At 36.8% G+C, this 115343-nt stretch carries 97 protein-coding genes and 3 tRNA genes (1 of these 100 running past the window's edge); 46 read left to right on the forward strand and 54 right to left on the reverse strand.

Features of this window, described 5'->3' with window-relative positions:
* The coding region (locus tag ACUTSE_RS00005; protein ID WP_445638788.1) for a carboxypeptidase-like regulatory domain-containing protein at nucleotides 1-490 on the forward strand (490 nt) is incomplete at its 5' end.
* Here the strand turns inward: ACUTSE_RS00005 and ACUTSE_RS00010 are convergent.
* Nucleotides 479-883, reverse strand: a complete 405-nt coding sequence (locus tag ACUTSE_RS00010; RefSeq protein WP_445638789.1) for a hypothetical protein — start codon at nucleotides 881-883, stop codon at nucleotides 479-481. The genes ACUTSE_RS00005 and ACUTSE_RS00010 overlap by 12 nt on opposite strands.
* Nucleotides 883-1458 (reverse strand): hypothetical protein, encoded by a 576-nt coding sequence (locus tag ACUTSE_RS00015; protein WP_445638790.1) that lies wholly within the window; start codon nucleotides 1456-1458, stop codon nucleotides 883-885. The genes ACUTSE_RS00010 and ACUTSE_RS00015 overlap by 1 nt, the downstream gene beginning before the upstream one ends.
* A 120-nt stretch (nucleotides 1459-1578) precedes the next feature.
* On the opposite strand from ACUTSE_RS00015, the gene ACUTSE_RS00020 reads away from it, so the two are divergent.
* Nucleotides 1579-2793: an NAD(P)/FAD-dependent oxidoreductase gene (locus tag ACUTSE_RS00020; protein WP_445638791.1), complete on the forward strand. Its 1215-nt coding sequence runs from the start codon at nucleotides 1579-1581 to the stop codon at nucleotides 2791-2793.
* Between the two features lie 9 nt (nucleotides 2794-2802).
* A complete protein-coding gene (locus tag ACUTSE_RS00025) occupies nucleotides 2803-3288 on the forward strand; it encodes a PH domain-containing protein (RefSeq protein WP_445638792.1) in 486 nt (161 codons plus the stop codon).
* Between the two features lie 196 nt (nucleotides 3289-3484).
* Here the strand turns inward: ACUTSE_RS00025 and ACUTSE_RS00030 are convergent, their stop codons facing one another.
* Nucleotides 3485-4105, reverse strand: coding sequence for a hypothetical protein (locus ACUTSE_RS00030; protein WP_445638793.1), 621 nt, complete (start codon nucleotides 4103-4105; stop codon nucleotides 3485-3487).
* Between the two features lie 219 nt (nucleotides 4106-4324).
* Between ACUTSE_RS00030 and ACUTSE_RS00035 the strand changes: the two genes are divergently transcribed.
* The 8 genes from ACUTSE_RS00035 to ACUTSE_RS00070 all read left to right on the forward strand — a co-directional run bounded on the left by ACUTSE_RS00035 (nucleotide 4325) and on the right by ACUTSE_RS00070 (nucleotide 11286).
* Nucleotides 4325-5416 carry a diphosphomevalonate/mevalonate 3,5-bisphosphate decarboxylase family protein gene (locus tag ACUTSE_RS00035; RefSeq protein WP_445638794.1) on the forward strand — a complete coding sequence of 364 codons (1092 nt, stop codon included), beginning with the start codon at nucleotides 4325-4327 and terminating at the stop codon, nucleotides 5414-5416.
* A 54-nt stretch (nucleotides 5417-5470) separates the two neighbouring features.
* Nucleotides 5471-5869, forward strand: coding sequence for a hypothetical protein (locus tag ACUTSE_RS00040; protein ID WP_002989576.1), 399 nt, complete (start codon nucleotides 5471-5473; stop codon nucleotides 5867-5869).
* A gap of 32 nt (nucleotides 5870-5901) precedes the next feature.
* Entirely contained in the window at nucleotides 5902-6495 is a 594-nt protein-coding gene (locus ACUTSE_RS00045; RefSeq protein WP_036462937.1) for a penicillin-binding protein activator LpoB, read from the forward strand.
* 11 nt (nucleotides 6496-6506) lie between these two features.
* Nucleotides 6507-7931, forward strand: a complete 1425-nt coding sequence (locus tag ACUTSE_RS00050; RefSeq protein WP_002989581.1) for a COG3014 family protein — start codon at nucleotides 6507-6509, stop codon at nucleotides 7929-7931.
* 5 nt (nucleotides 7932-7936) lie between these two features.
* Nucleotides 7937-8290, forward strand: coding sequence for a cysteine-rich CWC family protein (locus ACUTSE_RS00055; protein WP_445638795.1), 354 nt, complete (start codon nucleotides 7937-7939; stop codon nucleotides 8288-8290).
* Between the two features lie 73 nt (nucleotides 8291-8363).
* Nucleotides 8364-9302, forward strand: a complete 939-nt coding sequence (locus ACUTSE_RS00060) for a mevalonate kinase family protein (RefSeq protein WP_002989588.1) — start codon at nucleotides 8364-8366, stop codon at nucleotides 9300-9302.
* A 54-nt stretch (nucleotides 9303-9356) separates the two neighbouring features.
* Complete coding sequence (locus ACUTSE_RS00065; protein ID WP_445638796.1) at nucleotides 9357-10280, forward strand: geranylgeranylglycerol-phosphate geranylgeranyltransferase; 924 nt, start codon at nucleotides 9357-9359, stop codon at nucleotides 10278-10280.
* A 70-nt stretch (nucleotides 10281-10350) separates the two neighbouring features.
* Complete coding sequence (locus ACUTSE_RS00070; protein ID WP_181816753.1) at nucleotides 10351-11286, forward strand: pseudouridine synthase; 936 nt, start codon at nucleotides 10351-10353, stop codon at nucleotides 11284-11286.
* Between the two features lie 63 nt (nucleotides 11287-11349).
* Here ACUTSE_RS00070 and ACUTSE_RS00075 read toward each other — a convergent pair whose 3' ends face one another.
* From ACUTSE_RS00075 to ACUTSE_RS00095, 5 genes are all read right to left on the reverse strand, one after another.
* Nucleotides 11350-11880 (reverse strand): YceI family protein, encoded by a 531-nt coding sequence (locus ACUTSE_RS00075; protein ID WP_002989604.1) that lies wholly within the window; start codon nucleotides 11878-11880, stop codon nucleotides 11350-11352.
* 27 nt (nucleotides 11881-11907) lie between these two features.
* Nucleotides 11908-12639, reverse strand: coding sequence for a pirin family protein (locus ACUTSE_RS00080; RefSeq protein WP_445638797.1), 732 nt, complete (start codon nucleotides 12637-12639; stop codon nucleotides 11908-11910).
* 224 nt (nucleotides 12640-12863) lie between these two features.
* Nucleotides 12864-13442: a Crp/Fnr family transcriptional regulator gene (locus ACUTSE_RS00085; RefSeq protein ID WP_445638798.1), complete on the reverse strand. Its 579-nt coding sequence runs from the start codon at nucleotides 13440-13442 to the stop codon at nucleotides 12864-12866.
* Nucleotides 13443-13933: 491 nt separating this feature from the next.
* Nucleotides 13934-14740 (reverse strand): Fic family protein, encoded by an 807-nt coding sequence (locus tag ACUTSE_RS00090; RefSeq protein WP_445638799.1) that lies wholly within the window; start codon nucleotides 14738-14740, stop codon nucleotides 13934-13936.
* A 138-nt stretch (nucleotides 14741-14878) separates the two neighbouring features.
* Complete coding sequence (locus ACUTSE_RS00095) at nucleotides 14879-16069, reverse strand: pyridoxal phosphate-dependent aminotransferase (RefSeq protein WP_002989614.1); 1191 nt, start codon at nucleotides 16067-16069, stop codon at nucleotides 14879-14881.
* A 115-nt stretch (nucleotides 16070-16184) separates the two neighbouring features.
* Here ACUTSE_RS00095 and rsmG point away from each other — a divergent pair, with 115 nt between their 5' ends.
* A complete protein-coding gene (gene rsmG / locus ACUTSE_RS00100; RefSeq protein ID WP_002989615.1) occupies nucleotides 16185-16814 on the forward strand; it encodes a 16S rRNA (guanine(527)-N(7))-methyltransferase RsmG in 630 nt (209 codons plus the stop codon).
* A gap of 455 nt (nucleotides 16815-17269) precedes the next feature.
* Here the strand turns inward: rsmG and ACUTSE_RS00105 are convergent, their stop codons facing one another.
* The 11 genes from ACUTSE_RS00105 to gpmI all read right to left on the reverse strand — a co-directional run bounded on the left by ACUTSE_RS00105 (nucleotide 17270) and on the right by gpmI (nucleotide 28787).
* Nucleotides 17270-18142 carry a universal stress protein gene (locus tag ACUTSE_RS00105; RefSeq protein ID WP_002989618.1) on the reverse strand — a complete coding sequence of 291 codons (873 nt, stop codon included), beginning with the start codon at nucleotides 18140-18142 and terminating at the stop codon, nucleotides 17270-17272.
* 6 nt (nucleotides 18143-18148) lie between these two features.
* Entirely contained in the window at nucleotides 18149-19735 is a 1587-nt protein-coding gene (locus ACUTSE_RS00110; RefSeq protein ID WP_445638800.1) for a BCCT family transporter, read from the reverse strand.
* 205 nt (nucleotides 19736-19940) lie between these two features.
* Nucleotides 19941-21566 carry an L-glutamate gamma-semialdehyde dehydrogenase gene (gene pruA, locus ACUTSE_RS00115; protein WP_002989628.1) on the reverse strand — a complete coding sequence of 542 codons (1626 nt, stop codon included), beginning with the start codon at nucleotides 21564-21566 and terminating at the stop codon, nucleotides 19941-19943.
* Between the two features lie 98 nt (nucleotides 21567-21664).
* Complete coding sequence (gene apaG / locus ACUTSE_RS00120; protein WP_002989631.1) at nucleotides 21665-22051, reverse strand: Co2+/Mg2+ efflux protein ApaG; 387 nt, start codon at nucleotides 22049-22051, stop codon at nucleotides 21665-21667.
* Nucleotides 22052-22071: 20 nt separating this feature from the next.
* Nucleotides 22072-23316: a type IX secretion system plug protein gene (locus ACUTSE_RS00125; RefSeq protein ID WP_445638801.1), complete on the reverse strand. Its 1245-nt coding sequence runs from the start codon at nucleotides 23314-23316 to the stop codon at nucleotides 22072-22074.
* A gap of 13 nt (nucleotides 23317-23329) precedes the next feature.
* Nucleotides 23330-23995, reverse strand: a complete 666-nt coding sequence (hxpB, locus tag ACUTSE_RS00130; protein ID WP_445638802.1) for a hexitol phosphatase HxpB — start codon at nucleotides 23993-23995, stop codon at nucleotides 23330-23332.
* A gap of 69 nt (nucleotides 23996-24064) precedes the next feature.
* Nucleotides 24065-24835 carry a class I SAM-dependent methyltransferase gene (locus tag ACUTSE_RS00135; RefSeq protein ID WP_445638803.1) on the reverse strand — a complete coding sequence of 257 codons (771 nt, stop codon included), beginning with the start codon at nucleotides 24833-24835 and terminating at the stop codon, nucleotides 24065-24067.
* A gap of 13 nt (nucleotides 24836-24848) precedes the next feature.
* Nucleotides 24849-25667, reverse strand: coding sequence for a type I methionyl aminopeptidase (gene map / locus ACUTSE_RS00140; RefSeq protein ID WP_002989643.1), 819 nt, complete (start codon nucleotides 25665-25667; stop codon nucleotides 24849-24851).
* Nucleotides 25668-25783: 116 nt separating this feature from the next.
* Entirely contained in the window at nucleotides 25784-26449 is a 666-nt protein-coding gene (locus tag ACUTSE_RS00145) for a VOC family protein (protein WP_445638804.1), read from the reverse strand.
* Nucleotides 26450-26583: 134 nt separating this feature from the next.
* Nucleotides 26584-27207: a hypothetical protein gene (locus tag ACUTSE_RS00150; protein WP_445638805.1), complete on the reverse strand. Its 624-nt coding sequence runs from the start codon at nucleotides 27205-27207 to the stop codon at nucleotides 26584-26586.
* A 62-nt stretch (nucleotides 27208-27269) separates the two neighbouring features.
* Complete coding sequence (gene gpmI / locus ACUTSE_RS00155) at nucleotides 27270-28787, reverse strand: 2,3-bisphosphoglycerate-independent phosphoglycerate mutase (protein WP_115092375.1); 1518 nt, start codon at nucleotides 28785-28787, stop codon at nucleotides 27270-27272.
* 302 nt (nucleotides 28788-29089) lie between these two features.
* On the opposite strand from gpmI, the gene ACUTSE_RS00160 reads away from it, so the two are divergent.
* The gene (locus ACUTSE_RS00160; protein WP_445638806.1) at nucleotides 29090-29854 is read left to right on the forward strand and encodes a murein L,D-transpeptidase catalytic domain family protein; all 765 of its coding nucleotides are present in this window, start codon (nucleotides 29090-29092) and stop codon (nucleotides 29852-29854) included.
* Between the two features lie 195 nt (nucleotides 29855-30049).
* Nucleotides 30050-30508 carry a MoaF-related domain-containing protein gene (locus ACUTSE_RS00165; RefSeq protein WP_445638807.1) on the forward strand — a complete coding sequence of 153 codons (459 nt, stop codon included), beginning with the start codon at nucleotides 30050-30052 and terminating at the stop codon, nucleotides 30506-30508.
* A gap of 57 nt (nucleotides 30509-30565) precedes the next feature.
* On the opposite strand, the gene ACUTSE_RS00170 is transcribed toward ACUTSE_RS00165, so the two are convergent.
* On the reverse strand, nucleotides 30566-32158 hold the full coding sequence (locus ACUTSE_RS00170; protein WP_445638808.1) for a L,D-transpeptidase family protein: 1593 nt from the start codon (nucleotides 32156-32158) through the stop codon (nucleotides 30566-30568).
* 210 nt (nucleotides 32159-32368) lie between these two features.
* On the opposite strand from ACUTSE_RS00170, the gene ACUTSE_RS00175 reads away from it, so the two are divergent.
* Entirely contained in the window at nucleotides 32369-34252 is a 1884-nt protein-coding gene (locus tag ACUTSE_RS00175; RefSeq protein ID WP_445638809.1) for a TonB-dependent receptor plug domain-containing protein, read from the forward strand.
* 339 nt (nucleotides 34253-34591) lie between these two features.
* On the opposite strand, the gene ACUTSE_RS00180 is transcribed toward ACUTSE_RS00175, so the two are convergent.
* The 4 genes from ACUTSE_RS00180 to ACUTSE_RS00195 form a co-directional block, all read right to left on the reverse strand.
* Nucleotides 34592-35254, reverse strand: a complete 663-nt coding sequence (locus tag ACUTSE_RS00180; RefSeq protein ID WP_445638810.1) for a WG repeat-containing protein — start codon at nucleotides 35252-35254, stop codon at nucleotides 34592-34594.
* 28 nt (nucleotides 35255-35282) lie between these two features.
* A complete protein-coding gene (locus ACUTSE_RS00185; protein WP_445638811.1) occupies nucleotides 35283-36038 on the reverse strand; it encodes an SDR family NAD(P)-dependent oxidoreductase in 756 nt (251 codons plus the stop codon).
* Between the two features lie 11 nt (nucleotides 36039-36049).
* The gene (locus tag ACUTSE_RS00190) at nucleotides 36050-38338 is read right to left on the reverse strand and encodes a hypothetical protein (RefSeq protein ID WP_445638812.1); all 2289 of its coding nucleotides are present in this window, start codon (nucleotides 38336-38338) and stop codon (nucleotides 36050-36052) included.
* A 106-nt stretch (nucleotides 38339-38444) separates the two neighbouring features.
* Nucleotides 38445-39452, reverse strand: a complete 1008-nt coding sequence (locus tag ACUTSE_RS00195) for a helix-turn-helix transcriptional regulator (protein WP_445638813.1) — start codon at nucleotides 39450-39452, stop codon at nucleotides 38445-38447.
* 109 nt (nucleotides 39453-39561) lie between these two features.
* On the opposite strand from ACUTSE_RS00195, the gene ACUTSE_RS00200 reads away from it, so the two are divergent.
* Genes ACUTSE_RS00200 through ACUTSE_RS00210 form a run of 3 tightly spaced genes read left to right on the forward strand, consistent with a single transcriptional unit; the run spans nucleotide 39562 to nucleotide 43639 of the window.
* Complete coding sequence (locus tag ACUTSE_RS00200) at nucleotides 39562-41931, forward strand: TonB-dependent receptor plug domain-containing protein (RefSeq protein WP_445638814.1); 2370 nt, start codon at nucleotides 39562-39564, stop codon at nucleotides 41929-41931.
* Nucleotides 41932-41943: 12 nt separating this feature from the next.
* On the forward strand, nucleotides 41944-43200 hold the full coding sequence (locus ACUTSE_RS00205; RefSeq protein ID WP_445638815.1) for a hypothetical protein: 1257 nt from the start codon (nucleotides 41944-41946) through the stop codon (nucleotides 43198-43200).
* Between the two features lie 4 nt (nucleotides 43201-43204).
* Nucleotides 43205-43639 carry a DoxX family membrane protein gene (locus ACUTSE_RS00210; RefSeq protein WP_445638816.1) on the forward strand — a complete coding sequence of 145 codons (435 nt, stop codon included), beginning with the start codon at nucleotides 43205-43207 and terminating at the stop codon, nucleotides 43637-43639.
* Nucleotides 43640-43701: 62 nt separating this feature from the next.
* On the opposite strand, the gene ACUTSE_RS00215 is transcribed toward ACUTSE_RS00210, so the two are convergent.
* Genes ACUTSE_RS00215 through ACUTSE_RS00230 form a run of 4 tightly spaced genes read right to left on the reverse strand, consistent with a single transcriptional unit; the run spans nucleotide 43702 to nucleotide 46145 of the window.
* Nucleotides 43702-44274: a pentapeptide repeat-containing protein gene (locus ACUTSE_RS00215; protein ID WP_445638817.1), complete on the reverse strand. Its 573-nt coding sequence runs from the start codon at nucleotides 44272-44274 to the stop codon at nucleotides 43702-43704.
* Nucleotides 44275-44323: 49 nt separating this feature from the next.
* Entirely contained in the window at nucleotides 44324-45466 is a 1143-nt protein-coding gene (locus ACUTSE_RS00220) for a glutathionylspermidine synthase family protein (protein ID WP_445638818.1), read from the reverse strand.
* Nucleotides 45467-45475: 9 nt separating this feature from the next.
* Nucleotides 45476-45847 carry a hypothetical protein gene (locus tag ACUTSE_RS00225; RefSeq protein WP_002989675.1) on the reverse strand — a complete coding sequence of 124 codons (372 nt, stop codon included), beginning with the start codon at nucleotides 45845-45847 and terminating at the stop codon, nucleotides 45476-45478.
* Nucleotide 45848: 1 nt separating this feature from the next.
* Nucleotides 45849-46145, reverse strand: coding sequence for a hypothetical protein (locus ACUTSE_RS00230; protein WP_002989677.1), 297 nt, complete (start codon nucleotides 46143-46145; stop codon nucleotides 45849-45851).
* A 152-nt stretch (nucleotides 46146-46297) separates the two neighbouring features.
* Between ACUTSE_RS00230 and ACUTSE_RS00235 the strand changes: the two genes are divergently transcribed.
* Complete coding sequence (locus tag ACUTSE_RS00235; RefSeq protein WP_050899471.1) at nucleotides 46298-47173, forward strand: AraC family transcriptional regulator; 876 nt, start codon at nucleotides 46298-46300, stop codon at nucleotides 47171-47173.
* Nucleotides 47174-47205: 32 nt separating this feature from the next.
* Here ACUTSE_RS00235 and ACUTSE_RS00240 read toward each other — a convergent pair.
* From ACUTSE_RS00240 to ACUTSE_RS00250, 3 genes are all read right to left on the reverse strand, one after another.
* Nucleotides 47206-47276: transfer RNA gene (locus ACUTSE_RS00240), tRNA-Trp, on the reverse strand.
* A gap of 44 nt (nucleotides 47277-47320) precedes the next feature.
* Nucleotides 47321-47689 carry a DUF983 domain-containing protein gene (locus tag ACUTSE_RS00245; RefSeq protein ID WP_002989681.1) on the reverse strand — a complete coding sequence of 123 codons (369 nt, stop codon included), beginning with the start codon at nucleotides 47687-47689 and terminating at the stop codon, nucleotides 47321-47323.
* A 247-nt stretch (nucleotides 47690-47936) separates the two neighbouring features.
* Nucleotides 47937-48662, reverse strand: coding sequence for a hypothetical protein (locus tag ACUTSE_RS00250; protein WP_445638819.1), 726 nt, complete (start codon nucleotides 48660-48662; stop codon nucleotides 47937-47939).
* Between the two features lie 495 nt (nucleotides 48663-49157).
* Between ACUTSE_RS00250 and ACUTSE_RS00255 the strand changes: the two genes are divergently transcribed.
* From ACUTSE_RS00255 to ACUTSE_RS00275, 5 genes are all read left to right on the forward strand, one after another.
* Complete coding sequence (locus ACUTSE_RS00255) at nucleotides 49158-49601, forward strand: hypothetical protein (protein ID WP_445638820.1); 444 nt, start codon at nucleotides 49158-49160, stop codon at nucleotides 49599-49601.
* Between the two features lie 150 nt (nucleotides 49602-49751).
* Nucleotides 49752-50528, forward strand: a complete 777-nt coding sequence (locus ACUTSE_RS00260) for a hypothetical protein (RefSeq protein ID WP_115092390.1) — start codon at nucleotides 49752-49754, stop codon at nucleotides 50526-50528.
* Nucleotides 50529-50734: 206 nt separating this feature from the next.
* Complete coding sequence (locus tag ACUTSE_RS00265; RefSeq protein WP_445638821.1) at nucleotides 50735-51826, forward strand: Fic family protein; 1092 nt, start codon at nucleotides 50735-50737, stop codon at nucleotides 51824-51826.
* 95 nt (nucleotides 51827-51921) lie between these two features.
* Nucleotides 51922-52353: a hypothetical protein gene (locus ACUTSE_RS00270; protein WP_445638822.1), complete on the forward strand. Its 432-nt coding sequence runs from the start codon at nucleotides 51922-51924 to the stop codon at nucleotides 52351-52353.
* An 817-nt stretch (nucleotides 52354-53170) separates the two neighbouring features.
* Nucleotides 53171-54076 (forward strand): DUF4822 domain-containing protein, encoded by a 906-nt coding sequence (locus ACUTSE_RS00275; RefSeq protein WP_445638823.1) that lies wholly within the window; start codon nucleotides 53171-53173, stop codon nucleotides 54074-54076.
* A gap of 105 nt (nucleotides 54077-54181) precedes the next feature.
* On the opposite strand, the gene ACUTSE_RS00280 is transcribed toward ACUTSE_RS00275, so the two are convergent.
* Both ACUTSE_RS00280 and ACUTSE_RS00285 read right to left on the reverse strand, forming a co-directional pair.
* Nucleotides 54182-54255, reverse strand: a tRNA-Ile gene (locus ACUTSE_RS00280).
* 23 nt (nucleotides 54256-54278) lie between these two features.
* A tRNA-Ile gene (locus tag ACUTSE_RS00285) sits at nucleotides 54279-54352 on the reverse strand.
* 720 nt (nucleotides 54353-55072) lie between these two features.
* On the opposite strand from ACUTSE_RS00285, the gene rbfA reads away from it, so the two are divergent.
* The 6 genes from rbfA (at nucleotide 55073) to ACUTSE_RS00315 (ending at nucleotide 63330) form a co-directional block, all read left to right on the forward strand.
* Entirely contained in the window at nucleotides 55073-55465 is a 393-nt protein-coding gene (rbfA, locus tag ACUTSE_RS00290; protein WP_002989696.1) for a 30S ribosome-binding factor RbfA, read from the forward strand.
* 4 nt (nucleotides 55466-55469) lie between these two features.
* Entirely contained in the window at nucleotides 55470-56675 is a 1206-nt protein-coding gene (locus ACUTSE_RS00295) for an ABC transporter permease (protein WP_445638824.1), read from the forward strand.
* A gap of 221 nt (nucleotides 56676-56896) precedes the next feature.
* Entirely contained in the window at nucleotides 56897-59410 is a 2514-nt protein-coding gene (locus tag ACUTSE_RS00300; protein ID WP_445638825.1) for a tetratricopeptide repeat protein, read from the forward strand.
* Nucleotides 59410-61188, forward strand: coding sequence for an HSP90 family protein (locus ACUTSE_RS00305; RefSeq protein WP_445638826.1), 1779 nt, complete (start codon nucleotides 59410-59412; stop codon nucleotides 61186-61188). The genes ACUTSE_RS00300 and ACUTSE_RS00305 overlap by 1 nt, the downstream gene beginning before the upstream one ends.
* A 1-nt stretch (nucleotide 61189) precedes the next feature.
* Nucleotides 61190-62269, forward strand: coding sequence for a hypothetical protein (locus tag ACUTSE_RS00310; RefSeq protein WP_445638827.1), 1080 nt, complete (start codon nucleotides 61190-61192; stop codon nucleotides 62267-62269).
* Nucleotides 62270-62271: 2 nt separating this feature from the next.
* Nucleotides 62272-63330 (forward strand): hypothetical protein, encoded by a 1059-nt coding sequence (locus ACUTSE_RS00315; RefSeq protein WP_445638828.1) that lies wholly within the window; start codon nucleotides 62272-62274, stop codon nucleotides 63328-63330.
* Between the two features lie 314 nt (nucleotides 63331-63644).
* Here ACUTSE_RS00315 and ACUTSE_RS00320 read toward each other — a convergent pair whose 3' ends face one another.
* Both ACUTSE_RS00320 and ACUTSE_RS00325 read right to left on the reverse strand, forming a co-directional pair.
* A complete protein-coding gene (locus ACUTSE_RS00320; protein WP_445638829.1) occupies nucleotides 63645-65234 on the reverse strand; it encodes an ATP-binding cassette domain-containing protein in 1590 nt (529 codons plus the stop codon).
* A 417-nt stretch (nucleotides 65235-65651) separates the two neighbouring features.
* Entirely contained in the window at nucleotides 65652-66827 is a 1176-nt protein-coding gene (locus tag ACUTSE_RS00325; RefSeq protein ID WP_445638830.1) for a hypothetical protein, read from the reverse strand.
* 157 nt (nucleotides 66828-66984) lie between these two features.
* On the opposite strand from ACUTSE_RS00325, the gene ACUTSE_RS00330 reads away from it, so the two are divergent.
* Complete coding sequence (locus ACUTSE_RS00330; RefSeq protein WP_445638831.1) at nucleotides 66985-69741, forward strand: DEAD/DEAH box helicase family protein; 2757 nt, start codon at nucleotides 66985-66987, stop codon at nucleotides 69739-69741.
* 295 nt (nucleotides 69742-70036) lie between these two features.
* Here the strand turns inward: ACUTSE_RS00330 and ACUTSE_RS00335 are convergent, their stop codons facing one another.
* Nucleotides 70037-72415: a TonB-dependent receptor domain-containing protein gene (locus ACUTSE_RS00335; protein ID WP_445638832.1), complete on the reverse strand. Its 2379-nt coding sequence runs from the start codon at nucleotides 72413-72415 to the stop codon at nucleotides 70037-70039.
* 219 nt (nucleotides 72416-72634) lie between these two features.
* Nucleotides 72635-75016, reverse strand: coding sequence for a TonB-dependent receptor domain-containing protein (locus tag ACUTSE_RS00340; RefSeq protein WP_445638833.1), 2382 nt, complete (start codon nucleotides 75014-75016; stop codon nucleotides 72635-72637).
* Nucleotides 75017-75367: 351 nt separating this feature from the next.
* Here ACUTSE_RS00340 and ACUTSE_RS00345 point away from each other — a divergent pair, with 351 nt between their 5' ends.
* The gene (locus tag ACUTSE_RS00345) at nucleotides 75368-75679 is read left to right on the forward strand and encodes a helix-turn-helix domain-containing protein (protein ID WP_002989753.1); all 312 of its coding nucleotides are present in this window, start codon (nucleotides 75368-75370) and stop codon (nucleotides 75677-75679) included.
* 80 nt (nucleotides 75680-75759) lie between these two features.
* Here ACUTSE_RS00345 and ACUTSE_RS00350 read toward each other — a convergent pair whose 3' ends face one another.
* The 6 genes from ACUTSE_RS00350 to ACUTSE_RS00375 form a co-directional block, all read right to left on the reverse strand.
* On the reverse strand, nucleotides 75760-76752 hold the full coding sequence (locus tag ACUTSE_RS00350; protein WP_445638834.1) for a beta-ketoacyl-ACP synthase III: 993 nt from the start codon (nucleotides 76750-76752) through the stop codon (nucleotides 75760-75762).
* Between the two features lie 157 nt (nucleotides 76753-76909).
* Nucleotides 76910-77806: a helix-turn-helix domain-containing protein gene (locus ACUTSE_RS00355; protein ID WP_002989757.1), complete on the reverse strand. Its 897-nt coding sequence runs from the start codon at nucleotides 77804-77806 to the stop codon at nucleotides 76910-76912.
* A gap of 145 nt (nucleotides 77807-77951) precedes the next feature.
* A complete protein-coding gene (locus tag ACUTSE_RS00360; RefSeq protein WP_445638835.1) occupies nucleotides 77952-81113 on the reverse strand; it encodes an efflux RND transporter permease subunit in 3162 nt (1053 codons plus the stop codon).
* A 24-nt stretch (nucleotides 81114-81137) separates the two neighbouring features.
* Nucleotides 81138-82199: an efflux RND transporter periplasmic adaptor subunit gene (locus ACUTSE_RS00365; protein WP_445638836.1), complete on the reverse strand. Its 1062-nt coding sequence runs from the start codon at nucleotides 82197-82199 to the stop codon at nucleotides 81138-81140.
* 24 nt (nucleotides 82200-82223) lie between these two features.
* Nucleotides 82224-83543: a TolC family protein gene (locus ACUTSE_RS00370; protein ID WP_445638837.1), complete on the reverse strand. Its 1320-nt coding sequence runs from the start codon at nucleotides 83541-83543 to the stop codon at nucleotides 82224-82226.
* Entirely contained in the window at nucleotides 83536-84144 is a 609-nt protein-coding gene (locus ACUTSE_RS00375) for a TetR/AcrR family transcriptional regulator (protein WP_002989765.1), read from the reverse strand. The genes ACUTSE_RS00370 and ACUTSE_RS00375 overlap by 8 nt, the downstream gene beginning before the upstream one ends.
* 308 nt (nucleotides 84145-84452) lie before the next feature.
* Here ACUTSE_RS00375 and ACUTSE_RS00380 point away from each other — a divergent pair, with 308 nt between their 5' ends.
* Together ACUTSE_RS00380 and ACUTSE_RS00385 are read left to right on the forward strand one after the other, a co-directional pair.
* Nucleotides 84453-85430, forward strand: coding sequence for a polyprenyl synthetase family protein (locus ACUTSE_RS00380; protein ID WP_259187727.1), 978 nt, complete (start codon nucleotides 84453-84455; stop codon nucleotides 85428-85430).
* Nucleotides 85431-85436: 6 nt separating this feature from the next.
* On the forward strand, nucleotides 85437-85790 hold the full coding sequence (locus ACUTSE_RS00385) for a hypothetical protein (protein ID WP_002989769.1): 354 nt from the start codon (nucleotides 85437-85439) through the stop codon (nucleotides 85788-85790).
* A gap of 74 nt (nucleotides 85791-85864) precedes the next feature.
* Here ACUTSE_RS00385 and ACUTSE_RS00390 read toward each other — a convergent pair whose 3' ends face one another.
* The gene (locus tag ACUTSE_RS00390) at nucleotides 85865-86443 is read right to left on the reverse strand and encodes a hypothetical protein (RefSeq protein ID WP_002989773.1); all 579 of its coding nucleotides are present in this window, start codon (nucleotides 86441-86443) and stop codon (nucleotides 85865-85867) included.
* 116 nt (nucleotides 86444-86559) lie between these two features.
* On the opposite strand from ACUTSE_RS00390, the gene ACUTSE_RS00395 reads away from it, so the two are divergent.
* The 6 genes from ACUTSE_RS00395 to dgt all read left to right on the forward strand — a co-directional run bounded on the left by ACUTSE_RS00395 (nucleotide 86560) and on the right by dgt (nucleotide 94748).
* Nucleotides 86560-89331, forward strand: a complete 2772-nt coding sequence (locus tag ACUTSE_RS00395; RefSeq protein ID WP_445638838.1) for a 2-oxoglutarate dehydrogenase E1 component — start codon at nucleotides 86560-86562, stop codon at nucleotides 89329-89331.
* Between the two features lie 48 nt (nucleotides 89332-89379).
* Nucleotides 89380-90606, forward strand: a complete 1227-nt coding sequence (gene odhB / locus ACUTSE_RS00400; RefSeq protein WP_002989776.1) for a 2-oxoglutarate dehydrogenase complex dihydrolipoyllysine-residue succinyltransferase — start codon at nucleotides 89380-89382, stop codon at nucleotides 90604-90606.
* Nucleotides 90607-90963: 357 nt separating this feature from the next.
* On the forward strand, nucleotides 90964-91188 hold the full coding sequence (locus tag ACUTSE_RS00405) for a hypothetical protein (protein WP_060872706.1): 225 nt from the start codon (nucleotides 90964-90966) through the stop codon (nucleotides 91186-91188).
* A gap of 456 nt (nucleotides 91189-91644) precedes the next feature.
* Nucleotides 91645-92553: a DnaJ domain-containing protein gene (locus ACUTSE_RS00410; protein WP_445638839.1), complete on the forward strand. Its 909-nt coding sequence runs from the start codon at nucleotides 91645-91647 to the stop codon at nucleotides 92551-92553.
* 123 nt (nucleotides 92554-92676) lie between these two features.
* Nucleotides 92677-93381, forward strand: a complete 705-nt coding sequence (locus tag ACUTSE_RS00415) for an AAA family ATPase (RefSeq protein ID WP_445638840.1) — start codon at nucleotides 92677-92679, stop codon at nucleotides 93379-93381.
* A 23-nt stretch (nucleotides 93382-93404) separates the two neighbouring features.
* Entirely contained in the window at nucleotides 93405-94748 is a 1344-nt protein-coding gene (dgt, locus tag ACUTSE_RS00420; protein ID WP_060872703.1) for a dGTP triphosphohydrolase, read from the forward strand.
* A 65-nt stretch (nucleotides 94749-94813) separates the two neighbouring features.
* On the opposite strand, the gene ACUTSE_RS00425 is transcribed toward dgt, so the two are convergent.
* From ACUTSE_RS00425 to rplU, 4 genes are read right to left on the reverse strand one after another with little or no spacing between them, the layout of a single operon-like run.
* Nucleotides 94814-96160, reverse strand: a complete 1347-nt coding sequence (locus ACUTSE_RS00425) for a hypothetical protein (protein WP_445638841.1) — start codon at nucleotides 96158-96160, stop codon at nucleotides 94814-94816.
* 18 nt (nucleotides 96161-96178) lie between these two features.
* A complete protein-coding gene (locus tag ACUTSE_RS00430; protein WP_445638842.1) occupies nucleotides 96179-96622 on the reverse strand; it encodes a hypothetical protein in 444 nt (147 codons plus the stop codon).
* A gap of 54 nt (nucleotides 96623-96676) precedes the next feature.
* Nucleotides 96677-96937 carry a 50S ribosomal protein L27 gene (rpmA, locus tag ACUTSE_RS00435; RefSeq protein WP_002989789.1) on the reverse strand — a complete coding sequence of 87 codons (261 nt, stop codon included), beginning with the start codon at nucleotides 96935-96937 and terminating at the stop codon, nucleotides 96677-96679.
* 24 nt (nucleotides 96938-96961) lie between these two features.
* Nucleotides 96962-97324, reverse strand: a complete 363-nt coding sequence (gene rplU, locus ACUTSE_RS00440) for a 50S ribosomal protein L21 (protein ID WP_002989791.1) — start codon at nucleotides 97322-97324, stop codon at nucleotides 96962-96964.
* A gap of 436 nt (nucleotides 97325-97760) precedes the next feature.
* Between rplU and ACUTSE_RS00445 the strand changes: the two genes are divergently transcribed.
* The 3 genes from ACUTSE_RS00445 to ACUTSE_RS00455 all read left to right on the forward strand — a co-directional run bounded on the left by ACUTSE_RS00445 (nucleotide 97761) and on the right by ACUTSE_RS00455 (nucleotide 101775).
* Complete coding sequence (locus ACUTSE_RS00445) at nucleotides 97761-99080, forward strand: M16 family metallopeptidase (RefSeq protein WP_002989794.1); 1320 nt, start codon at nucleotides 97761-97763, stop codon at nucleotides 99078-99080.
* 21 nt (nucleotides 99081-99101) lie between these two features.
* Complete coding sequence (locus ACUTSE_RS00450; RefSeq protein WP_445638843.1) at nucleotides 99102-101147, forward strand: M16 family metallopeptidase; 2046 nt, start codon at nucleotides 99102-99104, stop codon at nucleotides 101145-101147.
* 238 nt (nucleotides 101148-101385) lie between these two features.
* Nucleotides 101386-101775, forward strand: a complete 390-nt coding sequence (locus tag ACUTSE_RS00455) for a heavy-metal-associated domain-containing protein (protein ID WP_002989799.1) — start codon at nucleotides 101386-101388, stop codon at nucleotides 101773-101775.
* Between the two features lie 41 nt (nucleotides 101776-101816).
* Here ACUTSE_RS00455 and gldD read toward each other — a convergent pair whose 3' ends face one another.
* The 3 genes from gldD to mutY are packed head-to-tail and all read right to left on the reverse strand — an operon-like array spanning nucleotide 101817 to nucleotide 103909.
* Complete coding sequence (gene gldD, locus ACUTSE_RS00460) at nucleotides 101817-102401, reverse strand: gliding motility lipoprotein GldD (protein ID WP_002989801.1); 585 nt, start codon at nucleotides 102399-102401, stop codon at nucleotides 101817-101819.
* Between the two features lie 21 nt (nucleotides 102402-102422).
* Nucleotides 102423-102863 carry a single-stranded DNA-binding protein gene (locus ACUTSE_RS00465; protein ID WP_002989803.1) on the reverse strand — a complete coding sequence of 147 codons (441 nt, stop codon included), beginning with the start codon at nucleotides 102861-102863 and terminating at the stop codon, nucleotides 102423-102425.
* 11 nt (nucleotides 102864-102874) lie between these two features.
* On the reverse strand, nucleotides 102875-103909 hold the full coding sequence (gene mutY, locus ACUTSE_RS00470; RefSeq protein WP_445638844.1) for an A/G-specific adenine glycosylase: 1035 nt from the start codon (nucleotides 103907-103909) through the stop codon (nucleotides 102875-102877).
* Between the two features lie 139 nt (nucleotides 103910-104048).
* Between mutY and ACUTSE_RS00475 the strand changes: the two genes are divergently transcribed.
* Complete coding sequence (locus tag ACUTSE_RS00475; RefSeq protein ID WP_002989807.1) at nucleotides 104049-104345, forward strand: HU family DNA-binding protein; 297 nt, start codon at nucleotides 104049-104051, stop codon at nucleotides 104343-104345.
* Nucleotides 104346-104668: 323 nt separating this feature from the next.
* The gene (locus ACUTSE_RS00480) at nucleotides 104669-106225 is read left to right on the forward strand and encodes an Rne/Rng family ribonuclease (protein WP_002989809.1); all 1557 of its coding nucleotides are present in this window, start codon (nucleotides 104669-104671) and stop codon (nucleotides 106223-106225) included.
* Between the two features lie 37 nt (nucleotides 106226-106262).
* Here the strand turns inward: ACUTSE_RS00480 and pbpC are convergent, their stop codons facing one another.
* Genes pbpC through ACUTSE_RS00495 form a run of 3 tightly spaced genes read right to left on the reverse strand, consistent with a single transcriptional unit; the run spans nucleotide 106263 to nucleotide 114637 of the window.
* Nucleotides 106263-108635, reverse strand: a complete 2373-nt coding sequence (gene pbpC, locus ACUTSE_RS00485; RefSeq protein WP_445638845.1) for a penicillin-binding protein 1C — start codon at nucleotides 108633-108635, stop codon at nucleotides 106263-106265.
* Between the two features lie 54 nt (nucleotides 108636-108689).
* The gene (locus tag ACUTSE_RS00490; protein WP_445638846.1) at nucleotides 108690-114185 is read right to left on the reverse strand and encodes an alpha-2-macroglobulin family protein; all 5496 of its coding nucleotides are present in this window, start codon (nucleotides 114183-114185) and stop codon (nucleotides 108690-108692) included.
* Between the two features lie 14 nt (nucleotides 114186-114199).
* Nucleotides 114200-114637 (reverse strand): nucleoside deaminase, encoded by a 438-nt coding sequence (locus tag ACUTSE_RS00495; protein WP_259187736.1) that lies wholly within the window; start codon nucleotides 114635-114637, stop codon nucleotides 114200-114202.
* 227 nt (nucleotides 114638-114864) lie between these two features.
* Between ACUTSE_RS00495 and ACUTSE_RS00500 the strand changes: the two genes are divergently transcribed.
* On the forward strand, nucleotides 114865-115343 hold the 5' portion of the coding sequence (locus ACUTSE_RS00500; RefSeq protein WP_445638847.1) for a 1-deoxy-D-xylulose-5-phosphate synthase. It continues 1288 nt past the right edge of the window; the window shows 479 of its 1767 coding nt (coding positions 1-479); its start codon is at nucleotides 114865-114867; its stop codon lies off the right edge, out of view.

Raw genomic sequence — 115343 nt, forward strand, 5'->3', positions numbered from 1 at the left:
ATCAACAGCGAATCGTGGAATTAGTCTGCGTGGTCTTGTTGCAGCTACAATTAATTTACTGGTTTTGACAACAGCTACGAGTACACAAGCACACGAACAAGTCGTAATAGAACATAATAGTCAAGAAAGTCAAGATAATCATACAGCAAGTGAATCTAAAATTATTGAAAAAGAGGATCCGTTAAATAGGCTTATTTGCGGCCAAGTAACTGACACCGATGGTGTATTTATTCCTGGGGTTTCTATATCAATTAAGGAACTAAATCTTCATGCGGTAACGAATTTAGATGGATATTTTCAATTAGAATTACCCGAAAGTCACCCTAAGACAATTAAAATAGAATTTCAGTTTATAGGTATGGAAACACTTGAGGTAAAAGTAAAAGCAAAAGATAGCAGTAAATTCCTGCAAGTTGAACTTAAAGATGAAACCAATATACTTGGAGGACTTGCGGTTGTCAAATCAAAGAAAAAATGGTTATTCTTTTAAACGTGCTATTTTAGCTTCTCTTTCCCAATTATAGGTTTGCGTGGTTTCATTGATTAGTTGATACAACGATAGTGCTAAGTTTTGATATGCTTGACTTTTGATTGTATCTAAAGCTATTGTTCTTTCGGCAAGGTTAACCAGTAAATCCGCTAAGAGCTCTTGATTTGTTGAGTCAAAAGCGGCGTGTCGGACAAAATAATCTTGCAGATCAACGGAAGACTTCAATAGGAGTAGAGCTTCAAGATCTATAGCTGTTTGTACTTTCAACTGGGAAGAAAAATCATCAACAGTTTGCTCATGAAGAGGATCTTCCAAAGGCAATGAATTGAAAAAGGCCCTTAAAGTAAGAGCCGTTTGTTGTATAAGTCGTAAAATAGTATCTCGTGTTTCCATTAACGTACAGGTCGTAGCGTATTGCTGAACGTTACTTTGAAAGGATTGTCTTTGCTGCTGTTCTTCATCACATAAATAAACTTAAACATCTTAGCATGATCACTTTCAATTAGTACTTCGCTATTGGTATAAGTGTCCACAATCGTAAAATCATCTGTGTTGTCTACGCGAATCGATTTCGCAATTCCATTAGATAAATCACTCATGGTCATTCCTTTGAAGAATGTTTTACTGCTGTTTTTAACGACAATATTCTCTCCTTTGAATCCTTGGGTTAAAATAACAACGCTGTATTTATCTCCAGTTGCTTGCATCCCCTGTAAATACGATTCTTTGGTCTTGTCTGTAACAGAACGGAAATCGTCTCTTACTTGAGCATAAGAAGGCAAATCAATGACGTCTTTGGCTTCGGGTAATCTGTTTTCTTCTTTGATCTCTTCTAAACGCTCCTCAATAGATAAATCTTTAGAAGAGTTGGAACTACTGCTGCTGTTGTTATTTGTGCTACTTCCAGGTGGAACAGATTTACACATGGCAAATAAAACAATCAGGAATAAAAAAGGCAATTTTTTCATAATCTTAATTTTACAATGATAAGGATGCGATTGTAAGTAAGTATCTTTGTGGGTGTAAAGATAATTGTTTCATGTAAAATAAAAAAAAGGATCTTTACTTAATGGTTAAATACAGAAGGTATGTATTATGATGTTATACTTGTAGGAGGGGGTGCAGCGGGTTTTTTTACGGCAATTAATCTTGCGGAACGCCAACCTAGTTTGCGTATCGCTATTCTAGAACGCGGAAAAGAGGTACTCTCTAAAGTGAAAATATCGGGTGGTGGACGTTGCAATGTTACCCACGCTTGTTTTATTCCCAATGAATTAGTGCAGTTTTATCCTCGAGGGTCTAAAGAATTATTAGGGCCTTTTCATCAATTTTGCAGTGGAGATACGATTGAGTGGTTTGAGCGCCATGGTGTGGAGTTGAAAATTGAAGAAGATGGGCGAATGTTTCCTACAACGGATTCTTCGCAGACGATTATTGATTGTTTTACGAAAGCAACTGCGCAATATAAAATTGATGTCCTACAAGGTATTAGTGTACAAGGAGTATATCAAAGTGAAAAAGGGTGGAAGCTGGATACGACAAAAGAAAGTATGACGTGTGCACAATTGGTGTTCACTACAGGAAGTAATCCGAAAATATGGCAAATGATGGGGGAGTTAGGACACCGTTTGGTTGAACCTGTCCCGTCTTTATTTACCTTTAATATCAAAGATAAGCGTATTCAAGATTTAATGGGCGTTTCTACAGAAGCATCTATTAAGGTAAAAGGAACAAAGTTAGAAGCTACGGGACCTTTATTAATTACCCATTGGGGAATGAGCGGTCCTGGTATTTTGCGTCTATCGGCTTGGGGTGCTCGAATCCTAGCAGAGAAAAATTACCAGTTTCACATTGTAGTCAATTGGCTGCCAACGGTAGATCGAGAAGATTTATTGGAACAATTGAAAGACTTCAAACATGAACATGCCAAGAAAATGGTAATGAAAAGAGGGTTGTTTGATTTTCCAACTCGTCTGTGGGAACGATTAGTGCAAGCAGCACAAATTGATGCAACACAAACTTGGGCGGATGTCAATAACAAACAAATGCAAGCCCTTATGCTTCAATTACAAGAAGGAGAGTTTCAAGTGAATGGAAAAAGTACATTCAAAGAGGAGTTTGTAACAGCTGGTGGCATTGATCTGCGCGATGTCAATTTTAAAACAATGGAAAGTAAAATCAACACAGATTTATACTTTGCAGGTGAAATTCTCAATATTGATGCAATTACAGGTGGATTTAATTTTCAAAATGCTTGGACAACTGGTTTCTTAGCGGCTCAAGCAATTGCTTCAAAATTTTAAAAGAACAACATGAAATTCAACTATTATAATACAAGTAGTAGTGTGCTACTCTTGATTCTGTGTTTAGGTCCTTTCTTATCCATTGGAATTTTTTTCCTATTGGTCGCTTCTGGTATCGTTAAATTTGTTGCGGTACTGTTATTCTTCTTGTTTTTTGTTTTTTTGTACAAAGTGCTCTTTATGAAAGTGACGATTGACGAAAAAGGAGTAAGTTATAAAAGCTTGTTTAAAGAGAAATTTTTACCCTGGTCAGCAATTAAAGATGTTTTAATTGTTGTCCGAGAACGTCGTTCTATCCCTGATTATTATAAACTAGAAGAATGGATGCAAGCAGGACGCTCAGGAAAAAGTTACTTTTTACTGTTCCGAACATCAACCGAATTCCCTGCAAATCCGATGTTTATGTTTAGTGCTCCGATTGATGAGGACTATATCAGTGTGCAATGTAGAAAGGAAGTAATTGAAAAAATTAATCAATATTATTACCGTTCTTAATCTTATCTTAAATAAAAGATAATTGGTGATAACATTGTTGATAAGTTTATTTTGTTTTGGTAGTGTATGCAAGTATTTTGCGTTCCTTTGGCAAACACACAACGAATAAATTAGACTACTTCAAGTATGATTTAAAGATGTATGTAATTTTGTAAGTGCTAATAGAAATATGGAAGGTATCCCCTTCCATATTTTTTTATTCTTTCGTAAAAGGATGATAAGCCACAGCTAATGAACGTTGATACGCTTTAATAAATCGCGTAATCACCGTTAAGGTTGATAGACCAACTAGTGTTTTCAAATACCAATTCTCAAAGGGAATAAAGATAAAAATTAACACAAGTGCACTAATTGTAGCGTACATTCGAATGTTGTAATTTCTAGTCTTAATAGGGTGTTTGTACAGTAACATAAACACAAACAAGACAATAATCGTACTACCTAGTAGAAATAAAAATTCTCTCCAATTGGAATTGGTGAAAATCGAATAACCAATGGCAATAATACCTGAAAGTGAAGCTAAGATCCAATTGGTGTAATCCCAAAGGTTGATTGGATTACTTACGCGAAGTTGAACGGCTAAATTTTCTGTTAGTTGTACGGTTAGTTGTTTGGCTTCTTTGATTTCCGAAAGAGAAATGTGTTGTAAGGTATGCCCATCTGTAATAAACAGATCTGGGGTGTGATCATCTAAAGCTATACTAGACGAAGTAGTGCAATCTAGCTCTTTGATCAAATTCGTCCCTGAATAAATGGAAATGGATTGGATCCCCTTCAATTTATTTTCAGTGGTCGTTGTAAGGTGTAATTTAACCATGTTTTTGTGAGTTTGTGGGTTCGGTGTAGAGCGAATATAATATATGTTTATATAATATCCAATATTGAACTTTGTTTTTTTGCAATAAATACATAAAAACTGTACGGATAGTGTAATAAAAAATGTGAAAGATTTGGTTATATGTAGTTTTAAGGGATGTGGAGAAGAAAACTCGGTATGTGATAAAAAGGTAGTATTTTTGTCAAAATTTTGAAAGGAATGACAAGCGCAACTGATTTTATTTTCGATGCAACTGCAACAAAAGGACAACTAGCAGAACAAGGAACATTTACCTGGAGTGCTCCAAGTAATATTGCTTTAGTGAAATATTGGGGAAAAAAAGAGCACCAGATTCCCGCAAATCCATCATTGAGTTTTACCTTGAGTAACTGCAAGACAATTACCACGTTAGAATTTAAAAAGAAAGAAAGTAAAGGTATTACTTTCGATTTGTTATTTGAGGGTCAACCCAAGGAAGATTTCAAACCGAAAATTCAAAAATTCTTTGAGCGTATTTTATCCTATTGCCCGTATATTGAAAATTATCATTTCACTATCGATACGACCAATACATTTCCTCATAGTTCTGGAATCGCATCTTCTGCCTCCGGAATGGCTGCTTTGTCGATGAATATCATGTCGTTGGAACAAGTATTAAACCCTACGATGACACAAGATTATTTCTTGAAAAAAGCTTCTTTTTTAGCGCGTTTAGGTTCTGGAAGTGCTTGTAGAAGTATTGCAGGAGAAATTGTCGTTTGGGGAGAGCAAGTAGAGATAGCAGGTAGTTCTGATTTGTTTGGTATTGAAGCGCCTTTTGATGTGCATGCTAATTTTAAAAATTACCAAGACGTTATCTTATTAGTGGATAAGGGAGAGAAACAAGTATCAAGTACGGTTGGACATGACCTAATGCATGACCACCCTTTTGCAAAGGAGCGTTTTAATCAAGCGCATCAAAACTTGAGTCAATTGAAAAATATCCTCCAAACGGGAGATTTAAAACAATTTGTGGCTTTGGTAGAGAGTGAAGCTTTGACTTTACACGCGATGATGATGACATCAATGCCTTATTTTATTTTGATGAAACCCAATACACTTCAAATTATTGAGCAAATTTGGGCCTTTCGCGCTAAAACAGAAATTCCCGTTTGTTTTACGTTAGATGCAGGAGCGAATGTACACGTCCTTTTTCCAGAAAGCAATAAAGAGATTGTCCTTGCGTTTATACGTGAGGAATTAAGCAAAATCTGTCAGAATGAACATTTTATTGAAGATAAAATGGGATCAGGCGCTTTATTAATTAAATAAAAAGCGCTATATTTACCTTAGAAAAAATAGTGTTTAATTTTTAAAATTCAAGCTATGAAAAATGTTATAAAGTTATTCGGACTCGTGATATGTAGCTTGTTAACATATCAAGTTAGTGCACAAACTCCTATTTTTGATCAGAATCCCAACTATCGTGTAAGCATGGAAAAATACATGATGCAAAAGGATTCACTTTTAGTAAATTTAGGGGAAACCGTACAAGATACTTATAAAGCGTACGATTGGTATGAAGCCAAGCAAGAACGAAAAGCGCTAAAAAGACAATACCGCCACGAAGAACGCATGGCTCGTGCAAAATACGGCCGTAGTTATTATTCAGATTATGGCTATAATTACAATTCAGGGTACAACGGTTATTATAGAAATTATAGCAACTGGAATTGGTCTCCTCGTATTGGTTTTAGAACTGGTAATTGGTGGTTCTCTATTTAATGGAAAAAAAATTAATGAATAATAAAAAGAGTATGCAAATTAAGAAGATAGCATTAGCTGCAATTTTAGCAGCATCAGGTTTGTTTATCACATCATGTGGTCGTCAAGTTACACGTGTTAGCACAGAAGAAACAATCGACTTAAGTGGTAGATGGAATAACTCAGATTCAAGAGAAGTTGCACAACAAATGACAAGACAAGTATTAGATGGTGCTTGGATTGGTAATTTTCAAGATGACAACGACAATAAAAAACCAGTAGTTATCGTCGGAATGGTTTACAACAAAAGCCATGAGCATATTGACGCTGAAACTTTCGTAAAAGACGTAGAGCAATCATTCATCCAATCTGGACGTGTTCGTTTGGTACAAGGTGGTAAAAAACGCGATGAGTTAAGAGGAGAAAGAGCAGATCAACAAACGAATGCTTCGGCTTCTTCAATGAAACAGTTTGGATTAGAACAAGGAGCAGATTTCATGTTGCAAGGTTCAATCAACTCAATCGTTGATTCACACAAAAAGAAAAAAGTGGTTTACTATCAAGTTAATTTGGAATTAACGAATCTTCAAACAAATGAAGTTGTTTGGATCGGTGATAAAAAAATAGCGAAATACGTAAAAAACTAAACTTATAATTGATGGTTTTCAATCGAACCATATCTTCAATATCAAAAACATTAGTGCCATTGGCGCTAATGTTTTTCGTATTTGGATGCGCCACTTATCACGATCGGATTACGGATTACTACCAGCGTATGACTCAACAAGACTACGCAGGAGCCGATAATGCATTGGATAAGAATAAACTACTGCAAAAAACAAGAAACTTACTCCTATTCTATATGGAAAAGGGGCGAGTGGAACATCTCAAAGGGAACTATGCCTTGAGTAATCAATACTTAAATAAGGCGGATCTTCTAATCGAAGATCAAGTGACGAAAGTTGGGGATGTTATGGTAGGACTTTTCTTGAACTCCATGTCTCAAAGTTACAAAGGAGAGGAATTCGAGATCTTCATGATTCACTACTATAAAGCATTAAACTATTTATACCTAGGACAATCTCAAGAAGCTTTAGTAGAAGCGCGTCGTATTTCCCTTCAGAACTATGAACAAGGAGATAAATACAACAACAAGACTACGCGTTATTCGAAAGATGCCTTTTCTCTAAATTTACAAGGACTTATTTACGAATCTACCGGAAATTACAACGATGCTTTTATTGCGTATAGAAATGCGGTAGAAGTGTATCAAAGTGCAACAGGTGGTTTGTATTATGGGGTAAGTATTCCTGAAAACCTAAAGTATGATGTCATGAATATGGCAAATAAATTAGGCTTTACCAGTGATTTGAAGAGATTTGAAAAGGAATTTTCAATGCCTTTTAAAGCGTATCAAACCGCTGAAGGAGGAGAGTTAGTCGTTTTCTGGGAAAATGGGGTTGCCCCAATTAAAGAGGAAGAAAATATTGTCTTTTCGTTAATTAAAGGGGATAGTGGAGCTTTAGTTTTTACCAATGCCTTAGGGGTTATGATTCCATTGGATTTTGGTATTGCAGGTAATACGAACTTAAGTGATGTTCACAGTGTGAATATTGCCTTTCCTAAATACATTAGTATTCCAGTACCTTACGCAAAAGCGCAAGTGCAAGTCAATGGTTCAGCAACTTTTGTTTTAGAAAAAGTGCAAGATATAGATGTTGTTGCAGTTTCTACTTTAAAAGAAAGAGCAGGAAAAGAGTTAGGAAAAATCTTAACGCGATTGGCTGTGAAAAAAGCGGCAGAATACGCTGTTAAATCTACAGCTAGATCCAATGATAATAATGCAGTACTAGAGGGTGTTGGCTTAGGATTACAGCTGTATAATTTGTTTTCAGAAAAAGCAGATACACGTAACTGGCAAACCCTACCTGCTGAAATCAGATATGCTCGTGTACCTTTGGCAAAAGGAAAGAATCAATTGAGCTTGGAGTTACAAAGACCACAAGGTGAAATTGTAAAACAACAAGTCGAAATTGAGGCAACAGGAAACATGAAGTTCTACAATTTTGCTACCATGAAGTAGAAATTATGACGAAGAATAAAGTGTGTACGCACTGTAAAACACCTATTGATTGTCAACCAGAAGTGATCGATCAATGTGCTTGCTCTCAAGTTGAGGTTAGCTCAGCTACTCGAAACTTCTTGCGAAGCTCCTTTCACAAGTGCTTATGTCCAAGCTGCCTGAAAAAAATGGAACAGTTGGTCCAAGAAGGACATACGAATGAGTTTCCACGTACGAGAAGTGAAATGGTAGAAGGAAAACATTATTACATGGAAAATGGCTATTTTGTTTTTACTGAATTGTACCACTTTTTGAAAGGACAATGCTGTCAAAATGGATGTAGACATTGCGTGTATGGTTTTAAGAACCGTTACCTATAGAAAAAAATAAAACAAAATCACCTAAGCGTGAATATTATACGTACCTTTGCAGGGTAAATTACTTTTATCAGCTATGAAAGGACCTTTATTTTATTCAAAGATTCTATTATTCGGAGAATATGGAATTATAAAAGACTCAAAAGGATTATCTATTCCTTATAATTTTTACAAGGGAGCCTTAAAAATGGAAGATAACCTAGAGGGATTCGCTAAAAAATCAAACGAAAGCTTACGAAACTTCGCTGCGTATCTAGAAGATATGCAAGAGGCTGAGCCTGCTTTGGTACAATTTGATCTCGATCGCTTACAAGCAGAGATTGAAAATGGATTGTACTTTGATTCTAGTATTCCACAAGGATACGGCGTTGGTAGTAGTGGTGCCTTAGTTGCAGCTATCTACGATCAATATGCACTAGAAAAAATCACCGTTTTAGAGAATCTAAGCAAAGATAAATTACTGAAATTAAAAGGGATTTTTGGTAAAATGGAAGCTTTCTTCCACGGAACAAGCTCAGGGTTAGATCCGTTGAATAGCTATTTGAGTTTACCAATCTTAATTAACTCCAAAGATAATATCGAACCAACCGGAATACCTTCTCAAAGTTTAGACGGAAAAGGAGCTGTGTTTTTAATCGATTCAGGAATTGTAGGTGAAACAGCACCTATGATTACTATTTTTATGGAGAAATTGAAAGAACAAGGATTCAGAAAAGTACTAAAAGAAGAGTTCATCAAGCATACAGATGCTTGTGTTGAAAACTTCTTAAAAGGAGATTTGAAAGCCTTGTTTAACAATACAAAAGAACTTTCATCTGTTGTATTCAATCACTTTAAACCTATGATTCCAGAACAGTTTCACAATGTGTGGCAGAAGGGAATCGAAACCAATGATTACTATTTGAAGTTATGTGGTTCTGGTGGAGGTGGTTATATCTTAGGATTTACGCCAGATATTGACAAAGCAAAAGAAACGCTTAAAGATTACAAATTAGAAGTAGTATATCAATTTTAAGCAATAGATATAGAGAATGTTATAACCTTTTTTAATCACAAGAAAAAAATAAATATGTTATCTAGGAAAAATAAAATCCTCTTAGCTAAAATATTCAGTCTGTTTTCTGTGGTGAGAGGTTATAACATTTTTGTTATTATTTTAGCCCAATATTTAGCTTCCATTTTTATCTTCGCTCCAGAAAAAAGAGCTTTAGATGTTATTTTAGATTGGCAGTTATTTCTTATTATATTGGCTTCAGCCTTAGCCATCGCTTCAGGCTATATTATCAACAATTTTTATGATGCAGAAAAGGATTTAATCAATCGCCCCAATAAATCAATGTTGGATCGTTTGGTGAGTCAAACAACAAAATTGAGAGTCTATTTCTTCCTCAATTTTCTATCTGTTTGTATTGTAATTCCTGTATCCATACACGGGGCTATTTTCTTTGCCATCTATATTTTTCTCTTGTGGTTTTATTCCCATAAGTTGAAAAAATACCCAATCATTGGTAACCTATTAGCTTCTTTATTGGCCATGTTGCCTTTCTTTGCTATTCTCATGTACTTTAGATCGTTTCACATTTCTATTTTTGTTCATGCCTTCTTCTTGTATTTGATTATTTTGATTCGAGAAATCATGAAAGATTTAGAAAATATCCGAGGAGACTTTGCGAATAACTACCAGACGATTCCGGTACGTTTTGGCGAACAAAAAGCAAAAGAAGTCATTACGGGTGTTTTTGTGTTAGCTTTGATTCCCATTTATTTCATGACCGTTCGCTTTGATGTCGGCTATATGATTTACTATTTCTATTTTAGTATTGTCATTTTGCTGTTTTTCTTATTGAGACTATGGAAATCAAGTACCACGCAAGAGTATCATCAATTGCATTTCTTACTTAAGCTTTTGATTCTCTTAGGGGTTCTATCTATTGTGTTAATTAAACCCGATGTTTTGGCAAGTGGGAAGTATCTTTTAGAGGAGACTTTATAATAAAAAGCTATATTTTTTCGTATTTTGAAATAAAAGACGGAGTTTGTCTATCTTTGCAAAAATATTTAATATGAATAACGGTAAATCAGGTTCTAGAAAACCCCAATCTAATCGCAGTGGAAAACCAAAAGCTGGAGGGCCAAAAGCTGGTAAATCTAAAGCTGGAGGATCAAAAGTTGGAGGTGCAAAACCTTTCCAGAAGCGAGCTAGTCAAGGACAAGGAGCACAAAAACCTAATCCTTCTGCTAGAACATTCGATAAAAAGCCAAAAGTAGTAGCTACTCCAAAAGAAGATAATGGAGTAATGCGCTTAAACAAGTATATTAGTAATTCTGGAGTATGTTCTAGAAGAGACGCAGATTTATATATTACTTCGGGTAACGTAAAAGTGAACGGAGAAGTAGTAACGGAATTAGGATACAAAGTAAATATAACAGATGTCGTAAACTTTGACGGTATGGTATTAGTACCAGAGAAAAAGGTATACATCTTGTTAAATAAGCCAAAAGGATTCTCTACAATCAACGAAGATGTTATTAGTCAAGAGAATGTATTAAGCTTGATTAAAAATGCAACTAAGTCAGCAGTAGCACCTGTAGGACGTATGGATAAAAGTACATTGGGACTGATGATTTTTACCAATGATACTAATTTAATTCAAAAGTTAAGTTCACCAGAACAACGTTCTTCGAAAATGTACCAAGTTTCGTTAGATCGAAATTTGAAATACGAAGATTTGGAGCGTGTACAAAAGGGAATCTACATTGACGAAAAGCGTGTCTTTGTTGAAGATGTTGCTTATGTTGAGAATCAACCGAAGACCGAAATAGGAATCAAATTAAAAGCATCGAACGTAAAATTAGTACGTGCTTTATTTGAGTCAATGGATTATAATGTATTGAAAGTAGATCGCGTGATGTACGGAAATATCACCAAGTGGAATCTACCAAGAGGAAGCTGGAGATTTTTAACGGACGATGAAGTTCGCAGTTTACAACAAGGATAATAGAAAAGCTCAACCTTTTCGGTTGAGCTTTTTTTATATTTTATTATATCTAACGGTCAGCTATTAAGCTAAAACAAACTGAGTTTCGATGTCGAAGTTTACTTCTTCGCTTACTAATAAACCACCTGTTTCTAGTGTGGTGTTCCAGTTTAGATTCCAGTCTTTTCTATTCACTTTACCATTTAGGGCTAAAGCAATTTTAGCATTTCCCCATGGATCTTGAATGATACCGCTGTATTCTGCATTTAATTTTACAGGTTTACTTACACCGTGCATGGTTAAAGTACCTTCTACTACATAATGTGCTTCTCCTTTTTTCTCAATTTTAGTTGAGGTAAAAGTTACAGTAGGGTATTGTTCTGCATCAAAGAAATCCGCACTTTTTAAATGATTATCACGGTCTGCGTTGTTTGTGTCAATTGAAGCAATTTGCGTTTCAAATTGTAGGGTACTTTCTTCTAAATTATCATTCACCAAGTTGATGGTTGCTTGATAATCAGTGAAGTTTCCTCTTACATTGGTAAACATCATGTGTTTGATTTTAAATCCAATTGAAGAGTGTGTTTTGTCAATGTTCCAAATTTTAGTTTCCATTTTGTTTATTTTTTTTACTGTTAGTAATTATTGTAAGTAACTAGGTAATTCCATTGGGATTTCCATTAATAAAAGCTGTGCATCAGCTGTTGCTTGTACTTGAAATGAATCAATATCCCAAATTCCGATAGCATCTCTGCGATCTAATGTTTGGTTGTTTACGGTGATGCTACCTTCTAATACAAAGAGATAAATTCCGTTGGTTTTATCTTTTAGTTCGTAGTTTATTGTTTTATTTTGATCCAAGTTTGCTAAATGAAACCACGCATTTTGGTGAATCCATGCACCAGCATCGTCAGGATTAGGTGACAAGATTTGATCCCAATTGTTGTGGCGTTTAGTAACATCCAATGGCAATTGTTGGTAGCGTGGTGTTACGTGTAGCTTATTGGGAAATACCCAGATTTGCAAGAACTCACTAGCTTCTGTTTCACTAGGATTGAATTCACTGTGTTGTACACCTGTACCAGCACTCATCACTTGAATCTCATTAACGTGAATGGTTTCGCCGTGGCCCATGCTGTCTTTATGTGCTAAACTTCCTTTCAATGGAATTGAGATAATCTCCATGTTTTCATGTGGATGCGTCCCAAACCCCATACCTGGTGCTACGTAATCATCATTGAGTACGCGTAACACACCAAAGTGTACACGATCATCGTTTCTGTAGTTAGCAAAGCTGAAGGTGTGGTTTGATTTTAACCAACCATGGTCAGCATATCCTCTTGTGTCAGATTTGTAAAAAATAAAATTTTCCATAGTTGTATCGATTTTGTTATACAAAGATACAGATAGTCAATGGTTTAGTTGCTTAATGTAGGTTAAGAAATAACGTAATGATAATTGGAGAGGGGAAAAGGGAAAGAGAAAAGGGGATGAAATATGTACGTAGGGGCAAATGGCAATTTGCCCATTACCCTGAATGGTATTTGGAAAAGGGATGAATACATACGTCCAGTTAACGGTAAACAGTCAACCAATATTTATTTCGCTGTAAGAATGCGTTTTTTCAATTTACTGAAAAACTCAGGAGTAATGCCTAAATAAGACGCAATTTGTTTTTGTGGTAAACAGTGTTTAATATCTGGGAAACGCTCGCAGAAACGCTCATAACGCTCTTCAGCGGTTAGCGAAAGGTTATCCATCAAGCGTTGTTGATTCGCAATTAGGGATCGTTCAATAAGAATGCGGAAATAACGCTCCATTTTTGGAACTTGGTCAAAGAGGTTGAGTTGTTGCTCACGAGTCATGGTTAGTACCATGGCGTCTTCTACCACCTCGATATAAGAATTGCCTGGCTTTTGAGACAGGAAACTGTACATGTCAGCAATCCACCATCCGTTTGTTGCAAAACTAACCGTATGCTCAACAATCTGATCATCTACAAAATAGTTTCTCAAAATTCCCGAGATTACAAAAGTTGAATTATAACAGATTTCACCTTCTACCAGGAGTTTCTCTTTTGCACTATAACGATGAGATTCGAAAGAATCTAATACGATTTTTTGCTCTACTTCTGTCAAGGTTACATGCTTCGCAATGCTTTCTAATAATATATCCACAGCAATTCGTTTATCTTATAAAAATACGTTTTTTATTTCGTTTAAAAAAAACACGAATACTTTTATAAGGGTGTCTTTTGTTATTTATAGTAATTGATACTCTCTTTTTTTAATTTCTGAGAATATTGTATTAGAAAAAAATATGGTCCTATTCGTTATAAGTTACTAAAGCTATCTCTTCCTCTTCAATTTCTTTTCGCAATTTGTTTAGAATTTGATATTTAAAACGATGATTGATATCACCACGACCACTTTAATGTCTCATTAAAATCAGGAAACATTTTATCTAAACTTTCATGTCTATGAGATAACCCTTCCAACCATACTTCATAATCAATAAGAGTTGGCTCTATCTCAATCTAATGATAAATATAGACTGAACTATCATAACTGAAAATAATGAATGATATTCTTTATTATTCTCGCTAATAGTATCAATAAAGTACTGTTGATTTCATCTAGGGGTGTTTAAGTACTATTATTATTATTATTTAAAAGACAAAATTAAAACCCCCTTTGTTAGTATTCTTTTTTAGATTCTCTTCTTGTTTGCTGATAATATGAAGTAGGTATTTTTCATATTGCTCATACATAAAATCATTAAAAAATTTCTTATTCCCTGTTTCATCAGTATTCCTTAATGCTTGAATATAAGCTTCCTTATCAGAGCTGTTTACGATGGCCATTGGTAAATTGTAATACACTTGGATATAATTCATCATCAATCGACTTGTTCTGCCATTCCCATTTCCAAAAGGATGGATTGCAACTAAATTATAATGCATATCAAATGCTAAATCAGTTGCTTCTTTTACATTTAAGTCATCCGTCATCTTCTCGTTAATAATAGCTACTAATTCCTTTGTTTTATCTTCTACTTTTTGAAATGCGGGATAACTATCACCTCTTCCGTTTTGAACATTCCATTTGCGTATTACACCTTTTGACAGATCGAAAGTTCCAAAAGCATTATTTATAATCTCTCCCGTGTTTTTTAATACTAGAGCATTTATATGCTGAATCATGTCTACTGTTATTCTTTCTCGATTCTTTGCTTGCTTTATTACATATGATAAGGCTAGGGCATGATCAGCCACCATATAGACATCTGACAAAGGGCGTCCTTTAGGTGTCATATGGTTATTTAATAATATTTCTGATTCGAGTTCTGTTAAAGTAGATCCTTCCAACTTCGTTGAATGATGACTTACAGTAATTGCATTGAATTTGTCATAATCGACAATATCGGACAAATTCAATGCTTTATATTGCTCAATGATTTTTTCGATTGATTTCATAGCTGTTTTTTTACTGAAGTAAACCTGAGTTATATACAAAAATACAATTAAAAAAAATAGACATGCCCCAAAAAGCATCGAACTTTTTGGGGCATGTCTAATTTGACGTGATAGCGCTTTTACAATCAGAGAAGGAGCTTATTGTAAAGCTTCTTTCATTCGTTTTAAAGCTTCTGTCAATTGATCTTCGCTTGTTGCATAAGAAAGGCGGATGCAATTTGGATTTCCAAAGGCATCTCCTGTAACTGTTGCCACATAAGCTTTATCCAATAAATACATTGATAAATCATTAGCATTGTTGATGGTTACTCCTTGTAAGGTTTTACCAAAGAAAGAAGATACATCTGGGAATAAATAGAACGCACCATCAGGTACATTTACTTTTACTCCTGGAATTTCTCTCAACAAGTTTACAACAAGGTCTCTTCGGTTTTTGAAGGCATGTACCATGTCTTTTAAAACACTTGGATCAGCATTAACAGCTGTGATTGTTGCACGTTGTGCAATCGTATTCGCTCCAGAGGTTACTTGTCCTTGCATTTTTGCACAAGCTTTTGCGATAAATTCAGGAGCACCAATATATCCAATACGGTATCCTGTCATAGCAAATGCTTTTGAAATCCCGTTTACAGTAATCGTACGATCAAGTAAATTGCCAATTGAACCAATACTGCAGTAAGCACTACCGAAGTTAATGTGTTCGTAGATTTCATCCGAAAGGATGTAAATAGAAGGGTATTTCTCCAATACAGCTGCAATAGCTTCTAATTCTGTTTTGCTGTAAACAGATCCACTTGGATTACAAGGAGAGCTAAACCATACCATTTTGGTTTTTGGAGTAATAGCATCCTCTAATTGCTGTGCTGTGATTTTGAAATCAGTATCGATCGTCGTCGATACTTCTACTGGAATACCTTCTGCTATTTTTACGATTTCAGCATAACTCACCCAAAAAGGAGCAGGAATGATTACTTCATCTCCAGGGTTAATCATTGCTTGAGCTACATTGAATAAAGCTTGTTTAGCTCCTGTAGATACAACGATTTGGTTTGCTGTATAGTGTAAGTTATTATCTCTTTTGAATTTATTGCTAATCGCCTGTCTTAGCTCTAAATATCCTTCAACAGGTGGATATTTACTATAGTTATCTTTGATTGCTTGAATAGCTGCTTCTTTGATAAAGTCAGGTGTATTAAAATCTGGTTCACCAAGACTCAAGCTGATAATGTCTATTCCTTGTTCTTTTAGCTCGCGAGCTTTTGCTGCCATCGCTAAAGTCTGTGAAGTTGTAAGATTGTTGATTCTATCTGATAGAACTTGAGTTTCCATAGGTATTAAATACATTTAAATAGTATCAACCAAAGGTAAGTATAATAAATCTATATTATAGTTAAGAGGGGCTTATTTACCGAGAAAAAAGGCTATTTTTGTCAAAACTTTTGAAATGGAAGAAATTTTAAAATATTTCCCTAATCTTACCCCTGAACAAATCGCTCAATTTGAACAATTGGAAGTTGTGTACCAGGAGTGGAATGCAAAAATTAACGTTATTTCTAGAAAAGATATACACGAATTATATGTAAAGCATGTCTTGCATTCATTGGGAATTGCCAAGGTAATGGAATTTGTTCCAGGCAGTAGTGTAATGGATGTTGGAACAGGAGGAGGATTTCCTGGAATTCCATTGGCTATTATGTTCCCAGAAACAAAATTCTACTTGATTGATATCATTGCAAAAAAGATACGCGTTGTTAATGAGGTAATCCAAGCATTAGGGTTAACCAATGTAGTTGCAGAACAAAAAAGAGCCGAAACAGTAGAGGAAAAGTTCGATTTTATTGTGAGTCGTGCTGTAACCAATATGCCTGATTTTGTAAAGTGGATTCGTCATAAAACGAAAAAGGAAAATCACCATGAATTTGAAAATGGAATCCTATACTTGAAAGGTGGAGATTTGACAGAAGAATTACAAGACTTCCCAAAAGCCGTTCAGTTTGATTTGAGTAATATCTTTGATGACGAATTTTTCGAAACGAAAAAAGTAGTGTATTTGCCGTTGAAATATAAAGGGTAAAAGGTTATGGGGAGAGATGTTATGAGTGATTGGTTATGAGTGATTGGTTATGAGGTTATGGGTTATGAGGTTATGGGGTTCATTCATCGAATACTAAAATAAAGATAACCCCGTGAGATAAATGGGGGATGAACTGAAATCTCATACGGATCTATTATTATCTTGAATCTCCTTGTGAAAAATAATTATGATATATAAAAAAGGATGAATTGCAACCGCAATTCATCCTTTTTTCATTTTATATGATACTGTTTTTATCTTATAGGTTTGATTTTTGTAGTAATTCTAGATGCTCATTCATTCATCTCATAAATCATACCCATCAATCTCTATTAAGTAAAGTTGTAATTTGTAAAGCTGTGAAATTTAGCGATTATAGAGAAATTTTACTATTTAGAAAACCCCCATAACTCATACCCATAACTCATAACCTTCCCATAACTCTTTTCCAATAATTAACGAAGTGGTTTAACAAACAGCAAACACGTATCCGTAGGTCGATGGAGCACGTGATTGGCTACACTTCCCAAGATAATATCTTTGATACCTGCTGAACCTTTAACCCCTAGAATCATAAGGTCTGCCTTTTTTGTTTTGGCATATTGTATTAAGGCAGCAGCGACATTTTGATTTTTTGCAGGAACGATGTCAATATCGGTGTATTGCGCATATTGTTTGTTCCATTTTCCTTCTTTCTCTTTGATATCCTCACGTGATATTTTATCGAGTTCTTTATCCGTCATCATAGGCAAATAGCTCCAGTATGATTTAGAGATATGTACCGCTGAGTGCTTAATGCGCTGGCCTTTAGAATTGTTTTTAAAACGATCTGCCCATAGCATAATCGCATTGGTATAGCGAGAGAAATCAATAGCATCAATCACCGTCTCAATAGGAATATGGAATGTCTCTGGTACGAGAAGTGTAGCAGAAGGTAAGAGGCGAACCAATTTATTGGCTAATGCGCCGTTACCCGTTAATTGTTGTTTATTCCCCAAGACAAGTAAATCGTAGTTTTTCTGCTTTGAAATACTAGCAAAAGCAATTTCAGAATAGTTTTCTACGGTGATAATAATTTCGTACTTATAGGAAATTTCTGTTGCGCTGATTTGTTCTTCTACGCGTTTGGTGATTCTTTTTTGAATCAATGCTAATTGATCTTTTTGAATCAGTTCTTTGGGTAGTTCACCTAATTTTAAATTGTGAATAAAGGTGATTTGTTCTACGTTTAGAATGTGGTCGAGTATTTTGGCATATTGAATCAAGTAGTGATCCATCTCAGAGAGATCTAAGCCAACTAATATATTGAGTGCTTTGTTTGTTTCCATGATGCGTTATTTTTGCTGTTCTTCGATTAAATCAGAGATAATATCCTTGTAACTCTTTTCTTGTTTCGACTTCAATTGTTTGGCTTTTTTATTCAGTTCATCTTGTAGCCCTTTTTGCAAGCTGTAACACATCAAGAGCAGGATAACTGCAAACGGAAGTCCGGTTATAATTACAGCGGTTTGCAAGGCATCTAAACCACCACCCCACAACAATACAATGGCAATAAACCCTTGTAAAAAGGACCAAAATACACGTTGCCAAACGGGCGAATCACCTTCACTACCAGACGTAATATTATCGATGACAAGAGATCCCGAATCCGAAGACGTAATGAAGAACGAAAAAATAAGAATAATGGCTACAATAGACAGGAAATTCGTGAACGGAAAGTTTTCCAAGAAAACGAAGAGCGCCGTTGAAATATCTTCTTTCACAGCAAGTACCATTGTCATATCCCCCTCTAGAATGGTGTGTAAGGCACTTCCGCCAAAAACATTCATCCATAGTAAGGTAATCAAGCCAGGTACAATTAAAACCCCTAATACGAATTCTTTAATTGTTCGTCCTTTTGAAATTCGGGCGATAAAGCTACCCACAAAAGGAGACCAAGCGATCCACCAAGCCCAGTAGAATATCGTCCAAACATTTTGCCAACCCGATCCTTTGTAGGTATCATTCCACGTACTAATATCAATGAAATTTGCCAAGTAAGAACCGGTGTTTTGCACATAGCCTTTGAGGATAAATAAAGTAGGCCCTAAAACGAAAATCAGAATCATAAAACCAGAAGCCATATACATATTGACATTACTCAATAGTTTGACTCCCTTATCCAGTCCTGAGAAAACAGAGATGGTTGCAACACTAATTACACCAATAATAATCCCTGCCTGCATTAAGGGAGAAATCTCCCAGCCGTAAAGGTATTCAAGTCCCGCTGTGATTTGAGTTACCCCCAATCCCAACGAAGTAGACAAACCAAATACGGTAGCTAAGGTGGATAAAATATCAATGGTATGTCCCCACCAACCGTGAATCTTTTCCTTTAAAAAAGGATATAGTAGAGAACGGAAGGTCATGGGTAATTTTTTGTTGAAGCTGAAAAAGGCTAGCGCCAGTCCAACAATGGCATAAATGGCCCAAGCGTGTAATCCCCAGTGCAAACTAGTAAATTCCATCGCCTGAATAGCCGAATCAATATCGCTATCAGTAGGTCGAGGAGGATTAAAGAAGTGGGATACAGGCTCTCCAATACTAAAGAACATGATTCCGATTCCCATTCCCGTACTAAAGAGCATGGCAAACCAAGAAGGTTTGGAGAATTCAGGTTCTGCATCATCACCCCCTAAACGAATATTACCATATTTACCAAAGGCTAAAAAGAGGGCAAAAATGAGGATGATATTGACGGTAAGAATGAAGAACCAACCAAAATTTTCTGTTACTGCTAATTGTCCTATGTGAAACCAATCACCTACTTTGCTAGGGAAGAGGAGACAAACGGCAATAAGTAAAATGATTAGAAAAATGGAGGTGGTAAAAACAGGTGGATTAATCACCAGTTGTCTTTTGTCTAGTAATTTTTTAAACATGAGTTATATACTATTTGTTAATAATTATAACCCAGTACTTTAGAAATAAAATAAGGATCTTTTTCTACTGAAAAAGAATAAAAGCAAAATATAAAAGTAATTTTTACTTAATCGTTTGGTCTAAAAAGAGGAAACGATCCCAATAAAAAGCACTGAATTGTGAATGAAAAAAGGCGGTCTTTTGAAACCGCCTTTTAATATGTTCTTATCCTAAGAAAGGATATTTGTAATCTTTTGCAGGAACAAAGGTTTCTTTAATTGTTCTTGGCGATACCCAACGCAATAAGTTCAAGATAGAACCTGCTTTGTCGTTTGTACCAGAAGCTCTCGCTCCACCAAATGGTTGTTGACCTACAACAGCTCCCGTTGGTTTGTCATTGATGTAGAAGTTACCAGCTGAGTTTACTAACGCTTCAGTAGCTTCTGCAATAGCATAACGACATTGAGAGAAGATAGCTCCAGTTAAGGCATAAGCTGAAGTCTCATCTACTAATTTCAATGTTTCAGTCCATTTTGCATCCTCGTATACGTAAATAGTTAAAACAGGACCGAATAATTCTGTTTCCATTGTATCGTATTTTGGATTTGAAGTTAAGATAACTGTTGGCTCAACAAAGTACCCTACAGATTTATCGTATTTTCCTCCTAATACTACTTCTGCATCTGTAGCCGCTTTCGCTGCTTCGATTGCTTTCGCCAATTTGTCGAAAGAACTTTCAGAAATTACAGATGATACGAAGTTTGAAGGATCTTCAGGCGTACCCATTTTGATTGTTGCTAAATCAGCAGCCATAAAATCTTTTACTTGTGGCCATAATGAAGCAGGAATATACGCTCTTGAAGCTGCAGAACATTTTTGTCCTTGGTATTCGAAAGCTCCTCTTGTTAAAGCAACAGCAACTTCTTTTGGACAAGAAGATGGATGTGCTAACACATAATCTTTTCCTCCTGTTTCCCCAACAATTCTAGGGTATGTTTTATAGTTGTTGATGTTTTGTCCGATTTTTGTCCACATGCTATTGAAAACACCAGTTGATCCTGTAAAGTGGATACCAGCGAAGTCAGGGCTAGCTAAAAGTGTATCTGTAATCATAGCAGAATCACCGTATACTACGTTGATTACACCGTCAGGTAAGCCTGCTAATTTGAATACTTCAACAATTACTCTTGCAGAGTAAATTTGTGTAGCAGATGGTTTCCAAACTACAACGTTCCCCATCATGGCAACTGAAGACGGTAAGTTTCCAGAAATTGCAGTAAAGTTAAATGGAGTAATTGCGTATACGAAACCTTCTAGTGGTCTGTGCTCTAATCTATTCCAAACTCCATCAACTGATAACGGTTGCTCTGAATAAATTTGAGACATATATTCAACGTTGAATCTCAAGAAGTCGATGAACTCACAAGCTGCATCAATCTCTGCTTGGTGTAACGTTTTTGCTTGAGCAATCATCGTCGCTGCATTGATTTTAGCACGGTAAGGACCTGCTAATAACTCAGCAGCTTTTAAGAAAATCGCTGCTCTGTGCTCCCATGGCATTGCTGCCCATTTTGTTTTTGCTTCTAAAGCAGTAGCAATTGCTTTTTCAACTAATGCTTTGTCTGCTTGGTGATAAACACCTAATTTATGTTTGTGATCAAAAGGTGGGAATAAATCTTTTGTATTTCCAGTTCTGATTTCTTCTCCACCAATAAATAATGGAATATCAACTAATTGGCTATATTGCTCTTTGAAAGAGTTCAAAGTCAATTCTCTCTCTTGCGTCCCAGGCGCGTATGATTTTACAGGCTCATTAATAGCACTCGGAACTTTGTAGAATCCTTTTGACATAATGTACTTTTTTTCGGGTTTATTAAAATATATAACTACAAAGGTAATTAATTTTACTCGAATTACAGGTTATTACACACTAGTTTAACTTAAAGCGTCTAATTTAAAATAAAGGGCGCTACGAGTTTAAAGAAGGGAATTTCAACCGTAATCATTTCTTGATTTTCTGTGCGAATGACGTTGTAATATCCATGCATCGCTCCAGAAGTAGAGGTCAATACACAACCACTGCTATAGGTGTAGGTTTCATTGGGTAAAATAAGGGGTTGTTCCCCTACAACACCCAAGCCTTCTACAATTTCTTTGGCATTGAGTGAATCGTAAATTTCCCAATGACGCGAGTGGATCTGAATGGTAGAATCGCTCTGATTTTCGATGGTAATTTCATAACTAAAAGCAAATTGCATGCTATTACTTCGTTGAAAAAAACCTTCATACAGTGTTTCTACTGTTACATTTACTCCTTTGGTTTGTTTTGATACCATAATGCTGTTCCTTTTTATTTTTAGTACGTAATCTGTTCTGCATTTGCTTCTACAAAACCGATAACACGATCATATAAATCAGTATTTCCTTTATAATATACTAAAACTTGATATTTATTTGTGGTCAAAGCGTGATTCCCGTCCGGGTTGTGTTCTGTGCTAACCTTCCCTTTTACCACGGCTGTAATGTTGTAATTGGTGAATCCTTGTTTGATGAGAATGGCTTTTTCAAAACGATCCGTTTCTGGATTGTAGGTCAACTGATGCTCAGGAGTTAATTCATAATTGTTGAACATTCCCGTAACAAAGTACACCTCGTTTTTATCCTCAGCTATCGGTTGAAAAGTGAAACATACCCAGCTGTATTCAGCTTCAATTGCTGCCTTTTTTCCATAGATATTGCGCACTCTAAACGAACCGTTGATATCGGGATAGTAAGAATATTTCTTATCCAACCATCCTGTAATTGGGTAAAGCGTCGTTTTATACATGTCATTTTCCTTCCCATTGAAGTAAATCATGTTGTTGGCTTGTTTTAAATCACTATTGTCAAAATAGCGAAATTGGTTGCCTCCCCAAAAACTAGTCTCCTTGTCGTATTTGTAAATCAAATCTGTACCGATGGTATATTGAGGGGGAATCTTGGTGATATAAGAATCCCAACGACCATTTTGGAACAACGCTACTTTGATATTCGTTGTTGGATTTTGATACGTTTGGTCCCCTAATTTAATGGTCAGTTCCAAAGATTGCTTCGTATCGATATAGGTTAAATCTCTTGCTCTTTTAACCTGTGCACCCACACCAACCGTATTTTCATACAAGACAAATTTGCGTCGGATGACTACTTGATTATCTTCATCGTAAATCTCTAAGATATAGTTACCGCTTTTGGTAATGCGATACATGGAGTTCGGGATGGTCAACTTGTAATGCGTGTACATCTGCAACGTATTGAATGAAGTGTTGTACTGTTGGATGCGTTGATTGTCCATTCCCTTGATGTATTCAATTGGTCTCAATTGAGAGGGGGTCCAATCGTAATTATAAGCCTGAACACGGTAGTAGTAATTTCCTTCATCTCCATACAAATCGTCAAATTCGAGTGCAAAGCTCTCATTTAAAGGAAAGAAAGGAGTGACAGCTTGATCATTATTCATGAAAGCAGCCATTTTGATGTAGTTGGCAGTATAATCCTGTGTTGATTGTGCTTGAGTAAGCAACGTGCAAAAAAAGAAAATAAAAAGCCATTTTACGTTCAACATGAGCGATGATCTATTAAGGGGTTACGTAATTTAAAGCTAAGAAATTTTCTTCAAATTCCTCTAAATTAAATAGTTTTCTATCTGCTAAATTAAATTTAGGATCTTCGTAAAACTCCAATTCAGGAACCACAAAGACGGTCATTCCTGCATTTTTACCTGCTGTAGCTCCTGTAAAAGAATCCTCAACAACAAGGCAATGCTCTGGTTGACTGTTTAGGTTTCGTGCAGCTTGTAGATACACATCAGGAGCGGGTTTGCCCTGAGGGACATCCAATGCAGATACCGTCGTTTGAAAAAAGGAATGAATATTCAATCGCGTTAAAACAGTTTGAATCAACGAAGGCGTAGAGTTTGTCGCTAAACCAATTTTAATCCCTTGGGCTTGTAAAAAGGTTAAGGTGGCTAAAACCCCTCTTTTGATTTCTCCTTCTTGGCGAACCAGTTCATCTACGCGGTCGATAACGGCTTGTTCTACTTCTTCGAGTGAATGGCCAGTCCAAGGAAATAAACGATACCAAAGTTCAGTTACTGCTCTTGTGGTTTGTCCAGTGGTTTGATGGGCTATTGCTTCACTCCATTGACAACCAACAGCAGTAAAAACTTCTCTTTCTGCTTGTTGCCAAAATTTTTCAGAATCAATTAAAACGCCATCCATATCAAAAAGTACGGTCGTAATCATAGTTAAAATACGTAAACGAATAATAGTTGTACGAATATACGGAAAAGCGATAGAATGAGAAAGGAAGGTTTACAGTGGTTTGAAACAAACCGGGATTATTTCTCCTGCTGCTAAACAATATTTTTCCACTTCGGCTGGGGTAAGTCGATGGGTGTAATCCTCTTCAATAACTGTAAAACCAATCTGACGCAGTTTATCAAAATAATCTGTTCCATAAACGCGAACGTGATCGTATTGACCAAACAGCAAGGTGCGCTCTTTGGGATCTGTGATACTGTCATCTTGAAAAGTAGTTGCTCTATTCAAGTCTTGAGGGACTTGAAATATACCCATTCCACCCGGTTTTAGGATGCGATATAATTCTTGCATGGCTTTGGTATCATCGGGAATGTGTTCCAATACGTGATTACACAAGATTATATCAAATGAATGATCCGCAAAAGGTAAATTACAGATATCTGCTTTGACATCTGCTAAAGGCGACTCTAAATCTGTCGTAGTATACTTTAAATTGGCCTGTTTTTTAAAGCGCTTATAAAAGGCTTGTTCAGGGGCAAAGTGTAAGACGTGATGTGGAGCCGTGAAAAAATCAGTTTCTCTTTGTAAGTACAGCCATAACAAACGATGCCTTTCTAAAGACAACGTGCTTGGAGAAAGTACGTTGTTTCGCTGTTTGGCATAGCCATAAGGTAAAAAACTTTTAAAACTTTTGCCATCAATAGGATCCGTATAGCGATCACCTTTGAGGTACCAGGCAAAAATAGGTCGAACAAGATAACTCAACCGAATTAAAATCGGTCGAGGTATAATGTTCAGTATTGTTTTGAAAAGTTTCTTCATTAGCGGAAGTGAATTATAAAACTAAAGGATTAGCTCTAAACTCATCTTCTTCATTGCTTTGGATTCCCAAGGCTTGGTAAATGTATTGGAATGTAGATAACAATTCTGGTTTACCATTCACTAAAGCCACATCGTGCTCAAAGTGTGCGGATGGTTTTCCATCACGCGTAACGATAGTCCATCCGTCATTCAGTTGTTTGATGTTTCTTGTTCCTAAGTTAATCATAGGTTCAATTGCAACAACCATACCTTCAACGAATTTCTTTCCTCTTCCTGGTTTACCGTAATTTGGCATCTCAGGAGCTTCGTGCATTTTTGTTCCTAGTCCGTGACCTACTAATTCACGTACTACCGTATAGCCTTCTTTTTCGCAATAACGCTGAATAGCACTTCCTACATCTTCTACGCGGTTACCCAATTTGAATTCGCGAATCCCAACGTAAAGCGATTCTTTCGTGATTTGCAATAAACGCTTTGTTTCAGGTGCAACTTCACCTACTTCAAAGGTATAGGCATGGTCACCATAGTATCCATTCATAACTGTTCCACAGTCAATCGATACGATATCACCTTCTATAATGGGTTTATCTGTTGGTAGTCCATGTACAATTTGCTCGTTTACACTAGTCAAAATAGTAGAAGGACATCCATATAATCCTTTGAATCCCGGTACTGCACCGTGATCTCTGATAAATTCTTCTGCTTTTTTATCTAATTCTAAAGTCGTTACTCCTGGCTTTAGCTCTGTTGCAAGCATCCCTAATGTTTTAGAAACTAAAAGGGCACTTTGTCTCATCAACTCAATTTGTTCTAGAGTTTTTGGAATGATCATACTTTATTGATTTAAGAACTACAAAATTACGGTATTCCTTTGAATCTAAAAAATGGATGAAAATGGAATTTTAGAAATAAAGAAGTTCTATGTTGTTGAACAGCAAAATAATTGGCTTATTTCCAATCTGAAGCCTGAATGGTATAAGAGTTAGCATTGACTTCTAACTGAATCGCCGCATTGCCTGGTTGGGCTTTTATTGCAGTAGGATACCAGTTTCTTTCAGGGGTGACGAAGATAAGTAACCCTTCATCGTCGCCAATCGCACAGAATTCAGGTAAAGGTTGCGCTTTGTCGAAATACTGTAATCCCGTTTGTTGCATAATCCCTTCTGCTGTTTGCATCGGTTGGGAAGTAACAATACCGATTTCGCTAATATTCAACATTTCTTTTGGTGTAAAAGGTTGATCGAGTACCGTTTGAATATCTTCTCTTGCGATGAATTCAAGTAAATTGCCGTTCAAATCCCAAAAGTAAATCGATTGCGCTTTCCAAGCATCGAAATAGGTAATAACTTCGGCTTTCGGAGAAGGAAGTAGTTCAAGGTTCTGCGCTTCTGCCCAAGCAATAGCCTGTGCTAGGTGATTTGTAGCAATATTAAACGCAAGGTGATAAAAAGCAGGACTGTCTTTTTTCTCCTGAAAAATCAATTTGGTGCCACCTGCTTGAAAGTGAACTTCGTTTTGTGTTTGTGCTATAAGAGTTAAACCTAAGGTATGTTGATAAAAATGAATGATGTTATGTAGGTTTGCTGTTTCTAAGGTTAAGGCTGTTATTTTCATAGATAACTTTGTTTTTGTTTAAAGTAAAGGTAGGTGGAACTATGCGGTATTGTAAGTGATTCCTATGGAATAAAAAAATAGAAGTATAGATAAAAACAATAAAAAAGAGGCGATAAAAAGCCTCTTCTTTTGTATTATAGTTGAATAAATTTAGGTTCAAGTTGTAGTAAATCACCAGAAATTTGCGTGAGTTTACCCTTTTCAAAAGCATATAAACTCGCGTATTTGTCTTTTACAACTGCTTTTGGATTGGGTTCGTTTTGAAGTAAATCCATCAAAAAACGATTATTGCATTTTCCGTGCATATTGGTATTATATGCTTTGTAGTTGACTATATACAGCGGAAGGTCAATTTGTTGACTCAATGTGGTACCTAGGGCACCATACCCTGTAGTAACCAAGAACAGTTTATATCCATTCTCATCTGCCCAGCGTTTAAAAGTTGCTAAAGGATAACAAGTAGGTCCTACACAGTTATTCGCGAAGGTGTAAACCAGAATTTTATCGTGTTGTTCCATTTGTTGGCGAATTTGTTCTCCTGTTATGGCATAGACGCGATTGTGTAGGGTATCTTTTCCTTCTTCATAAGTTGCAAGATAGGGGTGGAGTGCTGGATCTAATTTTTTATAATCACTGGTGACTCCATATATCGTTATACAAGAACTGCACAATAGTGCAAGACCTGCTAACGCGAGTAATTTATATTTCATAGGTTGATTGGTTGGTGTTAAATCAAACGAATATAGCGAATTAATCATAAAAAAACAGCGCCTTGTATTTTTACAAAGCGCTGTTTTTATGTTGTTGCTTGATTTAAGTATTAAACCAAAGATTGTCTCGTCATTTCTTCCGGTTGAGGTAATCCCATTAATTTCAAAATCGTTGGGGCAATATCTCCTAAAACACCGTGGTTGATGGTTTTGATGTCTTTATCAACTAGAATAATCGGCACTGGATTCGTGGTGTGTGCTGTATTCGGACTACCATCTTCGTTTAGCATAGTTTCACAGTTTCCGTGATCGGCTAATACGATAGTCGTATAATTATTTGCTAAAGCTGCTTCAATTACTTCTTTAGCACATTGATCTACTGCTTCACAAGCTTTAATTGCTGCTTCCATTACTCCAGTATGTCCAACCATATCCCCATTGGCAAAGTTTAAACACACAAAGTCAACTTCTCCTTTTTGCAATTCCGGAATTAAAGCATCTTTTAAATCATAAGCGCTCATTTCTGGTTGCAAATCATAGGTTGCCACTTTAGGCGAAGGACATAAAATGCGTTGCTCTCCTTCGAAAGGTAATTCTCTACCGCCTGAAAAGAAAAAGGTTACGTGTGGATATTTTTCTGTTTCGGCAATGCGAATTTGTTTTTTACCATGTTGAGCGATAATTTCTCCAAGCGTATGATGTAAATTCTCTTTGTCGTATACCACATGCACACGTCTAAAGGTATCGTCATAGTTGGTTAAGGTTACAAAATACAAAGGCAAGGCTTTCATTTCGTATTCAGGGAAATTATCTTGTGATAGTACATGGGTTAATTCACGCCCACGATCTGTACGGAAGTTAAAAAAGATAACCACATCATCGGCAGCAATTTTACCAACAGGATGATTGTCTTCATCGACCATCACGATAGGTTCAATGAATTCATCTGTAATTTGATTCACGTAACTTGCTTCGATGCTTTTAACTGCATCTGTAGAGTGAATTCCCTTTCCTTCCACCAATAAATGATAGGCTTTTGCTACTCTCTCCCAACGTTTGTCGCGATCCATAGCGTAATAACGGCCAATGACAGAAGCCAATTGAACTGGAGAATAGGCAATGTGCTCCTCTAATTTAGCAATGTGTTTCACTCCCGATTTTGGATCTACATCACGTCCATCTGTAAAAGCATGAACAAATAAATCTTGTAGGCCATAATCCACGGCTGCATCAAGTAAGCCATACAAGTGTTTCTCATGCGAATGCACACCACCATCTGAAAGTAAACCTAGAAAGTGAACTTTCTTGTGGTTTTCTTTTGCATAGGCAAAAGCCGCTTGCAACGCAGGTTCATGTGCAATCGTTTTGTTTTCAACCGCCATATTGATTTTGACCAAATCTTGGTACACAATTCGACCTGCACCTAAGTTCATATGACCTACTTCAGAATTTCCCATCTGACCTGCTGGCAATCCTACATTTAATCCGTCCGTTAATACATATGTATTCGGGTATTGGGTATATAGGCTGTCAATAAAAGGAGTCTGAGCATGTGCGATGGCTGAAACTTTAGGGTCTTGTGTTTTCCCCCAGCCATCTAATATCATTAAAATTACTTTCTTATTCATCGTTGTGTGTTTTTGTCGTTTGAATTATTCCTTATACAAATTTACAGATTGTATTTTTAAGTTCTACTTTTTGAGGGGAGATTCCTGCACTTTATTTAAAAAAAAGACACTTTTCGCTGTTGACTTTTGAGGATTTAAGGAAATTGTGATTTTAGGCTATGAAAAAAGCTCAATTCGCAAAGAATGTACAAAAAAAACATAATTATACCCTTACTTTGGTGATTATCATTTGTTTGGTAAAAATATTTTTTTATTTTTACGACTTCGTAATTAAAAATAACCCCTTTTTTAAAGATAATACAATGAATTATAAGCAGTGGATAGTGGCTTCGGCGGCTTTGGTATTAGTTGGTGCAGGTATTGCCAAAAATTCAATTCAATTTGATAGTTCATCCATTCAATTGGATGCTGATATAACAGAAAAAACAGAAACAGTAGAAAAAACGGAATTAACAGCAGAAGAAAGTTTTGCACTAAAAGCAAATACTCTTTTTCATACGTTAGATTTAAAAGCATTTAATGCTCCTTCTGAAAAAGTATTTACTATGGCGTTGAAAGGCTATTTTAAAATGCAAGAAGAAGGGTTAATCAAAAATAATAAATTGACCATTGTTGATTTTAGTGTTTCTTCTACACAAAAAAGATTATGGGTGATTGATATGGAGAAAAATACAGTGCTACTAGAATCTGTTGTTGCCCATGGCAAAAGAACAGGGGATGAGTTTGCAACTGCTTTTTCAAATCGAATCAACTCGCATATGAGTAGTTTAGGATTCTATAAAACTGGAGAAACGTATCAAGGAAGCAATGGCTTTTCTATGCGTTTAGACGGATTGGAAAAAGGAATCAATGACAATGCACGTACTCGTGCGATTGTTGTACATGGCGCAGATTATGCCTCTCCTGCCTTAGCCTTAAAACAAGGTCGTTTAGGCAGAAGTTATGGTTGCCCTGCTGTTCCAAATGAAGTAAACAAAGAATTAATCGAATTAATTAAAGAGGAGTCTTGTTTATTTATTTACTCTACACAACAAGATTATTTAAAACAATCAAAATATTTAATCTAATAGCATAGGATTCAACGAATAGTTGCTAAAAATGTCCAACGCACCAGAGTACGTTGGACATTTTTATTTTAAAAAAAATCTGATTTTTTGATACAGACAGGTCTACTTTTTGTTACTTTTAAGTGTGCTACAAGTTGGAATTGCATGTGATGCACTGTAGTATAAACGATAGTATTACTTAAAAAAATTAAAGCGATGAAAAAAATCAGTTTATGTTTACTTGCAACTCCTTTGTTGCTCTTGTCTTGCAAACAAGGAGATTCAACGACAAAAGGAGCAGAACCCAACCAAACAAGTGAGGCTACTCAGACGCAATCCACACAAGATCATGGTGGGTTAATTGGGCAAAAAGGAATTCTAACGTACCCTGATTTTAAAGCAGAGGTAACGTATTTGTCAGAAAATCAATTGCATTGGAAAACCACAAATGCAGAGGGAGTAGTTTCAGAAGGAACGGAAACAATGAGTTATAAAAAAATAGGGGATCACCTGTTTTTTATTAATTGGATTGAACGCGATGGCTTAACGGTTAGTCAGGTTATCGATATGCAAAAAGGAAGCGTTGATGCTTTTCTGAGCTATGCAGATGAAACAAGCAGCCAAGGAAAGCGAAGTGCAAATTTTATTCAAGGAACTTTTCAGTTGGTAAAATAAAAGATAAAAAAATAGCCCCTGATTTCAGGGGCTGTTTTTTTATATCTAAGGAGATTCTTATTTATTTAAACGCTTGTAAAGCTCTTCGTCATATTTATAGATATCTTTGAAATAGGTGAACTTTCCATGGGTGTCTACTTGTACTGTCCAGTACAATAAATGAACATCAATTGGATTTTCACTTACCTTGATACTCTTGGTATCTTGAGAAGCAATAATCTTATCAACTTCCTCTTTGGTAAGATCTGGAGCTGCTAGTTCAAAAATATAACTGGTTAAATCAAAAGGATCTTGTACACGTACACATCCCGAACTCAGATTTCTGTCGTTACGTGCAAACCCCCATTGACTTGGTGTATCATGGAGATAAACCGCATGGTTGTTTTGAAATAGAAACTTGACACGCCCCAACGTATTCCCTGGCCCACCTTTTTGTACATAACGGTAGGAAGTCCCTTTACTCGCATCCCAGTTTTCTGGGGTAACTACTTTTCCTTGGCTGTTGTAAATCGTAAAATTCAATCTTGAAAAATAGGATAAATCGTTACTCGCTTTGGGTACCAAATCATTTTTCTTGATGGTTGGTGGTACAGTCCAAGTCGGGTTCAAGACAACAGTTGTCAAGGTTGAACTTAAAATTGGTGTTTTACGCGCAGCTGTTCCCACAACAACTTTGTGTTGTCGAATTGTATCTTGATTGGACACTGAAACTAAGCTATACGCGGGAATATTTACCAAAATATAATTGGATGAAAATTCTCTCGGAAACCAACGCCAACGCTCTAAATTGACGATAATCTTTTCTTTTAAGGCATTTTCATCGCGCAACATAGCTTCAATGGTTTTTGTATCAGTAAAGCCCGTAACACTGAGTTTCTTCTGGGTTTGAAAGGCCTTAATGGATTGAGCTGTCGCTTGATTGTAAATTGCGTCGGTCTGTATGCTATCCGCCAATTGATTTAAGAAAATCAAGTGTTTTTTAACGGCAACAAGCTCCGGAATCGTATCGTTAATTTTACCTTGTTTAAACGGTTTTAAACTGTCTTTTTCCAACGCATAGTAAGCAGATAATTTTTTCCTTAATTGCGTGTATACCGGTTGTTTGGTTCGAATACTGTCGTAGGTTAGTGCAACATTTTCATGCTCTAAAGCCAAAAGCATCGTGGCACTGGTATTTAATGGCTTTGGGGTTATTTCCCAATCCCCATACAAGCGCTTAGCTCTAACACTTCCGTTGAATAGGTTGTCTAACGTATTGACATACATCGTAGAAAATAAAAAATCCGCTTGAATTTTATCTGTTTCATTGAGTTGTTCATATGTTGCATCTAAATCCACGAGCTGGTGTATTTCTTTCGAGGCAATTTTGATTCCATCATTTTGGAGATCGCGAACACTTTCTAAGAGTTGCTGTCTGTTAGCAGCATTAAACCAGCCTAAATGGTAGTCATTGGTCTTGTAAAAAAGACGAACTTCTTCTTGAAGTGCACTGGTTTGAAGGGAATCAAATTGGATGTTGGGAACTTCATTCAAAGCCTCAACAACTTCATTTTCACCATAAACGACTCGCATGGCTTGCTTGCTTCGCTCACCACAAGAGGAAAGCACACAAGTAAGCAATACGGTTGGGAGTACTAATTTCTTAATCATATAGCAAGATTATAAACCAAAAATAATGAAAATAATTTACATTTAAGATATGATTGTTGTTTGAGTTGATGCGGAAGTCCTAAAATGAAAGAAATAAAATATTTTTTTCAGAAAGTTTGAAACCGGTCTGTTTTGTATCTTTAAACCGGACTAGAAACGAATTGGAATCCTCTCCTACATTTGCAGCATACAAATGAATATTGAATACTTATGAAACGTCAATTTTATGTAGCCTTAACGCTTTGTAGCTTTTTATCTGTAGCTGGTTATGCACAAGAAAAAAGTACCACAACGGTTGAGGACAATATGGAAGAAATTGTAATTTACAATCAGCGATTACAGCTTCCTAGTACTTTAAAGAATAGAAATATTACGGTTGTTGGACAGGATCAAATCAAACAATTACCGGTGAGTTCAGTTAATGAGTTATTGAGTTTTGTGGCCGGAGTGGACTTGAGACAACGTGGACCTAATGGAACACAAGCCGATTTGAGTATTGATGGGGGAAGTTTTGAGCAAAATGTTTTGTTGTTGAACGGGCAAAAGATTTCAGATCCACAAACGGGACACAATTCACTAAATATTCCTATTCCATTAGAGGCTGTAGAACGCATTGAAATTGTACGTGGACCTTCAGCGCGCTTGTATGGGGTAAATAGCTTGACTGGTGTGGTGAATATCGTGACGAAAAACCCAAAGAAGGATGGAGTCTTTGCGGCTATGTACGGAGGTACGAGCTTTAAAAAAGACAAAGATGGGGATCACAATGAAACGTATAACAACCGAGGGGTTCAGGTAGGGGGAACGCTAGTACGTGCCAAAGATAATCACTTGCTATTCGCTAGTCATGATTCAGGAAATGGGTACCGCTACAACACCGCTTACCACAACAACAAAGTATTTTATCAAGGAAATATTGTTCCCAATGATCAAAATGCCATCATGATTTTGGCAGGACATGCGAACAGTTCTTTTGGTGCAAATGGTTTTTATGCCGCACCAGGAGATAAAGAATCGAAAGAAATTGTCAGTACGACTATGTTGAACTTGAGTTCTCGCCATTATTTATCTGATCGTTTGACGTTGATGCCTAGTGTGGCCTATCGCTATAACTTTGATGATTATCGCTATTATCGCCAGCGTTTGGATGTTGCAAGAAGTAGACATTATACGCATGCAATTACCTCAAATGTCAATGGAGAATATACCGCAGATTATGGAAAATTTACATTTGGAGGTGAAATGCGTTATGAAGAAATTAATTCAACCAACATTGGGGATCACAGTAAAAGTAATTACGGATTCTTTGCTGCTTTTCAACGCGATTGGTTCGAGAAGTTAGATGTGAATATTGGCGCTTATGTCAATTATAATACAAAATATGGATGGGAGTTTTTCCCAGGAATTGATGCGAGTTATAACTTTAACCCGAATTGGCAAGCTACGTTTAACGCAGGAACGGCTAGTAGAATTCCTTCGTTTACGGATTTATACTTAGATCAACGTCCAGGTAATGTTGGAAATCCAGATTTAACCCCAGAGAAAGCGTATCAAGTTGAGGTGGGAGGGAAGTATAGAAAGGATCGCTTTCAGGCGGAAGCTTTTGTCTTCTACCGCGATATTGATGATTTCGTAGATTGGATTCGCGTGGATATGAATCAACCCTACCAACCGTATAATGCATCTAAGAATAAAACAAAAGGAGTCAATACCGCCTTGCGTTATCGCTTGGGGGATGAGGTGAATATCTGGAACTTAGGACTTTCATATACGTACCTGTCTCCAACGATTGAAAATAAATCAGCAGAAGCAGGGATACTCTCTAAATATTCTTTAGAAAGTTTAAAACACCAAGTCGTGGGAACTGTAAACTATACGAATGATAAGTTTAGTATAACCTTAGCGAATCGATTCAACGAACGATTGACATATAAGAGTTATTGGATTACGGATATTCGTCTGAACTATGCCTTGGATAAGCTAAAGTTCTATATAGATGCTCAGAATATATTTGACACAACCTATATTGAGGCAGGCGCTGTGCCAATGCCTGGTAGATGGTTCACTTTAGGAATAAAGTTTGATGGGCTGTAAACTATACGGATGTTTGAGTTAGTTGTTTATTGAAGATGGGAGAAGAGAAATTAGAAAAGAGTATACTCCGTTCTGATTTCCTTCTCCCATTTTCTATTTAGGTTTGTTCTTTGTGAGGTTTGTTCTTTGTGAGCGCGGGATGCAATCCCTTTCCCTCTTTCCCTTTTCCGTTCAGGATAACAGGCAAATTGCCATTTGCCCCTACGTGCATATCTCATCGCCTCACCAATCTCATCGTCTCACCAATCTCATCGCCTCACCAATCTCATCGCCTCACCTTTTTTCCAATTACCATTCAGATTCAGGGGCAAATTGCCATTTGCCCCTACATTGTTTCCCTTAATCCGATATTTTCATTCCTTTTTTATTAATGGTAAAAGCGCGGAATTTCACTTCCACTTGTGCTTGTCCATTTTCAAAATTACTAGCATACTCGTATTGAAAGGGAATCATAACTTTGCCTTGGTTATTGATATAACCGAATAAATTGTCTTTAGAGGCTAATGCAAGTCCCTCTGAGAAATTACCGACAAACTCATACGAAGCGGGAATTACTTTATCTCCAGTGGTGGAGAAAAATCCCCATAAACCTCCTTCATAATAAGCAATTCGCTCCTCACTACTCGTTTGTAATTCTTCATAGATGTAAGGAATGACAACCTCTCCTTTGTCATTAATTGCCCCTTGATACCCTTCAAAGGTTACAATAGAAACATTATCAACAAAAGATTCTATTTGATGAAACAAAGGTTCAATAAACAATTCCCCTGTTTTTGTTTTAATCCCAAAAAGAGACAATTCAGGGTCTTGAAACCAACGTAAATTATTGGCAAATTTAAAATCTGGATCGTTTTTTAAATCAATAAAAACAGTATCCGAAGTCGCTTGAAGTAAAGGAATAAGGTTTTCATTCCAAGCGCTTTTAGCTTCACTCGCTCGAAGCGGAGAACTAAAGGTGCAATGAAGTCCGACAAAAAGACTAATTGCAAGAAGGTGTTTCATAAAGTGGTTGATTTTAAATCGTTTTGCACTATTCAGGTTTTCTGTAAAAAGTTGTTCCGCTAGCCTGTGCTTTCGGAAAAATAGTCATATCTGCTAATTGTACGTGATCGGGTTGATTGATTGCGTATGCAATTGCCTGTGCAATATCATCTGCACTTAATGGATCATATCCTTTGTATACTTGATCTGCTTTCGATTGATCTCCTTTAAATCGCACCATAGAAAATTCGGTTTCTACAGCACCAGGTGCTACATTCGTTACTTTGATTCCTTTGGTATTTAAGTCAATGCGCAAGCCTTTTGAAATGGACTCGACAGCAGCTTTTGAAGCACAATATACAGCTCCATTCGCATAAGTTTCTTTCCCTGCAATAGAAGATAAATTTACAATATGCCCTCCGCGAGTGTGTTGTAATAACAACGGTAAAACGGCTTTAGTGACGTAAATTAACCCTTTCACATTGATATCAATCATCGCTTCTAAATCTTCAATAGCGGCATCTTGAAAAGAAGACAAGCCATGTGCATTTCCAGCATTGTTGATTAGGATGTCGATATCTTTCCAAGCATCAGGTAAAGAAGCAACAGCCTGAAAAACTTCTTCTTTGTTGCGAACGTCAAAAGTTAAGATATGGGTTTCAGTCGTTTGGTTTAATTCTTGCGCTAATGTTTCTAATCGCTCTTTTCTTCTTCCACAAAGTATTAAACGATGATTGGGTGCTAGTGCTTTGGCTGTAGCTTGCCCAATACCTGAAGATGCTCCTGTGATAAATACTGTTTTCATATGCGATTGTGTTATAAAATAGTTTGTTTTAGACCTTGTAAAATACATAACCAAAGGTAATTGAAAAAAGACTTTTCTTCTATGCGATTTACCTTTTTTATCTCAACTTCTTTGAACTCCCCAGCGGAGTTTTTGTGAATGAACCAATTACCAACTTTAGATAGTATTTTTCGTTTCTTTTCTCCATTTTTTCGGTATAAAGTTACCTTTAAATCCTTGTAATTCATACCGAAAGTACCCGTTGCTACTTTGTTATTCCCCGTGAAATTGAATTTAACTAAATCTAAATTCCCTTCGGTAGAGGCTTTCACATAAGGCTGTAAGAACGGTTGCATGGCTGTAGCAGGGAAATTTTTAATGGTTCCACTAATGCGAAAATCGTCTGAGCGATTCAAAACATTAAAAGACCAGTTGACTTGTAGCGGTGCTGCATTCATAAAACTAGCCTGAATAGCCAACGTAGTCGTCGGTAATTTCGTTTGTTTATACCCGCTGTATACATTTTGAATGGAAGCATTGAAATTCCCAAAAGTCAACTTTCCTGGTGCAACCGCCTTTTGATCGTATTCTTCATATTCTAAAGTAGAATTGACAATATCTACCTTTTTTAGCTCCAATGTAAACGGAATATCACGTAATTTTTTGCTAAACAAAGGTTTTATACTCATATTAAATGTCGGCGTTTTATCGCGGAATATATTGGCGTTAATATGGTCCAAGCGAACGTGATCCGCTTTGAAGAATAGCACGTCTTGGGGGTCAAATCCCCAAGTATAATTAGAAAGGGTAATGGCTTTGGTTTTAACCGTAAAAATATCATCCGCATAGGTGAACATGCGCACCATCGTTTTGCGATTGTATTTAGGGGTAAGCTCCAAATTAGTACAAGTTAATGTCGTATTATGCCCTTGTATTTTATCAATTTTAATGTCGTAAAAACGTCCTGTATTCCATTGAATCGCTTCAGATGAGAATGAAATTTCTTTGTAACGTACCGGAATCTTATTGGCTAACGTCTGCGCATCGAGGTTAATTTGCTCAATAGAGGCTTTTACTCCTTTAGTCTGCAAGACAACCGTGCGATCTTTTCCTTTTGTAGAAGTAAAACTTCCCTCTTGGAGCGATAGGGTATCAATTTGTACTAAATCGTCGAAAAACACATCTACCTTTTGAGTTTTTGGTTTTGTTTTCTGTTGAGATTGATGCAAATGGATATCCGGGTTTACTACCTGAATGGCTCCAATGTGTAATTCTTCTTTGGCTTTGTTTGCTACGCGTTTCAGATGTAGACTACCTCGTTTAATTAACCATTGATTGAGTGAATTAATAGTAATGCTATCCATATCAATAGCTGCAATGGTCAAATCAAAAGGCAAAAGCTTAGGATTGACAGCAGTCTTCACTTCTTTTTTTCGGGTGGATAATGCATTTTCTTCTACTACGACATCCACAGCTGGAGCCTGAATTTGATCAATATGCAAGTAGAAATCCTCCTGATTTTTGTAGCCCCAGTCAGTTCCTTTTAATAGCAAAGAAGGGGTATCGATGGTTAAGAGACGATGTGGTAAATCGGCCTTATCCTTGGCTGTTGTCAACGGTTCAAGTAAAAGGCGCGTAGTGCTAATTTGATTGGGATTGACTTGAATCCCGTGAATCGTTAATTGTTGAGAATCTGACACTAAACTGCGTACAGAATCACAAGAAATAATATAATCCTTATACGTAAAGGGTATAGGTTTATCTTGGGTTTCAACGCCAAAGTGAATCCCTTTAAGTTCTGCGCTAAAGTTGTGTACTTCATGTAAACGAAGGTTTTTCTCCACATCGTGTATCAAAACATGGGCTTGTTTCACCGCAATCGTTTTGATATCAATAGCTTGAATAAACTGAAGGGGTGGTGCAGGCGTTGTGTCTTTTGGAGTCGGATGTTGGAACAGTTGAATATCAGGTTGAATGATCGTAATTCCTTCTGCTGCGAGGTGATGTTTTTTAATTAAATCCCATAGACCTACTTGCTTGATATCAATCTGCTTTAATTTACCTTTTAGGTAGGACAGCGTATCCGTTACCGTTGTGGCCTTGGGTTGAATGTCGATGTCTTGGATGCTTAACTTTCGCTCAGCAATCGAATAGTGAACGGATTGATAAGTTAAATCATAAGGAGAGTCGTTTTTTTCTGCGATGATTGTAGGTAAATACTGATTCAGTACATAGTTGATTATCCACTGACCCGAACAATATACTACCACAATAAGGATGAAAATACCCCCTATTATTTTATGTTTCTTTTTCAATCGCATAGTTAGGTGTTAAAAACTGTTTACTCAAAGATACCATTTTAGTTACTTATTTGTGTAAAGATGTTTCAACTTTGTTTGGCTTTACATCAGCTAAGAACTTGTTTTACTATTGATTAAGTGTTGGGTATGAACGGGGTATACTATTGTTTTGGCGACATCTACTCGGGGCATAGCCAAAGTGTTTCTTAAAAGCATTGCTAAAATTGGATGTATTGATATATCCGCATTTTATACTGATCTCTTCAATGGAATCGGCTGTATTCAGCAAGTATTTTTGCGCCTGATTCATTCGCAATTCTTGTAAATAACCAAAAATAGTTGTGCCATATAGTTGCTTGAATCCTAGTTTTAGTTTGGTTTGATTGATGCCTACTTTTTTGGAGATTTCCTCTATGGTTAAAGGATGACTTATATTCGACTGAATGATATGCGCTGCAAAATGGATGGATTCTATATCTCTTGTCGTTAATTTAACGGTTTGCGTCGCTATTTGTTCCTCAAAACAGTAAGCTAATATCTCATAAATCTTGGATTCTAAGTAGATTTTTCGCGTTAATCCTTCAAAAGAACATTGCTTGATCTGCTGGATTGCATGGTATAAAGAAGGAGTGATGGAGATGCAGTTTTCAGTTAACCCCGCACTCTTAGCAAGGGTGATTTGATTGAGAAAATAATCCAACTGACGATGTTCTCCTGCATATTGACTAATCATGCTTAAGGGAAGATGAATATCAAAGGTTTCATAGTCCACCCCTTTTTGGAACGATAGTTCTGATTTCTCTCCAGTAGAAGCTAAATAAATCATATTTCCTGTCATAGGAGGAACTTCTTTGGAAGAGGAAAAAGAGTTTTTATAGGGAATCGCTTGAGGTGATAAATTGAAATGCAGTTCTAAAAAAGGATCATTTTCCAAACAATCCAATGTCATGGTTTGTTTGGTTGTGTACTGAAGAGAAACTACGCGCAAATGGTCGTTGATTACTTCCTGTTCAATGGCTATTTTCTCTGGAAGTAGTGCCGTTGTTTTCTCTTTTTTATAGGCAGTATTCGCTCCAGGAGTCGATGGATAATCCACCAGGTCTAAAAAGTCTGCAATATCCATTCTATAGCTCATAATAAACCTTTTTACGTAAATCTTACACTCAAATTCGTAAGACGTATTGAACGTCCTACTGCTATTTTTGCGTAAAAATACAGTATTTAAATCTATTCTAAATAACAACATGGTTAAATATTTATACTTTTTGTTATGTTGCTCTTCGACGGCTTTGGCTTGTGAGGTGTCTTTTTCTGTTCAACGAAGTCAAACCGTATCTTTTTCGGCTTTTACCTTAGTTGTGAATCAACAAACCTATGGGTTGGATGAACAGGGGCATAGTGGACGGATAGATTTACCCGCAGGAGAATACACCCTACAAGTATATGAGAATGGAAAACAAATCGACAGTCAATCTGTTGAGGTTGATTGTCAAATCGCGCATTATCCTTTGATACTAAGAGAGAAGAATGAACAATTAGAAGAGGTCGTGATTCACGCTCAAACGACACAACAAAAAATAGAACGAACTCCATTTGCGGTGCAGGTGTTGGATATGAAGCAAGTGCACAATAAAGGAGGAGATATCAGTAGTCAATTGAATCGATCAGCGGGAATTAAGGTTCGATCTAATGGTGGATTGGGAGCTGAAACTCAGTTAAATTTAGGTGGATTACAAGGCAAAGCAATTCGCCTGTTTAAAGATGGTATTCCCATAGAGTTATTTGGACATGGTTTCTCATTGAGTACAATCCCTACCAATATGTTAGAACGCATTGAGATTTACAAAGGAGCAATGCCTGTTTATTTAGCTTCAGATGCACTAGGTGGTGGGGTGAATTTAGTTACGCGAAAACCCAAATCTAATTTGGTCGAACTCTCGTATGAAATCGGTTCCTTTCGCACCCATCGCGCGACAGCTAATGTGTTTTTGGTAGGGAAGAATCCTTCGTATTATTTTGGGATGAACACAACCTATAATACTTCTGCAAATAATTACAAGATTGATGCCCCTTTCGTTGATGCTATTACAGGGCAACAATACACTAAAAAAGTACGTCGATTTCACGATGGAACTTCTTCTTATTATGGAGAATTAGTTGCTGGAGTTCGAGATAAAGCTTGGGCAGATGATTTGAGTTTTACATTCGTATTTGCTGATTTTTACAAGGAAATACAGCACGATAGTGAGATGGGAAAGGTATTTGGAGAGGCAGATAGTTCAGAGCAAAATTACGCCGCTATTTTATCGTATAAGAAAGGGTTTTGGGATGATCGATTACAGGTGAATGCCGTATTGAGTGGAAGCCATTTTAATACCAAATTAGAGGATACTGCTACGGTGCGCTACAATTGGGACAATGAGATTATCTTGAGCGATCAAGTAATCGGCGAAATAAATAAAGGAGGAAGCCAACAACAGTTGCACTACAATTTACTTTCAGGGAGAATCAATGCTACCTTTCAAGTTAATCCCAATCACTTTATTGAATTTGGAGAATTAATCTACCATCAGCGCAGAAAGGGCAGTGACCAATTAGGAGCTGTTTCTCCTGTTTATCAGGTGGATGTGTTGACCATTCCTGCAACATATCAAAAAAATATCACTGCTTTAGCGCTCCGTTCCCTTTGGTTGAACGACCAATTAGAGAGTATGGTTTCACTGAAGCATTATAATAGTCGATCGAAAGGATTTACAACAGATAAATTCAATTTCGCTTGGCAATCTTCTCAATCCAATAAGCAATGGGGCTATCTCGGTGGGTTGAAATGGGATGCTAAACCGCTTTTACTAAAGTTATCTTATGAATACGCAACTCGATTACCCGATGAGATGGAGGTTTTTGGTGATGGCGTTTTGATTAAAGAGAATTTAGATCTTCTTCCAGAGACGAGTCATAATGTCAATTTAAATACAGCTTATACCTATGGGAAATCCACACATAAGGGAACCGTAGGGCTTACTCTTTTTTATCGCCGCGTGAAAGATGCTATTTTTCTTCAGCCAGATATTCCGTATAACCGATACATCAATTTTCATCAGGTAGCAATTAAGGGAGTGGAAATGGAAGTAACACATCAGATTAAAGAACAGTTTGAGTTGGGGATGAATGTGACTTACCAAGATATTAGGCGTATAAATGAAAGAGCCGAATTTAAAATGTACGAAGGCGCTCGTGTGCCCAACATTCCTTTCTTTTTTGGAAATGCCTTTTTTACCAGTCACTTTCATGGATTATTTTCCACTCGAGATAAAGTGAGTGTGAATTGGAATCTCAACTATTTACATCGCTTTTATCTGACGGATATTCCCAAAAAGCAAGAACCTAGTCTTTTTGGAAAAGCGGATATGGTGGATTCTAAGTTAATTATTCCCAATGATGGGAGATTAGGGCAGTTTACCCAAGACATAGGGGTGTATTATCACTTTGCTAATCGAAAGATTAATCTAGCCTTAGAACTACTTAATGTAGGAAATGTAAAGCGCTACGATAATTTCAATATACAAAAACCTGGACGTGCTGTTCAATTTAAAATTGTTTACAAAATCATTTAATAATTCAAAATCATGAAAAAACTTACATTCAATGGGATCGCTGCGGCTTTCTTAACTACTTTTTTGCTGTTTTCGTGTAGTAGTGATGACAATACGCAAGAACCAACACCACCTGTTAATCCAGATGAACTACCCAAAGACGAGTTATGGGTTATTTTCAATGGAACAGAAAAATGGGCGGGAGGTATTTATGCTTTAGGCGATGCAAAATCTCGTGTTATGGATTTGTCAGCTATTCCTTTCTATCAGTTGGGATATTCAGCAGGAGGTCGTGTTGTGGATAATGTATTGTACAAAAAAGATGGGGCATTAGCGAGTGAAGTAGGATTGTCAAAATACAAAATGGAGGGGAATAAATTTGCAGCTGATGGATTTATTAGTACCCCAAATAATACCTATGAAACCAACTATTTAGTTGTTAATGCTGCAGAAGGATATTATTGGGATTCAGCAGCAGGAGGATTAAAAGTACAAAAATTCAATCCACAAACGATGCAGCGTATTGGAGAAGTGGATTTTTCATCTCTTTCCGATGGGAGTTCTTATGAAGCAGCAGGTCAGTTGATCTTAGCAAAACGAGACAATAAACTATATGTTGATATTCAACACGGAACACGTAGTACCGCTTGGCAAGTGAAACCGAATGTAGAAAAAGTAGAAATAGCAGTATATGATTTGACTACAAATAAAATAGAAGGAGTTACTTCTTATGAAGGAGCTACTAACTTAGGTTTATTCGCAGATCATGTTTTGTGGAGTTTGGATGAAGTTACACAGGATTTATACGTGATTGCAGTAGGAGATATGACTGTTCAAAAACCAGAATCGAAAATCCTGCGCATTAAAAGAGGTGAAATTAAATTTGACCCTACTTTTGAATTGAAGATTTCAGATTATCAATACCCAAGTGATTTCAACCGAATTTTTGCACACAACAACAAGGTGTATACAACAATTTCAAGTCGTCCGACTTCGTATTATGGAGGAGGTCAACATGGTGTTTCTTATAGAAAAGATATTTGGTACTGGAACGAAATTGACGTACATACAAAAAAAGCAACCCGTTTAGACATGTTACCGGATAATTTCTATTCGTATCAAAATCCATTTTACCACAATGGAAATATCTATTTTATCTCCAATAATTCAGAAGAAAATTTTGCAGGAGCATATCAATACAATCCTAAAACAGGAGAAGTTAAAGAAACATTTCGCCTAAAAGGAAGTGGACGCTTAATGGGCTTCCATATTATGGATAAAAACAAATAGCATCATGGGAAAAGTAGTTCAGCGAATAGGCCTGTTAATAAGCTATATCTTTCGCGCCTTTTTAGCCTATGTATTTATTCCACATGGCTATGAAAAACTGACAGAAAAAATCAGTCAACAAGAGTATATCGACTTTGGATTAGGCGGAGATTTCTTGGATTTCTATTTGATTTGGGAAAGAACAAATTTTATTGAAGTGATTGGTTTTGCTCAATTGGTAGGAGGACTATTACTGTTGTTCCGAAGAACCTATTTCTTTGGAGCAGTTTGGTTATTTCCTGTTTCAGTAGGGATGTTCTTGACACATGTTTACATTAGTCATGCCCTTGATTTTATCTATTTTGACTTATTGGTCTTGGTATTCAATGTCTACCTTATTGTTGAAAATTATGCTGCTATTAAGGTCGCTTTTTTCAAATCACAGAAAACGTGGATTTAAGAAGTAAGCAAAGCAACAGCAAGACATAAAAAAAGAGAACCATTGGTTCTCTTTTTTTATGCTTATCGTATAATCAATTGATGTTTTCTCAATAACCCATCCAAAGCCTCTTTGGCAAAGATGGCGTTTTTTAGTTTAGTTGAATCTGGATCGATATCAAAATTGTAACTGGTGTAAAAGTCAGTTTTTTCCGCTTTGGCTTTAGTGAAATTCGCACGATACAAATTACAATTGTCGAACATGGCTTGCGATAAATCGGCTTCCATAAAATCCGCACTAATCAAGCTGCAATTGATAAAGGTTGTTTTCTTTAAATTCAAACCATAGAAGAGCGATAGTTCTAGATTACAATCCGTGAATGAAAATTCAAAAATAGTTTGATCCATCATAGTGAAGTTTACATGGGTGAAATTGCACGTTTGAAAATGACAATTTCGCAATCCTACGTAATTAATCGCTGCATTTCTAAAGTTGCAGTTTTTGAAATCACAATCGATAAATACAGTCGACAGAAAGGAACATGCACTAAAATCACAGTGGATAAATTGACAGTTTTCATACTCTCTAAACGAAATACTATTCGGTTCAAAAGTGATATTTTCAAAGGTTTGGTCGTATATAAAATCAGGAGTCATAGGATAGGGAAATTAAAAAAAGCCTAATAAAAGCAATTAGGCTTATCAGTTATTCAATAATATGAGGTACAAATCTACTTTTATCTGTAGTAATTCGCTTATCACTTTCTCTAAAGGTAATGCCGCAAGGTTCTTGCCCGATGAGCCAACTGCCAATGATAAAATACCCTTTACCTTCATTCGGTAAATTGGCTAAGGCTTGACAAATATAACCCTCATCGCCATAATCGCCTTTTGTTGCCTCTACAATCTGATTGTTGATGTACAAGGTTACATTGGCTCCTTCGCGAGATAATAAGGGTTTCTTAACGAAGTTTTGCATGCCTTTAGGTTCATCAAAATACGATTCCAAAAGTAAAGGATGGTTTGGATATAATTCCCATAAGATAGGCAGAATCGCCTTGTTTGATAAGATCATCTTCCAAGAAGGTTCAATCCATTGCGCTTGGGCCATATCATTAGGGATGTGTAAAGCAAATCGTTCATAGATGAGCCATTCCCAAGGATATAGTTTGAAAATATCAGTAATCATCTCATCTTCCAAATCGGTAAATGTTTCACCATCCCAACCAATATCATCAATATAGATGAGTTTGGTCTCAATACCTGCCTGAATAGCACAATCGCGTAAATACTCAATATTGGTCAGATCCTCTAGCGTTTCACGCATGCAAGAGAAGTGTAAGGTACTCCCTTTCATGTGGGCTTTCGCTTCTTTCCACGTTTCGATTAATCGATCGTGTACTGAATTGAATTGGTCTTTTGAGTGGCCAAAATAAGTATTCATCCATTGCCATTGCACAACGCCCGTCTCATATAAAGAAGTCGGCGTATCAGCATTAAATTCGAGTACTTTTAGTTGTTTTTCAACCGTGTCATACACAAAGTCAAAACGACCATAAATACTTAATTCATCATTTTCCCAAGAACGCTCAATGTGCTCATGGAAGAAAAGAGGAATCTGAAATTGATCATATAATTTATGGGTGATGACGTGATCTACTGCTTTGAGACACATTTCCCATAAATCAGCCGTAGCCGCATAAATTTCATCCGCTAAAGGTTCAGAGATACTATAGTAGTACTCTTCGATCCAGTATGGGACATTATTTTCATCTGTATGATAACCAAAACCGTTCTGTTCCAATCGATCTTGCCAATTGGATTGCGGTGTGATGTATTTTATCTGCATGTTTTACAATTAAGAAGACGCAGTATTGTCTTTGGCTGTGTTGCCAAATCCACCACGTGCAGTTTGCTTTTTATAGGCGTCAGCTTTAGAGGTATTTGTTCCGACATTAGATTGTGGAGAAATACCAGGACTAGTATAGCCCATACCTCCTCCCATCATCGGACGGAAAGCCATATACCACAATAAAGCACTTCCCATACCCATTCCACCACCACTACTGCGTTGTTGTTGATATTGGTCCGTTACTTCTGTATAAGGCGCACTGCTGTCTGCACGCATAAAAACGCGTTGTTGTTCTTCTTTCGTTTCAGTAGGTTTAGAACAAGAAGCTAAAGTGGCTGTAATTAAAACTAAAGAAACGGCTTTACTACTTTTTTTCATATTATTCTACTGTTACGTAAATTGGAATTTTTTCTAAACTGGTTGGTTGACTATCACCCCAGTCGCTAAAGTTTTTCGCTGTGGTAATTGTGTCTGCTTTTTGTTGTACCATTTTACCATTCACCCAGATTGTTTGAGCCGTGATATGGTAAATGCTATCACCCGAAATTACAGTTTTTAATGTAACTTCTCGAGCAGATTTTTTATCTAGAGATTCTAAATTTTGTGTCGGTTGTTGTTGTGTACAAGCTGTCGCTAAAAGGGCAATAAAACTCGCTATTCCGATTGCTTTTTTCATTGGAGCAATTATTTTTAGATTGAGTAACAAAGTTTGAAAATAAAATTTGCTTATGCAATGCTTATTTTAGAAAATGAAAGTTCTTGTAAGATAGTTAATTAAATTGGGCTTCGTTGGAATTCTTTTTACTTTTGCTACAAAACGAGGAGGGTATGGATGAAATAGCTATTTTACAAATTAATGATATAACGCATAACAATTTACAAACTGATTTTTATGCGAATACCTTATCTCAACATCTCATTGATAATCACAGCCATATTGAGCGACCGCACAAGCATAATTTTTATGTAGGCGTTTTGTTTACGAAAGGGGAAGGCATTCACGAAATTGACTTTAACCGCTATGAAGTAAAACCAGGATCTGTCTTTATGTTGGCGCCTGGACAAACGCATAGCTGGGAACTATCAGAAGATATTGAAGGGTATATCTTTTTTCATACACAGAATTTTTTGGATTTATATTTGTTGAAGGAGACCCTACGTGATTATCCCGTATTTCGTTCTGCTTTTTATCCCAATCATGTATGTTTAAATGAATCGGATACGCAAGTATTGGCTTTTGTTTTGAATCGCATGGTAAAAGAAGTTCGACAAGAGCAATGGAAGCGCAACCAGCAATTGGTAAGTTTAACGTTGTTGTTTTACATTGAGACCAATCGAATCTTGTTGCAAGGAGAAACCTTTAAAACGATTAACAATAACTTATATGCAACCCATTTGCAGTTGTTTGAGGAATTGATTGAAAAACACTTTGCCGAAGAAAAGTCAGCCGCTGTGTATGCGAACTGGATGAACATGACGCAAAAGCACTTGAATCGCGTGTGCAAAACGATGGTCAATCAAACAACGACGGATATTATCTTAGATCGCGTGGTTTTAGAAGCCAAACGTATGATGATTTATACCGATTATCCACTCAATGATATTGCGTCTATTTTAGGGTATGATGATTACTCTTATTTTTCCAAACTATTCAAGAAAAGAGTAGGAGAAACGCCTAAAGAATTCTTTAAACGATACCAATAAAAAAAGTCCTTACGCAAGTAAGGACTTTTTTGCACGGGTGGAGGGATTCGAACCCCCATCAACGGTTTTGGAGACCGCTATTCTACCCTTGAACTACACCCGTTTCTGTTTCAAGTGGTGCAAAGATAAATAACTTTTTGAAAGAAACTATTCTTTTTTGTAAAATATGTTTAACCAAATTATACGGGATAATCGGTAGTTAAAAGTCCAACATAAAAGTAGAACAACTACAATGGCGATAAAGGTTTGAAGGAGAGTAATATGCACATCAAAAAGTGCATTGATGATTAATCTCAATACCATTACTGCACACATTTCTGCAACTGTAAGACCATAGCTTACATACATCCCTCCAAAGTAAAAACCAGTTTCTCTATGGAAATTATAATGACAATGAGAACACTCTTTCGCCATTTTGGGCATGCGCATTGTAACGGGATTCCCCTTATCATAGAATAAATCTTCCTTGCCACAATTTGGGCATTTTCCACTTAAAACTCTTGATATGTATGACATAAGATTATTTTTATGCAAAGTAAAGTAAAAATACTGAAATGTATAGGTTTTAAAATGCTGTATTTTGGTATAATTCAGACATTTTAGCTGCTGTTTTCGTATTTGTTGTTGTTTTATTTTATCGCTATAGCGTTGATTGTCTTGAAAAAGATAAAAAGCATTAGGACATTGATACTGGACAATAAAGTCAGGATAAAAAAAAACAGCAGCAAACCATGATTTACTGCTGTTGATTGGGAAAGTACTATTATTCCGCTGTTTGTTCTTCTGTATATGATGATTCTTCTACTGCTTCTTCACCTTCACCTTCTGTATTTTCTCTAATGTTCAAATACTTTAAAGGATTAGATGGAGCTTCTCCACTGTAGTAATCATCAAATTCTTTGACCAAATTCGCAATTTCTTCTAAGGACATTACTTCGTTTTCTTCTCCAGAAGCATTGTAGTATTCCATTAGTCTCAGGCGATCTGTCTCATATTTTTTGCGAAGGGTATTTTTCTGTGCTCCATAAATCGCACGGTCCATACCATATTTTCTGTAAATCTCTTTTTGATCTGCTTTATAAACGGCATCCAACGCTTTTAAATCTGCTTTTAAACCGTCATCTTTGATATTAGCTAAATCATACTCAACTTTCTTTTGCGCCCAAACATCCATTTGATCTTTGTTTAAGGTACGTTGAATGAATAGTTGATACGAGTCCTTTACTTTTTTTTCCGTTTCTTTTTTCTCAACAGGCAACATGTCTGTTCTGTCGTTTAACGCTTGTAGGTCTCTTTTGATGTATTCGTTTTTAACGACAAAAGAAGCTTCTTGTTTTTGACTTAATCCCAATTCAGCTTTGTGCTGAAGGATGTTCTCTATATCTTTATAAACAATAACATCACTGCTACTTTGAATAACTGGTTTTCTTTGCCCATAGGACACCGAAAAAGCCAATAGTAGAATGGATAGTGAGATAATCTTTTTCATTTCTTTTCTTTATTTCTTTCAGTTGCAAATTTAATATAAAATAATCTTTTTCCTTTCGAAGTGTAGCTAAAAAAAGCGTGCGATAAAGCGCTACTTTTTGTTTATAATTACACCCTGATTAACGGTTCATCTCCAAGGCTGTTTTAGAAGCCTAAACCTACTATTTTCTTTTCGTTATGAGGAGATTATTTATCACCTACAAAATTAAACATATGTTTATTAAAAATAGTTAAAATTTTTTAAAAAAATGAATTTTGCTAACGCATATCTTTGTTTTTATTTGTTTTGTTTCTGTCATTATGTGATAAGAGCAAGTACATTGTTTAGAATAAACGCTAAATACCCATTTTTGTTTTGTTATTAGTGGCATTTTGTGAAAATATTTATTCAAATTCTAGGGGCTACCCTCGTTTTATTTTTTCAGATTGTTGTACTTTTCTATACTTTTATGATAATTAATCTTATTATTGTTATATGCAATATGTGTGCCTCTTTTTGGAATTAAGAAAAAATTGTGATTTTAGAAAGGGGATGTTGATTGTCCTTTTGGTTTTGTCTTGTTGCCAACCAGCACGAAGTCAAGGAATAAAACAACAACTAAAGGTGCTACAACAAGGAACAACGATTGATTCTATTCAAGTACAGCCCGTCAAAGTAGGAGGACTCTTTTTGGAAGTGAAAAGTTATTTTGAAGAATATAGTCCCATAAAGCCTGCTTGTGTTACCCAATTGTATTTACAGGAAATCAACAAAAAAGGAGAGTTGGTGGTACGTTATGTTTATACGCACGCCTTGCTCGAATTTCATGTGGAAACCACCCTGACGTATCCCAATGCAAGTAAACAGGTGTTTGGGTTGGATCAGTCGCGTCGGGCCCCTTTATTAATAGAAGTGGAACTGCTGTATCAAAAGCAACTGCTACAAGTAGACTTGTTGTAACTTCCTGAATGGCATGTTACAATGCTAAAAATGAGAGGTGTATTAAGTTAATTTTTTGTATTCGTTGGCTTTATTTTTTGTAATGGCTGGTTTTTTTTCTACTTTGCGTACTCCTAAGGGAAAAATGTACAACAAAAACTCCAATGATTAATGAAAAAGCCAGCTATTCTTACTTTACTTTTGTTAACGATGAGTACTGGTGCATTTGCTCAAATGGCACTAGATCGAATTGACGCAAATCCAAAATGGAAACAATATGACCATTTTTATGAACGCGATGCATCCAGTATATATCCTCATGATCGAATTGAATATGAACTAGAAGATGGGCGAATTAAAAGCTATCGTTTGTATTATAACAATGATGAACTAGGGAAAGTATTTGACGTGTTTTACGATGATCAAGGCCGAGTGTATCAAGAGGTATTGATGTATGATGCGGATCGCGGCCAAGTGCGTGAAGTGGTTTTTGAGAGTTCTTTTACGTATGATGATAAAGGAGTGTTGATTGATGATGGAGAGCATACTTATACGAAAATCGTAAAAGGAAGACCCATGATTGTTACTTCTAGAGAGTATTCGGAAGATTATCAACGCGGATTTAGTACCGTTCGTGCCTATAATGAAAGCGGGACGATTCGCCTAGAAAAGACTACATTTTTTGAGGAAGGAGAAAAGAAGATTCGCACAAGTACATACAAATACGATTCTTGTGGGAATGTTAGTGAAGTGAGTACGCGTACAACTATTGCACCGAACTATACCAAACAGAAAAGACGCAAAAAGGATAAAACACCACCAGTTCGCCCTGTGATTGAAAAAGAAGAATTTGCCTATGAATATGATGGCGATTGTATTTGGACCAAAAAATACAAAGTAGAAGAGGGTGAGAAAACGCTTTTACGCGAAAGAGAACTTGTAAAATAGCACAAAAACCAATCAAACTATATTATGTTAAGCTCAGTGAATCTATTATTCATTGGGCTTTTTTTTATGCTGATACTTCATGGGATAGAAGAGGATGCGGCGAATAAATCGTTTAATCACCGCATGTTTTGCGGAGATTAAGTTGTATATTTACCGCATAATTTGCGGTGAATAACCTAATTAATCACCGCACAAACCTAATAATCATGTCAAGTTATATCCATCAACAGCGTAAATGGCCTGCTTTCCAATGGAAAGAAGAAGACTTTATCACCTTATTGAGTGAGGTAAGTAATCTACAGGGTAGATTGATGGGGCGTGTGGAATTGTTGGGTTTTAAATTAAAGGATGAAGCCAATCTTGAAATGCTCATTCAAGATGTGATTCAATCCTCTGAAATAGAGGGTGAAATATTAAATCCAGATCAGGTTCGTTCTTCTATTGCAACACGATTAGGCTTAGATCAATCTGGAGTTGATTTGGTCGATCAACAAGTTGAAGGTGTAGTGGACATGATGTTAGATGCAACGCAAAATTCAGATAAGATATTGACAGCAGAGCGTTTGTTTGGGTGGCATGCGGCTTTATTTCAAACAGGTAGAAGTGGGAGGTATAAAATTGAAGTAGGACAATGGCGAACGGAGCCTATGCAAGTTGTTTCTGGAGGACTAGGTCGAGAAATTATACATTTTGAAGCACCTCATGCTGATCGTCTATCCAATGATATGGACTTGTTTTTGCAGTGGTTTAATGCGATAGATACATTAGATCCTATTTTGAAAGCAGCCATCGCTCATCTGTGGTTTGTTACAATACATCCTTTTAGTGATGGTAATGGTCGTATTGCTCGAGCAATCACAGATATGCAACTATCTAAAGCGGATGAAGTAAATCAACGTTTTTACAGCATGTCTGCTCAAATTAAACAAGAAAAAAAATCCTATTATCAATTATTAGAACTGACACAACGAGGGGATTTGGATATCACTGCTTGGATTATTTGGTTCTTGGAGTGTTTGAAAAAAGCGATTCATTCTTCAAATGTTGTAATAGGTAAGGTTATTCAAAAACATCAATTTTGGATAACCCATAGAGCGCATATTAGCAATGAAAGACAACATCATATCCTTACGAAGTTGCTAGATCATTTTGAAGGCAATTTGACAACTAGTAAATGGGCGAAATTAACGAAGTCCTCTTCTGATACAGCTTTACGTGATATCACAGATTTAGTGGATAAAGGGGTTTTAGTTAAGTTAGGTTCTGGTCGAAATACACATTATGTATTGAAAGAATAAATATTATTTTTATATTTAAAATCACCGCTTTTTAAAAATAAGATGAAAACGAAAAGGAAATAAGCACGGATACTTCCTTGAATAAGATAAATAGCATGATAGCACAAGAAAATCCAACACAAGATTTAAAATTATATTCACCGAATGCTATTCGGTTGGCTACTTTTTTAGGTGGTCCTTTAATCGCGGGGTATTTGATTCGCGAAAATTACCTTGCTTTGCAGGAAGAGAAAAAAGCCAAACAAGCACTTCTCTTGGGAATCGTTTCGACAGTTGCTTTTTTTGGTTTACTCTTTTTAGTACCTACTACGGTTATTGATAGTATCCCCAACTTTATTTTTCCGCTGCTATTTACAGGAATAGTAAGTTGGATTGTAGAAGTCAAACAGGGTGATGCCCTTCGTAAACACCAGGAAGAAAATAATGCTTTTTATTCCATGTGGCGCGCTGCAGGATTAGCTCTCGTATCAGCTGTACTTTTATTTGCTAGTGTATTTATGCTCGTGTTTGTACTATTTAATTTTTAATAGCAAAATGAAAGAATCGTGGTTAGATAAACTCCTTGTAGCTGTGAGTTTCGTAGTAAACCTCGTTATGAATCTAATTTATATGGGATTTATGATGGTGGTGGTGCTAGGTCGTCACGTGGTGTATAAATTGCGGAGGAGGAGGTAGGGTTTTTTGTGAGGTTTGTTCTTTGTGAGGTTTGTTCTTTGTGAGGTTTGTTCTTTGTGAGGTTTGTTCTTTGTGAAGTCGCTTTTTTGCTTTTTCGTGAAGTTGTAAGATTTATCGATTAAAGTGGAACTCTGTTTTAATTAGAAAAAGTGAAAACCTAACCGAAGCTTTATTTTGCTCTTTGTGATGTTATAGGCATCGTACGTGTTATTCAACGCTTGTTATATCACCAAGCATTTTATTCATTATTTTTTTTGACATAGGAGGTATTGCTCCAGTTATTCAACGCTTGTTATACCATCAAGCACTTCATTCATTATTTTTTTGACGTAGGAGATATTACTCTGGTTATTCAACGCTTGTTATACCATCAAGCACTTCATTCATTATTTTTTTGACGTAGGAGGTATTGCTCCTGTTATTCAACGCTTGTTATGCCATCAAGCATTTCATTCATTATTTCGTTCTGATACAGGAGGAATTGTACCCTCATTTAGCCTCCATTATGTTATACTACAGTAGAAAAAAACATAAAATACAATAAAATAAATTATTTGTGGTGTAATTTACTTTTTGTTGTGTTTTTTATATTTTTTTAGCTAAAAAACTATATTTTAATTTTGTTTTCTGTGATTTATATATATTTTTGCATCAGTTAAATAAAAAATAATGAGAAAAAAACTTTTGAGCTTACTAAGTGTAAGCGGAGTATTATTAGCCTTTGCTGCTACTGTTGCTTGTTCTAGCGATGACAATGTAAAACAACCGATTAAACCAGAAACGGGTTCGGAAATTTTAGCTAAACATGTATGGATGACGTCAAAAATAGTTGACAACAAAGGAGAAAATATCAGTTTAGATGTTAAGCCTGGAGAAACATATGCAGGTTATGCTTATTACAATGCGAATGGTACCTTTAGAATTGTTGATTTTAAAGATGGCCATAAAATGTTTGGTCTATGGTCGTTGAAAGATCAGGATACAAAAAGACACTTGGTTGTTTATAACTCAGAGAACGAAGTGGCTTTTGAACGTACTGTTGATATCGTGGAACTAAATAATACGATGTTTACCTATAAAATAGAGGATCATCACAACGGAGAAGTTGTGTACAATGTAGAGCATAAACCGGTTACGAATCACCCAGAGCCAAAAATTCCAGCTGAAATTTTAGCTAGTACAGCATGGAAAACAACTCAAGTTTTTGATATTACTAATGGAGTTACGCCTGTTGTTGAATTAGATAAAACCATTGCTCCTGCAGTTAATTTCTCTGGGGATGCTTACTATGAAAACAAAAATGGAAAAGCGTATTTTCCTAAAAATGCTGAAGGAAAATATAGTAATGGAACATTTGTGTTTACTGCTTACGGGGACAAAGAAAAAGTGACTGCTCAAGGGGATTGGTATGTTTCTCTAGATGGGGATTTGCAAACATTAATTGAAAGAGCTGCTGATGGTTCGGTGGCAGCTGAGCGTGCTGTTTTTATCGTTGAACTAACAGATAAAAAGTTTACATACGATATTAAAGTGGATGATGTTATACTGAGAGTGGAACATGAACCTATCCAATAATGGATAAATAGTTAAGTGAGTGAAGAGGAATTGAACTTAAATATTTTATCGCTCATTGCTACAAATAAAAAAAGCATCTATTGAAAAATAGATGCTTTTTTGTTGTGGTCCCACCTGGGCTCGAACCAGGGACTTGCTGATTATGAGTCAGCTACTCTAACCAGCTGAGTTATAGGACCGGCCTATTTGACTGTAATATTTGTGGTCCCACCTGGGCTCGAACCAGGGACTTGCTGATTATGAGTCAGCTACTCTAACCAGCTGAGTTATAGGACCAGTCAAATTGACGATTAGCGGTTGCAATATTACTGCGTATTATTGGTTTTTGCAAGAAATACAACCAAAAAATATTTATTTTCCACACCTTATTTACTCCTTGATTCCCTCGTTTTGAGGTAACTAATTTGTACTCAGTTCCTTTTTTAACTCCCTCAACTTATTTGTTTTCCTTATTGCCGTTTTTTTATTTTTTTGATTCTCCCATTTGACTCGTGTTAGCCGAATACAGTACGCTGAATTAAAGTTGTAAATCTCTCGTTTTTAGTGTCCAACAGCTTGGAGAAGGAGATCTCTTGTTACTAGATGATTCGCTGTTTGTAAAGGGATACTGTGGGGTTTCTTCGACCTTCCTTGGAGTTTCCTTGGACTATACCTCGAAAAATGGCCTTTTTGTCGAAGGAATCTCCAAGGTAACTCGAAGGAAACTCCAAAAGAACTCAAAAGAATCTCGACTAAACCTCTTGTTTACCCTAGACTATTTCATTAGGCTACTATTGTTTCAATTCCACGATGAAGCAAAGAGGGAATAATAGAGATACAGTCTTTGCTTTTCACTTTGGATAAAGCAGTTTTAGCTTCAGGATAAAATCAAAGCGTTGAGGTATTCAGACGGAGGAACTTTTCTTTTTCAAGGGCGGAGAAGTAATTTTATCGAACAGAAGCAATTGAAGCGTGAAATATAAAAAAATATGATGCAAAAAATTGTATTTTTGCACCATGGAGACAAATAGACAAAAGAAGATGGGAGCACTTCTACAAAGTGACCTAGTAGATATATTACAAGGAGAAGTGCGCAAGAACGGAATAAGCAATTTGATTATTTCAGTTTCTAAAGTAAATATTACCTCAGATTTATCAATCGCGAAAGTGTTTTTGAGCATTTTCCCAGCGGAGCGTGGAAAAGAATTGTTGAAAGCGATTCAATCCAATGCACCATTAATCAAGCACGACTTAGCGCAACGCGTGAAAAACCAAATGCGTAAAGTGCCAGATTTAATGTTTTACGTTGACGATAGTTTGGAGTATATTGACCAAATTGACAAAGCATTAAAAGGAGACGAGAATCCAATTGCTAATCCAGATTTATTAGCGAAGAGAAAGAAAAAGTAAGCCGTTGAAGATAGCATTCTACATAGCCAAACGCTATGCTTTTAGTAAAAGCAAGAGCAAAGCAGTTAACGTCATTACGGCGATTGCCTCTATGGGAATCGTAGTAAGTGCCATGGCGATGTTAATTGTATTAGCTGTGTTTAGTGGACTTCGATCTTTCAGTTTATCTTTTACGAACGAATTAGATCCGGAGCTAAAAGTCTTTAGCAAACAAGGAAAAAACTTCGTCGTAAACCAAGCTCAATACCAAGAATTGAGTCAATCACCCCTTTTTTCTGGGGTGGCTCGAGTAGTAGAAGACCGTTTGCTTTTTACCTACAATGAAAAGCAAACCGTTGCTATACTCAAAGGCGTGGATGCCGATTTTCCTAAAGTCAGTCAATTTCCAGAAAAAGTGGAATTGGGGAATTGGCTTGAACCTGGTTCTGATGAGGTTGTGGTCGGTTTAGGGATGGCGTATTACTTATCTATGGGATTGTTTGATGTCGAACATAGTTTACAGGCTTTGTCGATCAAACCCGGATCAGGTGTAGTAAGTAATCCAGAAGATGCCTTTCTACGTACCTATCTTCATACTGTGGGGATTTATTCTTTGCACAATGAAGAACTGGATAGTAAATATGTATTTTGTGATATTGAACTGGCGCAACATTTATTCAGTTTGGATGAAAATGCATACACCAATATCGAATTTGCCTTAAATCCAGGGGTTACTGAAAAAGAAGCAATCGCCTATATTCAACAAGTACTCGGCGATAACGTGGTAGTCAAAAATCGAATTCAATTGAACGATAGCTTGTACCGCATGTTGAATACAGAAAATGCAGTCGTTTACTTCATTTTTTTATTGGTTGTGATTATTGCTCTTTTCAACTTAGTAGGGGCATTACTCATGATTATCTTAGAGAAAAAAAACAACATCAAAACACTGAACGACCTTGGTGTTTCACTGAAACAGTTGAAGCGAATCTTCCTTTTACAAGGATTAATCATCAGTACGGTGGGTGGATTATTGGGGATTACGTTGGGGATTATCGGGGTGTTGATTCAAGAACATTTCGGACTTATCTTAATCCGACCAGGTTTTGCATATCCCGTAGAATTTAACATCAGTGATATCTTTGTGGTGTTTTTCTCTATTTTTATTTTAGGCTTTATCGCATCGTATATTGCCTCAAGTCGCGTGAATAAAAAGTACTTACACGCGTAGTTTTTCCTTTAACCATCAGAATTACAAGATCAATTTAGCGGTAAACAACCGCTAGAATATTTCTTATCTTTTTATTTCTTTCCCTATAAATGGGGATTTTTATTTAGAGAAAGAACACTTTGTCATAATTAACAAATTATGTCGCGGGTGTTTCTTAAATTTGTTGGTAGTTGGATTAATCGACGGAATAAAAAATTGTTTTAATAGAAAAAGAAAAAATTATGGGCGAGTTTAATGTAAAATACTTGAGCTATATCAGCGAGTTTGCCAATGGGCAAGAAAGTTTAACCCAAGCGGCACAACTGTATTTTGACGCAGACGATTATGCGGATCCTATCCGTTGGTTCAAGGCACATGCACTTTGTATGTTGGCCCAACAAACAGGAAAAGAAGGAACGATATTCCAACAACTATACGAGCAAATTAACGGAGACTCTAATCGCGAACGCAGTAGTTTTTATTTGAATGATAAAGACTATGCACTTTGGTTTGACGATGTGGTTTTGCTGAATCAATTATTTATTGATAAGGGCTATGCTAAAGCCTATACGTTCATGCATGAATTATACATGAATGCTCGTTATGGGTTTAAAGATGAAGCTAAAGCAGCGGAGTACATCATCAAAGGATATGAAGCTGGAGATAAAACCGCGCAAGCCTTTGTTGGGTACAATACCTATTATGGAAATTTAGGTTTTGAACAAGATGCGGAAAAAGGATTGGCTTTAATTGAAAGTTCGTATGCTCCGGATAATAAATCTGGGAAGTTATTTGCTTTAAATATTAAATTTCACAGCTGTGGATCTGGAGAAGAGGCTGCTGCTGTTTTGGAAGAATACCATGATTTACTTCACGTTGAAAAACGAGGATTATATGTTTTAGCAGATTATTACCTGCGTGAAGGAGAAGATCAAAAAGCATTAGAAACATATTTAGAAGGAATTCAATACAACAGTGGGTATTGCAACTATATGTTGGGATTGATGATCAGCAATACGCGTTTTGCTCCACTAGGTTATGAAATTGAACAAGGAGCTCCTTATTTACAAGTAGGTTTTGAACATGGAATCGCTTATGCTGGATTCGTATTAGGATACTATTACTTATACCCAGCAGATCAAAGTGAACCACAATTTGACAAAGCAATTCAAACGCTTGAAAGAGCAGCTTTATATTGCTCAAATGAGGCTTTATTAGAATTGGCTATTTTATACCTATACCACAACGATTATAAGAATATAGACAAAGCCATGGAGTATTTAGATCGCGCTATTGCGGCTAAATCCACACGTGCAAGAAACGAAAAAGCGGTTGCTTTATTGGAACACCAAGACCTTGAACGCAACGTAGAAGAAGCACAAGCACTATTGTTAGGATCGATGGAATTGGGAGATGATTATGCTCCTTACCGCCTGGGGTATGGATACCAAGTTGGAGAATTCGGTACGGAAGAAGAGTTTGATAAATGTATTGAATTCTACGAAGTAGCTGCTGAAAGAAATAATGGTTTGGGAATTGAATATGCTGGACGATACTACCGTTACAATGAAAATCCAGATTTAGATAAAGCAATTGCGTATTACGAAAAAGGAGTTGAACTTTATAATTCAAACTATTGTAAAGTAGAATTGGCGATGATGTTGGAGCGCGGTTATGGTTTAGAGGCAAATCCAACGCAAGCAGAACAATTCTATCAAGAAGCGTTAGAAAATAATTATCCATTTGCGGCAGTTCGCTTAGGGTATATGTATGAAGATGGATTACTAGGTGAGGTAGATGCAGAAAAAGCAAGAGAACATTTCGAAATTGCAGCTAATGCAGATTTAGCAGAGGGAATGTATCAATTGGCTCGTTGTAACCGCTATGGAATCGGAGGTGCGGAAGATCGTGCCTTGGCTTTTGAATTATTTGAAAAAGCATTGGAATATGGTTATAACGATGCAAACGTAGATTTAGCCTTAGCGTATGAAGAAGGATCAGGAGGAGTTGAAGAAAATGCTGCTAAAGCAGTAGAATATATGACTACTGCAGCAGAAATAGGATTCAGCTACGCACAATATAAACTAGGTTGTTATTACCTCTATGCCTATGGTTTAGAGAAAGACCTAGAATTAGCTAAATATTGGTTAGAAAAAGCCAGAGAAAATGGTTCTGCTTTAGCCATGTTGACGCTAGGAGATTACTATTTATACGGATATGAAGAAGATCAACCGTATGATTTAGCGTTCCCTTATTATGAAGAAGCAGAACAACGTGGGTATGTTTCGGAAGGATTGGGAATCTGTTACCAATTTGCAATTGGCGTAGAACGCGATGAGAAAAAAGCCTTCCAATTCTATAAAATTGCAGTAGAACGCGGATATGATGCCGCTTATTTCCGTTTGGGACTGTGCTATTATTACGCAATTGGAACAGAAAAAGATTATGTAGAAGCATTATACTACCTGAGAGAAGTAGCAGATCGTGGCAACCTAGAAGCTGCAGGTTATGTAGGGGTGATGTTAGTAAAAGGAGAAGGCGTAGCTCAAGAATTAGCGGAAGGAATTGCTTATTTAGAGCAAGCGGCTAATGCGGGATATGATTCGGCTCAGTATGAATTGGGTAATTGTTATTTAAAAGGAGAAGGTGTAGAGCAAAATGATGAATTGGCTTTACATTGGTACCAACAAGCTGCGGAAAATGGAAATGAAGATGCGCAGAAAATCATTGGTGGCCCAAGAAAAAGAAGAAGATAATGGACAATAAAAAGAATTATCAGTTCCAAGTAAATATGAAAGGAATGATAGAACTGTTGAGCGAACACATTTATAGTTCGCCAACGGTTTTCATTCGTGAATTACTGCAAAATGGCGTTGATGCTGTGACAGTAAGAAAGGGAATTGATGAAAGTTTTCAGGGTAAAATAACCCTGTTTTTTGATAATGATCAGTTGATTTTTCAAGATAATGGCGTGGGCTTATCTTTAGAGGATATGCACCAGTTTTTGTCGGTTATCGGACAAAGTTCGAAACGAGGCGAATTAGCCGAGAAAGATCTAATCGGACGTTTTGGTATCGGTTTGCTTTCTTGTTTAGTTGTTTCGGAGGAAATTGTAGTAGAATCTCGCTCTTTGTATAAAGAGGAATCTGTACGTTGGGTTGGAAGAGCAGATGGAACCTATGATGTAGAAAGCATTGATCTATTGCCAGAAGTAGGAACTCGCGTGATTCTGCAAGCGAAAAAGAACTGGAGAACCCTGTTTAAAAGAGAAGAAGTGAAGCAAAACGTTTTATTTTACGGGAGTGCTTTGCCAATCGAAATAAAATTTATTGAAAAGGGAGAAGAAGAAATCGTTTCGGATGGGAATCCGATTTGGATGAATCCCAAAGCTTCAAAAGAAGAGTTATTAGCGTTTGGAAAAGAACTATTTAAGACGAAATTCTTGGATGTATTTCCCATTGCTTCAGCAGCAGGAGATATTCAAGGAATGGCTTATGTTATTCCCAACAAGGTGAATATGACAACGTCTAAAGAGCACAAGATTTTCTTGAAACGCATGTATTTGTGTGATCAAGCGACTAATCTGTTGCCCGAATGGACGTCTTTTGTGCGTTGTATCATGAATTCCAATAGCTTACAACCTACAGCTTCTCGAGAATCCCTCATGAACAATGCTTTGTTAATCGAGGCAAAAAAAGAATTGACCACTTGTTTTAAAGATTATTTGAAACTATTGTCTGTCTCAAATTTGGACAAATTAGAACAGATTATCTCCATTCACCACTTGTATATCAAGTCTTTGGCTGCTTCTGATAATGAAATTCTCAAGTTGTTTGAAGATTATTTGCCTTTTGAAACCAATCAAGGTACTTTGTTGTTCAGAGATATTAGAACGAATTACGGTTCTATTTTCTATACCCCTTCTTTGGATGATTTTAGACAAATTCGACGTATTGCGGGTTCTCAAAAGAAATTAGTAATCAACGCAGCTTATAGCTATGAGGCAGATTTAATTCAAAAGATCAAAGCGAGTAATCCGGGATTGTCTATTGAATTAATGAAACCTAATGATGTCTTAAATAGCTTTGAAGAGGCCTCAATAGAAGATGATCGCATTGCGGTTTTTCTGGAGAAGGCCAATAAAATATTAAAAGCACAATACTGTAAAGCAGAAGTAAAGCGATTTGAACCGCACGATACTACGGCTATTTACATTGCCAATGAAGAAGCCTTGAGCAATAAAAGCATGCAGAATTTAGCGCAAAGTGCTAATCCTTTTGCTGCTGCTTTAGGACATTTTAAAAAGCAAGAAGAGGTGTTGCCTACGTTGTGTTTCAATCAGCAAAACGACTTAGTTTCGAAGTTGTTGGTCATTAAGGATCCCGAGCTTTTTGAAGCCTTGATTCACGTATTATATGTACAGGCCTTGATGTTGGGGGGCTATACCATCAACAAACAAGAAATGGATATTTTTAACCATGCCTTATATCAATTCGTAATCTTGGGTATGACTAATTTTTTACCTGAATTTTAAGATGCTACATCGTTTAGAAATACAAAAAATACTGTTGCAGATCCAAGAGGAATACACCGATTCCAAACACTGTATTGCTCAATTGAAACAGGCCATTTACTTGGCAGATAAGCATGCAGATTTGAGTTGGGCCATTGATTTGCGCATCATGTTGATACGCGAAGAACGCTGCTCTTCCGCTTGCATTGAAAGTCCGTTGGCTTTTGCTTGGTTATTGGAACAAGCGCGTTTGCATCCGGATCAACTATCAGAGTCTGAATTTTTGGAAGAATACGAATGGATGATCTGTTCTGCTTATGGCAATGTGAATATTCCCTTGGAACAAGTACATGCTATTGCTGCAGATTTGGAACAGAAGTTAGAGCATTTTAAGTTTTCTAAGCGAAGCTATTATTATACCATGGCCGGTTTTGCCCAACATTTAGGGGATTATGAACTTGGAGGAGCTTATGTGGTGAAAGCAAGAGAAGAGGCTTTAGATGATATTTGTGGGGAAGCTGTGGTGTATGACAATGAGATTGAAAGTGCTTCTCGTTTGGGGCATTTTGATGAGGCGATTGCTTTGATGCAACAAATGGAGTACAAAAAAATACGCGATTTCTCCTTGCCTTTTGAAACCTATGTTTCCATGGGGTATTTTATGGTTCGCTATGGAGATGAGCGCGCTGCGGTATACTTAGAGAAAGCCAAAGAAGAGTTTACTCAATTATCAGAAGTAAACAGCTCTTTGCTGTATGGGTTAACGCGTCTGATTTACGCCTTACACTTGCTGGGAGATGAAAGTCTTTGGCATTACTATGAAATTATCGCAGGTTGGGATATTGACGCTGAAGATGACTTAAAACTGATGTTGAGTCGCCACATGATGTTTGTCTTAGACCAAAAAGAGAAAAAACAATTAACCCTATCGCCTGGGGTTTCCTTCTATCAAGAAGACGGGTGGTATGACCTAAAGGAATTGTCAGAGGCTTATAAAGCAAGTGCGTATGATTGGGCTCAACGCTTTGACATCCGAAACGGAAATACTGCTGCTCAAGAGGAAATCAAGCGAATGGAGGAAGAAAATAAAAGAAAAAAATAGCTATGAATTACAATTTAGAAATCCAGAAAATTCTACTTAAGGTAGAAGGTTTAAAGAGTTTAGAAGATAAGATTGTCGCTTTGAAAGAGGCTATACAATTGGCTGATCAACACAATGATATTGATTGGGGATTTGATTTGCGTTTGGATTTAATTCGCCAAGAACGCAATACTTCGCGTTGCAATGAGAGTTTTCCGGCTTTTGCTTGGATTTTACACACCAGTGATGCGAATGAAGATTATTTCGATGAATCTGAATTCCTATGGGAATACAAATGGATGTTTTGCTCAGCGTATCGCAGTGCTTTAATTCCGCTAGAGGAAATTGAAAAAATTGGGGAAGACTTGAAACGCCGTTTGGTGAAAAATGGATTCAGTACCCGTGCGTATCACAACGTGATGACAGGCTTAGCTTTTCACTTGCGCGATTATGATTTGGCGAAAAAATACATCGATGCAGCGAATAGCGAGTTGGTGGATGATATGACGAATTGTTCAGCTTGTGAATTGGATACAGAAGTAGAATTATTACTGTTCCAAGGAAAATTGGAAGATGCGATTGTGAAAGCACAAGATTTGATTCACAAGAAATTGACGTGTTATTCGATGCCGTTCCAAACGTTTTGTAGTTTGACCTACTATTCTTGGTTAGCTGGAGATGCCGCAGAAGCAGAGAAGTACTTCAACAGAGCGATTGAAGAATACGAAGCACATGATCAATATGACAGCTCTGTAGGCTATTCAATGGGCTTGTTGATGTCGTACATGAATGCAATAAATCACCCAGAAACGTGGTCTTTCTTTGAGCGTATCGCAACATGGGATATTGAAGCAGAAGACATTCACCGTTATAATTTTGCGCGTTACATGATGCCAATCATGAAACAAGGAGGAACGAAAACCTTACAGCTTTCTCCACAATTGGCTTATTACCAAGAGAGTGGGGAGTACCATTTAGAAGATTTATACACCCATTTCAAAGCACAAGCAGAGGCATTCGCTTCGCGTTTTGATGCGAGAAATAAGAATACCAATTACACAACGGAAATTGCGGCATTGTAATACAAAAAGCGAGTAAAATTTTTCGTTTAGGATAAAAAATAACCGAAGGGGAGCATGTTGATGCTCCCCTTTTTTTGTGATTCATGCTTCATCAATCCCACTGCGCTCATGTACAGCATGTCCCCCTGACGTAGGAAGGGTCGCATCCCGCGTTCACAAAACTGTGCTTTGTGAGATCTGCTCATCGCCTCATCGCCTCACCGTCTCATCGTCTCATCTCCTCACCTCCTCATAATCCCCCAACATGGCATACGGTGTGGATATGCTGTATGGGGGATGTCTGTTTTTTTATGGAAATTCTCTTCAAACAAAAATTACATTTCAATTACGCGATTGGGTTGAATTGCTTCACGTAAATTCATATCATGGGAGACAAATACAATCGTTCCTTGGTATGTTTTCAGTGCTTGATACAAACTTTCTAAACCGAAAATATCGAGGTTATTGCTGGGTTCATCGAGTAATAATACATCAATAGAGGCCAACGAAAGATTTAAACAACAAACCGTTAAACGCAGGCATTCTCCACCACTTAATTGCATTATTGGTTTAGTCCAACTTTCAGGTCGAAAACCATATTGAAATAAGGTGTTTTTTAAACTAGCTTCATCCAGTAAGTTGTGGTTAAATGCTTGAGCTTGTTCTAGTATCGTCTTGTGAGGGTCGAGTAGGGCGTAAAATTGATCCAAGTAAACGATATTGGGAGTCAATCGCTCAACCTGACCTGTAGTAGGTTGTAGCTTTCCTGCTAATAGGTGCAATAACGTTGATTTCCCAGAACCATTCACTCCTTCGATTAAAAGGCGTTCTCCACTTCGAATTTCTAGATTCAAAGGAGTTGACCAGATACAATCCGCTGTCGATTCGTATTGATAGTTGACTTCTTTTACCTGAAACAACACCTTATTGGTATGTAAGTTCGAGGAGTTGAAGTTCAAATGAAAGGGTTTGACTTGTTCCAATTGATCTTTTAACTCCCAAAGTTCTCCTTGTAGTTTTTGTTGTTTCTCTACTTGTACTTCTGTACTTTTAGCACTGCTGTTTTCTGCAGCATTTTTAAGGGTATTGACAACAATCTTAGGTAAACCTCCTTTTTGCTCTGCTTTTTTGTGTTGCCCAACTGCTTTTTGTTGCTTTTGAAGTAATTTCTGTTGGTCCGTTTTTACCTGACGCAAATCCTTAGAAAGGGTATCAATTCGATGTTGAAGGGAAGATAACTCCTCTTGTTTTTGCATTTTGTAAAAGTCGTAATTGCCTTTGTACGCTTGAATCCCTTGTGTGGTAATTTCAAACGTAAGCGATTGTCTATTTAATAGCTCAATATCGTGACTCACGAGGAGTACTGTTCCTCTGTATTGATCTAAAAAGTCAAACAACAGTTGTCGCGTAGCTTGATCAATGTGATTGGTTGGTTCATCCAGTAGGAGTATATCTGGTTGGTGAATGTGAATACTAGCAAAATACACGCGCATCTGTTGTCCTCCACTCAGCTGGTGCATGGGAAGGGTCAAATCCTTTCCTTCTAGTTGCCAGTATTGAAGGGCTTGCGCAATATTTTCTTCAATTTGCCAATCATCATCTAAGTCAATATAATCTTGTTCTTCTACAGAGCCTTGTAAAATGCGATGTAAGGCTTGTAGTTTTTTATCTGTTTGTAAGGCTTCCTGAATGGTTTGCCTCGTAATTTGATTGGTGTTAATTTGAGGTAAATAATAGGCTGTACCACCAAGCTGAATAGCTGGGAGTGATGTGGTAGCAATAAGCTTCAATAGGGTGCTTTTTCCTGTTCCGTTTGCACCAATTAAATTGGCTTTTTCTCCCTTATTTAAGACAAGGTCAACTTGGTGAAATAAAGGTGTTTTATCCGAATGTTCGTAAGATAGATTTTTTATAACGATAGACATAATAATCAAATGTAATTGAATGAGTAATATACTATTGTGGCCCGTACACCACTACTCACGGTATTGGATATGAATTTACATAAATAAATAAGTATTGTGGCTCTATGGAAGATAGATGCCATTAGAAAATGTTTGCTCCTACAAGTTGAAAACAACTCGTACTACTAAAACGAAATACTTATTTATAGTTTCATCCGATTATTTATTCGTTAATACTAGGACAAAGATAGGGATTTTTTTTTATTGAGAATGGTTATGAGTTATGAGTTAAGGGTTAAGGGTTATGAGGTGGTGAGAGGGTGAGAGGGTGAGGTGGTGAGAGGGTGTGGTTGATGAGGGTGTGGTTGATGAGGGTGAGGTGATGAGGTGAAATGAAGAGAGGTAGTGCCCGCACTACCTCTCTTCATTCACTTTATTTTAGAAAAGACTAATTTGTCCCTGTTGGGTATTGTCTTTTGCAGGTTTTCTTTTTTCTTTTTTGACTTCCTTTTCCACTTTTTCTTCTAAGGGTTGGAGGGGAAGTGCAGCTTCTTCAAATAGATTGAGTGTTTCTTCTTCGGGGGTACAAGCTGTTGTAGCTTCTTCAGATTCAATACAAATCGAAGTTTTAGTAACAATACCATCAAAAACAGGTGGTGGTGCTTGTTGAGCCCAAAAAGGAACTTCTTCTTCTTTTGTTGTTTCTATTTCAGCGATTGTTTCAGCTTGAACAATTTCTTCGTTTTCTTCGACTACATCCTCTTCTGAAACAGGTTCTTCAGTACTAGTTTCTAGTAGAGGAACTGTGATTTCCTCTGCTTGAAGGCTTGCTTCTCCTTCTATCGTTAACTCTTGTTCTTTTTGTTCTTCTACTTGTGTTGCTTGAACAAAAACGTCCATCGACTCTTCTTCAGTACTAGTAGGTTCCTCTTCCTCTTGTTGTATTTCGTCTAAAGCGATGACTGGTTCAGCAATAACTTCTATGGCTTTACTTGCAGTCTCTTCAGCTAATGTATCCACAGGTTGATTTTCTTCCAAAAGATCAAAAATGGAATAATTTTTCACCACTATTTCATTGATGTCAATGGTAGGGTCCAAGGTAGGATTAGCTTCTTCCTCTTGAATTAGGGCGTGCATGTCCTCGTTGATTTCTCCTTCTAAAATGGTTGCTTCTTCAATGATAATTTCATTGACACCCAAACGAGGGAAACCAGCCAAAACAGGAGTTGCTGTTTGGATAATATCTGACGGGTTATTTTCTGTTGTAAAACTTTCTACTTTGTTCTCCAAATCCACCAATAAACGCTTGATTTTTTTGATGTGCGGATGATCAGCAAAGGTTTCTTTTTCGTAAACGAGCTCTAAAAGTTTGTACATCGTGTACGCTTCGTGGTACTTTAAAACGATGGCATGCTTTTTATTGTGGTCTAAAATAGAAACTTGTTTCTGAATATTCTTGGCTTTGTCTTCAAGTTTAGCAAGTAAATCTTCTTTTATACTAACCAATAAAGCGTCTTTTATAGATTGTACAACATAGTCATCGGTTTTTTCAACCATCTGAATAACAGTAAGAAGGATGTCGTTACTTAATTTAAATTGAATTTTTGTCGTCATTGTAATTAGTGGAAAGCCAGTTAAGTCGTTTCAAATATTGATAGTTCTACAAAATAATGAAAAAAATATGACTTTACACGGTGTTCGTAAAAACATTTAAAACGCTTTGTTTCCTACAAAAAGCTTGCTTATTTTTAAGGAAGAAATATCGATACTATTGAAAAAGTTTCCCACCCCTATCGCATTTAAATATCCTTGGCGTAGCTACCAAAAAAAAGTGTTAGATCAATTAGATACACATCTACAAGATGATAAATTACATGTAGTAGCACCGCCTGGATCGGGTAAAACTGTTTTGGGGTTGGAAGTGATTTTACGACTGAATCAACCGACGTTAATTTTAGCTCCTACATTGGCTGTCAAGAATCAGTGGATTGACCGCTTTTGTTCTCTTTTTCTTCAAGTGGATGAAGTTCCAGATTGGATTTCAACGCAATTAACGCAACCGAAGTTTTTGACGGTTTCTACCTATCAAGGGCTACATGCAGCTTTTAATTACCTGAAAGAAGAGGAGGAAAGCGATGAAGAAATGCCTGGGGATGCTACGGTTACCTATACCAATATACATGCGCAGGAAATCATTGGCAAGTTGCGTGCCGTTGGCATCAAAACGCTATTGGTGGATGAGGTACATCACTTGCGAAAAGAATGGTGGAAAGCATTAGACTTACTAGATAATGAATTAAAATCGACCGTAGTAGGCTTAACGGCGACTCCTCCTTATGGGGCGTCTAGTTTTGAATGGCAACGCTATATGGCTTTAGCTGGGCCTGTTGATGAGGAAATTGCGGTTCCTACGTTGGTTGAGGTGGAAGATTTGTGTCCTCACCAAGATTTTATTTACTATTGTACTCCTTTAGCGGAAGAACGCGAAAAAATAGCCTTGCATAAAAGTGAGGTTTATTCCTTTTATACGACATTTAAATCACATGCACTACTCGCTCAAACACTGCAACAAGCTGCTATTTTTCAGCAACCTCTAGCTCATTTGGACTGGATTTATGAGAACTTGACAACCTATGTGGCTTGTTTGGTTTTTCTCCAAGAAGCCAATGGAGGGATTGATAAGGTGCACAAGAAAGTGTTGGGCTTGCAAGAAGAAGAAATCCCGCCTTTGGATTTCGTGTGGTTTGAAAAGATGCTTAATTTTTACTGTTTTCAAGGACAAGATGTATTACAAGAGGTTCCCGATTATCTAGCGTGTAAAAATGAATTGACAGCTGAACTGAAGAAGAGAGGGCTTATTGCCTTTCGACAGGTTCAATTGGTTCAAGATAACAAAGGGGATGATCTCCTGCTTTCTAGTTTGAGTAAATTGCAAAGTATTGTAGAGATTCTTGCTTTTGAATACGCTAGTTTAGGTCGCGATTTGCGCTTGGCGGTATTGACTGATTATATTCGAAAGGAATACTACAGTACAACCGAAGCACCGCCTGCTGTGCTGTCTAAGTTGGGTGTACTGTCCATTTTTGAAACGCTAAGGCGTAACAACGTTAATGCGCTTACCATGGCTGTATTGACCGGTTCGGTGGTGATTATTCCAACTTCTTGTTTAGAAGCTTTACATCAAGTAGCCCAAGAAAAAGAATCAGGGATATCCGCAGTGCCTCTAGCGTATGACCCAAATTATGTAGCCTTGCAATTAACTGCACAGCAACGTTCACAGGTTGTTCATTGGATGACTGCGTTGTTTCAGGACGGTACAATTCAAGTATTGATTGGAACAAAAGCGCTACTTGGAGAAGGGTGGGATGCGCCTGCATTGAATGCCTTAGTGATGGCGAGTTCAATCGGTGCGTATATTACTTCCAATCAGGTGAGAGGGCGTGCGTTTCGCATTAATCCCCAAGACCCAAATAAAACGGCACATATTTGGCATTTAGCTTGTGTGGATGCGTATGCAGCGGATGGAGGAAAGGATTGGGAGATTATTCACCGTCGTTTTCAAACTTTTGTGGGAATATCAAATAGTGAACAAGTAGGAGAAACGTTTATCTCAAATGGCATTGAGCGTTTAAAGGAAGCTACACAGAAAAAAAGAACCCGTGATGAGGTATATATCACACAGCAAAATCAACAAACGTTACAACTGGCACAGCAAAGAACAGCATTGAAATCGCGTTGGATGGCTGCTATTCAAAACGGAACTCATCTGGCAGAAGGAGTGAAGGTGCTATTTTCTTCGCCCAAAGAAAGAAGAGACGTGAACAAAGCCAAGCAATTTTATACGAATAAGACGCTAGTCTCTGCTTTGTTTACGCTAGTGTGTTCAGCTATTTTGTTTTTGACCTATCAATTTATCGGTTTAGGCAAGGGCATCTTACTGCATGGGTTGAGCTTGTGGTCTTTTGGGTATTGGGTTTTTCAAACGTTTGTACTGGGCTTGGGCTTCCGTTTTGGATGGAAAGGATGGACGTATTATCGCATGTATCGCAAGTTTGGCGATATGCGAAAAGATGTACAGGGAATCGGGGAGGCGCTTTGTTCTACTTTATGTGCCTTTGACCTTTTGACTACACCCAAGGATTCTCTTCGCGTGGTTACTACCTTAGAATTGGGTGGTGGTGTATTTTGTTCATTAGAAGGAGCTACACTGAGAGAAAGTCATGTGTTCGCTTCTTGTATGAAAGAAATTTTATCGCCTATTGAAAATCCACGGTATGTCTTAGCCCGCAAAACTTTGTTGCCAATTCAAGATAGTGAATCTGATTTCCATGCTGTTCCTGAATGTATCGGGGTGAATAGAGCGCGGGTGAATTACTTTGCGCAACAATGGACACAAGAAGTTGGAAAGAATAACATTGTTTATACCCGAACTCCAGAGGGTAGAAAAGAGCTCTTACATGCTCGTGCATTTGCTATTGTCAATAGGATGGAAGAACCACAAGTAAAACAAGAACACCAATGGCTATAAATAAGAACGTCCCTTGTATGGAAATACAAAGGACGCTCAACTAACTAATCAATTAAAATGGGTCATCACGCCATTTTTATAAAAGTGCTTCAAGCTTTATTGTTCTTCGGTGAAGAAGAGAAGAAAGTGAAACAGACTTTCCTGAGAATTAAAATTTACTTTTTTTCGCGAACTCCAGTAGTATCGCTTGTTTGTGCACTATTGGTAGCTCTTTCGATTGTTTTGTTACAGCCTTTGAAAATGTTTTTTTGTTAAATTTTACTAAGGGTGTAAGTTGCTGTAAACCACACTTGCTTTATTTGCTACTTCTGCTTTTATCTTCAAAGTTTGCTTCTTTGATACTTTTCTTGTTTGAACTATCGCCAAAGGTATATGTCGCTCCAATTGATAATCTTCGACTATTCCATGAATTGCTGAATTTTTGTATGTTGTCGTTGAAGTAACTCGTTCCATTCGATTTTCCTGTATTGAAGATATCGTATAATGTAACATTGACGTTGAGTTTCTTGTTTAGTAAACTAGCTTTGACTCCCGTAGTCAACGCTTGGTATGAACCATATTTAGAGTTGTCTTCTTTATGTGGTACTTGGTGATACCAATTCAAAAATAGGTTCAGTGTTTTCGCTGTATTAACGGTAAAGGTATTTTGTGAATAATAACTAAAATACACTCCATTTTGTGGAACTTGATTCGCTATTTGATTTCGATAATAGGAATTCGAATAATTCGCATCTGCTCCTGTACTCGTTTGCCACCATCCTGTTATTTTATTGCTATAGGATACACTTAATCCATAGTTATCGCTATTGAGCATATTGTAATACGTACTTACAAAAACATCGTCGATTAATGTTGAATATTGATCGAATGAGTTTGTAATGTGGTAGTAGTTTAATCCAACTGACAAGGAACCATTAAACAAGTAGTTCAATTCGAAATTATCCGTAAATGAAGGATCTAATTCTGGGTTTCCACTATTGTAGGAGTAACTATTGGCATAGTAACGGAACGGATTTAATATGCCTGAATAAGGACGATTAATTCGCTTCGAGTAATTTAGGTTAAACGAGTGTTTTTCACTAGGATCATAAGAAACATAAGCTGTTGGGAACCATTTGCCATAGGATTTTTTAAATGTTTCATCTGTTTCTAGTAAATGACCCGTTACTTCCGTTTGCTCAAATCGCATCCCTGCTTTAACACTCCATTGTTCCGTTAATTTTTTGTGTAAACTTACATATCCAGCAAAGTTGTCTTCTTTGTAATTGAATCGGTTACTACGTGTATCATCATAAATTAAATCCTCATTCATGCGGTTGTAGTAGAATACTTTCGATTTGTTGTCGTAATTCGAGTATTTTCCTCCAAATTCTACATCCGCCCAAGGTAATTTATACGATACATCCGCCGTTCCACTCCATACTTGGTATTTTAAATCATTGGTGTAATAAGTTGCATTTCTAATATTGCTCTGTGCGTTATAATCTCTCATATCTGTTGAACCTTCTGGGATATTAGAGAAATAATTCACCCCTAAGGATAATTTACTGCCTAGCGTATCTAAGTTTCGATCGTAAAATAAATTAGCCGTATGGTAGATATTGTTGTTTGTCGCCTTGGATAGGGATTTGATAATCGAATCTGTTTTGTTTTCCGGCAAGGCAATATATTTTGCTGTATGGGGGTTGGTATTGTCGTTTTTGTATTTGGATAAATCATACGTCGCTCCAATTACATCCTTATCAGATAGTTGATAGTTGGTCGTTAAGTTTACTCCTCCTGAGGTATAACTACCTGTTGGATTGGCATAAGAATCCAAGATACGCGTGTCATTTTGAAACGTATAGGTATTCTCATTTCCGTATTTTCCATCGCCTCCATTGGCTTTCAACATCACGTTCCACTTTTTGTTTTGGTAATTCAAACTACCATTCATCGAATACCAATTGTACTTGTTATACGAGTATGAAGTACTAACTGATCCATACATTCCAAGTGTTTTGTTCTTCTTTAAAACAATATTGATGAGTCCACTATTACCACTCGCTTCATATTTGGCAGGTGGATTGGTAATCACTTCAATTTTTTCAATATCGTCAGAGCGCAATGTCTTTAGGTAATTGGTTAACGCATCGCCTTGTAGTTGTACAATCTTATCGTTGATCATAATGGTTACACTACTTTTTCCAACAATGCTGATTTTGTCATTCTGTACTTTTACTAAAGGGGTGTTGGTCAAGGCTTCTATCGCATCCATTCCTTGTGAGGCAACACTATGTGCGGTATTAAATACCAAGCGATCGGCTTTGCGCTCTACCAGTTTTTTCTCTGCTTGTACAACAATTTCGCCCAATTGAGTGGAAGACTCAGCAATAATATCACCTAAGTCAATGGTTTGATCCAACTTGATCGTTTGAGTGTACAGTAATTCTCCCAAATACTGAATGTTCAATTTGTATTGTTCGGTCGGTAGGTTCTTTAAGGTGAATTCTCCCGTCTCAGTAGTAAAGCCTTGTTGTACTAATTGATTGCTGTTTTCTTTCAATAGGTGCAACTCTGCAAAATCAATCGGTTGTTTGTCTTTGTTGAGGACTCTACCCTTTATGATGTGTTGCGCATGCATAAGGGTAAGTCCACAAAAAAAAGCAATAAATAGGGTAATGTTCTTTTTCATAGTGATAAGGTTGGTGTATACTTATTAACAATGTTGATAAGGTTGTTAACAAGTGGTCTTATTTTTGTTTATAACTTGAATGATGCCTATAGGTAGCTCATTTAACTCATTTGTTACTATTATTTTATAATTGTTTATAACTTTTATTTTTTAGAGCTAATTGTGGCTTGAAAATCAACGGATTCTATAAGTTATTAACTAGGTTATAAACAATTGTTTTTATTTTCTGTTGATAATGTCTTTGTTGCTTCCTTGACGTTCTTTTACTTTGATTTTGGCGTTACCGAAATTATAGCTCAATCCAAAAGTGAAATAGCGATTATCGTTATACATGTTGTATTGTTGTTTCACTCCATCAGATGTTGCTTGTGCGCGTAGATTTGAGGTTCTTAAGATATCATTCATGTAAGCAGAAACATTCAGTTTTTTGTCTAACATTGCGTATTTTAAGCCTAAGTTCAATCCGTACATCGGTTTTAATTTCCAGTTTCCATTGTTTAATTTCGATTGATACCAGAAATCAACTTGGGCTTGGAAAGTTTTGTCCGCGTTCAACTGAATTGTGTTATTGGAATTGAAATAATACCCCATTCCGTTATTCGTTTCTACATTGACGTCTTGAATTAATTCTGATGAATTGTAAAATGCTGATACGGTGTTTTGTGAATTCAACCAATGCCAAGTGTCGAAGGTATGCGTGATGCTCAGGTTTGTACTAGTTGCATCAAAAATATTTCCTTGTTTAAGTATTTGAACGTTTGTTGCTGAATCAATGTTAGAATACTGTGAAGCTAAATTGGTTATTTTCGAATAGGATGCATTGATGAACAATTTATTTTTAAAGGTATAACCTACATTCACTGCATTGACATACGTTGGTTTTAAGGTCGGATCTCCTGTCACATAGTTGTATTCATTGATATACCATCTGAATGGATTCAGTTGCCAAAAACTCGGTCTGTTAATGCGGCGGTTTGCGCTTAAAGTGAAGTTGTTCTCGTCATTCATTTTATAACTCACATACAGCGTTGGGAAAAGCTCAGTGTAATTCGTTTTTTCAGTGCTTTTTGTCGCTACAGATTCTCCAACCGTTTGTGTGCTTTCAACACGTAAACCGAGTTGTGCTTCCCATTTTTTAGAAATGGTTTTTGTCGCGCTGATGTAAGCAGCCTGAATGTTTTCTTTGTAAATGAAATGGTCGGCTTGTAAAATCTCATTTGCTTGGGTTTGGTTGTTGAAATTAAACGAGTTTGCATTGTTAACTGTTTTGACAAAACTCACTTTTGCTCCATAGGATAAATTGACAAAAGACAACGGTTGTTCGATATCGATTTTAGCACTGTAATTGTCGATTTTTTGATCGCCTGTTGTTTGCGCTTGCTGTTCTTTGTTAACAACGTTATTAACATCGCTTGTAATTGTGTTGAAAACTCGTGATTTGTTGGTTATATAGTTGAAGTAATCCATGTCTATATTGAGTTTAGTTCCCACAGTATCAAATTTATGAGCTAAATTTAAATTGATTGCGTGATTGTTGAAATCTGGAGCGGATTTTCCCTTTGTATCAATGTTTTTAAGCAAGTTATCAACAAGGTTATAAACACCTACTTGGTTTTTATCTGTTGTTTCTTGGGTGTTTTTACTGCCTCGGTACTGAACGCCAAATCCAGTGCGTGGTGTCGCTTGATAATCCAATTGAAAACTACCAGAGATGTCTTTGTTTTTCTTCGTCTCGCGGTACACAGTATTCCAGGTTTCAGTAGGGTAATGCAAATCCATTTTTCCAATTTCTTGGTTGTATCCTGTGCTTGCATTGAATGCCGCTGCAATAGATACTTTGTTTTTGCTGTAGTTGAATACATCACTAATCTTCCAAGTTGCTTTATCGGCAGCCTCAAAACCTGTACTGATTTGGTTGTTCCACGCATTGTGTTTCGCTTGTTTTAAAACAATATTGATTAATCCGCTGTTTCCACTCGCTTCATATTTCGCTGGAGGTGTACTAATAATTTCAATTTTTTGAATATTCTCCGATGGAATGGTATTCAGGTAGTTGATTAATTCTTCTCCTGTTAAGGGAAGCATTTTGTCATTGATCATTACTTGCATGCTGTTCTTTCCGATAAGAGAAATTTGATCCTTATCAACTTTTAGGCCTGGAGTAAGTTTTAATAAGTCTTTGGCATTGCTATTATTGGCGTGTACCGATTGTTCGATATTGAAAACTGTACGGTCTACTTTGCGTTCAAATACCTTTGCTTGAGCAGTAACGACAATTTCATCTAGCATTTTATCATTTTGAATTACAAAAGGGGCAAGGGTGCTATCTTGAGTAATAGTTAGTGCCGTTTCATATTGTTTGGTGCCTAAATTATTTACGCGTATCTTGTAAGAATCAGAAGCGATAGACTCAAAGGAGAATTTACCAGCTTCGTCTGTATAGGTATGTTGGATTAGCTTTTCCTCTAGAGATAATAGTAAGATTTCTGCAAAGTCAATGGGCTGTTGTGTAGCGTCAACAACAGAACCAGAAAGTTTAGTTTGTGCAAAGCTTACAAGTGATGCAGTGAAACAGATAAGGGTGATTAGTTTAGTTTTCATGAATAGTTTTATTTACTAAATAGAAAACCAAAGGCGTGCCAAGAAATTAATGCTTTTTTAATTCGTTGAAAATTAGTATCTTGCTATATTTCTGTTTCAAGTGAGTGTTCGATTGTGAACAGTGAATAGGACGAAAGTGGACATAAAAAAAACTGCTTTTGGGGAAAGCAGTTTTTTCGTTAAGCATATATGAATTTTTGAACATCAATTTTCATTATATTCATTTTAAGCTTGACATTGATTTTGTTGTTTATGTTAATCAAAGGTACGATAAAGTTTAATAAAAAGGAACTAAAATATAATAAAGTGTTACCTTTGTGTGAGATAATTTATTAAACTATAAGGTTTATTATGCAAACACCAGCCCAAAAATGTAAGATTCAATCAGAAAAGATGCGTTCAAGGCGTAAAGAATTAGGCTTTTCTCAGGAATATGTAGCGATGAAGCTTAATATTTCACAAAAAGCGTACTCTGATATTGAAAGCGGAAAGACGAAATTGAAGAATGATGTATTAAATGAGATTGCTATAATTTTAGAAATCTCTCCGTTTCAAATTTGCCCTATTGCATGTGATTGTACTTCGGATTTACAGACAAAGCACGGTCAGCTTATTCAATATCTTCAAGAAAAAGGTGTTGATTTTCCAGATGAATTTGCTTGATAGACCTATGGTCTATACCTGAACCTGATCGTTTAAATAATCTATAACCAAAAAGAGGTCTCTATGTGAGACCTCTTTTTTTATATGTTCCATTGTAATAAGCTTGCTCCCCAAGAAAAACCTGCTCCAAAAGCAGTGAGTAATAGCAAATCACCTTTTTTGATTTGATCTTTAAATTCCCACATACAAAGGGGAATGGTAGCGGCAATTGTATTGCCTGAATAGGTAATGTTATTTAAGGCTTTGTGTTCTTCAATCCCCAATTCTTTCCCTACAGCATCAATGATGCGCTTATTTGCCTGGTGTGCCACTAACCAATTGACATCGTCAACGGTTAAGTCATTCTTCGTTAATAACGTTTGACAAGCAGCACTCATCGCTGTTACAGCATTTTTGAATACAACTTTACCGTCTTGTTTTAAATAGCGGTGTTCGTCATTCCAATCTTCCGCATCATAAGGGTATAAAGAACCTCCTCCTTTGATGTTAAGGTATTCGATTCCCTTGCCATCACTTAAGAGTAATGCATCTAAAATACCAGTTTCTGCAGAAGGCTCTAACCAAACGGCACCTGCACCATCTCCAAATAAAATATTGGTTGAACGGTCTTTGCTATCTACATAAGCACTGATTTTGTCAGCTCCTACAACAACTACATTTTTGTAGCGTCCTGTCTCGATTAAAGCGGCGCCCATATCAAGGGCATATAAGAAACCAGAACAAGCTGCATTCATGTCGAAAGCCCATACGTTGTGGAGGTTTAATTTATCGCAAACGATATTAGCCGTTGATGGCATAGGCATATCGGGAGAGGAAGTCGCAATAAGGATGGCGTCAATGTCTGTTGCGTTTTTTTGATAAGTAGAACAAAGCTCTTTGATAGCTGCTACAGCCATATCAGATGTCGCTAGACCATCTTCTAAAATTCTGCGCTCTTTGATTCCCGTTCTTTTCATGATCCATTCGTCAGATGTGTCTGACAAACGTTCTAAATCAGCATTGGTCCGTTTCGTTGTCGGTAGATATCCACCAATGGCTGTTATTTGAGCATATTGTTGTTTATTCTTTAACATTGTTGTTTATTTTGCGTCTTATGTGCAAATAATAATTCATTACACTTTAGGCTGTGTTTTCCTAATAAAGAACTCAAATCTCGCTATTTTTAGCTAAATATTAGTAGTTAAATAAACGGAACAAGTTGTCAAAAAGACGCATAAATTTAATCAAATGTTAATTTATTAACTTAAATTCTCGAGGGGAGATACCCGTACTGTTTTTGAAAAACTTACTGAAAAGTGCAACATCTTGAAAGTTCAGTTCCGTGGCTACTTGGGTGATCGAATTGTTCGGATCTTTCAACAAAATCTTCGCTTCGAGGATGATAGTTTCCACGATAATATCTTTGGGTGCTTTGCCAAATACATCCGCAATGATCTTAGTAAGGTGCTTGCGACTAATAAACATGTGATCAGCATAAAACTGTACACTTCGCTCTTTTTTGAAATGTGAAGAAACAAGCAACAGAAAGTTTTTGGTCAATTCTTCCTTGCGAAGCGTCTTTTTCTCTGTTTTGGCTAGTACTCTTTTGTTGTAGAAATGCCCCAGTTCATACATCAAGATAGAAAAGTGATGCAAAATCAATTGGTGGGTAAACATATTGTCCTTAGCAAAAACGAGTTTATTCAATCGTTTCAAGTGGTACTTAATCTCCTTAATTATATAGCTGTTTAAGGGTAAGACTTTAGGGTATTGAGAAGAGAAGAATTGGATGAGGTTATTGGATTTTAGGTGAAATCCAGCATCTAGAAACAATTCACCACTGGCAAAAAAGGCTTGAACACTAAAATCTTTCGTGTATTGGATAATCTCAAAGAACTGTTGAGGTAAAACAACAAGAATATCGTTTTTCTTTACCTTGGTTGGCTCTAAATTGATGGTAATTTCACATTCTCCAGAGGTGATAAGAATCAAACCAAAAGAAGCGAATTTATAGGGTTTACCAATAACAAAATACTGACTGTGCTTGGGGCCAATCTCTACCACAGCTAATCGCTTATCCACAATAAAACGTTCATATCGATTTAGGATGTCGGAAATAGAGTAGGATTGTATATAATTATTCTTCACAATATGATGACATAGTTAAAGGGATAAAAATAAGAAGTCCAACGGATAAAAAAGTTGTTTTAGGTTAAGAAAAAAAATAGAGTAGAAAAATGTTTTTTCTACTCTATTGCTGTTTAGTTTTATTTAGGTCAACGAGGATATCCTCCTAGTGATGATCTACAAAGTTGTGGTTAGGCTCATAATCTGCCTCCATAGCCGCTTGATAATCTACTTTTTCTTTGTTCCCGAATCGCTTGCCTATTTTGTCAAAAATAGAGTAGATGATGGGTACAATAACCAAAGTAAGCAATAAGGATGACAATAATCCTCCTATAATAACCACTGCTAATCCATTGTTCATCTCAGCACCTGCTCCGTTGGCTAAAGCAATAGGTACCATTCCGATAACCATGGCAATCGTCGTCATTAAAATAGGACGTAAACGCGCGTGATTGGCTGCGATTAAAGCATCGTGTACACTGTCTCCAGCTTCCACTCTATGGTTGGCAAAGTCAACCAATAAGATAGCATTCTTACATACCAATCCAATCAACATGATAATCCCCAAAATGGTGAAAATATTCAGTGAAATATTGGCAATAGCTAGGGCTAATAAAGCGCCAATAAACGATAATGGCACGGAGAAGATAACGATAAACGGTTTTGAAAAACTGTCATACAACGCTACCATTACGAGGTAAACCAAGATAATAGCTGCTAATAAAGCAATTCCCAAGGTACCAAATCCTTCTTCTTGATCTTCCATCGTTCCTGTCCATTGGTATTTAACGCCAGGTTTTAAGGTCAACTGATCAAATTTAGGCAACCATTCATTGGCAATATCACCGGGCGAACGTCCAATGGTTTGTGATTTAATGGTTACCGACGGACTCTTATCTCTGCGCTCTAAGATAGAAGGTCCTGAACTATAGCTTACTGTAGCGAATTGTTCTAACTTCACATCTTGGCCTTGATTGTTTTTAAAATTGATGGTTTTTACATCATCAATCGTTGTTCTGGCATATTCTTGAAAGCGGATGTTGATGTCGTATTCATATTCACCTGCTCTATATTTTCCATCGGTATTTCCGTTAAATGCCGTTTGCATCGTCATCCCTACAGTATACATATCTAAACCAAGTGCCGCCATTTTATCGCGATCCACTTGTACGTTAATTTCAGGGCTTCCAGTTTCCGTTGTTAACTTCGTTTCCATGGTACCCGGAATTGCATCCAATAAGTCTTTCGCTTGAATGGCAAAATCCATCGCATCATCCAAATTAGATCCTGTTATGGTTAAGGCTAACGGCGCTTCTTCTGCACCAATTAACCCCACGGGAACAGTCTTCACTTTTACCCCTACCATTAGCGGAGCTAATTCTTTTTTCAACTTGGCCGCATAGACGAATGAACTCTCACTGCGTTCTTTTTTGTCCGTCAAGATAACGTGAATCTCCGATTTGTATTTGGTTGCTTGACTTCCTCCATATCCCTCAGAAGATTGTCCTACTGTAGTAATCATATCTACTACTTCTGGCTTGGTACGCAAGAATTCCTCTGCCTTTTGCGTCATGTGGTTGGTCTGTTGTACAGAAGCATCTTTGTCTAGTTCCAGCTGTACTAAGAATTCTCCTTTATCTGTTTTAGGGAAAAACTCTCCTCCAATATAACCCAAAGGAGGTAGGGCTAATGACCCAAAGAAAGCAAAGGCTACAATAATTAATACAATGATGGTGTTCTTTGTAGAGTTTAAGGACCATACTAATAAACCAGAGATACTGTGTGTAAAAGAGGTTAATCCTTTTTCAAATCCATGTAAAATCTTTCCAAAGAAAGAAGTGGGTTGAATTACCTCAATTTTACCATATCTAGAGAACAACCAAGGCACAATGGTAAAGGATACTAATAACGATAACATCGTTGCAATAATTACAGTTACACAGAATTGCTTAATGATATTTGGTACTAAACCAGAAGACATCGCAATAGGTAAGAATACTACGACAATAACTAAGGTAATAGCAGTAACGGTAAATCCAATTTCTTTTGCTCCATCAAAAGAGGCGCGTACTTTGTTTTTACCCATTTCCATGTGACGGTGAATATTTTCAATTACCACAATCGCATCATCCACTAAGATACCTACAACTAGAGATAGAGCAAGTAAACTTAATAAGTTCAAAGAATAGCCTAAGAGATAGATTCCAATAAAAGTAGCAACTAAGGATAATGGAATAGCGACCATTACAATAAGTGCATTTCTAAAGCTGTGTAAGAAAAATAGCATAACAAAAGCTACTAATACAATAGCCAAGAATAAGTCAAACATTACCGCATTGGCTGCTTCTAATGTAAATTGAGAAGAGTCATTGGCTGTTTTGATGTTCAATTGGATGTCCGCGTAGTTCTTTTCAACTTCAGCGATTGATTGTTGTGTCAATTCACTTACAGTTACCGCATTGGCATCAGATTGTTTGATGACTTGCATCAAAATAGTCGATTGCTGGTTCAAACGAGCAATTTTTTCTACTTCTTTGATTCCATCTTGAACATCGGCAATATCACTTAATCGAATGTCAATTCCACCTTGAGAGGCAATCACAAGATTACGCATCTCTTCGATGTTCTTGTACTTTCCGGCTAAACGAATTAAGGTTTGCTTATCTCCTGATTTTACGCTTCCTGTTGGGAAGTCTAAGTTAGAGCTCAATACCGCTTGTTGTACCATCGGTACGCTCAACCCGTAAGCTTCGATTTTCTTGGGATCAAGGAGTACTTGAATCTCTCTTTCTTCTCCTCCTACTAATTCAACTTTTGCTACTCCCGCAACACGTGAAAAAATCGGTTGAATTTTCTTGTCTAATAAATCGTATAATTCCTTTTCCGTTAAGTTACTCGTTACACTCAACGTCATAATCGGTAAATCACTCAACGAATATTTCTGTAACGAAGGTGGATCTACATCTTTAGGTAAATCTTTGAGAATCGCATTGATTTTGCGTTGTGCATCATTCAATGACAAATCCACGTTGGCTTCAGAAGTCAAGTATATCATTACTGTTGATAAGCTCTCAAAAGAAAGCGCCTCAACCTTTTTTACATTTTCTAAAGAGGCAACAGCATCTTCAATTTTCTTGGTTACCGTGTTTTCGATTTCCGAAGGGGAAGCTCCTGGGTATACTGTTGCTACAGTAATCACGTTTACTTCAAATTTGGGAATCAATTCGTAACTCAAGTTTTTATAACTAAATATACCTCCGAGTACGAGTGCAATAAATAGCACAATAATGATGCTCGGACGCTTGATGGATATTTCGGCTATTTTCATATGTCAATCCTTTTCTTTAGGCCGTTAGTTAATAATTGATACAGGAGCTTGATCGGTAAGGTTGATCTGCCCAGAAGTAATAACAATCTCTCCCTCTTTTAATCCCTCTAAAATCTCAACAAAGTCGCCTAGGTTTCTGCCTGATACTACGGTAGTAGCCACGGCTTTGTTGTCAATGACACGATAGATTAAATTAGAACTCACACTTCCGACAAATGCATTACGAGGTACAAGGAGTAATGGGGTATCTTGATTTTGATCTGCATCAAAATAAGCGGAACCATACATCCCTGCACGTAATTTATTGCCTTGATTATTCGTCAGTAATAAGTCTACGGGGTAATTTAACGCAGCATCTGCTTTAGGTGCAATGAAAGTTACTTTTCCTTCAAAGCGATCATTAGGGAAAACACTAGCTTTCACTTCAATGATATCTCCTTCTTTTAGATTGGCTACGTGACTTTCGTCTACATTTACTCTCAATTTCAATTGATTGACATTAACGAGGTCAAAAATAGGGGCTCCAGGAGCAACAAAACTACCTTGTTCCACGTGTTTTTTATTGATAATTCCATCAATAGGTGCTTTGATATGAGCATCGCCAGCTGTAATTTGTGCAGACTTCAAGTTTGCTTCTGCATTTTGAAGCATCAGTTTCACTTGATCCAATTGTTGCTTGGTAACTCCTCCTGTTGTATACGCACTTTCAAAACGTGCAGCATCGGCTTTGGCTGTTGCATAGGCTGCTTCAGCATTGCGCACCTGAACATTGATTTGGTCGCTATTAACTAAGGCTACAACTTGTCCTTTGCGCACTTGTGCTCCTTCATCAACGAGTAGTTTTACAACACGACCAGGGGTTTCTGCTGAAAGGGTTACTTCTTGATAGGGAACAAAGTTTCCATTTGCTTTATAAGTTGCATCCACAACGCGAACCGTTGCTTTTTCCACACGTACGGTAATGGTCGCATTTTGCTCCGCTACAATGGCAGTTTCAGCATCATTATTGGTCTTATTTCGGTTTAATATGTAGATGGTCCCTCCAATTAAGGCAACAAGGACTAAGGCTGTTATTATTTTTTTCATGGTTGTTTGAGATTTGGTAAAGAATTAGTCGAGTAAGGTTTTTAATTCTCCTTGTGATTTAATGATTTGAATTTCTGCAAGTTTAAAGTCTAGTAGGGCAGTAGTATAATTGTTCTCTGCTTCGGTATAGGCATTTTCTGCATTCAATAAATCAGTCAAGGAAGCTAAACCATGCTTGTAATTGTTTTGCATATTCGTTAAAATACTGTGCGCCAAGTCCACGTTTTCCTTTTGAAGATTGATGGTAATCAAGGCGTTTTCAATTGATTTCTGCGCATTGGCAAAATCCAAAGCCAAGGCTTGTTTGGTATCGTCTAATTGAACGTCAATTTTCTCGATGTCAATTTTGGCTTGTCTCACTCTCGAACGGGTTTCAAAACCATTGAAAATAGGTAGCTTTAATGATATTCCTACAGCTGACGCACTCGTCCAGAACACACCATCACTAGGTTTATTTCCCCAGGGGAATTTATCTCCCATCCCTTGATAACCAAAAGTACCAAAGGCCGCTAAAGAAGGATAGTAATCCGCTTGGATGGATTTGAGTTTATAGGCTAACAATTCTTTTTGCTTCTCTAACAAGTGTATTTCAGTTCTCGTGTCAATTTTATTTTCAGCTAGAATAGTACTCTCATCAATGCTAAACGTGTTTTCAGGTAATTGAATGGCAGTTTGTAAATCCATTCCCATGAAAAACTTCAAGGCATTTTCTTGTAAATCAATCGCATTGATAATTTGCTGTCTGTTTGCTTTTAGGTTGCTTAAACTTACTTTAGTACGATCTAAATCAATTTGAGTAGCCAAACCGTTGCGGTGTAAATCCTCAATGATATCTTTGATACGCGTTGTACTGCCTATTGTAGTATCTAGGGTTTTTAACATCGCTTTCGACTGAAATACTTGGTAGTAAGTCGAGGCTACTTTTTCGATGATTTGTTCATCGGTTAGCTCTTTGTTGATGATGTAAAACTCTTTAGCTGAACGAGCTGCTTTTAACCCCATAAATACTGCCTGATTGAATAGAATCTGCGAGGCAGTTGCTGTAACTTGGGAATTCCATTTCAAATTGAAAGGAATCATTTGCGTTTGTCCACCTAAGGTTAAAGGCATCTCTTGAATCTTGACGTTGTTGGCAATGTTGGCTTCAACATTTAAATGCGGAAGTGCATTGGCTTTCACTTCTTGAATTTGATAATCACTATTGGTAATATCCAAAGCGGCTTGTCTAGCTTCTGCTTTGTGCTCCAAGGCATAGTGTAAAGCTTCGGGTAAAGTCAGAGGTTCTTGCGCCCAGAGGCTGCAAGAGAGTAATAGGCTACATACGGTTAAGAAGGTCTTATTCATTTTTGATGCTTTCTTTTAATTCCAAGTATTGTTTCAATCCTTTTTCTGTGCTGATGCTGCGAATGTGATGGTCGAGATGTAAAGCGTGTAATTGCATATGCGTGTATTCTTCAGGCTCAAAGTAATCTTGATCATCAATGGATACGACAGAAGCAATGTGTAAACGAGCTGTAAATTCTACATCCAAGCTCGCGCGGTATACCCCTTCTTTGATCCCCTTTTCTAAGTTGCGTTCAATGATGCCTACATATTTTTTCTTGTGTACAATCTTTTGCTTTTGTGCAATCTTAGGGTAATACTTGTTCAATTGGTACAAACAAACGGATGTCTCTACAGCAAATACCTCATTCATATTATTATGTGCCGCTATAATTTCTGCTACAGCAGGTCTATTTTGTGCAATAACTAGTTCGAGTGATTTCAAGAATTTATCATTGATATAAACCAAGCATTTTTCAATCAATTCAGGCTTAGATGCATAGTGTTGGTAGATTGTTTTTTTAGATATAGACAGTTCGGCTGCGATATCGTCCATTGTAATGCTTTTAAATCCTTGGGATAAAAACAAATGTGTTGCTTTTTCTAGTATTAAAGTTTCCATGTATCTCTTTTTAGTCGGGCAAATATAGATAGGAAACTTATATCGTTTAAAAGTTTCCTGTTCTATTGTGAAAACTTTAACGTATACGAAAGTTTCCAGTATTCAATAGGCATTCAAATAGAGCGAGTAAAGGATGATTATACTTATCGATAGAAAGCGAATAGAGGAAGATTGCATGTTGTTTTTAAAGAAAAACTAGTGGATTACTAATCTATTTTTAGGATATTTGCGGCAGTCAAAAGGTAGAATAGCGGAGAGAAACGAAAAGTCTTTAAAAAACGCGTATTTTTACCAAAATTTTTTTGAACATGCAGTCAATAGCAAAATACAAAGAACAGATCGCAGATTATCTAAATTCAATTCAATTAGATGGTCAACCCATAGAACTTTATGAGCCTATTTCTTATATTCTTTCTTTAGGAGGAAAACAAATTAGACCGGTTTTAACGTTGATGGCAGCGGATGTTTTCAATGAAGATCCTAAAAAAGCTATTTATGCGGCAACAGCGATTGAGTTGTTTCACAACTTTTCCTTGATGCATGACGATATCATGGATGATGCTTCTTTGAGAAGAGGACATCAAACCGTACATGAAAAATGGGACATCAACACAGCTATCCTTTCAGGAGATGCCATGTTAATTTTAGCTTATCAATATTTTGAACACTACGAGCCTGTTATTTTTAGAGATTTGGCGAAGTTGTTTAGTAAAACAGCGATTCAAGTTTGCGAAGGACAGCAATATGATATTTGTTTTGAAGGACGTTCTGATGTACAGATTGAACAATACATTAAGATGATTGAGTACAAAACTGCGGTTTTAGTTGCTGCAGCACTGAAGATGGGAGCTATTGTAGCTAAGACAACAGCAGAAAACGGTGATCAGATTTACAACTTTGGTTTGAATTTAGGTATTGCCTTCCAATTACTAGATGACCACTTGGATGCCTTTGGAGACGAAGCAACGTTTGGTAAGCGAATTGGCGGAGATATCTTAGAAAATAAAAAGACTTTCTTGTACTTAAAGGCGTTAGAGCAAGCGAATCCTGCACAAAAAGAAGAGTTACTTCATTTTTATGCGACAGTGGATTGTGCTGATGAAGAACAAAAGATTACACGCGTCAAACAACTATTTATTGAAACAGGATCCCAACAAGCATCCTCAAAGTTGATTGAACAATATACTGAAGAGGCATTAAAGATTTTGGATATCTTGGCTATTGAAGAAGATAAAAAAGAACTGCTTCGCGTGTTCAGTAAAGAATTAATGAACAGACAAATGTAAAAATAGATGGAAGTAGCAGTCACTTATCTCGAAAATCAATTAAAGGAGCAGGATAATTTGTTTGAACTTTTGGTTCAGCAGGTGGAACGTGACTTTAGAATGAGTGTGGATGAGGATTTAGCGTTTCCTGTTTCAACTCCTCTTGAGCTCGTTCAACAAATTCAAGAAGTGTTGGAAGCTATTGCTTCTCGTGCTCCTGCAAAGTTGTCCATGTTGTTGTACCGCATTGATGTAGCAGAAAAGGACATCAGAGCCCTAGAAGAAGGGGATGTGTTTAATTACTTTCAACAACTGACTTACCTAATTGTGAAACGCGAGTTTCAAAAGGTATACTTCAGAACCAGTTTATCGAAAGAATAGCAATAAATAGCATAAAAAAAGAGCCGATTTGTTTAATCGGCTCTTTTTTTGTACATTATCGGTTAAGGTGTTTATTAGAAGTATACGCGAATAAAGGGCATAAAAGCACTTCCGTATACCATATCTTTCTCGCGATATAATACATTGTATCGAATGCCTACTGTGGCAGGTCCACTGCTGTAACCTGCACCTAAGAATAAGGCGGTATTCCAAAAGTTGGCATCCAACTTGTGTAAATCTTCCTTATAGGTATAGGTGTTGTTTACGCGCAATTGTTCCAATTCGATTGATAATTGTAATTGTGGGATGGGATTAGAGAGCGCAATCAAGCTTCCGCCATAAATCCAAGATTGGTATTCTTTTACACTACTATAGTAAAAAGAGCGATTTTTGCTGTTGATGTAACTTCCTTGTAAACCCACACCTAGATTCAAATAGGGGTTCACTTCGTACAAGGCGCTTGGCGCTAACATGACATCGGTATACCCGTTGCCAAAGCCTAATCCGAAACCTCCACCGAATCTCCATTTTTTGACAGAATCGTAATTTTCTGAGTTATTTCGGTTTTGTTGTGCAAAAAGTGAAAAATTGGACAATAAAAAAAATGAAAAAATGAATAAAACACTCATTTTTTTGACATAAAATCTTCTCATAGCTGTTTTATGAAATTGTTGTGAGATAAAAATAAGAAAAAGTTTATACTTTTGTAATCAAAGAGTTGTATTTTTGTATATATAATATTTAATCAATAGGTCTTTAGACGAAAATTATGGATAGATTTTCCTTTTTAAACGCGGCACACACTGCATTTTTTGCAGATTTGTATGATCAATATTTAGAAAATCCAGATAGCGTAGAACCAAGTTGGAGAGCCTTCTTTCAAGGTTTCGATTTTGCAAATGAATTTAGTGACGGCACAGTAGAGAAAGTAACGTATGTTTCATCCCCAACAAATAATTCAAATACAGGTAGTTCGGTTGATACAAGCCAAATTACAAAAGAGTTAGCTGTACTAAAACTAATCGATGGCTACAGGACTTATGGACACCTATTGACTAAAACAAACCCGCTTAGAGAAAGAAGAGTCGTTCATCCAGATTTAAGTTTAGAGAAATTCGGATTGTCTTCAGCTGATTTGAATACTACATTCGACGCTGCTAAAGCAATTCAATTACCTGCTTCTTCATTAGCACAAATTATCGCTCAATTAGAGAAAATTTACTGTGCTACCTTGGGAATTGAATTCAAATATATCACAGACGAAAAAGAAGTGAAATGGATTCAAGACCACTTCGAAATTCCAGAAGCAAAATTTAACGCAGAAGAGAAGAAAGAAATCTTACATAAATTAATTGAAGCTGTTTCTTTCGAGAACTTCTTAAATACAAAATATGTAGGTCAAAAGCGTTTCTCATTAGAAGGTTTAGAAGCTGCTATCCCAGCGATGGACTTTTTAATTGAATCTGCGGCTGCAAAAGGAGTAGAGGAAATCGTAGTAGGTATGGCTCACCGTGGTCGTTTGAACGTTTTAGCTAACGTATTCAAAAAACCAACGCAAGAGATCTTCTCAGAATTTGATGGAAAAGACTATGATGCGGTAGAGGGATATGACGGAGACGTAAAATACCACTTAGGATTAAGTTCGACACGTAAAACACGCTCAGGTAAAGATATCCACGTAAACTTGACGCCAAACCCTTCTCACTTAGAGACGGTTGGTGCTGTTATTGAGGGAATTGCAAGAGCAAAACAAGATACAATATTCGCTAGCCAACCTTCAAAAGTATTGCCAATCGCTTTACACGGAGATGCTGCTATTTCAGGACAAGGAATTGTGTATGAAATTGTACAAATGGCTCAGTTAAGAGGATATAAAACAGAAGGTACTATCCACATTGTGTTAAACAACCAAGTTGGATTTACTACAAACTATACAGATGGACGTTCATCAACGTATTCAACAGATATCGCAAAAGTTACCGCTTCTCCGGTATTACACGTAAATGCAGATGATACAGAAGCAGCAGTACGCGCATTTTTATTTGCTTTAGAATACCGTATGACATTCGGAAGAGATGTTTTCATCGATTTAGTAGGGTACCGTAAATATGGACATAACGAGGGAGATGAACCAAAATTCACTCAACCTCTTTTATACAAATTAATTGCAAAGCATCCAAATGCTAGAAATATCTATAACGCAAGATTGTTGGAAGACAAAATTGTAGACGAAAGCTTTGTAAAAGATTTAGAACAACAATATAAAGATGTATTAGAACAAGATTTACAAATTTCTCGTGAGAATGAATTTGCTAAAATCAGAACGTTCATGCAAGAAAACTGGAAAGATTTCAGAACAGTAGACGAAAAAGAAATGGTTGTGGATTATGATACGAAAGTGTCTAAACAACTATTGACGGATATTGCTGAGGTAATTACCAATCTTCCAGAAGATAAGAAATTCATTAGCAAAGTAAAACGTCTAATCGGAGACCGCAAAGCGATGTTCTTTGAAAATGACAAGTTAGACTGGGCAATGGGTGAATTATTGGCTTACGGATCTTTACTTTCAGAAGGATATGATGTTCGTATGTCAGGACAAGATGTAGAACGCGGTACGTTCTCTCACCGTCACGCTGTAGTTAAAACAGAAGATACGGAGGAGCTAGTTGTTTTATTAAATGAGTTGAAAGACCAAAAAGGGCAAATGAGAATTTTCAATTCTTTATTGTCTGAATATGCTGTTGTAGGATTTGAATATGGTTATGCTTTAACTAATCCAAATACATTGACAATTTGGGAAGCACAGTTTGGAGATTTCTCTAACGGAGCTCAAATCATGCTAGATCAATACATCTCTGCAGCAGAAGATAAATGGAACAACCAAAATGGTTTGGTAATGTTGTTGCCACACGGGTATGAAAACCAAGGTGCAGAACACTCTTCTGCTCGTTTAGAGCGCTATTTACAGCTTTGTGCAGAACACAATATGTTCGTTGCAAACTGTACAACACCAGCTAACTTCTTCCACTTATTGAGAAGACAAATGGTAACTGATTTCAGAAAGCCATTAATCGTAATGTCGCCTAAGAGTTTATTGAGACATCCATTAGCTACTTCAACAATTAGCGATTTAACGGATGGTAAATTCCAATATGTAATTGACGATGTTGCTGTAGATAAAGCAAAAGTGAAATCATTGGTATTCTGTTCAGGGAAATTCTACTATGATTTAGTAGCGAAAAGAGAAGAATTAGGAAGAGATGATATTGCATTTGTACGTTTAGAACAATTGTTCCCATTGCCAATCGAGCAAATCAAAGAAGTAATCGCTTCTTATCCAAATGCAGATGATTTCGTATGGGCACAAGAAGAACCTAAAAACATGGGAGCTTATGGTTATATGTTGATGAATTTTGACGAAAAACCATTGCGTTATGCAGGGAACAAAGCCTACAGTGCACCAGCATCAGGTAGTTCAACACGTTCTAAAAAGCGTTTTGCCTATGCAATTGAGAAAGTTTTTAATAAGAACTTATAATAAAAAAAGAGTATTTTTACATAACAATATTTAATTAAAGAATATACGATGAGCATCTTAGAAATGAAAGTTCCTTCACCAGGTGAATCAATTACAGAGGTTGAAATTGCTACTTGGTTGGTAAAAGATGGAGACTATGTTGAAAAAGACCAAGCAATTGCTGAGGTTGATTCAGATAAAGCAACATTAGAATTGCCTGCTGAAGCAAGCGGAATCATTACTTTAAAAGCAGAAGAAGGTGACGCAGTAGCGGTAGGTCAAGTGGTTTGTTTAATCGATACTAGTGCTGCAAAACCGGCAGGAGGTTCTTCTACTGAGGCTAAGCCTGCGGCTGAAGCTCCAAAAGCGGAGGCTCCAAAAGCAGAACCTGTACAAGCGCCTGCAGCTGCAGCAACGTATGCAACAGGAACAGCTTCTCCAGCGGCTAAGAAGATACTAGATGAAAAAAATATTGATGCTGCTACAGTTTCTGGAACAGGAAAAGATGGTAGAATCACGAAAGAAGATGCTTTAAACGCGAAACATTCAATGGGTACTCCAACAGGAGGATCAAGAGGTGAGGAGCGTAAAAAAATGTCTATGTTACGTCGTAAAGTAGCAGAGCGTTTGGTTGAAGCTAAAAATACAACTGCAATGTTAACTACATTTAATGAGGTTAACTTGACAAACGTAAACAAGCTAAGAAGCGAATACAAAGATGCTTTCAAAGCAAAACACGGTGTTGGTTTAGGTTTCATGTCTTTTTTTACAAAAGCGGTTACTCGTGCTTTAGCATTATACCCAGATGTAAACTCTATGATTGACGGACAAGAGCAAATTAAATATGACTTCTGTGATATTTCAATTGCTGTATCTGGACCAAAAGGTTTAATGGTTCCTGTTGTTCGCAATGCTGAATTATTGTCTTTCCGCGGAGTTGAAGCTGAAATTAAACGTTTAGCAACAAGAGCTCGTGATGGACAAATTACAGTAGATGAAATGACTGGTGGTACATTTACAATCACAAATGGTGGTGTATTTGGATCGATGTTATCTACGCCAATTATCAACCCTCCACAATCTGGAATCCTAGGAATGCACAATATTATTGAGCGCCCAATCGCAGTTGATGGAAAAGTTGAAATTCACCCAATGATGTATGTAGCGTTATCGTATGACCACCGTATCATCGACGGACGTGAATCAGTAGGTTTCTTAGTAGCAATCAAAGAAGCATTAGAAAACCCAACTGAATTGTTGATGGATAACAATCCTAAAAAAGCATTAGAACTTTAATAGAATAAAGGTTTATATAGAAAAAAGGCAACTAGTTTAGTTGCCTTTTTTTATTGGAAAAGGATTAGGAGTTAAGGGTTAGGAGTTAAGGGGTAAATGAGGTTTGCCCAGGCTTGTTATCTAGTTACTTGGCAATTTGCCATTTGCCACTACAGTTTTTCATCCTCTCATCGCCTCACCACCTCACCATCTATCTCATTGGATTATATTTGTTTTCGTATTCGATGAATCTTCACTACGTTACGATTTCACCGTCCCACTCTCTCTCACCCAAATCCCCTCCTCAAATAACAAAATCAGAAACCGCACCAAAAAACCTTTTTCTATCGTATCTTTGTCTATTAAAATAACAAGACCATGTCGAAAGAAACGAAAAAAGGAATATTTAGAGGGATTATAGAAAAGGACGAATTAGGAAACTATTTTTGTGGACCTTACTTGTTGGATTACCAATACACAGAAGCTCAGTTCAAATTGGGAGATATGATTAGTATTAAAACGGTAATTGCGAATCCAAGTGGAAAAAGTAGAACAGCTTATCCGATGAAGTCGATGAAGTTTTTCTTAGCAGATGAAGAATAAATAGCTGTATTTAGGCGAATGGCTATAAAGGAATTGAGGAGATAATGGGTTATTGTCTCCTTTTTTTATGCCTTTACATTACCCCAACTCGTAACCCATAACTCCTAACTCACCCCAACTCATAACCATAATTCCTAACCCCTAACTCATAACCCCCAACCCATAACCCCCAACCCATAACCCCCAACCCCTAACCCCTAACTCCTAACCCCTAACCCCCAACCCATAACCTATAACTCCTAACTCACCCCAACTCATAACCCCCAACTCATAACCCCTAACTCATAACTCCCAACTCATAACCCCTACGAATAAAGAACACTCAAAGTATGAATTAGCGATTAATTTATTTTGTTAACTGCTGGTATTGCGCTACATTACCGTTCCATTAGGTAAAGCGTCTTCTGTGATTCGGAGACAAAGAAAGAAGGACAAGTATTTAATTTGCACAAGTATATGCGCAGCTATTATGCTATTTTAGAAGTGAATCCCACAGCTAGTTCAAACGAGATTAAACAGGCGTTTCGACGATTGTCTAAGCTGTATCATCCCGATATGAATCAAGGCAATACAACCTATCAAAACAAGTTGTTTGAAGTGATTAAAGCTTATGAGGTACTAGGGAATGAAGTTGAACGAAAAGCTTATGATTTGACGCTATATCGATCAACTTCCACCTCTTCAAGTGCACAAACAACCAGACAAGCCCAACCGACAGCAGATTATTATAAACCCGAAGTGGTGAATTTCAGTTGCAATCAGACGTATTTCTTTATGGGAGATTGGATTGAAATTAGTTGGGAATGCAAACAAGCGGATATGATTCGAATTTATCCCATGGGCTATATGGATGAATTAAGAGGTAAAGTTATTTATCGCGTAAAAGAATTAGATGCGAAGTATTTGTCTTTTGAGTTGACAGCAACGAATAAGTATAGTGCACATGTAGAAAAGCGTAGTATTCACTTGAATAATGGCGTGTATATGAATTTCACGGAGGCTAACCTGCAAGATCAGGTGAACTATGCAAATCCTCACCATTGGAGTATGGGATTTCTAGCTCCTTTAGGCAGAAGCTCAAGAAAGGATTACGGATTGCGTGTGGCCCTTCTCGCAAGTCTATTTTTAAGTGCCTTTTTTTATGCCCCTTATTTTAAAGTTGAAGGAACCTATTCTTTTATTTGTACGGCCTTAATTTATGTTTTGATTATTTGTTCTGCTAGACGTCTTCACGATGTCAATCGACATGGAATACTTTCTTTACTGTTGTTGATTCCGTTGTTGAATATTGCAGTTTTGCTTATCTTACTCTTGTTAAAGGGAGAAGACTTACCCAATAAGCACGGTCGTAAACCTAAGTTTTAACTGGATCAAATTGGTTTAAATAGAGATTGTTTTTCCTTTGCTTTTTTACGGAAACTCGTTGGAGTGTAACGTTTTTTTTAGCTTATATTTGTAGTTAATAATGTTCAAATCCTATTTTTTGAGATGAGTTCTTTGTATTATATCGATCGAACGGATACTCGCTTAGAAGACGTTATGTTTACGGAAGCAGTAGCAAGAGAAATCGAAGCGTTCTTAAAGGAATATAAGTATCGTGAAATTTTGACGAAATACAACCTACCAGTAAGTAATAAGATCTTACTCTACGGTAAAACAGGTTGTGGTAAAACAATGACCGCAAAAGCCATTGCAAAGCAGTTAGATAAAAAGCTAATCATTGTAAATTTGGCGACTATTGTTTCGTCTAAACTGGGTGAAACAGCAAAAAATATCGAAAGTCTATTTAAAGAAATTCAATATGAAAGCGCTGTTTTGTTTTTTGATGAGTTTGACTCTTTAGGGCAAATTCGCGATTATGACAACAAAGATAATAGTGAAATGAAACGCGTGGTCAATGCCATCTTACAACTCATTGATAACTTTCCACAAAAGTCTATTTTAATTGCTGCGACCAATCAAATACAAATGATTGATGAAGCATTAGTGCGTCGTTTTGAATTAAAACTCGAATATACAGCGCCGGAAAAAGAGGCCTTAGATTTGTATTATGATAAAATGTTGGCTGTTTATCCTGTTGAATATGCAGCTGTAGAACGATTGTATGATATTTCGTATGCAGAGGCCAAGACGCATATTTATCGTACAGTAAAGAACAATATTATTACAAGCCAATTAGAGTTAGAAAATTAGTAAAGAATAAAAGAATAGAATATATGATGAAATGGGAAAAGTTACTGTCTTTAAAGAAACACGGTGACACATTTGTACGAAATCGCTTAGATGAAAGTCAGACGAGAATTGGGTTTGAAGTAGATTATGATCGCATTATCTTTTCTTCTCCTTTTCGCAGTTTACAAGATAAAACACAAGTTATCCCTTTATCAAAAACAGACTTTGTTCACACAAGGTTGACACATAGTTTAGAAGTTTCTGTGGTAGGTCGTTCATTAGGACGAAATGTAGGAGAGAAGCTCTTGAAGAAATATACCTATTTGTCAGAAGAATACGGTTATACAGTTAATGATTTTGGCGCAATCGTTGCCGCAGCATCCTTAGCACATGATATTGGAAACCCTCCATTTGGTCATTCTGGTGAAAAGGCAATAGGCGATTATTTTAGTCGAGGTAAAGGACAAGTGTTCAAAGAACAACTAACAGAAAAAGAATGGCAAGACTTGATTGATTTTGAAGGAAATGCCAATGGTTTTTCAATTTTGACTAAATCGCGCCCTGGTATTGAAGGAGGATTGCGTATTTCATATGCTACCTTAGGTGCTTTCATGAAATACCCAAAGGAGAGTTTACCTAAAAAACCAACACGTGATATTTCGGATAAGAAGTATGGTTTTTTTCAAGGAGACAAAGAAGCATTTATTGATGTCGCTTCTGAATTGGGAATGATCATGAAAGATGATCGTGTAGAAACTGCATTCTACCGCCATCCATTGGCTTATTTAGTAGAAGCAGCAGATGATATCTGTTATACCATTACCGATTTTGAAGATGGGATTAATTTAGGATGGATTCCGGAAGAACACGCGTTGGAGTTCTTGATCATGATTGTTCAAAATAGCATCAATACACAAAAGTATTCACAATTAAATTCGAAAGAAGACCGCGTAAGTTATTTACGTGCTTTGGCTATTGGAAGTTTAATTGACGATGTAACTCGCTTGTTTATTGAGAATGAAGAAAAGATTTTAGCAGGGGATTATCCTTTTGCTTTAACAGAGAAGTGTTCTTACATCGCTCAAATGAAGGATATCTTAGCTGTAAGCATCAATAACGTCTATCAGAGTAAAGAAGTCATTGAAAAGGAAATCATCGGGTACCAAGTAATAGAAACGCTTTTAGAACGCTTTATTACGGCTACAAATAATCGTTATTACGGAGAAGATAACCATTATGATGGGTTAATCATTAAATTACTTCCAGAACGCTATATTATAGAAAGTGATAGTATGTACGAACGCTTGATGAGTATTTGTCATTTTGTTTCGATGCTAACGGATGGAAAAGCATTAGAATTGTATCATACCATAAAAGTAACCAAATAAAAAAAGGGCTTTTGAAATTCATTTCAAAAGCCCTTTTTCATTATTTAAACAAATATGGAAATGCCTTATTTTTTAGTTGTTGGGATCCAAACGTGAGCGTAAGCCATCATTCCTCCGTCCCATGCTTTCATAGCATCTGGAGCAGCAAGTGCTTTTGCTTCTTCTAGTGTTGTTCCAATTACGTTTCCTTTACTCGTAGAGATAGATGTTACACCACCTTTTGTTGCAATAGCAAATGTTGCTTTTGTTCCATCTGCATAATCTTTAACGTATAACGTTAAGAATTGCCCATTTCTTTCTGCGTAGTATCCTTCAGAGTTTGTGATTTCAAAAATGATTTGTCCTTTAGCTTTGTCAGCAAAAACTTTTTTCAATTCTAATTTTCCACCTTCATCAAATGTACCTGATCCAGCGAAATCTCCCATGAATAAGAACGCTTCGTTGTTTTCTCCCATTGTGAATTGATAGTATCCTAAGTTATTGCCAATTGTAGCAGAAACATAAGTACCTTTTAATCCTTCAAATGCAGGAATCGTTTCGCCACCTTCACTACCTTCTTTTGTGTAAGTAGTAAATCTACCTCCAGTTAAGTCAGTTGCTAAAGCAAATTCAGCCTCTGCTTTCGTTTTTGCATCAGCCTCACCAAAAGTTAATCTAGCGATATCTACTGTGTTAGCTGTAATGTTTTTTAATTGAGTCACATAGTAAGTACCCGCTTTCTCTCCTTTACCTTCTAATAAGATTTTGTTTGTATTTGTATTGTGTTTTAATACAGTCATATCATAATCTCCATTGAAATTTACGATTGTATTAGAGAAGTTGTAGAAATACGTGTGTCCTTGTGCAGAGAAAACGTATTTTCCTTGTACAGGAAGATTAATTTTTTCTGAAGGCTCACCATTCATTTTAGTCAATTTCAACCAACCAAATTTGTTGTTTGCATGATCTGGTGTTGAATTTCCACTTGCAGGGTAAACCGCTTTAATTGCTTCGATTTCTGAAGTGAAAGAATAGTCAATATTGATATCTAGTGATTCCCCTTCTTTAATATTGCGTAAGAAAAACGCTTTGTATTCGCTTTCTGTTTCATGTTTCGAAACTACTTTTAATACACCATCTGTATTTTTATAAATTTTGATGATGTTATATAGGTCATCTTCTTGTCCGCTTCCTGCCATTAATGACATTTGCATTGAGATTGATTTCTTTTTAAAATCAAATGGGATTGGATTTCCAGCATGCCCGTAAGCGTAAGTACCTTCAAAATGAAGTTCAGTACCTACTTCTGTTTGTCCATTTTCGTCTGGTTTCTCTGGTCTGATTACGTTATCATCACTAGAACAACTAGTAGTACCAAATGAAATGAATGCAAGTATTGCTAAAGCAGATAGGAATTTAGTTACTTTCATCATGAGTAGATTATTATGTTTTTAGTTATAATTTAATTTAGACCAAAAATAAATAAGAAAAATGAGATGTGCAATATTATTTTTATTTTTTCTAAATAAGAATAACTGGTAAAGGAAATTGGCGATGAGAGGGTGAGGTGATGAGGCGGTGAGGTGATGAGGTGATGAGGCGGTGAGGTGATGAGGCGGTGAGGTGATGAGGCGGTGAGGTGATGAGGCGGTGAGGCGGTGAGGTGGTGAGGTGGTGAGGTGGTGAGGTGGTGAGGTGGTGAGGTGGTGAGGTGGTGAGGTGGTGAGGTGGTGAGGTGGTGAGGCGGTGAGGCGGTGAGGCGGTGAGTAGGGGCAAATGGCAATTTGCCCTGTATATTGGAAAATTGAACCCAAAAGAATCCCGTAGGGGCAAATGGAAATTTGCCCTGTATATTGGAAAATTGAACCCCAAAAAAAAAGGTACTGTGCAAACACAGTACCTTTTTTTATTTTGTAATCTTTTATCTGTGTAAACAGATAAGTAGATTCTTAAGCTTCAAATGGTAAGATAGAAACGTAAGACTTGTTGTCTTTTTTCTTTTGGAATTTAACAACACCGTCAACTTTAGCATGTAAAGTATGGTCTTTTCCCATATAAACGTTTTCACCAGGATTATGCTTAGAACCTCTTTGTCTTACAAGGATGTTTCCAGCGATAGCTGCTTGACCACCGTAAATCTTAACACCTAAGCGTTTCGATTCTGATTCTCTACCGTTCTTCGAACTTCCGACACCTTTTTTGTGAGCCATGACGTTATAATTTTAAATTGTTAATTACTCAGCTGCTTCAGCTGTTTCTTTTTTAGTCGCTTTTTTCTTTGCTCCACCGAAGTTGATTCCTTCAATTACGATTTGAGTCAAAGCTTGTCTGTGACCGTTTTTCTTTTTGTAACCTTTTCTTCGTTTCTTTTTGAAAACGATTACTTTGTCACCTTTAAGGTGTTGTAAAACTTTAGCTTCTACAGAAGCACCTTCTATAACTGGGGCGCCTACAGTAATGTTGTTGTTGTCATCAACTAAAAGAACTTTATCAAAAGTGATAGTCGCTCCTTCTTCTGTTGCCAAACGGTGAACATAAACTTTAAGGTCTTTGCTAACTTTGAATTGTTGCCCAGCTATCTCTACGATTGCGTACATAACAATAAATTATTAAGGTTTATTTAAGTGTGCAAATTTACAAATCTTTTTTAATTGGTCAAATCTTTTTGATTATTTGTTTTGTAATGTTGTGATTCGTAAGTTCTAAGTTCATGAAATGAGCCATATTTTTCTTTTTGGATTGAAGTGTCTTCTTTCTTTAATCGGAAATTGTTTAGAAAAGCGAAAACACAAAAAAGCAAAAAAGCATCTTCACAAAGCACAAATCGCACTGAATAAGAGTGAATGATCTAAATAATATAAATCCTTCTTTAATCGAAAATTCTTCAAAAAAGCAAAAAAGCGAAAACACAAAAAAGCCTCCTTGTGGTTTTGCTAACGAAATGTTAAATTTCACTATTTAGATTAACTCCCTTGTAACATTTCAAAAAATGTGCGTCTAATCTACGTATAAACTAAATTCAAAAACTACAAAATGAAAAGATCACTCTTGATTTTGGGCGCATTATTTTACGGAATGACAGCGTCAGCTCAAAAAGTGGAATTCGAAGAATACACGTTAGACAATGGGCTAAAAGTTATTTTACATCAGGATAAATCAGCGCCTGTTATTATTACTTCTGTGATGTATCACGTAGGAGCAAAGGATGAAAACCCAGAGCGTACAGGATTCGCGCATTTCTTTGAACATTTATTGTTTGAAGGAACAAAAAATATTGAGCGTGGAGAATGGTTTAAGTTGGTAACAGCAAACGGAGGTAAAAATAACGCCAATACATCAGACGATAGAACGTACTATTATGAGGTATTCCCGTCAAATAATTTAGAACTATCGTTATGGATGGAGTCTGAGCGTTTGATGCACCCAATTATCAACCAAATTGGTGTGGATACACAAAATGAGGTTGTAAAAGAGGAGAAGCGTTTGCGTATGGATAACCAACCTTACGGTCAATTATTACCTCAAGTAAAAGAAAATTTATTCAAGAAACACCCATACCGTTGGGCTCCTATTGGATCAATGGAGCATTTAGATGCTGCTACTTTAGAGGAGTTCTTGGCTTTTAATAAAAAATTCTATATCCCTAATAATGCTGTATTAGTTGTAGCAGGAGATTTTGAAACAGCACAAGCTAAAAATTGGATTAAGCAATATTTTGGTTCTATTGCAAAAGGAACACCTGTAACACGTGCTGCAATCCAAGAAGATCCAATTACAAAAGAAATCAGAGCAGAGTATCAAGATCCGAATGTTCAGATTCCGATGTTAGTTCAAGCGTACCGTACACCATCAATGAAAACACGTGATGCTCGTGTATTGGATATGATTTCTTCCATCTTATCAAATGGAAAAAGCTCTAGATTATACAAGAAAATCGTAGATGAGCAGAAAAAAGCGCTAGAAATTGGTGCATTCAATTTAAGTCAAGAAGATTACGGAGCGTACTTAATCTATGGTTTACCAATGCAAGGGTATACTACAGAAGATTTAGTTACTGAAATCGACAAAGAAATTGAAAAATTACAAACTGAATTAATTTCTGAACGCGATTTTCAAAAATTACAAAACGTATTAGAAAATGAATACGTTAGAGGAAACTCTGACTTAGAAGGATTGGCTCATAACTTAGCTACTTATAGCTTGTTATATGGAGATACAAATCTAATCAATACAAATATTGAAATGTATAGAGACATTACGCGTGAAGAAATCCGCGAGGTAGCTAAAAAGTATTTGAATAAAAATCAGCGATTGATTTTAGATTATACTCCAGAAAAAGACGCAAATAACTAAGGCTAAACAAGTAAAAGAAAAATGAAAAAAGTATATATATATGCAGCTAGTTTAGTTTTTGCTTTAGCAGCTGCTCAATTACAAGCACAAGATAGAAAACAACCCCTATCGGGACCAGTACCAACAGTACATGTAGGACAACCGACTTCATTTGTATTAAAAAATGGATTAAAAGTTTTGGTTGTTCCTAATCATAAATTACCTCAAGTTTCTTATATGTTGACGATTGATAATCCATTAGTCGTAGAAGGAGATAAAGCGGGGGTAGCTTCTATATTATCAGAAGTACTAGGAAATCAAACAAAGAAAATGTCTAAGGAACAATTCAATGATGAGATTGATTTCTTAGGAGCAAATGTTCGTTTTTCTGCAGGTGGTGCTTTTGCAAGTGGATTGTCAAAGTACAATGAAACTATTTTAGGTTTATTAGCGGATGGAGCTTTAAACTCAGTAATCACACAAGAAGAATTTGACAAAGCAAAAGCTCAAGTAATTGAGTCTTTAAAAACAAGTGAGAAAAGTGTATCTGCCGTTGCAAGTCGTGTAGAAGATGCGTTGTTATATGGTAAAAATACAGCAGCGGGAGAGTTTGAAACAGAAGCAACAGTATCGAATGTTACTTTAGCTGATGTACAAGAATATTACGCGAAATATTTTTCTCCAAACAACGCTTATTTAGTGGTGGTTGGTGATGTTGATTACAAGAAAACAGAAAAAGCAGTGAAGTCGTTATTCAACAATTGGAAAAAATCAACGACAACATTCACTGAAGGAACTACAAATAAAAATGTTGCTGCAACGCAAATTGATTTTGTCAATATGCCAAATGCTGTACAGTCTGAGATTGCCTTGGTTAATGAGGTGAATTTAAAAATGACTGACTCAGATTATTTCGCTGCTCTTTTAGCGAACCAAATCTTAGGTGGCGGTGGAGAAGGACGTTTGTTCTTGAACTTACGTGAAGCACACGGATGGACGTATGGTGCGTATTCTTCAATTAGTACAGCACGTAAATACCCAGGGAAATTTAGAGCGAGTGCTTCTGTACGTAACGTAGTAACAGATAGTGCTGTAACTGAATTTATCAAAGAAATCAACTTAATGCGTACAACGCTAGTGAAGGATGATGAATTGAAAATGGCAAAGGCGAAGTATATCGGAAACTTTGTGATGGAAATCCAAAAACCAGAAACAGTAGCGCGTTATGCTTTAAATAAAGAATTGCACCAATTACCTGCAGATTTCTATGAAAACTATATCAAGAGTATCAACGCAGTAACGCCACAAGATATTCAAAAAGCAGCGCAAAAATATTTCTTGAATGACAATATGCGCATTGTAATTGTTGGAAAAGGAGCGGATGTTGTACCTGCATTAGAAGGATTACAAAAACCAATGTTCTTCTATGATAAAGAAGCAAATGCAGTTGAAAAACCAGTATTCAAAAAAGAAGTTCCTGCTGGAGTAACAGTACAAACTGTTTTAGCAAACTACATCCAAGCGATTGGAGGAGATGCTAAAGTAAAAGCAGTGAAATCGTTGATGATTACAAGTGAAGCTGAAGTACAAGGCATGAAGTTGGAGATGGTGAATAAAGTAAAAGACGGCTTTTTATCATCAGAACAAAAAATGATGGGAGCAGTAATGTCTAAGCAAGTGATTACACCTAAAGCGGGGTATTCAGTTGTTCAAGGACAAAAAGCAGAAATCACTGGAGAAGAATTGAAAGAGGCTCAAGTAGAAGCAACTCCATTTAGTGAGTTAAAAGCAAATGCAACAGCGGTATTAACAGGAATTGAGTCAATCAATGGTGTTGATGCTTATGGTGTAAAAGTTGGAAATACAACAAGCTATTACGATACAGCAACAGGATTAAAAGTAGCTGTTGTTCAAGAAGTAGAGCAAATGGGGCAAAAAATGCAACAAGTAGTTAACTATTCGGATTACAAAGAAGTAAAAGGAATTAAATTTCCATTCGTTCAATCGATGAATGTCGGTATTGAAATCGAGATGAAAATCAAGGAAATTAAAGTTAACGAAGGAGTTTCGGATGCAGATTTTAAATAATCTTTTTTAAAATTAATTATAATTCTTTTGAGAAGTCGCTATTCTAATCGAATAGCGACTTTTTTTATTGGGGAATAGGAGGGAGTTGTAGAAAAATAAAAATACAGAAGCCAAGCGGATGCTGAAGTATTGATTCTCAAAACAAAAAGAGTGAATTAGAGGGAGCGAGGGATTTATTTTTTTGTATTTTTGTACCTAAGAAAAGCATTGTATAAATCAAAGCATTAACAAGAACAAGATGAAAATAGTAAAACTAGGATTAGTTGCCTTATTAGGAGGAGTTTTTTTAGTGGGATGTAAAAGCGAAACTAAAAAAGAAGCAGAGCAAGCAGAAACTGTAGAGCAAGTAGAAACAACTGCGACAGAAACGAATGAAGTGGCAGGAAACATGGAACAAGCTACCTTTCAAATTGAAGGAATGACTTGTGCTTTGGGATGTGCTAAAATGATTGAAGGAAAGTTAACTGGATTACAAGGAGTAAAAGAAGCTACTGTTGACTTTGACAGCAAAACAGCTACGGTTGTTTTTGATGACGCTAAGCAAAATGGAGAGTCGTTAACACAAACGGTTCAGAAAATTGCAAATGGCAGTTATAAAGTAGAGAACTTAGATATTAAAGCGCTTTAATAATAGAATAAAAAAAGCTTTCGATCATCGAAAGCTTTTTTTTATTTCTTCGTTTGTTCCCAACGCAACGATTCTAGCATTTTTCGCATATCCTGTTGGATATAGTTACTAGCTGGAAGGATGGAATCAAAGTTTGGCTTGGCATAAAAATACAACGAAGCTACAACGAAGTTTTTAACGCTATCTGTAGCGTAAAACTGTACATTGGTAGCTGCATTACCTCCTACGTGATAAAACATACCGTAAACGCGGTCTTCTTCGTTTAAATACGGTTGTTCGATAATCTCATCTGCTTTGATAAAATGTTCATAGGTCAATTTTTGAGCATCTTTGAGTAATGCGTCTAAATTGTTGTCTACAGTTTTATAATTCATGAAAATAGTCGCTTTCATTTCAGGGTAGTGTACCTCGAATGCGGTTGACTTAATTTCCTTCACTGATGCAGTCTTGTTTAAATCAAAGGTAAAATGATGATAGGAGTTCTCGTAGCTTTGATATTCTTGTTGAGGGTACTCAAGAGCTAGATAGGCATTTGGTCTTGGTGTTGTTTCTTTTTTGCAAGAACCTAGTACTAGCAATGCGCCTAAAAAGGCAGCGCCATAAAGGGCAAATGTTTTTTGGAACATAGGGTTGATTTACTTATCCGTTTAAAAAGGCAAATTATCATTGTTATTTTCTCCAGGAATAGAGAAGTTATCAATGGCCTTCTTGCGTTCTATTTCTTCTGGTGAAGCTGTTTTTCCACCTTCTTTTTTCGTATCCAAGAACATGAATTCCGTTACAATAATTTCTACAATTTGTTTTTGTAATCCTTCTTCTGTAATCCATTGTCTGGTGCGAATTCTACCTTCTACATAAATACGATCGCCTTTTGTGAGGTGTTTTTCACAAATTTCCGCTTGTTTATTGCGGACTACAATATTATGCCATTCCGTAGAAGTGATGCGTTCATTGGTTGACTTATTAATGTAAACTTCGTTGGTAGCTAAGGGAAAACGCCCAATGCAATTGCCATTTTCAAAATAGTGTATTTTGACATTTTCGCCTAGGTGGCCAATAAGGGTTACTTTGTTCAAGGTGCCATTCATAAGTGAAAAAATTAGACAGTTAAGGATTGAATAAAGTTATGAATTACAATTGGAAAACCAAATTTATTTAATTCCTCCCAAGGAATAGGATTCGCTAGTGTGGTATTGGTTTTAACGAGCCAAAAGTGAATATGTATTTTTTGGTGTGAGAGTTGATGAATAATCACTTCTTGTGTCAGGCATTCTATATGCGTAATAGCAGAAGAAATAGGTTGCTGCTGAAGGTATTCTTCCATGTTGATTGGGGTGTCCTCGAATCGATCCATTACAGGGAATTGATAGAGGTTTTGCCAAATGTCTTTTTTGGTGCGTTGTTCCAGTTGGGTATTCCCAGCCTCATCGAGGTAAATCAGGAAGTCCATATAGCGATTTTTTACCTTGGTTTTACTCAGTTTTACTGGTAGCTTGTCCACTTGGTTGGTTTGATATGCTACACAGGTCGTTATAAAAGGACAAGGGGTGCAATCTGTTCCTTTAGGCGTGCATTGAATGGCGCCAAAATCCATGATGGCTTGATTGAAAATAGCGGGTTGTTCTGGACAGATTAGGCCTGCCGCCACCTGCTGAAACTCTTTTTTTGTTCTTTGAGTAGATATATCAGATGTAATTCCGTAAATTCGTGCGAGAACTCGAAAAACATTCCCATCAACAACGGGAACGACTTCATCATAAGCAATAGAGGCTATTGCGGCAGCGGTGTATTCACCTACGCCTTTTAGGGTGAGTAAGTCTTTATAAGTTGTTGGGAACTGTCCATTTAGTTCATAGGCTACTTTCTTAGCTGTTGCATGTAAATTACGTGCACGACTATAGTATCCTAAACCTTGCCAAAGTAGTAAAACATCATCTTCTTGGGCATTTGCTAAATCAAAAACAGTAGGATAAGTCTGTTTAAAAGCCTCAAAATAGGGTAATCCTTGCGCCACGCGCGTCTGTTGAAGAATAATTTCTGATAGCCAAATGTAATACGGATCTTTTGTTTCACGCCAAGGTAAAAAGCGTTTGTTGTCTAAGTACCAAGCTATTAGTTTGTTAGAGAAAATCATGATTAAAATGTGTGAAAGGCAAAAATAAACGATATATAATTAAATTTTAATCGATTAAGATTGAATTATTGGATTATAAATTAATATATTTGCACACTCTAAAAAAAACGGACAACAACAAATATAATTAATATCTAAAATGACTAAAGCGGACATTGTAGCTAAAATTTCAGAGAAATTAGGGCTTGAGAAAGGTGACGTTCAAGCGACAGTAGAATCTTTTATGGATGAAGTAAAAGCGTCGTTAGAAACAGGTGAAAATGTGTATTTAAGAGGTTTTGGAAGTTTTATCATCAAAACAAGAGCTGAGAAAACTGGAAGAAACATTTCTAAAAACACAACAATTAGGATTCCAGCTCACAACATTCCTGCATTTAAACCAGCTAAAGTGTTTGTAGAAGGTGTAAAATCAAACACAGAAGTAAAAGTAAAATAATTTATTAATCTCTAAATTACACACATTATGCCAAGTGGTAAAAAAAGAAAAAGACATAAGGTAGCAACGCATAAGCGTAAAAAAAGAGCGAGAGCTAACCGTCACAAAAAGAAAAAGTAGTTTAATACTACTTTTTTCTTTTCTAAGAAATTTCAAAGTACGCTCATTGATAGATATCTTATCAAGTTGAAGAAGGAATAAACAAGTCTAACTTGTTTTTAAAATAATGTTTAATCCATCTATACAAACTCCTTTTGTTTTGACGGGATTCTCCAAAATAATCAAAACAGTGTAATGAATGAGTATGGATAAAAATGTACAGTGTGAATAAAGAGCTAATTATTAGGTCGAATTCTGATACAGTAGATTTTGCCTTATTAAAAGATGGAAAACTAATTGAACTACACAGAGAGCGTGAGGCTGATGAAGGTAATGGTTTTCAAGTAGGCGATATTTTTATTGCCAAAATTAGAAAACCCGTTCCTGGATTGAATGCCGCGTTCGTACACGTAGGTTTTGAAAAAGATGCTTTTTTGCATTATCATGACTTAGGTCCGAACTTAAAAACGCTGCTGAAGTTCACTAAACTTGTAAGTGGAGGTAAATTAAAAGATTTCGCCTTAGAAAACTTTGTTTTTGAAGAAGAAATAGATAAAGATGGTGCAATTACAGATGTATTGAGTGCCAACCAATCTTTGCTAGTACAAATAGTTAAAGAACCTATTTCGACAAAAGGACCGCGTATTAGTTCTGAATTATCAATCGCAGGTAGATATGTAGTACTTGTGCCTTTTTCAAATCGCATCTCAATTTCTCAAAAAATTGAGTCGAAAGAAGAGAAGGAACGATTAAAGAAATTAGTACAGTCCATTAAACCCAAAGGTTTTGGTGTAATCGTACGCACAGTGGCCGAAGATATGAAAGTAAGCGAGATCGATAAAGATTTGCGCAACTTGATGTCGAAGTGGAATAACATGTGCAAAAAGTTAACAACCGCACATCATCCTTCGAAAGTGTTGGGTGAAGTAAACAAAGCTTCCTCAATATTACGAGATGTTTTTAATGATACTTTTACGGGGATCATTACGGATGACGAGGATTTGTATTATCAAACCAAGGACTATTTGCAAGAAATTGCCCCTGCTAAGGTGTCGATTGTAAAACATTATCAATCGAGAGAAGTTCCAATTTTTGAAAAATACAGCATTGAACGCCAAATTAAAACCTCTTTTGGTAAAACCGTTTCTATGAGCAAAGGTGCTTATCTGATCATAGAGCATACGGAGGCGTTGCATGTCATTGATGTGAATAGTGGAAATCGTTCAAACAAAGCACAATCACAAGAAGACACAGCCCTTGAAGTAAACCTAATTGCTGCTGCAGAAATTGCACGTCAGTTGAGATTAAGAGATATGGGTGGAATTATCGTGGTCGATTTTATTGATATGGGTAATCCAGAGAATAGAAAAACCCTTTATGACTTCTTGAAAGAGGAGATGAGCGATGATAAAGCCAAACACAAAATTTTACCACCAAGTAAATTTGGATTGATCCAAATCACTAGACAACGCGTGAGACCTGAAGTGTCAATCGAAACTAGAGAAGAAGATCCAAATGAACACGGTGAGATTGAAGCGCCAATTTTAGTTATTGATAAAATTAGAGCTCGAATCGAAAATATTATTGCAAGAGATCCATCTTGCAAAATAATCTTGAATACGCACCCTTTTGTGGCGGCCTATCTAACGAAAGGATTGCCTTCTTTAAGAATGAAGTGGTGGATGGAATTCAAGAAATGGGTCAAAATTGTACCGCGTGACGCTTACACGTATTTAGAATACCATTTCTTTGATGATAAAGGAAAGGAAATATCAGAATAACGAAAAACCCAAAACGGACACCGTTTTGGGTTTTTTGTTAGGATTGTTTTTCAAGGTAGAATTCAATCGTTTGTGTATGACCTTCTTCATCGGTAATGGTGAGGTAATTAATACCTGTTTTTCCGTGTATGGCCAATTCGTGAAACTGCCTTGTTGATCCAATATATTCTTCATTTAAATACCAAAACAGTGTTTTGTTTGCGCTACTTGTACTTGCTTTCGCCACAAAAGGTTGCAGTTGAGCATAGAAATTTTTAGTGAGATAAATGTGTTCCCCGTGTTTCGGATAGATAAATTCTATCTTTTTGAGTTGATCCTGTGGACCACAATCAGCCCTGAACGGCGGGAGGTCTTGATAATCACTGTGTGACTTTCGATAGAAATAAGCCATCGTTGGCGGTAAAATAAACCAAGGGGTTGGTACAATTTGATCCACAGCTTCACATTGACTATTGACTTGATACTGTAAGCTAGCATCTAAGTGCACGAGTTTATGGTAAGGACAGAGTACCGTTTTCTTTGCGCGAAAAGGAGCGAGGTCTGTTTTAGTTTGAGGACAATTAGGTCCCGCTAAGTAACCAGAGGTTGAACAAATCGACACTTCTTCCAGATCGTTAAGTGGTGCAGTCATGTCCTTTTGCTTAGGCAGTAGCTTGAACAAATCAAAGAGAATAGGACCTGCCATGCGAACACCACTGATAGAAGGACGCCCTTCTCCAGTTGCATTCCCTACCCACACACTAACTACATATTTTTTGTTGACACCAATCGCCCAGGCATCTCGTCCTCCAAAACTTGTCCCTGTTTTCCACGCGATTTTAAGCGCTGAGTCGTAGTATTGCCAAGCTTCATCACCTTCGGGTCTATTTACTTTCGTTAAGGCCTCAAATGTATTGTAAATCGCTCCTGCGCCCCAAATAGTCTTTTCTTTGGAACTTTCACCATAAGTTTGTGTATAATCGGCTTTCCAGTTTAATTCTTGTATTTCTTTGGTGCGATATTCATGCGCCGTGTTGTAATGATTCACAGTACCAACCATTCCCGCATAGGCTCTTGTTAGTTGCCATAAACTACTTTCGGCTCCTCCTAAAATTAAAGATAAGCCATAGTGATCTGGGTATTTGTTGATGGAGGATAGTTGCAACTGTTGTAAATTGTCATAAAAGCGATACACCCCATACTGTTGTAGCATTAAAACAAAGGGGATATTCAACGATCGAGATAAAGCTTCATTCGCTGTTGTAGCCCCTTCATAACTATTCGAAAAGTTGGTCGGTTTATAGCCAGAGATTACCACCGGAATATCCGCAACTAATTGATGAGGAAGAAGGGAAGCGTCATCCAACATGGCGGCATAGAGAAAAGGTTTTAAAATACTCCCCGTGCTTCTATTGGCTTGGATGATATCCACATCTTTTTGATGGGTAACAGTAGTTGGCGAGTTGCCTATGTAAGCAATAACATCTCGGTTTTCTACATCTACAATCAATGCCGCAATATTGTATACCTCCGCTTGTCTGTAATGCAGGTAATAGTTGGCGATAATATCATTTGCTCTTTGTTGTACCTGATAATCAATTGTGGTAACCAAACGCTCTTCTTTATTGGTTTTGGCAACATATTGTAAGAGATGAGGAGCTATTTGGGGTAACTCGTGAGGCTTTTGAGGCAACGGTTCTGTAAGGGCTAGTTCGTAGGTGCTTTGATCAATCTTATGTGCTTCGAGGAGCTTTTTCAACAAAGCATTGCGTTTGTTTAATAGGATTTCTTGGTTCTTACCAGGATAAATTAAACGAGGAGCATTCGGTAATACAGCCAATGTAGCACTTTCAGCCCAAGAAAGTTGCTCAGGAGCTGTTCCGAAGTAACGCCAAGCCGCAACATCCAGGCCTACAACATTTCCTCCAAAAGGAGCATGGGAGGCATATAAGTTTAAAATGGATTGTTTGCTGTATTTGAATTCTAAGCGTGTTGCTTGAATCAGTTCAATGATTTTTTCAAAATAGGTTCGCTTTTGTCCATCTCTAGCTAGACGAATAGTTTGTTGGGTTAATGTACTTCCTCCTCTTTTTATTTTATCAGCAGATAGGTTAGACATAAAAGCTTTGACCATAGATACGGGATTGAATCCCCAATGGTATTGGAAATATTCATCTTCGTATAACGTGATACAGGTTTTAAACTTATCGGGCACCGCTTGCATTTCAGGAAATCTCCATTGACCATCAGGAGCAATTTGAGCCGCTAATAGTTGGTGATCCTTACTCTCAATAACAGTAGAATACGGCGCATCAAATAACGTTCGGGGCAAACAAAAATAGTAGGCAATCAAAGCAATGCCTACAAGAATAACAAGCACTTTCTTTTTTGTGCTCCACGTACTCCATTTTAAATTGAGATTGAATTTCATATAAAAGCAATACAGGGATTGCTATCCCTGTATTTATCTTGATTTAATTTTTCGTTATTTGATTACTTCTACCCATTGTCCTATTGTGCGACAGCGGTAGGCATTGTCATACATGGCATTGGCTTGTACCCCTGGAAGGTAGTAGTTTCCTAAATACGATGCATTTAATGTCACTTTCAATGTTTTGGTACTATTTGCATTTAATGTAAAATAGAACAGCGAACGATCATCGCGAATATCGGTGTAATCCACTTGATTTTCTGTTCCTCCTGCATCAGTATAACGCAAATTGACAATTTCCCATCCGGAAGGAACAATATGTGTTAAGGCTACGTTTTCAATACTGCGGTTACTTGTATTTGAAATAGTAATATCACAGATAAACTCTGTTCCTTGTTGCAAACTCGCAGGGTTAATTACAAGGCCATTTGTAGCGCGGTACGTCGTTTTAATGGCTAAGTTACTCTGGTCCGCTTGTTCTTGTCCAACAGGTAAAATACCACTCGATGTTAAACGGGCATACAGTACAGCATTACTCTTATTCTGAACCGCTAGGTTATTACTTGATTTGATGTTTTTCAATTCAGCGTGAACCATTGCTTTTGCAGTATTAACGGTTGTTGCTTGTCCGTTATAGGTATAGAGTGTATTAATTCCATCACTTGGCTTGTGTACATTCACATAGCTAGCGATTGCATTTAAAGCATACGCTGTGGTTTGTGTACTCATCCATTGAGAAGATCCCAATTTATTCGCTAGTTCAATAGCGTATTCATGCGTTTTAATCTTATTGCCATTGCTGTACATCATGGTCTCTAAAACCATAGCTAAGTTTCTTTCATAAGAACCGTAGTACGAATAACCTGCAATTTCATCTAAAGAAAGGTTCGCAATTAATTTTTGAGCAGCTTCTTTTTGTCCCGCTAATGCATAGGCAGCAGCCAAACGGAATTTGGTATTCGTAGAGATTCCTTGTGTTTCTCTCAGTCGGTTCATCGAAGCAATATCCGGTTGCCCCGCTAAAGCTAACGTGTATAAACGATATGCTTGTGCGAAATCGGTATTATAGCGCGTATTAGATTTCCATTGACGGGCCATTTTCTGTTGGTAGGAAATCCAGTTGGATTTACTGTTTACCGGAAGTGCGTATCCTTTCTTCTCTGCTTCAAGATAGAAATGTCCAACATAAGACGTTGCCCAATCATCCGCATAGCTATTACCTGGCCAGTACGCAAATCCACCATCAGAGAATTGACGCTGTGCTAAACGTTGGATCCCTTCGTTTACATTGCGCTGGATGCTTTGTTTTTTGCTTTCGTCCAACGTGATTAAATCGCCAAGATAGAGCTGAGGAAATACACCTGAAGTGATTTGCTCTGTACATCCATGTGGGAATGTAATCAAGTAATTCAAACGCGAAGTCAAATTGATATTCGGGAAAGCGGAAAGCTCTAAGGTTGCTTTGTTGCTTCCGGCAATACCAAATGGATTCCAATCTAAGTTTGCTTCACTTTGAGGATCAATACTTACAATTTCTGTACGTGTCGTTACAGGATTTGGATTGAGTACATCCAATTCAATGCTATAGGTTGCTTTTTCTTTTCCGGAAGTTGCTTCAATTTCAATTTTAGAAATCCCTGTTTTATTCGCTACTTCTAGCTCAAAGTAAGCGATTTTTTCATCAGGCTCACTGAATGTCAGTTGTTGAGAGGAAGAACCACTGATTTTGAATTTATCATCTGTTTTTACGGAAATCTGAACGTTTTTAACGTGGTTCTCCATAGCGAACACAGTAACAGGTAGAGTGATTTTTTCTCCTGGAACAGCTCTGCGTGGTAAGGAACCTAGTATCATCAACGGATTATTCACTTTTACCGTTTTATCGGTATTTCCGTAAGCTCTGTTTTCTGTATTTGAAGCTACAATCATGGTTCGAACCGACCCAATATATTTAGGTAGTTTAATTTCGTGAGAAGCAGTCTTTCCTTTTTCTAATGTATGTGGACCAGAGAAAATAACAACCGGTTTAAAGCGGTTGGCTTTCTTCACCTGACCTGCGCCTAAATCTTCATCTCCACCAATACTAAATACTTGGTTGATGGTTCCTCCATAAGCTCCAATGATATAGTCAAAAACATCCCATGTGCGAACACCCAAGGCTGCTTTACTATAGAAATTTTGCCAAGGAGTTGGTGTTTTGAAACGCGTTAGATCTAATAAACCATCTTCAACGATAGCTACTGTATATGTCATTTTGCTTCCATTTTTCTCTTTCACTTTTAAGGTGAATTTTTCTTCTGGACGCAATTTGTCAGGCATGATAATCTCAGGTTCTAACTTAGTTTTTTTGTTGTATACGCTAATGGGTGCAATACCATACAAGCGAATAGGAGCATTATTGATGGTGTAAGCATGCGGTTGAATCAACGTAATATTGATGTAAGCATTTGGTGCCATCGCAGCCGTAGTAGGTAACTCAAACGTCGTTTCTCCTTGTTTGGTTTGTACCCAATGTGTAGATAAAACACTACTGCCACTTTCAACAGAAACTAACGCGCGCCCACCTTCACTTGACGGGAAGGATAGGTTAACTTTTTCGCCTACAGTATATTCTTTTTTATCTGTTGCAATAGAGAGTGCAATAGCATCTTTACCTTCTTTGTGTTTGGTTTTGGCTGACCAATACGGCCAGTCTACATACACCTGTTGAGAAGCAACATGTCCACTGTTTAAATTGGTTAATACAACTTCGTAATTCCCCCAATCTTGTTCCGGAATTTTTAATTCGTATTTCGTTCCTCCTTTTGATGAAGTACTGATTTCATCGGAGCTGTATAAACTATAATACTCTGAAGCATTGTAATTTGATACTCCATACTGGTTAGAGCTCCACCACCAGTATCCTTTTTTTCTATAAACATCTACGCGTACATTTTGACCTAATGCTTTTCCTTCACTATCCACCGTTACAACGGAAAAATCCAACGGTTTATCTGTTTCGTAATACCCGTATTTATTAGCTTCAGGTGCTTTAATCCCTACATAGCTAGCATAAGGAGAGTAGGTCAATGTAGATACATCAGTAGATACATCTCCACCGTTTTCATATACTTTGGTCGTTAAAATTGCTTTTAACATCGCTGAGTTTTCTACTGTATTCTTCAGATTTAAAGCGAAAGAAAAAGCACCGCTTTCACTTGTTCGTCCAGAAAATACATTGATGTCTTCGGTTGCATAAGAAGACAAGCTATTGTTGAAACGATAGTTTGGATACGTTTTAAACGTTGTTTGTTCAGGAAGTAATTTGATTTGTACCTCTGCTTTTAAATTTTTAGCCGTACTTCCTTGTAGCCATTCTACGTTGTAATCAATTTGCTTGTTGTAATAATCAGAAGTAATCACTTTCCCTTCTGCATTATTTTTGATCTTCAAACGATTGGGTTTGATGGTTTCTACTTTGATGCGTTTGTAAAACTTAGCTCCACCTACCTGAATCACCGCTTCCCAGTTCCCTGTTGGTACTTCGGCATCTGTTTTGATTTTAAAGGCATAGTGATTGGCTTCGTTTTTCTTTTGAACCATTTGCTCCGTTACTTTTCCAAACGGATCAGATAACGTCAATTTAATAGGGTGATTTTCGGGTAATGGATTGGCGATATCATCTAAGATGAAACCAATGTGGATGTAATCTCCAGGACGCCAAACGCCGCGTTCAGTATACACATAACCATTCATTCCCTTTTGTAGGGTTGTACCATCTACGTCGTAGTTACTAACAGAAAGCGCATTCGCTTGATCAATCTTAATGTACGTCGTATTATTGTCTTGTTTTGCAATGGCAAAATAAGCTTTGTTCTTGCCTAAATTTACTTTGGCAATTCCTTCATTATCTGTTTTAGCCGTAGCTAGTAATTGTTGTTGATAGCTATAGAATTCAACTGTAGCTCCATTCACAGGGGCTGTCGTTAAAATATTGGTTACAACAGCAGTATATACATTGTCATTTCCTCCTTTTACAATAAGTGCTAAATCACTAGCTAATACATTCGTTGAAGGCATTTGCATATAGTAATAGTAAGCATCAGAACAAGGGTCTTCTTTTTCTTCCCATGGATAGTAACGATAGTAATATTCATATTCATCGTCCTCAGGAGATAATTCTTCTTCCTCCACTTCAATTTCTTCCTCTCCATCTGTTTCACAGTTGATTGCATACGCTTTTTTGAAAGAAAACTTCACATGGTAAATAGCGCCTGGATCAGGTTTGATTAAGGTCGATAAATCCAAGGCATACGCATTCCATCGCAATAGCGCTTTAGGATCAGGATTCGTCAATTCAATCGTTGTTTTAGCAATAGGTGCTGCAACGGTGTATAACGAATACGAACCATCAAGATTATTAGACTGTAAGAATTGTAAAATATTGTTTTGGAATACTTTGTAAACCTTCACATCAACTGCTCTTAAAGAGGTTGCTTTAAAGTTGATTTTTAAATTTTCTGAAGAAGGGAGGATTGTACCATTTTGCAAGAGTTGCACTTCTGGTTTTGGAATAGCAAACGTGATGTTTTCTGTATAGTTATTGCTTAATTTATTGCCATAACTATCGCTGATTCCTTCTTGAACCACTAAGGTTACCTCTTCAGGTAGTGTTTTTTCGCTGTATACTTTGATCAAGTTACCTTCCACCAAAAAAGTAAGAGGTAAACTTTCTAATCCTTGTAAGCGAATTAATCCTTCTAAATTTTGATTCTTTTTGATGGGATTGGAAAAGTTAATAGCAAAAGCGTGATTATCTCCAATCGTTGTTAGTACTTGGTGTACATGGAAGACATCTTTTGCTGGAATATCAAAAGTTTGCGTTGCTTTTTGATCCAATTGAATCGCTTTCGCATCTATCGTTAAGGTCAATTCGCTGCTTTCTTTTTGACGTTTGATTCCGCGAATGATAAAGGGAAATTCCTTTCCTTCTTGTGCATCATTGGTTTGAAAAGAAAGTTCTAGGGCTTGTTTTCCTTGTTGAGCTGTTGCAATCTTTTTAATGGTTTCTGTGCTAATCCAATCACTTGATTTAATCACTCCATTAAGCATGTAGGTATCCTTGTCTGTAGATTGTAAGTCTGCAAATTCAGTAGTAAACTGTTGAGGTACCGTATGCACTAAAAACGAAAAAGTTTGTTGATCTTCTTCTACCTTGGTTAACTTTCCTAAATGAAAAGTAATGTAATATTTCTGGTCTTGTTTCAGTCGTTCTGCAGGTTCAAAACGCAGTGTTTGATTAGCTAAATAGTGTAATTTTCCTTTCACAGCAGGTGAAATGGTGAAAAATTTAGCATCAACTTCCTCTTGATCTTGCCATTCGCCCCAGTTTTTGGTTAAGGCAATATCAATCGGCGATTTGGAGGAAATCATTCCTGTGGTAAAAGCGCTGATGTATTCGCTAAAATCTTTGGGATCCGATAATGGAAAATCCTGTGTAGCGTCTTTTTTACAAGCCTGTAGAAAGGCTAAAAGTAGACACACTACGGTTAATACAATTTTGTTTTTCATAGCTTTTTATAGTTTTATCTTTTTTTCTCAAAAAATGAGCGCATAAGTGCTGCACATTCATCGGCTAAAATTCCAGCAGTCACTTTTGTTTTAGGATGAAGTTGTCCGCCCATTGTTTGAAATCCTCTTTTTTCATCACTTGCTCCCCAGACTACGCGCGAAACTTGACTCCAATATAAGGCGCCTGCACACATCTGGCAAGGTTCTAAAGTTACAAATAAAGTGCATGATTTCAGATATTTAGCATCTAAATAGTTTGCGGCAGAAGAAACTGCTTGCAATTCTGCATGAGCCGTAACATCGTGAAGTAATTCTGTGAGATTATGGCATTTGGCAATAATCTTTTGATCAGAAACAACAATCGCCCCAACGGGAATCTCTCCTTTTTCAAAGGCAATTTGAGCTTCACTTAAAGCAATGCGCATAAAATATTCATCTGTAAAAATATCCATGGTCTCTTTTTATTTCAAGCAAAGTTAAATGAAAAAGGTTTTCCCTTTTAAATAATGTTAAAAAATCACTACAACTAGGGACGAATGCCCATTCGTCTGCGTTGTGCATAGCAATTTTATATACTTGGAATTCCGATAGGAAGCATGGTATTATTTAATTGGATTGGCGTTTGAGTAAAAACAAAGTTGTAATTTTGTCCTTTATATAAAAGAGTAGAAATAGTCGTATGTTATTAGAACAAATCAAAGATCCTTCAGACATTAGACAATTGAGTTTACCTCAGTTGGAAGATTTAGCTGCTGAAATTCGACGATTTATCATTGATATTGTAGCCACGAAAGAAGGACATCTAGGAGCGAGTTTAGGGGTTGTTGAATTGACAATTGCCTTGCATTATGTTTTTGATACACCGAATGATTTATTGGTTTGGGATGTGGGACATCAAGCATACGGACATAAGTTATTAACTGGACGTCAAGCTGATTTTCATACCAATCGACAAAAAGATGGAGTGAGTGGATTTCCCAATCGCTTTGAAAGTATATACGATGCTTTTGGCGTAGGGCATTCATCGACTTCTATTTCTGCTGTTTTAGGTATGGCCATTGCTTCGAAGTTAAAAGGAGAATGCGATAAACAGCATATTGCTGTTATTGGAGATGCTTCTATTGCTGCGGGGATGGCTTTTGAAGGTCTTAATCACGC

It is taken from the genome of Myroides sp. TSA_177.3 (genome assembly GCF_052691955.1).

Coding starts and splice junctions, on each gene's coding strand:
- rpmA (WP_002989789.1), bottom strand. CDS start 96,937: ATGGCTCACAAAAAAGGTGTCGGAAGTTCGAAGAACGGTAGAGAATCA.
- ACUTSE_RS00395 (WP_445638838.1), top strand. CDS start 86,560: ATGGATAGATTTTCCTTTTTAAACGCGGCACACACTGCATTTTTTGCA.
- ACUTSE_RS00375 (WP_002989765.1), bottom strand. CDS start 84,144: ATGGAAACTTTAATACTAGAAAAAGCAACACATTTGTTTTTATCCCAA.
- ACUTSE_RS00390 (WP_002989773.1), bottom strand. CDS start 86,443: ATGAGAAGATTTTATGTCAAAAAAATGAGTGTTTTATTCATTTTTTCA.
- ACUTSE_RS00325 (WP_445638830.1), bottom strand. CDS start 66,827: ATGACGACAAAAATTCAATTTAAATTAAGTAACGACATCCTTCTTACT.
- rbfA (WP_002989696.1), top strand. CDS start 55,073: ATGGAGACAAATAGACAAAAGAAGATGGGAGCACTTCTACAAAGTGAC.
- ACUTSE_RS00310 (WP_445638827.1), top strand. CDS start 61,190: ATGCTACATCGTTTAGAAATACAAAAAATACTGTTGCAGATCCAAGAG.
- ACUTSE_RS00195 (WP_445638813.1), bottom strand. CDS start 39,452: ATGAGCTATAGAATGGATATTGCAGACTTTTTAGACCTGGTGGATTAT.
- gpmI (WP_115092375.1), bottom strand. CDS start 28,787: ATGAATAAGAAAGTAATTTTAATGATATTAGATGGCTGGGGGAAAACA.
- ACUTSE_RS00225 (WP_002989675.1), bottom strand. CDS start 45,847: ATGAAAAAAAGTAGTAAAGCCGTTTCTTTAGTTTTAATTACAGCCACT.
- rsmG (WP_002989615.1), top strand. CDS start 16,185: ATGGAAGAAATTTTAAAATATTTCCCTAATCTTACCCCTGAACAAATC.
- ACUTSE_RS00370 (WP_445638837.1), bottom strand. CDS start 83,543: ATGAATAAGACCTTCTTAACCGTATGTAGCCTATTACTCTCTTGCAGC.
- ACUTSE_RS00265 (WP_445638821.1), top strand. CDS start 50,735: ATGTCAAGTTATATCCATCAACAGCGTAAATGGCCTGCTTTCCAATGG.
- ACUTSE_RS00235 (WP_050899471.1), top strand. CDS start 46,298: ATGGATGAAATAGCTATTTTACAAATTAATGATATAACGCATAACAAT.
- ACUTSE_RS00380 (WP_259187727.1), top strand. CDS start 84,453: ATGCAGTCAATAGCAAAATACAAAGAACAGATCGCAGATTATCTAAAT.
- ACUTSE_RS00070 (WP_181816753.1), top strand. CDS start 10,351: ATGAATAACGGTAAATCAGGTTCTAGAAAACCCCAATCTAATCGCAGT.
- ACUTSE_RS00365 (WP_445638836.1), bottom strand. CDS start 82,199: ATGAAAAAAATAATAACAGCCTTAGTCCTTGTTGCCTTAATTGGAGGG.
- ACUTSE_RS00270 (WP_445638822.1), top strand. CDS start 51,922: ATGATAGCACAAGAAAATCCAACACAAGATTTAAAATTATATTCACCG.
- ACUTSE_RS00205 (WP_445638815.1), top strand. CDS start 41,944: ATGAAAAAACTTACATTCAATGGGATCGCTGCGGCTTTCTTAACTACT.
- ACUTSE_RS00160 (WP_445638806.1), top strand. CDS start 29,090: ATGAATTATAAGCAGTGGATAGTGGCTTCGGCGGCTTTGGTATTAGTT.
- rplU (WP_002989791.1), bottom strand. CDS start 97,324: ATGTACGCAATCGTAGAGATAGCTGGGCAACAATTCAAAGTTAGCAAA.
- ACUTSE_RS00175 (WP_445638809.1), top strand. CDS start 32,369: ATGAAACGTCAATTTTATGTAGCCTTAACGCTTTGTAGCTTTTTATCT.
- ACUTSE_RS00320 (WP_445638829.1), bottom strand. CDS start 65,234: ATGTCTATCGTTATAAAAAATCTATCTTACGAACATTCGGATAAAACA.
- ACUTSE_RS00305 (WP_445638826.1), top strand. CDS start 59,410: ATGGACAATAAAAAGAATTATCAGTTCCAAGTAAATATGAAAGGAATG.
- odhB (WP_002989776.1), top strand. CDS start 89,380: ATGAGCATCTTAGAAATGAAAGTTCCTTCACCAGGTGAATCAATTACA.
- ACUTSE_RS00045 (WP_036462937.1), top strand. CDS start 5,902: ATGCAAATTAAGAAGATAGCATTAGCTGCAATTTTAGCAGCATCAGGT.
- ACUTSE_RS00300 (WP_445638825.1), top strand. CDS start 56,897: ATGGGCGAGTTTAATGTAAAATACTTGAGCTATATCAGCGAGTTTGCC.
- ACUTSE_RS00145 (WP_445638804.1), bottom strand. CDS start 26,449: ATGAAAATAACAGCCTTAACCTTAGAAACAGCAAACCTACATAACATC.
- ACUTSE_RS00030 (WP_445638793.1), bottom strand. CDS start 4,105: ATGGTTAAATTACACCTTACAACGACCACTGAAAATAAATTGAAGGGG.
- ACUTSE_RS00450 (WP_445638843.1), top strand. CDS start 99,102: ATGAAAAAAGTATATATATATGCAGCTAGTTTAGTTTTTGCTTTAGCA.
- ACUTSE_RS00425 (WP_445638841.1), bottom strand. CDS start 96,160: ATGATGAAAGTAACTAAATTCCTATCTGCTTTAGCAATACTTGCATTC.
- ACUTSE_RS00210 (WP_445638816.1), top strand. CDS start 43,205: ATGGGAAAAGTAGTTCAGCGAATAGGCCTGTTAATAAGCTATATCTTT.
- pruA (WP_002989628.1), bottom strand. CDS start 21,566: ATGTCAAAAGGATTCTACAAAGTTCCGAGTGCTATTAATGAGCCTGTA.
- ACUTSE_RS00080 (WP_445638797.1), bottom strand. CDS start 12,639: ATGGAAAATTTTATTTTTTACAAATCTGACACAAGAGGATATGCTGAC.
- ACUTSE_RS00245 (WP_002989681.1), bottom strand. CDS start 47,689: ATGTCATACATATCAAGAGTTTTAAGTGGAAAATGCCCAAATTGTGGC.
- ACUTSE_RS00215 (WP_445638817.1), bottom strand. CDS start 44,274: ATGACTCCTGATTTTATATACGACCAAACCTTTGAAAATATCACTTTT.
- mutY (WP_445638844.1), bottom strand. CDS start 103,909: ATGATTTTCTCTAACAAACTAATAGCTTGGTACTTAGACAACAAACGC.
- map (WP_002989643.1), bottom strand. CDS start 25,667: ATGATCATTCCAAAAACTCTAGAACAAATTGAGTTGATGAGACAAAGT.
- ACUTSE_RS00125 (WP_445638801.1), bottom strand. CDS start 23,316: ATGTTGAACGTAAAATGGCTTTTTATTTTCTTTTTTTGCACGTTGCTT.
- ACUTSE_RS00025 (WP_445638792.1), top strand. CDS start 2,803: ATGAAATTCAACTATTATAATACAAGTAGTAGTGTGCTACTCTTGATT.
- ACUTSE_RS00020 (WP_445638791.1), top strand. CDS start 1,579: ATGTATTATGATGTTATACTTGTAGGAGGGGGTGCAGCGGGTTTTTTT.
- hxpB (WP_445638802.1), bottom strand. CDS start 23,995: ATGATTACGACCGTACTTTTTGATATGGATGGCGTTTTAATTGATTCT.
- ACUTSE_RS00040 (WP_002989576.1), top strand. CDS start 5,471: ATGAAAAATGTTATAAAGTTATTCGGACTCGTGATATGTAGCTTGTTA.
- ACUTSE_RS00360 (WP_445638835.1), bottom strand. CDS start 81,113: ATGAAAATAGCCGAAATATCCATCAAGCGTCCGAGCATCATTATTGTG.
- ACUTSE_RS00475 (WP_002989807.1), top strand. CDS start 104,049: ATGACTAAAGCGGACATTGTAGCTAAAATTTCAGAGAAATTAGGGCTT.
- ACUTSE_RS00180 (WP_445638810.1), bottom strand. CDS start 35,254: ATGAAACACCTTCTTGCAATTAGTCTTTTTGTCGGACTTCATTGCACC.
- ACUTSE_RS00445 (WP_002989794.1), top strand. CDS start 97,761: ATGAAAAGATCACTCTTGATTTTGGGCGCATTATTTTACGGAATGACA.
- ACUTSE_RS00385 (WP_002989769.1), top strand. CDS start 85,437: ATGGAAGTAGCAGTCACTTATCTCGAAAATCAATTAAAGGAGCAGGAT.
- ACUTSE_RS00275 (WP_445638823.1), top strand. CDS start 53,171: ATGAGAAAAAAACTTTTGAGCTTACTAAGTGTAAGCGGAGTATTATTA.
- ACUTSE_RS00110 (WP_445638800.1), bottom strand. CDS start 19,735: ATGTTTAAAAAATTACTAGACAAAAGACAACTGGTGATTAATCCACCT.
- ACUTSE_RS00455 (WP_002989799.1), top strand. CDS start 101,386: ATGAAAATAGTAAAACTAGGATTAGTTGCCTTATTAGGAGGAGTTTTT.
- ACUTSE_RS00035 (WP_445638794.1), top strand. CDS start 4,325: ATGACAAGCGCAACTGATTTTATTTTCGATGCAACTGCAACAAAAGGA.
- ACUTSE_RS00010 (WP_445638789.1), bottom strand. CDS start 883: ATGGAAACACGAGATACTATTTTACGACTTATACAACAAACGGCTCTT.
- ACUTSE_RS00260 (WP_115092390.1), top strand. CDS start 49,752: ATGAAAAAGCCAGCTATTCTTACTTTACTTTTGTTAACGATGAGTACT.
- dgt (WP_060872703.1), top strand. CDS start 93,405: ATGATGAAATGGGAAAAGTTACTGTCTTTAAAGAAACACGGTGACACA.
- ACUTSE_RS00065 (WP_445638796.1), top strand. CDS start 9,357: ATGTTATCTAGGAAAAATAAAATCCTCTTAGCTAAAATATTCAGTCTG.
- ACUTSE_RS00170 (WP_445638808.1), bottom strand. CDS start 32,158: ATGATTAAGAAATTAGTACTCCCAACCGTATTGCTTACTTGTGTGCTT.
- ACUTSE_RS00150 (WP_445638805.1), bottom strand. CDS start 27,207: ATGATTAATTCGCTATATTCGTTTGATTTAACACCAACCAATCAACCT.
- ACUTSE_RS00015 (WP_445638790.1), bottom strand. CDS start 1,458: ATGAAAAAATTGCCTTTTTTATTCCTGATTGTTTTATTTGCCATGTGT.
- ACUTSE_RS00350 (WP_445638834.1), bottom strand. CDS start 76,752: ATGTTAAAGAATAAACAACAATATGCTCAAATAACAGCCATTGGTGGA.
- ACUTSE_RS00185 (WP_445638811.1), bottom strand. CDS start 36,038: ATGAAAACAGTATTTATCACAGGAGCATCTTCAGGTATTGGGCAAGCT.
- ACUTSE_RS00335 (WP_445638832.1), bottom strand. CDS start 72,415: ATGAAAAAGAACATTACCCTATTTATTGCTTTTTTTTGTGGACTTACC.
- ACUTSE_RS00490 (WP_445638846.1), bottom strand. CDS start 114,185: ATGAAAAACAAAATTGTATTAACCGTAGTGTGTCTACTTTTAGCCTTT.
- ACUTSE_RS00415 (WP_445638840.1), top strand. CDS start 92,677: ATGAGTTCTTTGTATTATATCGATCGAACGGATACTCGCTTAGAAGAC.
- ACUTSE_RS00465 (WP_002989803.1), bottom strand. CDS start 102,863: ATGAATGGCACCTTGAACAAAGTAACCCTTATTGGCCACCTAGGCGAA.
- ACUTSE_RS00345 (WP_002989753.1), top strand. CDS start 75,368: ATGCAAACACCAGCCCAAAAATGTAAGATTCAATCAGAAAAGATGCGT.
- ACUTSE_RS00410 (WP_445638839.1), top strand. CDS start 91,645: ATGCGCAGCTATTATGCTATTTTAGAAGTGAATCCCACAGCTAGTTCA.
- ACUTSE_RS00200 (WP_445638814.1), top strand. CDS start 39,562: ATGGTTAAATATTTATACTTTTTGTTATGTTGCTCTTCGACGGCTTTG.
- ACUTSE_RS00055 (WP_445638795.1), top strand. CDS start 7,937: ATGACGAAGAATAAAGTGTGTACGCACTGTAAAACACCTATTGATTGT.
- apaG (WP_002989631.1), bottom strand. CDS start 22,051: ATGGTATCAAAACAAACCAAAGGAGTAAATGTAACAGTAGAAACACTG.
- ACUTSE_RS00090 (WP_445638799.1), bottom strand. CDS start 14,740: ATGAAATCAATCGAAAAAATCATTGAGCAATATAAAGCATTGAATTTG.
- ACUTSE_RS00230 (WP_002989677.1), bottom strand. CDS start 46,145: ATGAAAAAAGCAATCGGAATAGCGAGTTTTATTGCCCTTTTAGCGACA.
- ACUTSE_RS00190 (WP_445638812.1), bottom strand. CDS start 38,338: ATGCGATTGAAAAAGAAACATAAAATAATAGGGGGTATTTTCATCCTT.
- ACUTSE_RS00165 (WP_445638807.1), top strand. CDS start 30,050: ATGAAAAAAATCAGTTTATGTTTACTTGCAACTCCTTTGTTGCTCTTG.
- ACUTSE_RS00250 (WP_445638819.1), bottom strand. CDS start 48,662: ATGAAAAAGATTATCTCACTATCCATTCTACTATTGGCTTTTTCGGTG.
- ACUTSE_RS00050 (WP_002989581.1), top strand. CDS start 6,507: ATGGTTTTCAATCGAACCATATCTTCAATATCAAAAACATTAGTGCCA.
- ACUTSE_RS00495 (WP_259187736.1), bottom strand. CDS start 114,637: ATGGATATTTTTACAGATGAATATTTTATGCGCATTGCTTTAAGTGAA.
- ACUTSE_RS00135 (WP_445638803.1), bottom strand. CDS start 24,835: ATGAAGAAACTTTTCAAAACAATACTGAACATTATACCTCGACCGATT.
- ACUTSE_RS00405 (WP_060872706.1), top strand. CDS start 90,964: ATGTCGAAAGAAACGAAAAAAGGAATATTTAGAGGGATTATAGAAAAG.
- ACUTSE_RS00315 (WP_445638828.1), top strand. CDS start 62,272: ATGAATTACAATTTAGAAATCCAGAAAATTCTACTTAAGGTAGAAGGT.
- ACUTSE_RS00075 (WP_002989604.1), bottom strand. CDS start 11,880: ATGGAAACTAAAATTTGGAACATTGACAAAACACACTCTTCAATTGGA.
- pbpC (WP_445638845.1), bottom strand. CDS start 108,635: ATGAAATTCAATCTCAATTTAAAATGGAGTACGTGGAGCACAAAAAAG.
- ACUTSE_RS00105 (WP_002989618.1), bottom strand. CDS start 18,142: ATGGAAACAAACAAAGCACTCAATATATTAGTTGGCTTAGATCTCTCT.
- ACUTSE_RS00340 (WP_445638833.1), bottom strand. CDS start 75,016: ATGAAAACTAAACTAATCACCCTTATCTGTTTCACTGCATCACTTGTA.
- ACUTSE_RS00060 (WP_002989588.1), top strand. CDS start 8,364: ATGAAAGGACCTTTATTTTATTCAAAGATTCTATTATTCGGAGAATAT.
- ACUTSE_RS00220 (WP_445638818.1), bottom strand. CDS start 45,466: ATGCAGATAAAATACATCACACCGCAATCCAATTGGCAAGATCGATTG.
- ACUTSE_RS00095 (WP_002989614.1), bottom strand. CDS start 16,069: ATGGAAACTCAAGTTCTATCAGATAGAATCAACAATCTTACAACTTCA.
- gldD (WP_002989801.1), bottom strand. CDS start 102,401: ATGTTCCAAAAAACATTTGCCCTTTATGGCGCTGCCTTTTTAGGCGCA.